Raw genomic sequence first — 115,343 nt, 5'->3', positions numbered from 1 at the left:
TGCTGGTTATGGCGGATCTTCGCCTCGTTGCCCTGCTCGGTGGCCTGATAGAAGACCTTGCGGGAGATTGCCTTCGGCAGATAGTCCTGCTTCACATAATGGCCGGGGAAATGATGCGGGTACTGGTAGCCCTCATGGCCCAGCTGGGCCGCACCTTTATAGTGTGTATCCCGCAAATGCAGCGGCACCTCGGCCGACTTCAGATCCTCCAGACTGTTCATGACGTTGGCGATAGCGGTCACTACCCCGTCTGATTTTGGGCTCTCTACAGCGAACAGAATCGCCTGCGCAATATTCAGCTTCGCCTCCGGCCAGCCGTTGTTGCGGTAGGCATCCAGCGCGCTAACCGCCTGGACCATCGCCTGCGGGTTGGCCAGGCCAATATCCTCACTGCTGGCCGCGATCAATCGGCGGATGAAGGTCATCGGGTCCATTCCCAGCTTCTCCACCGCGTAGAGGAACCAGAACAGGGCGGCGTCGCTGGAGCCGCGGATGCTTTTGTGAAAAGCGGACAGCACATCGTACTGCGTCGACTCGTCCGCTTTGACAATCGGGCGGCGGATCGACTCCTCCGCCACCGCAAGCGTAATGTGCACGCTGCCGTCACGCTCCGGCGCCGTAGTCATCGCCGCCAGCTCAAGCGCATTCAAGGCGCGGCGGATATCGCCGTTCGCCATGGCGGCGATATGCAGCAGCGCGTCTTCGTCTGCCTTCAGGTCCATGAAGCCGAGGCCCCGCTGATCGTCAGCAAGTGCCCGCTTCATCGCGATCAGGCTATGCCCGCTGGTCAGGGACTCCAGCTGGAACAAGGTCGAGCGGCTCATCAAGGCCCCGTTCACATAATGGAACGGATTCTCTGTTGTCGCACCGATGAAGGTGATCGTCCCCTTCTCCACGGCCGGCAGCAGCGCATCCTGGCGGGAGCTGTTGAAGCGGTGTACCTCATCCAGGAACAGAATCGTCTTCGAGCCGTACAGCGCCTTATTGCTCTGTGCGCGTTCAATGACCTCCCGCACATCCTTCACCGAAGCCTCCACCGCATTCAGCCGCACGAATTCACCTTGGGTGTGATGCGATATGATATGGGCCAGAGTGGTTTTGCCGCAGCCCGGAGGCCCGTACAGCAGGATGGAAGAGACCTGGTCCGCTTCAATCGCTCTGCGCAGCAGCTTGCCCTTGCCTACAATATGCTCCTGTCCGATATATTCATCCAGATTGCCGGGCCGCATCCGGTCTGCCAGCAGCCGTCCGCTCCCGTTGTCTTCACCCTGCGAGAATAAATCCATCCTTACACTTCCTTGCTATCATCTAAGATTTCGATAGAATACATACACTTCTCCTATCATACCATACCTGCACATCACGCAAGTAGAAACGGCTTTGCCGTCCTTTTACAGGGCGGTACCGTTTCAGCGAGAAATAGAAGGATAAGTTATAGCGTGAAACATAAAAATTCTTATATTTGAACAAAGAGCATGACCCCGCCGCCAACGGCGGGAGCCATGCTCTTTGTTCTATAATTAGAACTCATATACGTTCCAGACTAGCGGTTCATCGCCAGCCGCGTTTGCCGCATTTTTGAAATGATCTTGCGGATGCTTTCTTCGGATAAGTGATATCTCTTCTGCAGCTCGTTCACCGAGCAGCCGCTGCTGTGACTACAGAAGATCTCTTCGTTGCGGGCAGCAATCTCTTGCCGGGAGCCGCTGTTCTCGCCCCATTTTACCCGTTCTTCCGCTTTCTTCGGGATGTATAACAGCTCACCCTGTATGTAACCTTGCAGCTCTTCGAGCAGCCCCGGGGGGAGCACATCCTTTCCATTGACGTAACTCACGTTCAATTTCCTCCTTCAACAGGTGTATTCTGTTCAGTCCGATCACAGTACTGTTCTGAATAATCATTCCACCTGCCTCCTTTCTTCTCCTCAAATTTGGTAAATCAACTAAATACATTATATTAAACCCTGCGGTTATCGTCCACATTCATTATGGATCAGCGATCTGTCAGTACTTGGTCAGTGTCATTCTATATATTGTAGTAACCGGAAGTATATATCCGCTCGTGTTCGCTCGTTATACATAAGGAGGCCTCGCGGCCTCCCCCTAAACAGGTCTCCGTCTTAGACGGAAACCACCTCGTATTCTGTAAACATAATTCAGCCTCCTTCCAGAAGTAATCTTGCCCGGCCGGACACTTATTATTAAGCCATAGGCCGCCCCCGGTTACAAGTTCAAGAATAGTTATAATCGTTCTCCACCTGAAGGCTAGCACGCGCACTCCTTTGGAAAGAGGGAGAATTCCAGAAATATTAGAGTACATTTTTTGACGAAAAACTAATTATTTAGTCGATCCCTGTCGAAATATATATTAAAATATCTAGTTACTTCGAGATATGGAAATAAATTTTAACGTCCATCCATTCAGAAATTCAGGAGGAACTTCCATGCCAACACCCAAAAAACCCCTAAAGCGCCTATTCCGTATCACGAAGCTCAGAACTGAACTGATGCTGCTTATCATTACAGCCATTGTACTGCCCTCGCTGGCTCTGGTGGCCATATCGACACAAACCTCAGAGTCGGCTCTGCGCTCCAAAATGGAAGACACCACACGCTCCAGCATCCACCTCCTGGATAAAACACTGTCTCAACTGATTCTGCTGGAGAGCGCCGGGGTGAATGAGCTGGCGTACCAGATGAGCAGTGCTGCACTTACGAATAATCCTGCACAGCTGCGCAAGCTGATCGACAACTTCAAGCTGGAGCATCCTGAGGTAGATATTGTAGCGGTAGGCAACGAGGACGGGAAATACATGTTCGCGCCGGATTCCAAGCCGGACAATTATGATCCCCGCATACGCGACTGGTACATAGATGCACTTAAGACCCCGGAGACAACATCGGTGATCGATCCCATTTTCTCCAAAGTAACGAACAGCTACATTCTGCCGGTCTCCAAGGCTTTTCCGGACGGCAAGGGGGCTGTTACGATCAGCATCAGCATGAAGGAGCTTATGGAGCTGGCGAAGAATGTCAGTCTGGGCGATAGCGGATATGTCTTCATCCTGGACGGCAATAACAAGGTGATCTACCACCCTGCCATGGAGGTTGCTTCGGAAGCCACTGGCGCAATGACAGCAGGAACCCAGCAAGGCCCGGCGGGTAAAATCTCCTACAAGGACGCTACAGCCGATACGCAAATGGACGGATACTACATTACCAATGAGCTGACCGGCTTCACCTTGGCCGGAGTGCTTCCAGAGAGTGAATATACGAAGGCGGTCTACCCGATTCTGTACAAATCGGCTATCGTTCTCGTGGTTGCGCTGCTGCTTGCTGCAGTAATTACCTTCCTGATTATCCGCCGGATAACCGGGCCGGTAGAACGCCTGAACCGTTCGGCCAAGCGGGTAAGCGAAGGGTATCTGGATGAATTCGTCCAGACCAGCCGCAGGGACGAGATCGGTCAGCTTGCCGGCAATTATAATGAAATGGTCTCTTCACTGCGCACCATGGTGCAGGAGGTTGCCGAGACCTCCGGCCAGCTCGCCGCTGCCAGTGAACAGCTCACAGCCAGCACGGCCGAGAACAGCAAGGCAGTCGAGTATGTTACGGAGCTGGTGGAGGAATCCACCCGGGGCGTGGAGACCCAGGCTTATGCTTCCGCCGAAGTCGCTACAACGATGGAGGAGATGTCCACCGGCATCCAGAAAATCGCTTCCGCTTCAGAGGCAATTGTGAGCGCCGCTATCCTTACGGAAACGGATGTCGCAACCGGCAGCTCCAGAATGCAGGAGGTGGGGGAGCAGATGAAAACGATCCGCGAATCAGTGCAGCAGTCCGGCACCCTGATCGCTGAGCTTAACGGCTTAAGCGCCAGAGTGGCTGAGACCAGCACGGCGATCTCCGCCATTGCCAAGCAGACCAATCTCCTGTCGCTGAATGCCGGCATCGAGGCGGCCCGTGCCGGAGAACACGGCCGGGGCTTCGCCGTAGTGGCGGGTGAAGTGCGCAAGCTCTCGGAGGCTACGAATAGCAGTGCCGGGCAGATTCAGGAGACCATCTCCGAGATGGTGGGCCTGATCGCCAGCGCGTATGATGTGATGAAGCACAAGGTGGCAGAGGATGTGGAGCAGGGCATGGCGCTTACCCTGGAGGCAAGCGAAGCCTTCCAGCAGATCGAACAGTCCACCCGGCAGGTCGGCGAGCAGATCCATGAGGTCTCGGCCATTACGGAGCAAATGTCGGCCAGCAGCTCCCAAGTAGCCGCCTCCGTCCAGGAGATGGCCACCATCGCCCGGGCGGCGCTCGACTCCTTCCAGAGCGTAACCGCAGCTACCGAGGAGCAGCTTGCTTCGATGGAGGAGATCACCTCCTCCGCTGCGGCACTCTCCGGCATGGCTGCGGATATGCAGGGACAGGTGGAGCGCTTCCAGTTCGATGCGAAGAATAAGGCTTAAGGATTCCGGTTACCTATAGTAAAAGCCATCCAGCCTCCACCATCACATTCGCATGCCGCCTGCTTCTGGCGGCATGCGGTGTAATGAGGTGCACCAATGCTCCTCATTTCCTCATTTGGCCCGCATCCAATGAATTCAGGTGCACTATTGCTCCTCATTTCCTCATTTGGCCCGCGTCCAGTGAATTCAGGTGCACTATTGCTCCTCATTTCCTCATTTGGCCCGTGTCCAGTGAATTCAGGCGCACTATTGCTCCTCATTTCCTCATTTGGCCCGTATCCAGTGGATTCAGGCGCACTTTTCCCTTTAATCTCATCAGCTAGCCTGATCTCAGTAGAATCGGAGGGATTTTTCCCTTTAATCTCACCAGCTAGCCTGATCTAACCTGCAGTCAACTTCCGGTGTACAAAAGAAACCTCTCCTTTGAAATGGCGGATTCCATTTCTTGAAAGAGAGGTTTCTTGCGTTTTTTTAAAATTGCACTATGCCTTACTTCCCTTCTAGCTCCGGCCAGCCGGAGACGCTCTCCTCTGCGTTCAGTTGAACGTAAGGCGGCAATTCGCCGCCCCGCAGCAGCCATAGCTCATGCAGGGCACGTGTGCAGCCCACATACATCAGCTTCGCATCCCAGGCCGCCGCTCCATAATGGACGCTGTCGGCGTCTGCCAGAATGACGGCATCGAACTCCAGTCCCTTGGACAAGTAGACGGGCAGAATCGACAAGCCGCCGCGATATTCCGTGATGCTGCCGTCAATCAGATGAAGCTCCTCGAACTGCCCGTCCAGCTCAGCGTACAGCACAGAGGCTTCACGCAGGCTGCGGGTCAATACCGCCACTGTGCGGTATTCACGCCCGGAGAGCTGCGCCAGCGCGCTCTTGACCGCGCTGAGCCGCTGGTCCGCCGATGCAGCCGCAGCCGCTCCCGGCAGCACATCCTCCTCATAGGAGATCAGCCGCACCGGATTCCCGCTGCGGAAGACCGGAACGGCCAGCAGCTCGCTTCCGACGCCCGTGGACAGAATGCCGTTAGCGAACTCAATAATCTCCATCGTTGAGCGGTAGCTTCGGGTAAGTGCATGGTATGCAGTGTGTTCTTCGGCGAACAGCGTCTGCATCTCTCTCCACGCATGCACCCCCTTGTAGGCGTGAATGCCCTGCGACAGGTCACCCAGAATGGTGAAGGAATGCCCCTTCACATACAGATCCAGAACGGCAATCTGGAACGGGGAGAAATCCTGCGCTTCATCGATCACGATATGGTCAAAGCGCTCAGTACCTTCGTTACCGTTCAGAAGATAATGGATATAGAGCAGCGGAGGAAGATCCTCTTCACGCAGAATTCCCTTCTTCAGCTCCTTGACGGTCTCCTTCAGCACGGATGGCGGAATCTCCTCCGGTGCTGCCGCCGGCCAGTCTTCCGGCGCTTTCGCCGCCCGGAAGATCTGCTTGTAGACGGCGAGCGGCTCGTACTTCGGCCACTTGGCGCTGTAGGCCTTCTCGCGGGCCGCGCCCTTCTTCTTGCGCTCCTTCAGCGCAGCCGCTGAAGGGCTCTTCTTCAGCTCCATCTCGATCCAGCGGTGAAGCCTTGCCATCACCCGCTCCTTGCGCTTCGCCGGAGGATACGGTGCGTATTCCTCATTGTGCCAGCGCAGAATCACCTGGCGGCTCAGCACCGCCCCGTCCCAAGGGCTGAAATCGCCCTCCGGCACAGCGCTGGTCTCCAGCAGCTTGACGCTGGATTCAATGACGCTCATCAGCACCGTTGAGCCTTTGAAGCGCCCGGGGGTCTCCTCCGTGATGACCGGCATCGCTCCCGCCGTCTCGAACCAGCGGCTCATGACCTCCGAAGCATCCTGCTCCGGCAAATCCACACCCAGCACCTCTGCCGCCCAGTCCGGGAACGTGCTCTGGGCAATATTGCCGACGCCCAGCTCCGGCAGCACATCCGAAATATAGTCCAGGAACATGCGGTTCGGGGCGAAAATAATCATTTTCTCCGCCGAGACCTGCTCCTTGTATTGATACAATAAGAACGCCAGCCGGTGCAGCGCAACGGTGGTCTTGCCACTTCCCGCCACCCCCTGGATGATCAGCGCCGTGTTCTTGGCCGCCCGGATAATCTTGTCCTGCTCCTCCTGGATCGTGGACACGATGTCCCGCAGCCGGTTATCCTTGTTCTCCCCCAGCCGGTAGACCAGGAATTCATCCGATACCGCCGGTGCGTCGCTGTCACGGTTATACGTATCCGCCACCCGCTCCAGGATTTGCTTCCGGATCACCACGTTGCGCTTGAGATAGACCAGCCCTTCGATCAGCCCCTCCGGCGCTTCATACGAGGCGGCTTCCGTTCCTCCGGTAAAAGAATAAAACAGGCTTGCCACCGGGGCCCGCCAGTCAATAACAAGCGGACGGTCGCTTACCTGCTCGCGGTCTACGCCGATTTTGCCGATATACAGTGCCTTGCGGTCTTGCTCGTCATTGCCCTGAAAATCAAGCCGTCCGAAATAAGGCTCCTGCCTAAGCTTGGCAAGATCTTTGCGCTTCTGTTCCCTGGAGTCCTCCAGCACCTGCTCGGTATAATCGTGTCCTGTGTACACCGGTGTTGAGCGCAGGCGCTCAAGGGTGGAGTCAATCTCTGTCAGCACGTGGTTCAGCCTGTCTTCTTCCTCTTGATAGGCACTTTGAAAGTTGTCTTCCAATTTCAGTTACCTCCTAAAAGTTGTGTGAGCAGTCCATCTTATCACAACAGGACAGGGAATGCCATGTATTTCTAGATGGTGTCTAAGCTGCGGATAAGCGGAAGGGGGAAGCGCTGCTTCCCCCTTCCGCCTTTACTGTTAGCCCATCAGCGCATGCAGCACGAAGTTCGCGATGAACAGCCCGGCAATACCGTACAAGGCAGGAGGAACCTCCTTGCCTTTGCCGGTAGCCAGCTTCACCAGCGGATAGGTAATGAAGCCGAACGCCATGCCGTCCACGATGCTGTAGGTGAAGGGAATCATCACCATGACTAGGAACGCCGGGAACAGCTCCGTCATGTCGCCGAGATCCATCTCGCGCACACTCTGCACCATCAGCCCGCCGATCACGATCAGAATCGGCGCAATCGCACTGTCCGGCACATAAGCCAGCAGCGGGATGAACAGGAAGGTCGCGCCGAATAGCAGGCCGGTGACGAGTGAAGTTAAGCCGGAGCGGCCCCCTGCCGCAATCCCGGCGGTGGATTCGGCAGCGGCGACTACCGGGCTGCTGCCGAACAGACCTGCCGCGATGTTGGCGAGCGAGAGCGCCCGCAGACTGCTTTTGAAGCGCTCGGGGCGTCCTGCCATCAGTGTCTGGGAAGAGATCAGGCCGATATTCTCAAACACCACAATCAGCAGCAGCAGGAAGACGGCAATCCAGAAGACGAGGCTGACGAATCCGCTCCAGTCCATACTGGCGAACACGCTGCCGTAACCGCTGAACACATGTCCCGGCTCGGTATTCTTCGGCGCATGAGCGGCCCCCAGCAGATAGGCAAGCCCTGTGCCGACGAGCATACTGATCAGCAGACCGCCGCGTGTGCCGCGGATGAACAGCACCAGCGCCAGCAGCAGCGTCACCACCGAGGTAATGACCGCAGGATCACTGAAATGCCCGATGGCGACGAAGGTGGTGGCGTGGGCAATGACAATCCCGCTTTTTTGCAGGCCGATGAACGTCAGGAACAGCCCGATGCCAACTGTGATCGCATGCTGCAGATTATGGGGAATCGCGTCGCTAAGAATGCGGTAGAGCGAGGTGAAGGCCACAATGGCAAACAGCACCCCGGTCACCACTACCACGGCCAGCGCCTCACGCCAGTCCAGCTTCATGGAATGCACCAGCGTATAGGTGAAAAAAGCATTGATCCCCATACCCGGGACCACGATAATCGGCGTTTTGCCGCCAAACGCCATGAGCAGGCAGCCTGTGACCGCTGTCAGCAGCGTGGCAACCATCCCGGCCCGCAGCGGCATGCCTGCATCGGCCAGGATCGCCGCGTTAACCATGACAATATATACCGAAGCGAAATACGACAGGATGCCGGCCGCCCATTCCTGCTTCCAGTTGTCGCCCGGCTCCATTCCCACGCTATTCCGCCAAATATTCGATTTCATGTAACAACCTCCACTTAAGTTCTTCTCATAGGATGTCAAGTATATCCCCACAAAGTGAGGGTTTGCTTCAAATATAAGCATTTTTATGCTTCACGCTATAAATGATCCTTCTATTTCTCGCTGAAACGGAACCGTCCTTCAAAAGGACGGCAAAGACGTTTCCACTTGGATGTTTACTCAGGTACTTTGCGGGGGCCCCAAAACATACCGTAATAAAAGGGCATATAGCCGGAAGCCGGCTACACACCCTTTTACCTGATAAAATTCATTCAAATGTAATGCCGCCCGTTTCGAGCAAATCCCGTACCGTTACACTGACCATAATCAGGCCGACTACAGGGGGGACAAAAGAAGTACTGGCCGGAGGCTGCTTCGCCTTGCGCCGGTCCGGCGCATTCGCAGGCACAATCTGCTCCGTCACATCTTCGCGCGGCTTCACAGGCTTCTCGGTGGAGAAGACCACCTTCACGCCCTTCTTGATGCCTTCCTTACGCAGTCTGGTGCGGATCACCCGGGCAATCGGGTCCATGGTAGTCTTGGAGATGTCGGCGACCTGGAAGCGGGTGGGGTCCATCTTGTTGGCCGCTCCCATGCTGGAGATCAGCGGGATCTTCCGGGCCAGACATTCCTTAATCAGGTGAATCTTATAGATAATCGTATCCGAAGCGTCAATCACATAGTCCAGCTTGTATTTGAACAGCTCCTCATACGTCTCTTCGGTGTAGAACATATTCAGCGCAATCGCTTCGCAGTCCGGATTAATCAGCTTGATGCGGTCCACCATCAGATCGGTTTTGTTCTGGCCGATGGTCGTGGTCAGCGCATGGAGCTGGCGGTTGATGTTGGTAATATCCACCGAATCCTTGTCAATCAGGATAATGCGGCCGATTCCGGTCCGGGCCAGCGCTTCCGCCGCCATAGCGCCTACTCCGCCGATCCCCAGCACAGCTACTGTGCTGTTCTTCATGATCGCCAGGCCTTCCGGCCCGATCGCCAGCTCCGTACGCGAGAACTGATTCAGCATGATGTCAGCCTCCTATGATTTATTTCTTTTCTTTCTCCGGTTTCGGTGCCAGCCTGATGTGCAGCTGCTCCAGTTGTCCGGCATCCACGGGGGATGGGGCATCCATCAGCAGGTCCGTTGCACTTGCCGTCTTAGGGAAGGCAATGGTCTCACGCAGGTTCGTGCGGCCGGCCAGCAGCATAATCAGACGGTCGAAGCCAAACGCGATACCGCCATGCGGAGGCGTGCCGTATTCAAAGGCATCCATCAGATAGCCGAATTTCTCATAGGCCAGCTCCTGCGAGAAGCCGAGTGCATTGAACATTTTCTCCTGAACATCACGCTTGTAAATACGCTGGGAACCGCCGCCCACCTCGTAGCCGTTCAGCACCAGGTCATACGCCTGTGCACGGATGGCGCCAGGATCGGTATCGAAGAGATGCAGGTCTTCGTCCATCGGACGTGTGAACGGGTGATGCTCAGCCACATAACGCTTCTGGTCCTCATCGTAGCCAAGAAGCGGGAATTCCGTTACCCAGGCGAATTTGAACACACTGTCGTCGATCAGACCAAGCTGGCGGCCGATCTTCAGACGCAAGGCGCCAAGCACATCGGCTACCACCTTCTTGGTATCAGCGGAGAAGAGCAGCAGGTCGCCATCCTCGGCACCTGTGCGCTCCTTCACGGCAGCGATTTCTTCCTCGGAGAAGAACTTCACAATCGGTCCCTTGAACTCGCCGTCTTTGACCTGAATCCAGGCCAGACCCTTGGCGCCGTAGCGTGCAGCGTATGGTCCAAGATCGTCAATCTCCTTACGTGTCCAGGTGCCGCAGCCCTTGGCGTTCAGACATTTCACTTCTCCGCCCTTCTCGATCACGGAAGCGAATACCTTCACGCCGCTCTCAGCAACGATATCATTCATCTCTACCAGCTCCAGGCCAAACCGCAGGTCCGGCTTGTCCGAGCCGTATTTGCCGATCGCTTCGGCATAGGTCAGCCGCTGGAACGGTGCGGATACCTCAACCCCAATCGTCTCCTTCAGCAGACGCTGCATCAGCTTCTCCATCATCGACAGCAGCTCATCCTGCGGCATGAACGAGGTCTCAATATCGAACTGCGTGAATTCCGGCTGGCGGTCAGCGCGCAGGTCCTCATCACGGAAGCAGCGGGCCATCTGGTAATAACGCTCGATGCCGCCGACCATCAGCAGCTGCTTGTAGATCTGCGGTGACTGCGGAAGCGCGAAGAATTCCCCTTCATGCACACGGCTTGGCACGAGATAGTCACGTGCGCCTTCCGGCGAGCTTTTGGTCAGGATCGGTGTTTCTACATCAATGAAGCCTTCACTGTCCAGGAAATCGCGGAAGATCTTAGCCGACTTGGAACGAAGCAGCAGCGTCTTGTGCATCTCCGGACGGCGCAGATCCAGGTAACGGTATTTCATGCGCAGGGATTCGTCTACTTCCACTCCGTCTTCGATGAAGAATGGAGGCGTCTTGGCCGCATTCAGCACTTCGATGTCTGTAATCTGCACTTCAATCTCACCGGTCGGCAGGTTGCGGTTAATAGTCTCTTCATCACGCTTAACTACCTTACCTGTCACGGACAGCACGTATTCACTGCGGACCTTATCGGCAATCTGCAGCGCTTCTCCGGAATAGTCAGGATTGAATACAATCTGTACAATCCCTGTCCGGTCGCGCAGATCAATGAACAGCACGCCTCCAAGGTCACGGCGGGTCTGCACCCAACCGTTCAATGTTACTGTCTCACCGATGCTCGCTGTCGTTAATTGTCCACAGTTATGGCTTCTGGTCATCTTTTATCCTACCCCTTCATGATTAAAATTACATATACTAGCTTATTCGCCTAATTCTGAATCAGCGCCTCTGCCAGTTCGTCCAGCTTCACAGTCCGCTGCTCGCCGGTCTCCATCGACTTCAGTGCGATGACGCCGCTATTCAGCTCGTCTTCACCGAGAATCGCCGTATACCGGGCTGACATACGGTCCGCCGACTTCATCTGCGCCTTCATCTTGCGTCCCAGGTAATCGCGCTCCGCCGAGAAACCAAGGCTGCGCAGACGGAACAGCTGCTTCGTGATTTCGAGATCTGCCGCCTCTCCCAGTGCAACGAAGTACACATCCAGCGGCTTCGCCGCGTCCAGCTCGACTCCCTGATTCTCCAGAATCAGCAGAATCCGCTCCAGGCCAATCCCGAACCCGATGCCGGGCTGATCCGGCCCGCCGATCTCCTCGACCAGACCATTGTACCGGCCGCCGCCGCCCACCGTGTCGATAGAGCCAATGCCTGCCGCTTTATACTCAAACGCTGTATGCGTGTAATAATCAAGGCCGCGCACCAGGCGGGGGTTGATGCTGTACTCCACACCCATCACATCCAGATGCCCCTTCACCTTCGCAAAATGCTCTGTACACTCTTCATCCAGACTGTCCAGAATAGAAGGCGCACCGCCGAATTTGTCCTGATCAACCTTGCAGTCCAGCACACGCAGCGGGTTGCGTTCCATCCGCCGCTGGCAGTCGCTGCACAGGCTCTCTCTCATCGGTCTCAGGAAATCCAGCAGCTTCTCGCGGTAAGCCGCACGGCTCGGCGCATTGCCGACCGAGTTCAGCTCTACCCGCACATCCTTCAGCCCCAGATCAATGTAGAACTGGTATCCAAGCGAGATGACTTCAGCATCAATCGCCGGGTCCACCGCGCCGAACGCTTCGATGCCGAACTGATGGAACTGGCGGTATCTGCCGGCCTGCGGACGTTCATAACGGAACATCGGTCCGATATAATACAGCTTGCTGACATCCGGCTCTCCGTACAGCTTGTTCTGGACATACGCGCGTACCACGCCTGCTGTCCCTTCGGGACGCAGCGCCAGATCACGGTCGCCCTTATCCTTGAAGGTATACATCTCACCTTCTACAATATCCGTTGTTTCGCCGACTCCGCGCTCGAACAGCCCGGTGTGCTCGAACAGCGGGGTACGAATCTCCCGGTAATTGAAGCGGCGGCACAGCTCTCTTGCCTTGGCCTCCACCACCTGCCATTTCTCTACTGCACCCGGCAGCACATCCTGTGTACCTGTCGGTTTCTCGAATCTTTCTTTAGCCACAGTCTATCCCTCCTGAAAATAACCCCTTAAAACAGCAAAAAACCCCTCATCCCTGTTCAATTACAAACAGGGACGAGGGATTATCATAACCAATAATTCACCCGTGGTACCACCCACATTCCGGGCTTAGCAACTTGCTCTGCGTAAGCTCCGCTCTAAGCGGTTAACGCCCGCCTACGCGCAACCGGCTACTGACTATAGGCAATCCATCTGCCTGCGTTCGCCGTGCGTTCTCGGGGAGGTCATTCGTCCGTTCATCAACAGAATCCTTACAGCCTTGCGGATCAACATGTGTCCTCCTTACCTGGACGACAGCCATGATCTGCGGGATTCCTCTCTGGGGTTGTGGGTTACGGATTACTTGGTCCCGTCATCAAAACAATATAAACTTACCGTATACTGTTAGATTCTACTGAACCACTGCGCTAAAGTCAAGGATTGAATAAAATAAGCTATATGCAACAGCGTTCCTTCCGCCAAATGGACTGAGATTCCGTTATTGAGGCAGAAACTCATAATTCTTAGCCTAACCGGACTCAGATTCCGCTATGCACCTACATATACCTCATTATTCGCTCAAATCAACCTAATAACGGAATTTCAGTCCGCGTCCGCTTCAAAATAACGTTTTTTGGACAAATAGGCGCTTCTCAGTCCGCTTCACTCTGCTGGGACTCACTCATGCGCCAACCCTAAAAACAAAAAAGTGACCTGCAGCCGATTGCTGCAGGTCCATCATCATATATTATAAAAAAGGGGGTCATGCTTCTATTATAAACACGCTATATTAAGGAATCATGAATGGAGTGTTACAGTTGCATTACAGAAAAGAAAGCGTTTCACCAAGCCGTCCAAACCCCCGCTGTCATGCTAATCCATAGGTTACACTATCCCCCTGTTCCTGTCTACATATATCCTACCGTTTTTTCTTTTTGCTGCAGAACAAAATTATTCTAACGGATGGATGAATAAGATTACCTTCGCGCGAACACAATGTATGCTGTTTTTCACATACATTCAGGTCGTGTGCCTGCTTGCGAGCACCGCTTTGGGGCAGTAATGTTGCACTTTTGGCAGGATTTCTCATGGATGTATTCAAGGAATACTCATCTCCAAATCTAAAAAACAGCTCCAGCCTCTCCATAACGGAGGGCTGGAGCTGAAATGTATACCGGCGGGAACCGCCATCCCTTTTAATCAAAAATCTCCACATAGGCCTGCTTGCCGCGCAGAACCTCTACAACCTCGTTGTAATGATTCTCGGCTACCTTGAGATCCATCACATAATGCAAGTGCTCCAGGTCACTGCTTGTCAGCTCTTCCCCTCTATGCACTTCGCCCTCCGTGCGTACTTCATCGGCGCGTACTTCATCCGTACGTTTCAGATCATCCTCTGCCGCAACTGCCGGAACAATGGCCGCCCCGGACCCCATACCTGTTGCACCTCCGGCAGCGTAAACGCCTCCGGCACCTGTTGAAGCGGTATTGGTGGAGCCCAGCGGGATCAGAATGTTGCGCCGGTTATTTACTCCATTATTCAAAGGGTCCGTTAACGCCGATACCTCAATCCCCTCTACACCGTAAGGAATCAAAGAAGTTTTAGCACCTTCCGCTGCATCTTCTGTACTGAAATAGGCTTGGATTCTTCTAGTCATTGTAAATCCCTCCCATAAAGTTGTATTATGCCAAACGGGTTATGCAGGTATTTCTTGTATTACAACACCTTAAGCAGCTCACGCACAAAAGCGGGCTCATCCTTGGGTGTGCGTGAAGTAATGTAATTGCCGTCTACGACGACCTCTTCATCCTTGAACTCCGCACCGGCATTGATCAGATCATCCTTCAGCGGTGGATAGGAGGTAAGCGTGCGTCCTTGCAGCAGTTCAGCGCTGATCAGAATCTGCGGCCCGTGGCAGATAGCGGCAATCGTCTTGCCTGCACGGTCAGCATCCTTCACGAATTGCAGAATATCCGGGTCAAGACGGAGATTCTCCGGCGAAGATCCGCCTGGAATGACTATCGCATCATACTCTGCGGCTGTGACCTCGCTGACCGCTTTATCGGCGGCATAGGATACGCTTCCTTTTTTGCCGAGCAGGGTCTCATTCTTCTTCAGACCGATGATTTCTGCCTGATGTCCTGCCTGTAGAACTTCTTCGTAAGGAACCTTCATTTCAGAATCTTCAAAGTCATTGGCGAGCAGAAAAGCTACTTTACTCATGAGATCCATATCTCCTCTCTACGCTGCTTTCGTTCATGTCAATCTATTACCCTCATTCCCCCGCTTTATAACGAGCCCTGGCAGGTTCGATGCAAATTCTTATTTCACAACTACAATCTCTATGCGTCGAAAAAAGCAGTCCGCTGCCCTTCCCTCTTCTAAGTCCGGGGCAGAAGACCGCGGCGCATTCCACGCATTCCCTGCATCTCCTGCATCTCCCGCAGCCCGCCGGCTTCCTTCGCTTCCGCTGAAGCTTCAGCCGCAGACCCCGCCTTATGACCTTGTATCGTGTTCCACATCCATGCTTTCGGTGCTTGTCTCATCGCTTCGGACTCCCCGCAACTTGTGAATAGTCATTCATCCCTAGTCTATCCACCTGCGAGGATGGCTATCCGGCAGGGATTAAATAGAACACATTGACCTTCGCTTAGCATCAGCACAGTGTGTCCGCTTTTCCGCTTACATCCCGCCCGATCGCCTCCGCTCCAGCACACTGTATGCGCCTTCCCGCTTAGATTATGCCCGATTACCTCCACAGCAAAAAAGACCCCAGCTTGTGGAGTCCCGTGATGTATCTTATCAAGTGGAAACGGCTTTGCCGTCCTTTTAAAGGACGGTACCGTTTCGGCGAGAAATAGAAGGATAAATTATCGTGTGAAACATATAAATTCTTATATTTACAGTTAAAGCGGCGTCTGCCCGGCTCTAATCCTAACCCTTACTGTCCAGCAGCAGCGTAACCGGTCCCCAGTTGGTCAGGGCGACATCCATCATCGCTCCGAACACGCCGGTCTCAACCTGTAGCCCTCCGGCACGCAGCACCTGGTTGAAGTAGTCGTAGAGCCGCTCTGCCTCAGCCGGAGCCGCTGCCGCCATGAAGTTGGGGCGTCTGCCCTTGCGGCAGTCCCCGTACAGTGTGAATTGGGAGACGGACAGAATGGCCCCGCCGGCCTCTGTCACACTATGGTTCATTTTACCGGCATCATCCTCGAAAATCCGCAGTCCGGCAACCTTGTCAGCCAAATACTTGGCATCCTTCTCTGTATCCTCATGGGTTACGCCGACCAGCAGCAGCAGGCCCTCTCCAATGGCTCCGGTCACTGCACCGTCTACCGTCACACTGGAGTTCTTGCAGCGCTGCACAACGACTCTCATCTCATCCTTCAGCTCCTTGCCTTAGCACCTATTGCATAATACGGTTAACGGTATACACATCCTTGACCCGCTTCACTTTGTCGACCACAGACTGCAGGTGGTCGGTATTGCGGATCAGAATCGTCATATGGATCATCGCCATCTTGTTCTTGTCGGAGCGCCCGGTGACCGCTGAAATATTGGTCTTGCTCTCCGATACCGCCTGCAGCACTTCATTCAGCAGCCCGTTGCGGTCGTGGCCGGTAATCTCAATATCGACGCTGTAATTAGCCTCCATACTGCCTTCCCACTCCACTTCAATCACGCGGGCTGCTTCCTCCCCGTCCATCTCGTTCGGAAGGTTCGGACAATCCTCACGGTGCACCGATACGCCCCGTCCACGGGTCACATATCCGATGATATCGTCGCCCGGCACAGGATTACAACATCGTGCGAAGCGTACCAGCAGATTGTCGATCCCCTTGACACGGACCCCGTTGGTCGGCTGGTTGCGCTTCTCTCCGCTGGATTTGATCGCCTTCATCTCGGAGGTAAGCTCCAGATGGCCTGCGGCCTCCTCCTGGTCCTTACGCAGCTTCTCAGTCAGCTTGGAGGCGATCTGCGCTGCGGTAATCCCGCCGAAGCCGACCGCCGACAGCATATCCTCCACATCATTGAAGGCGAACTTCTTCGCAGCCTCGGACAATTTGTCCTCCGTCAGCCAGTCAGAGACCTCCACGTTCAGGCGCTTCAGCTCGCGTTCGATGGCCTCCCGGCCCTTCTCCACGTTCTCCTCGCGCTTCTCCTTCTTGAACCACTGCTTGATCTTGCTCCGCGCATGTGAGGACTGGGCAATCTTCAGCCAATCGCGGCTCGGACCGTAAGAATTCTTCGAGGTCAGAATCTCCACGATATCCCCGGTCTTCAGCTTATGGTCAAGCGGAACAATACGCCCGTTCACCTTGGAGCCGATTGTCCGGTTCCCGACCTCGGTATGAATGCGGAACGCGAAATCCAGCGGCACCGAACCGGCAGGCAGCTCCACTACCTCACCCTTAGGCGTGAATACGAAGACCAGATCAGAGAAAAAGTCCATCTTCAGCGATTCTACAAATTCTTCGGCATCCTTGGCTTCGTGCTGAAGCTCCAGAATCTCGCGGAAGAACGGCATCCGGTTCTCGGGATTAACGTTGTTGCTGCTGCCTTCCTTATACGCCCAATGGGCGGCGATCCCGAATTCGGCCGTGCGGTGCATCTCCCAGGTGCGGATCTGAACCTCCGTCGGCTCTCCTCCCGGACCTACTACGGTTGTATGCAAAGACTGATACATATTCGCCTTGGGCATAGCAATATAGTCCTTGAAACGGCCAGGCATCGGCTTCCAAAGCGTATGAATAATGCCCAAAGTGGCATAACAATCCTTAATATTGTCGACGATAATGCGGATAGCCAGCAGATCATAGATCTCGTTGAACTGCTTGTTCTTCGTGTTCATCTTGTTATAGACACTGTAGATATGCTTCGGACGTCCCGAAAGATCGCCTTCGATGCCCATTTCATCGAGCTTGGCGCGGATGCGGCCGATGACACTGTCAATGAACTGCTCGCGTTCTGCCCGCTTCTTGTGTACAAGATTCGCAATCCGGTAGTACTGCTGCGGGTTCAGGTAACGGAGTGCAATATCCTCCATCTCCCACTTGATCGCCGAGATCCCCAGCCGGTCCGCAATGGGACAAAAGATCTCCAGCGTCTCATAAGAAATCCGGCGCTGACTCTCTTCGGACTGGTATTTGAGCGTACGCATATTATGCAGACGGTCCGCCAGCTTAATCACGATCACCCGGATATCCTGGGCCATGGCGATGAACATCTTGCGGTAGTTCTCATTCTGCTGCTCTTCCTTGGAGCGGAAGCGGATGCGTTCCAGCTTGGTCAGGCCGTCCACCAGCATGGCGCAGGTATCGCCAAATTTCGTGCGGATCTGCTCCAGGGACACCGTCGTATCTTCCACAACATCATGCAGCAGCGCAGCAATAATGGATATGACATCCATTTGCATATTGACGACAATATCTGCGACCGCCAGCGGATGCAGAATGTATGGCTCCCCCGACTTCCGTACCTGCCCGTGATGAGCCTGATCGGCGAATTCATAAGCTTCACGGATGCGGAGAAGATCTTTTTCTTTTATATAGGCGCCAGCCTTTTCGGTTAGTTGCTCTATGCCCATTCTCGTCGTATCCGTTTCCCTTCTATAATAAAATGAACCTGCAAGCATGCAGAATTTGCAGGTTCCATACGTTCCCGGCTGCATTGCGCTCAGGTTAAAGTTGTCTATAATTATGACGCTTACGAGGGATTCCGTCAACACTTGCCATAGCGTGGTATTCCTGTAAGGGAAAGGGGCAAGAAAAGACAATTTTGTGGCACGGATAAAAATGTTGTTGTAAAAAACCGCTGTTCTATTTAATCTAGTAAAGGCGGTTTTTTAAAAGATAAGAATTGTCAAATCAAATTAGATCAGAAAGAGAAGTGAACTCCATTGCAACGCGAAATTCAAGTTAACGAAAGACTCCCTTGGGGCCCGGGCTTCCTCCTGAGTCTTCAGCATCTGTTCGCCATGTTCGGCAGCACCGTGCTTGTTCCCAACCTGTTCGGGGTAGATCCCGGCATGATCCTGCTGATGAACGGTATCGGCACCTTGCTCTACATTCTGATCTGCCGCGGCAAAATCCCTGCCTATTTGGGTTCAAGCTTCGCCTTCATCTCTCCGGTACTGCTTGTGCTGAAAGAGCATGCCGGCGATCATGAGCGCGGATATTCGCTTGCACTGGGCGCTTTTATCGTGACTGGTGTTATATTCATTCTTGTGGCTTTAATTGTACGTTATGCCGGTACCGGCTGGATTGATATTGTATTCCCTCCGGCAGTTATGGGAGCGATTGTGGCCACGATTGGACTGGAGCTTGTACCTGTAGCCGCACGGATGGCCGGACTGATTGCTCCTGAGGGTGTGGCCACCGCCGACTGGACGCCTGACGGCAAAGCCATTACCCTGTCGCTCGTCACGCTGGGTGTTACCGTGCTCGGCTCCGTGCTGTTCCGCGGCTTCCCCAAAATCATTCATATCCTCATCGGTATTGTTACCGGTTATGTACTCGCTTATATCTTGGGTGAAGTGAATACTGGTGCCATCTCTCAAGCAAGCTTCCTCTCGCATCCCACAATCATTACCCCATCCTTCAACTGGCAGGTCATTCTGACTATTATTCCTGTATCGCTTGTGGTCATTGTGGAGCATATCGGCCATTTGCTGGTCACCAGCAATATCGTAGGCAAGGATCTGACCAAGGACCCGGGACTGGACCGCTCACTGATGGGTAACGGGATTTCAACAGTACTCTCCGGGTTCCTGGGGTCTACGCCTAATACAACCTATGGTGAGAATATCGGCGTTATGGCTCTGACCAAGGTGTACTCGGTATATGTTATCGCGGGGGCTGCCGTGATTGCCATCGTGCTGTCGTTCTCCGGAACGTTCTCCTCGGTTATTGCCAACATTCCGCTGCCGGTTATGGGCGGTGTATCCCTGCTGCTGTTCGGTGTCATTGCGGCGTCGGGCCTGCGTATCTTCGTTGAACAGAAAGTCGATTTCTCCAAAGCCACCAACATGATTCTGGCTACGCTCGTTCTGGTTGTCGGCATCAGCGGCATTTCGCTGAAGCTTGGCGGTGTAGAGCTGAAAGGCATGGCACTGGCGACTATCGTCGGTATGGTCCTTGCCCTGCTCTTCAAGCTGATCGAGGTTCTGGGCCTGTCCAATGAACAGGAAGCTGACAAATCGGCACATTAAATAACTCACATCGGTTGTTATACACCCAGCGCATCAACAAAAAGCGGACTGCTGTCTTCATTCGACAGCAGTCCGCTTTATATTTCCCGAGAAAAGTTGCCGGGCACGACGATTAATCCTCGTAAGTCAACAAGGTAACCACTTCAATATCCGACAGCTTGTCCCGTCCGGCCAGAGCCGTCAGCTCGATCAGGAATGCAGCGCCGACCACCTGACCTCCAAGCTGCTCCACCAGGTTGACAGAAGTAGCAATCGTCCCTCCGGTAGCCAGCAGATCATCAGCAATCAGCACCTTCTGGCCTGGCTTGATCGCATCGGTATGCATAGCGAGGGTATCCTTGCCGTACTCCAGATCATAGCCCACTTCGATTGTCTCATAAGGAAGCTTGCCGCTTTTGCGGATCGGCACGAAGCCTACACCCAGCGCGTAAGCCAGCGGTGCGCCCACTACAAAGCCGCGCGCCTCCGGTCCGGCAATGACATCGATCTCCAGGTGGGCCACGAGAGCTTTAAGCTCATCGATGGCTGCACGGTACGCAGCGCCGTCCTTCAGCAGTGTAGTAATATCTTTGAAGCTGATTCCAGCCTGGGGGAAATCCGGAATTACGCGAATATTGTTTTTGAAATCCAACATCATCATCTCCTAAAAGTAAGCGGGGATCATCCCCGCTGAAGTTACTCGAACCAAATGACCGTGACAGCATGTCTAGCTGTTATGAGGCCCCTAAACGCCGTGACAGCATGAATTCCTGCAATTCACTGCGGCTGCCTTCCATGAAATACTGCTCCATCTCCGCCGTCTTGCCCAGTCTGACGAAATGCTCTGATGTGCTCAGACTCTTGGCGGCAGGCTGCGGGACAAAGGTGATTGTGCCGCCGCTGCGCTCAATGAAGTCAAGCTCAGCGAACACATCCAGCATTCTGCTCACCATACGCATACCAAGCGCCGACTGGCGGCTGAGCCGCAGCAGCACTTCATGCTCAGGAGTTGGAGATGCAGCGATTGCGGCAATCCATTGATATAACGATTTGAAATGATCACGGGTAGGAACCTGCAGCCGGTCACGCCCGTCACGGATGGAATGCAGCAAGGCAATGTTCTCCGCCCCCGGAAAAGCAGTAAACAGTGCTTCCAGCTGCTCCGGGGACTCCGGCATATCCAGCACACAGAGCAGTGACAGTCCCTCTTCGTCACGCGTGCCCTCCGGCTGATGTACAGCAGTGATCCCGGCTGCCTCATCGTATACCCAGAGGGACATGCCCTTCAGATCACGCAGCGGCGTTGTCCGGCTGTTCTGGAAGACCGCTGCACTCCGGCCCGGACTGCTTCCGCTGTAGGTGCGGAGCAGCTCCTGAAGATGCGCCGCCTGCTTGACGGCATCGGCCGCGCCGCGCAGATCGAACAGCTGCGCCTTCGGTACCGCAAGATCCTGCAGCATCAGCTGAGGCTTGCGCGAGCCGTTCCATTCATTAACGGACAGCTCTGCCAGAACATCCACGACTGTACCGTCCGGAAGCAGCTCAGCCAGCGGCCCCTTGCCGAACGCTACAGCTTCAATTGTCAGCTTGTCCTGCTGGAGCACAAGCTTAAGGTGCTTGCCCTCCTGGCCCATCTTCCGAGTCTCCTTCACAACTGCTCCGCGTAGAATGAATCTCGGCAGCGGATTGGCCATGCCGAACGGCGCAAGCCGCTCCAGCTCAAGCGCAGCCTGGAGGGTCAGATCCGCAATGGATACTTCACCATCCGCAGCTGTAACAGCTACGAAGTCCTCCGGTGTCAGAACAGACGAAGCATAGCTATTCAGCGCCGCATCGAAGGCTTCCAGCTTGTCCTGCGGCACACTCATCCCTGCAGCGGCCGGATGTCCTCCGAAGTGGTCCATCAGCCCGGCACATGAGGATAAGGCAGCATAGATATCGAGGCCCGGGATGGAGCGGGCAGAGCCCTTGCACATCCCGGTCTCCGGATGAATGTCCAGAATAATGACCGGACGGTAATACCGCTCCAGCAGCTTGGAGGCCACAATGCCGACTACACCGACATTCCAGCCCTGGTCCGCCAGCACAATAATATCCGGCAGTCCGCTCCGGCTGATTCTCTCCTCCAGCTTGACTGTGGCTTCGGTGACAATTCGCTCGACAACCAGTTGGCGCTCCTTATTCAGCAGATCCAGCTCTCCGGCAAATTGCTCAGCTTCTGCCGCATCTTCTGTGGTCAGCAGTGTAACCGCCCGGCCAGCATGATCTAGTCTTCCGCTGGCATTAATACGCGGCGCCATCCCGAAGGCGATATTGACCGCACTGACGGTGTTCATCGCAATACCGCCTACCGCAAGCAGCGCACGAATGCCCGGGAACGACGAATTCCGCATGCTGCTGAGACCTCTGCGCACCAGACTGCGGTTCTCGCCCAGCAGCGGCATCAGGTCAGCTACGGTACCGATAGCGGCAATCTCACACCATTCCTCTGGCACTTCGCTGCCAAGGAGCGCCTCAGCCAGCTTGTAAGCCACACCCACTCCGGCCAGACCCTTGAAGGGATACGGGCAGTCCGGCAGCTTCGGGTTAATCAGGGCATACGCCTCGGGCAGCAGCTCCGGCGGCTCATGATGATCCGTGACAATAACATCAATGCCCAGCTCCGAGGCATAGGCAATCTGATGATAGGCACTGATACCAGTATCAACCGTAATGACGAGAGATACACCCTGCTGGACCGCCCAGTCCAGCGCATGATTATGCAGTCCATAGCCTTCATTGGAGCGATGGGGAATATAAATGTCAAAAGAGGCCCCAAGATGACGCAGAAGGTAGATCATCAGCGCAGTGCTGGAAACCCCGTCTGCATCATAATCACCATACACCAGAATATGCTCTTCCTCTTGCAGTGCCTTCTGTATCCGCGGCACCGCTTTAGCCATTCCTTTGAGCAGGAATGGATCATGTCTATCTTCCGCTCCTGAATCCATGAATACCCGTGCCTTGTCGGCGGTATCCAACCCTCTTTGCACCAGCAGTGAAGAAAGGAGCGGAGAAATAGAAAGGCTCCGGGCCAGTTCCGAAATACGCTCGGAATCGGCTGCCGGAGATTGCCAGCTTGTTTTTGAATGAAGCAATACAGTTCACCTTTCTCTCACCTTGCAGACTACTGAAGCAGCGTGGGAATATCGTTGTCCGCGAGCTCGTGATTGCTTTTATAAGGATAACCCGGATCATACGGCACAACATCCATATGAACCTCGCCTACATGAACGAACCGGTGCTGCAGCAGCTTGCGGGCACATTCTGAAATATCCTGGGCCTCCATCACGCTGATCCGCGGATTCACACTAATCTTCACATGCAGATTCACATAACTGCCTTCCTCCAGCGCCCGGAGCTGCTCCACCCGGATGACTCCATGCACCCGCTGAACCGTCTCAATGAAGCTGGCTGCTTCCTCGGAAGGAAGCTCCTGAATCTTTTTGCTGTACACTGAGGAAGTAATTAATGAATAGCCTTTGCGCAGAATCAGACAGCCGGTCAGCAGGGCTGCGATGGGGTCCATATACAGCAGAGGATGCCAATCCAGGTATCCTCCAGTCATGGCCAGGGCAATCCCGATAAATACAGTTATAGAGGTATACAGGCTGAACCTGTGGCTATCAGCATAAGCCGCGTGACTGCCGTCGCCCTTTTTTTTGAAATAACGGTACTGGTATTGAAACACCGCCTCTTTGAACACAATGCACAGCAGGACAGCGGCAAGCGCTGACTGCCCCGGTGCAGACAGATGTCCCCGGGTCAAATCACGTATCGCCGAGAAGGCAACCTGCAGCCCGCCCATAATAATCAGCACAGAGAACAGAATAGCCGCCATCGGCTCCTTGCTTCCTTGCGCAGCCCGGCCGCGTTCCGCTGAGCCTTCTGCCTTGTGACTCTGCTTCAGGTTCCACGGAATCACCCCCGCCAGTCTGGCAGCGGCATCTGCTCCGGAATAGATTGCATCCCCCAACAATGCCTTGCTGCCTGACAGATAACCGATACTTCCCTTCGCTAGAGCGAGTAGAACATCACTAAGGATTCCGGTCCAGGCAACGGTTTGTTTCCGGGGTAATGGTTTGTCATTCATAACGAGGCCCTCCTTACCACTAGCAGGTAAACTCATGATGATGAAATCAAGCAAGACGCCCTGACCCGGAGATTCCGAAAAGCCGCGTCGCTACAGACGCGGCTTACAGAACAACCGGGTGCTAGGCTTTGGCCGGGGTCTTCGCCGCAGGCTTCTGGTTCTTTTTCAGGAGCAGCCAGAGCGGACTTGCGATGAAGATCGATGAATAGGCTCCGAAGAGCAGACCGATAACCATAGCAAGCGAGAACATACGGATCGACTCTCCGCCCATAATCAGCAGGAAGAATGCGGCAATAAATACAGTGAAGGCTGTATAAAGAGAACGCATGAGTGTCTGCATTACACTTTTGTTAACCAGGTGCTTCAGATCCTCATACGACTTCTGCTTGCCGAAGCGCAGATTCTCGCGGATCCGGTCAAAGATAACGATGGTATCGTTAATCGAGTAACCGATAATGGTCAGCACCGCTACAATGAAGGTGATGTCTACCTCCAGACGGAAGATCGAGAAGACCGCCACTACCATGAATGCGTCATGAAGCAGCGCCACAATGGAAGCCAGCGCAAAACGCCATTCAAAACGGATACTTACATAGATGATAATCCCGATACTGGATAGCAGCACGGAATAGATCGCATTGCGGGCCAGTTCCTTGGCCATCTCAGTATCTACGGTATTGATTTCAAAAGACGCCTTGTCATCAATCTTGTTGATTGACTGCTTGAGGGTCTCACTTTGTGCATCACTCAGCTCTTGATCATAGCGGATGTTGACCCGCTTGTCGCCGATGGTAACGGTTGGTTCATGCTCGATGCCCGCACCCTTTAGAGCCGGCTGCAGCTCAGCCAGCGTGACACTCTTGGAGAGCGCTACGTCCACATTGGACCCGGCCTTGAAGTCAACGCTGTAGTTCAGGCCGAAGGTTGCCAGAAAGACGAGCCCCGCCACAGTAAGGGCAATCGAGAAGATATAGAAGAATTTACTTAAATGTACGAAATCAAGCTCTTTCTTAAAGCGCACTGATGTCACTCTCCTTTACCCCAAATTGCTTCGGCTTCTTGAGTGCGCCGGCTTTAACCAGCACTGTCAGCAGCCAGTGGGCAAAATAAAGGTTTGTTACGATACTTAGTACAATTTCCACGATCAGAATCAGTGCGAAGCCTTTAACCGCACCCGTACCGAAGGCGAACATGACAGCCGCTACGATAATAGTGGTTACATTCGCATCCATAACTGTACGGAAGGAGGTCTTGTTCCCTGCTTTGACGGAAGACATAATGCCCTTCCCGCTGCGCATTTCTTCCCTGATCCGTTCATTGGTAATGATATTGGCATCAACGGCCATCCCTATACCGAGGATGAACGCGGCGATCCCGGGAAGGGTCAGTGTAAAGTCTGCCAGGACAAATACCAGAATCAGCAGCCAGGTGTGCAGGATCAGCGCGAAGCTGGCCAGTACGCCCGGAAGACGGTACATAAGCAGCATGAAGATCAAAATAATCACAGAACCGACAATCCCGGCTCTGACGGTCTCATCCAAGGATTGCTTACCCAGTGTAGCCCCTACGCTCTGGGAATATTTCTCTGTCAGCTTCAGCGGCAAAGCACCGAGGTTGATGGTATCGGCAATCTCACGGGCTTCATCCAGTGTATATCCTCCGGAAATCGAAGCCTTACCATCGGTCAGGACAGCTCGTACCGTGGGAGGCGAAGATAACAGATTCTCATCCAGATAGATGGCGAGTTCCTTACCCAGCAGGCGCTCGGTAATCTCTGCGAATTTCTTCTTGTCTTTGATGGAGATGCTGATTTCGGGCCGGTTCAGTTGATCGCGTTGAACCTCTGCCGCACCTTCAACAAAGTCACTGCCTACAAGCTCAATCTTGCTGTATACCCCGGGAGCATCCCCTTCATTGGCACTGCGGAAGGTCAGAACTGCGGGTTCTTTCATTTTTTTGCGGACCTCTGCTTCGTCCGTCACACCTGCGATCTTCAGACGGATGCGGTCCGTACCTTCGGTGGTCACCTCAGGCTCGCTGGTTCCGAGTGCATTCGCCCGCTTCTCGAGGCTCTCTGCAGTCTTCTGCAGTGAAGCGCGGGTCAGAGTTCCTCCCGTATCCATTGGCTCGGCGTGGTACAGAATTTCGAATCCGCCCTTGAGGTCAAGACCCAGACGGACTCTGTCCAGCAGCCCGGGAGTAGTAAATACCATGACGCCGGTTAGAACGACCACGGTAATGATAAAGCTCATCATTCTCTTCATGCTCTAGCTAGTTCCCCTTTCATTACATCAATATTCCTATTATAGCTACGTGCGAAATGACCGTCAATTCAGAAGGAATGACGGTGTCTTGATTCACACAAAGAAACGGCAGGTTCTGCTGCAAAGCGAAGATACCTCCGTTTGATAGGACAAGTCTGAACACTCTTTACTTACTTTACTGCTTCCCGTACCCGTTTGCAAAAGAAAATCGTTCCTTTTGACAAATCCCCCCGTTAATTCAATCCCCGGTAGGCCGCCAAGGTCAGATAAGTCATATAACTGCCTGACTTGAGTGAATAAATGTCATTGACCAGCCTGTGCAGGGGAGGTCTTCCCTCCTTGGCATAATTGCGGCTGATGCAATCCCAAATATCCTTACCGGTCACATATTCATAGCCGAGGAGCCGGAATTCCTCCGCTTTGCTGATGCACATGGCTTCGATATCTTCACTAAGCTCGTCATATCTCCATTGTTCCGATTCCACGTGCAGGCACCTCCAAAGATTCCTCAATTACGTATGCTCAGTGGTACGTATTCGACCCTGCGCTCACACTTTCCTGCTTAAGACCAAAAAACTTGTCTACAGAATGCTTGTCATGCAGCGCACCTGTACCCGCATATCCTTATACAAGCCTGGCTTGGTTATGGCGGTAATTCACCTGCAGTTTCATCTCATATGTAGGAAGAAGGAGTGCCCTGTGAGGAAACAGACCTTTATACAAGGAACGATCATCCTGCTGCTCGCCGGTATCATTAACCGGATGCTTGGCTTCATTCCCCGGATTGCCCTGCCCCGGATCATCGGCGCTGAGGGAGTGGGTCTGTATCAGCTCGGATACCCGTTTTTCATTGTGCTCATTACGGTAATTACGGGGGGAATCCCGCTGGCGATTGCCAAGCTGGTTGCCGAAGCCGAAGGGGAGAACCGCCCGGAGCAGTCGCGCAAAATCCTGCAAACCGGCCTCGCTCTCAGCCTGTCGTTGGGCATTGTGTTCACCTTCGTCGCCCTGTTCAGTGCCTCTTGGGTATCCAGCGTTCTTCTGACGGACCAGCGTGTCTATTATACCTTCGTCAGCATGACCCCCATGATCGCCATCGTCGCCGTTTCATCCATCTACCGCGGATACTTTCAAGGCAGGCAGAACATGATTCCCTCAGCCTTCTCCTCCGTGCTGGAATCGGTCATCCGGATCTTCTTCATGCTGTGGTTCTCCTGGATGCTGCTGCCGAAGGGCATCGCCTTTGCAGCTGCGGGTGCGATGCTTGGCGTGACTGTGGGGGAGATCGCCGGAATGCTGGCCCTGCTGGGGCAATATTATTTTAACGACAAAAAAGACAGGTCTGAACTCCCGCCTAACGTGGAACCTATGGTTCAGGATACGCAGGGCAGTGCCGGACGCGAACCCGCGCAGACGACTACACCTGTCTTTAAGCGTCTCATCGGCATTTCAATACCGGTAACTGCCGGACGGCTGATCGGCTCATTCTCTTACCTTCTGGAATCGATTATTACCGTGCGCAGCCTCGCGCTTGCCGGAATCGCAGCCGCCGCCGCAACCGCACAATATGGTTCCTTGCAGGGAATGGTGATTCCGCTGCTGCTGCTGCCGGGTGTGCTTAGCTCCTCGCTGGCCGTCTCCCTTGTCCCTTCCTTATCCGAGGCCGCAGCCCGCAACGATTTGCCCACGATTCACAAAAGAATGCACCAGGCCCTGCGGCTCGCCATGGTGACCGGTGCCCCGTTTGCTGCTGTTATGTATATTCTTGCCGTACCGCTCTGTACGCTAATGTACGGCAATGCAGCGGATACGGCCCCTATGCTTAGGATGATGGCCCCGTTCGCTGTGTTTCTCTATGTCCAGGCCCCGCTGCAGGCTGCCCTTCAGGCCATGGACCGGCCGGGTAAGGCACTGATCAATACGCTGATAGGAGCCGTTGTCAAAATCCTGCTGATTCTCCTGCTGGCCTCCCGGCCTGAGTACGGCATTCTGGGCGCCATCATCGCCATTATGGTCAACAGCTTACTTGTCACGCTTCTGCACGGCTACAGTGTAGTCAAGCTGACCGCCATGTCCTTGCGCTGGTCGGACCCGCTCAAAATCATGGCCGCTACGGTCATCATGGCCGCCGGGATGTCGTATGTGTATACGTCCGTTCCGATCTCCCCGTCGCAGTGGATACAATTCTTAGCCGCTGCCTTCTGCGGCATGGCCATCTATCTGAGCATCTGCCTGTTATCCGGGCTGATCTCCAGGCGTGACCTGGAGCGTGTGCCCTTTTTCAGACGCTGGCGCAGTTAGGTTTGCTTCCCCTTATCCGGGCTGATCGGGGCAATATAGAGCTCTCCCTTATGATCCACGGAGCACAGGAAAACATCCCGGAAATCAGAGACACCCTTCTGCCGGATCTGGGTTCTAAGCCAGAACCGGTTCTTGCCGATCATCTCAAGATTGCCGTCCTGCACCTTCCCGTCCATAATCAGCGGAATCGGCAGTCCTTCATAACGGATCTTATGCTTCGGCAGCTTCACGGAAGCAGAGTCACCGCCGGATGATTCAGCATTACCGGAGTCCTTCTGGCTATCGCTGTTCTTCTCCTTCCGCTCTGCGCCGGAGCTGCTGTTGCCCGACTGATTGGATGAAGTGACATTCTGGTTCTTCTCGATCACCGTTAACTGCCCGCTTGTCTCCAGGATAGCGAACTCCACATCTGCCGGACTGACAATATTCTGCCCGCGGAGCTGCAGCAGCAGATCATCAATATTATACCGCTGCCGGCGCATTTCGCCCCGGTGAATCTTCCCGTCCGAGATCAGAATGCTGGGTCTGCCATCCACCATTAAGCGCAGCTTCCGGCTCTTCAGGCTGAGCTGTGCGACGATAACCTGAATCAGCACCAGAGTCGCCATAGGAACGACACCATCATAGATGGGGCGCTCGATATCCTCAATTACAAAGACACCAATCTCGGCAATCATGATGGAAATGGTCAGGTCAAATACAGACAGCTTACCGATTTCACGTTTGCCCATGATGCGCATGCTCAGGAAAATGAAGATATACATCAGCACGGTCAGAAAGATATGGATCGTAATATGCTGGAACATATTCTCTTCGCTCCCCTTCCGCTACTCCCCCATACTGGCGGATTAATGTACCCCTATTCTGACCTGACCGTAAAGGGAACATTCGGAAAGCTGCTGCTTAATTACTGGTAAAAGTCATACCGCCTATTCTTGTACTATTGGGGCAAGCCTTCCCATACAATAATTAGTATCCGGTTAACAAACTTTTAGGGGGTTTTACCATGTCTGTAATCAGGCGTCTATTCTCATGGAAAATATCTAGTCCGGTATTATCGGGTTTAATCCGCTCGTTCCTGTGGATGATGCTGGGTGCGTTCATCCTCTCCCTCCTGCTCTGGGGCAGTGGACTGCAGGAACAGGATCTCACCATGTACACCTACATTGTGCACGGCGTCGCTGCCGCATTCGGAGGCTTGACCGCAGGCAGTAGGGCCCTCCGCAAAGGCTGGTACCAGGGCGCACTCACCGGCTTGCTATACGGACTGGCTGTGCTGCTGATCGGATTTCTGGCTCTTGACAGTTCGCCGGGGGGAATAGACTTCCTGTGGGTTCTGGCGGCTGCAGGCATTAGCGCACTTGGAGGAATGTTTGGAGTTAATTTACAGAAATCCTAATTAATATAATTTTCGAAAATTGAAACCTTCCCTTGAAAATATGGTACACTACCTATGTCTGACTTCATATGAGCGATTATCAAGGAGGCTTCGAATGCTTTGCTGTACCAATCCATGAATCTTGTAGTAGTATATACCGTTGCCATTGTTGTGATCTTAATCTGGATCGGCGCACGGCGCAATCCGCTGATGGCCTTAGTTGAAATCGGGAGAGAGCTGCTGAGATCCTATAAATTCACACTCATTATTATAGGAATGTTCAGCATTCTTGCCCTGAATAAATATGAGCTGCAGATCGAAGAAAAGATGCGGCTGACCGCAGATTACACAGGTTTTATCTTCGGCCTGGAGGGGCATTTCGTCCGGATGGTTCAAGAGCTGTTCTACGCTCCCTGGCTGACACCGGTGATTGTCTTCTTCTATATCTTCATGCTGCAAGCCGTGCTGGCAGCCTCACTGGGGATCTATCTGCTGGACAAAAACCGTGTGATCCTCTATGCGACCTGCTACACCATTATTTTAACCTATGCTATCGCTATTCCGTTCTATCTGTACTTTCCGGTCAATGAGGTATGGTCCTATGCGCCTGCCGGGGTCCGGTTCATCATGCTGGATGTTTTCCCGAGGTTTGAACAGGAATACCGGCCGCTATCCGGCCTCAATAACTGCTTCCCGAGCCTACATACCGCTATCTCCGTATCCATGGCTCTGCTCGCTTACCGCTCAGGCAACCGCCGCTGGATGGTGATCAGTACAATCTCAGCCGTTATTATCGTTTTTGGAATCTTCTATCTCGGCATTCACTGGCTGACCGACATGATTGGCGGCACCCTGCTGGCTGTACTGTCCACGGCTATCGCCGTACCGCTTGCCAAGCTTACCCTGCGCAGCGGGGAACAGGGCTTGAGAGTGCGGGGCCGGGTCACCAATACACGTTAAGGCCCTCAATTCCGCATATGGCGTATAAAAAAAATCGGCGTTCTCTCCTAAGAGAAACGCCGATTTTTATGTAATTAAGCAGAGAGACTATTACATCTTGTCTTCTACTTCCACAACTGCGTGACTGATCGAGCCCCGGTCAAACGTCAATCGGGTCACATCATTAACCCGCAGAATAACGATGTCATCCGAAATCTCCATGATCGTTCCGTGCAGACCGCCGATGGTAACGACCTTATCGCCCTTCTTGAGCGCTTTGAGCATTCCGTTACGTGCCTTGGTCTTCTTCTGCTGCGGACGAATCAGCAGGAAGTAGAACACGACAAACATCAGTACAAAAGGACCTACAAGACCCAGAATACTGCCTCCGCCGCCGCCTGAACCTGCTGCCATATAAAACTGTGACATATCATTTCCCCCCTTTCAAGAATAAACATGAACACTCCGTACTCTCTAGAAGCCTTTTAGATTATCATATAATCCGTATTGTGCAAAAAACTCATCGCGAAAATCAAGCAGCCGATCTTCCATGATGGCTTCACGCACTTTACGCATCAATTCCAGCAGGAAGTGTAAGTTATGGTACGTTGTCAGCCGCAAGCCGAAGGTTTCGTCGGCCTTAATCAGATGACGCAGATAAGCACGGGAATAGTTCCGGCAGGTGTAACAGGTACACTCCGGGTCCAGCGGCCCGAAATCACGGGCATACTGGGCGTTACGCACGACGAGTCTCCCCTGACTGGTCATTGTTGTTCCATTACGGGCAATACGGGTAGGCAGAACACAGTCGAACATGTCTATTCCGCGGATTGACCCTTCCAGCAGCGCATCGGGTGAACCTACGCCCATCAAATAGCGCGGTTTCCCTTGCGGCAGCAGCGGAACCGTGTAATCCAGCACTTCATACATAAGCTGCTTGGACTCTCCGACGCTGAGTCCCCCAATAGCATACCCCGGGAAATCCATGGAAGTCAAATCAGCCGCGCTCTGGCGGCGGAGATCCTCATGCATGCCTCCCTGTACGATAGCGAACAGTCCCTGGTCATTCGGACGGGCATGGCTTCGGAGGCAGCGTTCGGCCCAGCGGGTGGTACGTTCGAGCGATTTCTTCACATACTCATATTCAGCCGGATAAGGCGGGCATTCATCGAAGGCCATCATAATATCGGAGCCGAGCGCATTCTGGACCTCCATAGCGACTTCGGGAGAAAGAAACTTCTTGTCCCCGTTCAGATGGGAGCGGAAATGAACCCCTTCTTCGGTGATCTTACGCATGTCGCTCAGGGAGAATACCTGGAAGCCGCCGCTGTCGGTCAAGATCGGGCGGTCCCAGTTCATGAACTTATGCAGGCCGCCCGCTTCGCCGATGATCTCATGACCCGGACGAAGGAACAGATGGTACGTATTACTCAGAATAATCTGTGCTTCCATCTGCTTAAGCTCTTCAGGACTCATCGTCTTGACAGTAGCCTGGGTGCCCACCGGCATGAAGGTCGGTGTCTCAATAATTCCGTGCGGGGTGTGGACTCTTCCGAGCCGTGCCCCGGATTGCTTACAGGTCTTAATGTGTTCGTAAGTGATTGCTGCCATTGGTTTAACCCTTCCTCTTGCTTAATAAATGAACATTGCATCGCCAAAGCTGAAGAACCGGTACTGCTGCTTAATCGCTTCTTCGTATGCGGCGAGAATCAGCTCCCGGCCAGCCAAAGCGCTTACCAGCATGACCAAGGTTGACTTGGGCAGATGGAAATTGGTGATCAGTGCATTGACGACAGTGAATTCATAACCCGGATAGATAAAAATATCCGTCCAGCCGCTGCATGCCTCAACCGGCCCGCCCTGGCATTGTCTGCCTACGGTCTCCAGGGTCCGGCAGGAGGTGGTGCCTACAGCTATGATTCTTCCGCCTCTTGCTCTGGCTTCATTGAGAGCATCCGCTGCTGCCTGCGACAGCTCGAAATACTCGGCATGCATGACATGCTCTTCCACGGTCTCGGCAGACATCGGACGGAAGGTCCCCAGACCGACATGTAGTGTGACATAGACGATATTCACACCGATAGCTGCAATCTGCTCCAGCAGCTCAGTGGTGAAATGCAGTCCGGCTGTCGGCGCTGCCGCCGAGCCTTCATGCCGGGCATACACAGTCTGATAACGCTCACGGTCATCCAGGGTTTCCTTGATATAAGGAGGAAGCGGCATGGAGCCGAGCCTGTCCAGAATCTCCTGGAAAATCCCCTGATAGATGAAGCGGAGTGTCCGCCCGCCCATATCTGCTTCATCTTCAATCACGGCACGAAGCTCTTCACTGAAGACAATGACCGCTCCGGTCTTCAGCTTCTTGCCGGGCTTCACCAGCGCCTCCCAGCGGTCCCCTTCGAGATTCTTAAGCAGCAGGACCTCCGCCTTGGCTCCGGTATCTTCCTTGACTCCGAACAGTCTGGCGGGAATAACCCGTGTATCATTAAGTACAAGCGTATCGCCCGGGCGGAACTGCCCCAGTATATCCGTGAAATGACCGTGGTCCAGTTGCCCGCTCTCCTTGTCTACCAGCAGCAGTCTGGATGAACTGCGGTCGGCAAGCGGAGTCTGGGCAATCAGCTCCTCCGGCAGATTGAAATCATAAAGTTCAACATTCATAATAGGATCTTCATTCCTTAATTCTTAATTATAGTAACGTTATTAAAATAGTGTTGCAATATTTGCTTATAATCATACCCTTTGTCGGCCATTCCCTTCACGCCCCATTGAGACATGCCGAGTCCGTGCCCGTAACCCCAGCCGATGAAATAGAAGCCCGGACTGCCGGTCACGACTCTTGCGGTCTGATCCGCACCCATCACAACCGTACCGCTGCCGCTGGACGTCACTTGGCCCGAGGCAGACAGTACTCCTGCCGGGCTGGTGCTGCCGATAGCAGCTGTAGAGCCGTCAGCGCCTAATACAGTATAACTTCCGGCAGGTACAATATCAAACAAGGTGCTAGGCAATCCGCCGAAGGAGGAACGGAACAGATCCGGGTACTTCACCTGCAGGATCTGGCCGTTCGCCTTGACCTCCACCGCTCTTCCTGAAGGCCCGCGCCGGGTAACCTCCAGAGTGGTTATAGAAGAGGGCAAAGTGCCGCTGGTCTTGCCGGCCAGGCTCTTCAGCAGCTCGGCTGAAGAATACGGACCCTTGATCCAGCTGTAGCTGCCGGATTCATAGACCTGATTCAGCACTACGGCGTTCTGTCCGGGATTCAGCTTGCCTGCCGGAGCAGCACTGCTGTCAACGACAGGCAGCGGCCGGATATTTACATCCTTGGCAGTGGCTGTGGCAATAGGGAGCCCTGCGGCTGTCTTGCTGCCTGTTAATTTGATGTTATCTTCCCGGGCATAGCCGGAGACGCCGTTGTCCAGCAGTACATAGTACCACTTCTTAGCCGAGCCCACCGCAGCCACATCCTCTGCGCTGGCCACACTGGTATAGTTGCCGCCGCTGTTCCATACCTCCGACGGATCAGCCGTAACGCCGCCGCTGTTCGAGGAGAATACCGCCTCCACAACCTTGCCGCCGCTCTGCAGCACTTCACCTGCGGTTGCATCAACCGCCTTGATGATTGTGGGTGCTTCTGCACTGATTCCGTTATAGACCTGGCTGAGCGTTGTATCCACCACATTGGCAACATCGAAGCGGTTCCCCTGGGACAGCGCGTAACTGCGTGCCGCTACAGCCTGGGCCTTCAGCGCCTCTTCCGGCCAGCCGGAGGATACCTCTCCCCCCACTACCGCATATAGATATTGCTCCAGCGGAACCACGTTAATGACAGACAATGAACCATTCAGATTCCCTAGCTCCATATCGCCACGGTAGATCCGCTTGGACCTTTCTGTAAGCATAATTCCCTTATCATTGCCGGACAAGATGAACTTCGCATCACTTCCGGATAACAGATAATGAAAGGCCTGGACTTCGCTGTTGAAATCGAGCCCTGCGTCCATGCGGATCATTACGCCGGGTGCACCCGGCGCCACAGGCGTCAGAGCAAGCTGAGGAAGCAACGCAGCTGCCGAAGCAGAGACCTCCGCAAGCTCGCTGTCACTTGACGCCTCTCCTACCCATACCTCGGTACGCGCACTGCCGCCCTCACCGGATATGAATACCGGCCAGGCATCTAAGCCGGCAGTGGTCAGGCTGCTGACTACCGCCTGGGCTTCCTCAAGTGTAGCGTAGGAGCCCGCAGACAGATGCTTGGTTCCGGCCACCGCAGGGATCTGCCCCTCAGGAATCGCCAGACCGGCCTTGAGGACTGCGTTCAGCCCGTTATTGGCTGCACTCTCACTGGCATAGCCTCCGGTATATAGCTGATATACCTTGGCGCCGCCTCTGGCAGCCATGAAGATCTGCGGCTTATTGGAAGAAGACTGGAGCTTCTTCGCCGCATCCGCAGCGCTCTGCCAGCTTGGCGTCTCCAGCACCTTCACCCGGAACCCGTCGAGACTGACACGGACCTTGTTCTGGGCCGGAACCGACAATAACGGGCTGCCGCCGGCTGCCGGAAGCAGGCTGAAGCTCTGCTCGGACTGCAGGGTTACCAGCGGTACAGTAGATTTATATTTGCTGCCAATATCGGCATACAGTGCAACCCGGATCGACCCGCCGGAATCGGCACGGGCGTGATCAGCCGAAATGAGCAGACTGCCTGCCGCAAGCAATGCAGCCAGCGCCCCCCGGCCCAGCAGCCCGATTCCTGTTGTTGTCCACTTCGCAAGTTTCATTGTAGGCCTCCTAAAAAGTATTAGTGATACATCTGCTTCGGTGTGTAGCCCAAACAATACGTAAGATCTTGTACTATGGGCAGGATTCTCAGTAATCAGTTAGGCTGCGGAGGAAGCGGAAGGCCAAGATGATGATAGGCCGCAGGCGTAACAATGCGCCCTCGCGGCGTACGCTGCAGGAAACCGATCTGCAGCAGATAAGGCTCGTATACATCCTCAATGGTCTGGCTCTCTTCACCTATCGTAGCAGCGATGGTATCCAGCCCGACAGGACCGCCCCGGAAGGAGCTGATCATGGATTGCAGCATCTTATGGTCAATGCTGTCCAGTCCCCGGGGGTCCACCTGGAGCATCTTCAGCGATTCGGCAGCAATCTCCGGGGTGATAATCCCGTCACCCCGGACCTGAGCGTAATCGCGTACCCGCTTCAGAAGACGGTTGGCAATCCGCGGTGTCCCCCGGGCCCGCAGGGCAATCTCTTCCGCTGCATCGCCCAGAATCTCAATACCCAGCAGTTCAGCATTGCGCGCCACGATGAAGCTTAGTTCATCGATAGTGTAATACTCCAGCCGGCTGACCACTCCGAAGCGGTCACGCAGCGGAGCAGACAGCAGTCCCGCACGTGTCGTCGCCCCAATGAGCGTGAAGGGCGGAAGGTCCAGCCGGACCGACCGTGCGCTTGGCCCCTTACCTATCATGATATCCAGCGCGAAATCCTCCATCGCCGGATACATGACCTCCTCCACCGTCCGGTGCAGACGGTGAATCTCGTCAATGAACAGCACATCACCTTCCTGAAGGTTCGTCAGCAGCGCTGCCAGATCGCCGGGCCGTTCAATCGCCGGACCGGAGGTGGTCCGCAGATTGACACCCAGCTCGTTGGCAATAATATTGGCCAGCGTCGTTTTGCCGAGACCCGGAGGCCCGTACAGCAGCACATGATCCAGTGCTTCACTGCGCATCTTCGCCGCTTCTATATATATTTTCAGGTTCTCTTTCACCTGGTTCTGGCCGATATATTCACCCAGATAACGGGGGCGCAGACTTAATTCCACCGCCTGCTCGTCCATCATCAGATTAGCCGATATAATCCGGTCATCCATTCTTCCTCACTCCGTTCTTCAGGGACCTATTTGGCGGTATACAGCAGCCCCAGCGCCTTCTTCATCAGCACATCCACCGGTCCGGCATCCGTGCCTTCCTGCTTCATCTTCAGATACACCCTGTCCAGCTCGGCATCGGTGTAACCGAGCGCCTTCAGCGCATCCCTGGCTTCTTCCCACGGCAGCGCCTCCGCCTTGCTCTGCGCTTCAGCCGCTACTGCGAACAATCCCGTCTGCAGGGCTGCCCCGCCGAAGCCGTCCAGCTTGTCCTTCAGATCCAGAATCATCCGCTGCGCCGTCTTCTTGCCGATCCCCGGCAGCTTCGTCAGGAAGGTGATATTCTCCTGATAGATGGCCGCGATCAGCTGGTCCGGCGTTCCGCCGGTCAGAATGCCCAGCGCAACGCGCGGGCCGATGCCCGATACCTCAATCAGCTTGCGGAACAGCCGCTGCTCCTCGCGTGAAGGGAATCCGAACAGCAGTGTAGCATCCTCGCGGGTCTGGTAATGAATGAACACAGTCACCGGACCCTCTGTCTTGGCAAAAGCATACGGGTTCGGGCAGAATACCCGGTACCCCACGCCCTGTACATCCAGCACAACATATTCCGGCTCCAAATGGGCAACCGGCCCTCTAAGAAAATCTATCATTTTCGCAATACCTCATTTAATTTGGAATTAAGACTCACAGAATGGGCATGGCATACCGCCACCGCCAGCGCATCCGCCACATCATCGGGCTTCGGCACAGCCGTCAGCTTCAGCAGCAGCTTAACCATCTCCTGCACCTGCTTCTTCTCCGCCTTGCCGTAACCGACTACAGCCTGCTTCACCATCATCGGGGTGTATTCCGCCACCGGAAGCCCGCGCTGCACGGCTGCCAGAATCAGCACCCCGCGTGCCTGCGCCACCGGCAGAGCCGTGGTCACATTGCGGCTGAAGAACAGCTTCTCTACCGCTACCGCATCCGGCTTATATTTATCAATCAGCTGCACCATGCCTTCATAGACATGCAGCAGACGTTCTTCTTCCGGGGTATGTGCCTCTGTCTGGATGCAGCCGTATTGGACCGGTGTTAATTTGTTGCCGACCTTATCGACAAAGCCAAAGCCGACAATCGCCAGCCCCGGATCAATCCCCAAAATGCGCAAGATCCTTCTCTCTCCTCTATGCCCGGGCGGATACTCCGGCCCTAAAGCGAACATATGTATTCCTTCCACCCATTATAGCAAAAAAAATTCCCCGGGAGACAAAAAGTTTGTCCCCGGGGAAATGAAACATGCATAACACAACAAAGACCCGCAGGCACCTGCGTGCCACGAGTCTTCATGATACTAACTCTATAGTCTCTCCCTCACTCCGCATGCATCACCTGTTCAGAGGAATCACGCGCATAGTCGCTGAAGGTGGAGAGCACGCTGTTATACTCCTCCAGATCCTGCACCCGGATGCCCTGATGAAGCTGCTCCCAGATGCCCTTGGGCAGAGAGGATTTGATGGAGCCCATGTCCATCTGGAAAAAGGTCTTCATCACCCGCTCCGCCTCGGGCGGGCCTTGGAACAAGGTCAGGTTGCCCTGCTCGTCCACTCCGAAGTAGGCTTCCTTCTTGGTCAGCGGCGACAGATCATTGACCCGCTGCTCCAGCCATAGATCCCCTTCCCGGCTGAGCCAGCCGCTCCAGCCCGCATGCCGGACTATAAGCTCCTTAAGCTGGGCCGGGGTCTGCTTGCCGGGCAGGGTCTGCACCTCTTCACCGGCTACATAGAGCGTCTTGAGATGCACCGTTCTGCTAACGGCTTCCTTGCCCACAGCCTTCAGCAGCTCTTGACTATTCATCACGGCAGCATCCACTTCGGTATCATCGTCTGTATGGTTATATACGGCGGCTACAGCCGGTAAGCTGCTTCCGGGTTCCAGATTCCGCCCTGCGCTTCCGCTCAGGAATGACGAAGATTTAAGCAGCGTACTGATCTCTTCCGGAACCTGCATGCCGCGCCAGGCGAGCAACGTCAGCACGAGGCATGCCGCACCAACCCAGGGAGCTTTTTTCCAGCGTCTCCACCGCCGCCACAATTGTTTTTTCAGGCGAAAAGCATTCACGTTAATCCCTTCATTCTGCTTTTTTCCTATTGTGACCTGTGAAGGGATCATTTATGCGTAAATGCTTGAAATTCATCCCAGCCTGAATCTAATCCGTGAGCTACGGATTCTCAATTGCTCCAAGGAACAGCACGACCCCGGTCTGCGTATCCCTGATCATGAACAGGAACGGCCGGTTGACGTTCATTTCAAAGGGCGCATCTACAGGGGGCGCTGATCCGGCGCGCATATCAATGACAGTGGAAGCCGCCGCCTCCGTTCCCCGCTCGTTCACATCGATATATGTTTTGTGGATGACCTGCTCGAAGTAGATCGGGCTGTCCAAATCTGCCAGCAGGGAGAAATCCCCCCGGCTCGGATCAAAAGCAAGCTTCACACCCAGTGTCTGCAGGACCTTGGAGAGTTCTGTGCCATAGCTGGCCGTGAACCTTGGCAGCCAGAGCGTCCCCCGGGAACTGGAGAAACCCTTATCCAGTAGCAGAGTCCCCTGCTCCAGATGACCCACAAGCTCCGCGAGAGAAGATGGCTCACCCGGAAGGATCACGACCATCTCCAGCTCTCCCTCTCCGTAGGGAAGCTTAACCGCCTGCCAACCGTCATGAGCTGCATACTCGAACATACCGCTCCGCTTCATCATCATCACCTGCACTGCCGGTCCGTCCGGAGGATAAAAGTCCGCCTGCTTCGTAGCCTGTTCCTCGAACACATCCGTCCAGGCACCTTGAAAATACAGCGCATTGACAAGGACGGCAACAGCCTGCGGTCCTGGCGGCTCCGTGAGTATCTCCTGAATCTTGTCCCCCGAATGGTCTGCCACCCATCCGTTAATCTCCTTCACAGACTTCTCTGCCGACAGGTCGGCAGTCTTAATCTGCGCGTCATAGAAATCCTCACCGGTCTTGAGATAGTCCCTGCGCAGCGTCAGACCCTTCATACCCCAGACCGAATTCGCGATCTTCAGCTCCCCGCCCGTTCCTCCATGACTTATGAGCTTCATTAATAACTGATGGCCGGTATTCAGCTTCTGCCGTTCATCCGGCGCATAGCCCAGCAGCTTCCCCAGCTCCTCTGCCGTCTCTCCGGCACTGCCGTTATAGGCCAGGGCCAGAGCGGCAGCAACACTGTACGGGGATATCGTCAGGTTCCCGCTCCCTTGCTTCCATAACTGGCTGAACAGCTTCACACCCAGCTGGTTGCTGCTGTCCGTCAGACGCGAACCGAGCTCTGCTGCGGCAGCCTGTCTCTCCGCATAATTCATGCCCGAACCTCCTTCACTGCAGCCGCCCAAGAGCAGCACGGTTAGTATAAGTGCGGATAATCTTCTGCCCATGCCAATCTCCTCCCTGTATCTCCGTAACCTCTCTACCCACTGACGCTGCGGATTGGGAAAAGTTGCAAATTCTTAGCGGCAGGCATCCAAAATTGCTATTCATTATATTGAAGGCTTATCTTTCTATGCCATCATTTGCTATACTCTATATTAACGAAAAAAGTTAAAAACTAAAACAAAGGGGATATCCTTGATGATTATTCAGCCAAAAACACGCGGCTTTATCTGCACAACAGCTCACCCGGAGGGATGTGCCGGACAAATACAGGAACAGATCGATTATGTACGGTCCCAAAAGAAGCTTACCGGCCCGGTGAACGTGCTGGTCATCGGCGCTTCCACAGGCTATGGACTGGCTTCACGGATTGCCGCTGCCTTTGGCGCAGGCGCGAACACTATCGGCGTCTTCTTCGATAAGGCCGCTGAAGGCACCCGCACCGCTTCCGCAGGCTGGTACAATTCTGCTGCCTTTGAACGTGAAGCGGCCAAGCAGGGGCTGAAATCCTTCAGCATCGTCGGCGATGCCTTCTCGAATGAAATTAAGACCAAGACGATTGAGCTGATCAAGGCCGAATTCGGCACCGTTGATCTGGTCGTGTACAGCGTGGCCTCCCCGCGCCGCACCCATCCGGTAACCGGAGAAGTGTTCTCCTCGGTGATTAAGCCGGTAGGCCAAGCCTATTCGAACAAGACGATGAACTTCCACACCGGAGAGGTCTCCACCGTTACCATTGAACCGGCTACAGAGGATGAAGTCCGCCAGACCATCGCCGTAATGGGCGGGGAAGACTGGGGCATGTGGATCAGCCAGCTGCAGGAGGCTGGTGTGCTTGCAGACGGAGCAACTACCGTGGCGTACTCTTATATCGGACCCAAGATTACGCATCCTATCTACAAGGATGGAACCATCGGCCAGGCGAAGAATCATTTGGAGCAGACCGCCATTGCCTTGAACGAGCAGCTCTCCGCCACAGGAGGCCGGGCCTTCGTATCCGTGAATAAGGCACTGGTTACCCAGTCCAGCTCGGCTATTCCGGTAGTGCCGCTGTATATCTCCGCCCTGTACAGAGTTATGAAGGAGAAGGAGCTGCACGAGAACTGCATCCAGCAGATGTACCGTCTGTTCGCAGACCATCTGTATAACGGCGGTGAAGTCGCTGCGGACGGCAGCCACCTGATCCGTATTGACGACTGGGAGATGCGCGAGGATGTGCAGATCGAGGTCATGAGACGCTGGAATGAGCTGGAGACGGATAATGTGCCTGAGCTGGCGGATCTGGCAGGCTATCAGGACGACTTCTTCCATCTGTTCGGCTTCCGTACCGAAGGCGTAGACTATGACGCTGAGACAGACCCTGCCGTAGAGATTCCTAATATGGTATAAAAGCTTGACGTTTGCTGTACGCAGTGCATGGAAGCCGCCCCCTCCCGGGAGCGGCTTTCTTTGCGTTCTATCCAGCCTGTGGAGCGGCCTGCGCCATGAATGGTCACAGCCACGCCGGCCTATTCGTCCCGGAGCCGCTTCCGGTACAGCACCACAGACACAAGGGTCAGCACGGCTGTCCACGCCGCAATGATTAGAAGAGGCGGCCACACCTCCCCCGCCGGATAACCGGCTGGGCTCAGGTTCAGCAAGTGCACCAGCTGGCTGCTTGGCATGTAATCCAGCACTCCGAACACCGGATAATTCTTCGCCAGTACGGCACCCCAAGGTGCGCCCATGAAGATGAAGGCTACCGGAATGATCGATAAGGACGCATCCAGTAAGGTTTTGGAATAGAGACCACAGATCGTCCCGGCTGCCGTGTAGAGAACAATGGAAAGAACGATCGCGGCTACGAATACCCCTATATTTGCAGGCTCATAGCCAAACAATAGTGTAGAGATCGTGAGAACCACCGTCGACATGACAAAGACCAGACTGCTTTTGCCCATCAGCACATCCATTGTTGTAGCCGGAGTCATCATGAGTGTCCGCAGCGTGTTACGCTCCTTCTCTTCCGCAATCAGGCAAGCCTGGGCGAAGCAGGTCAGCAGGACAAACGAGCTGTTGAACAGAAATCCGGCGGCTCCCGGCAAGGATGCACCTGCGCTTTTGAACAGCAGCGCAAACAGAATCGGAAACAGCAGCATAATGGACAGCGCATAATTGCGCGAGAATTCCTTATAATCCTTCACAAAGATCGCGCTGGCCCGCTTATAGGAGATGTTCATAGCAGCTCACTTCCCGTCATTTTGATAAAAATATCACCCAGGCTAGGTTCCTTCGTCTCTACCCGTTCAATGAGTCCCCGCTTCATCCAATCCGCGATCCGGTCCGCCGTGTCCCCATCCACCGGAAGCTCATAAGCCTCTCCGCTGGTAAGCTCCACCCGGATCAGGTTCTCGCGGTGCTGCCGCTTCAGCTCCCTTGGTGATCCGATGGTCTGGATGCGTCCCTGATAGAGAATCGCCACACGGTTACAGAGCAGCTCCGCCTCCGCCATATCATGCGTCGTGATGAAGATGGTCGTGCCCTTCTCATTCAGATAACGTAAGCCTTTATAGATATGCGCTGAATTCACCGGGTCCAGTGCCGAGGTCGGCTCATCCAGGAACAACAGCTCCGGCTCATGGATAATGGCGCAGGCCAGCATCACCCGCTGACGCATCCCTTTGGACAGCGTATTTGTTTTCTTCTTGCGCTCACTGCTTAAATTAACGAACTGCAGCACCTGATCCACCGCAGAACGGGGAAGATCGTACAGCTTCCGGTACAGCTCCAGATTCTCCTCTATGGACAACCGCTCGTACAGGCCGCTGTTATCAGTCAGAATGCCAAAACGAATCTTCTGGGCCGACTGCTGCATCGCCTCCGCCGGCTGATCGAATACTTTGGCCACTCCGCCTGTCGGCTTCAGCTGTGCAGTCAGAATCTTAATCAAGGTGGTTTTGCCTGCACCGCTCGGACCGAGGAACCCGAAAATCTCCCCTTTTGGAATACTGAAGGACACCTCTGTCAGCGCATCTCTCGCCCCGAAGGTCTTGCGGATCTGTTCTACCTGAATAACCGCCATCTCACCACATCCTTATGTTGTTGATGGCTTAACGTTATCCAGAATTCAGCCTTTCTGCCACCAAAACCGGGTGAATGGTACCCATTCCGGCCTGAACGGTACCTTTTACAGCTTAAGCAGCGCCTTAAGTTCCTGCAATTTGGAGCGGGATAACGGAACCACGGCCTCCTTGCCGGTGTTCAGCCGCAGACTGTAGCTGTTCTTCGTCCAGGTAATGATCTCGCGTACCTTTTGCAGATTGACGATGTAGGAGCGGTGGCACCGGAAGAAACCGAAATTCAGCAGCCGCGCTTCAAGCTGGGTCAGGGTCAGGGCACAGTCATAATGCTCACCGCCGACATGTACCAGGATAGAGCCTTCTACACTTTCAATAAAATCAATCTCGGGCGGATCAAATAAAATCACCTTATCCTCCCGTTTGGTCGAGACCTTCTGCAAGGTGATGTTCGCCTCATCCTGCTTCACTGCCTCCTGCTTGTCCTCTTCCGAATCGCGGATATCCAGCTGATGAAGCCCGGACCCGCTCAGCCGGTAGATGACATCACAGGAGATCAGCGCATCCTCCAGATTCGAGGTCAGAATGAGTATCCTTTTCTGCTGCGACAGGTCATCCAGTATCCGCTTCAGCTGGCGGCGGTCCTGCTCCTCCAGATAGAAATACGGCTCCTCCAATACGAGCGTGGACTGATGGGCGAAAAAGGCCCGCAGCAGGGTCACATACACCCTTTTCGAAGAGCTGAGCTGCATCAATCTGACCTTACGTTCCTCCTTAAGCGCAAAATAATCCGTTAACACAGCCGCCCGCTCCTCGCGTCCCGACATTCGGATCAGAAACGAGATTAGCTCCTCCACCGTCAACCGCATATATTCGTTCTGCCCGGCCCACGACAAATAATTGCCGGATTCCCTGGACAATTGCTCCATTAATAACTGCTTGCGCCTCAAATCTGTGATAATACCAACCGAAGGGTTCGCAGACAGGTCAAGCTCGAGCTTCGGCATAATTAATTCTCCGTCTTCATATATAGGTTGAAATTGCATATCTTCCTCCCGCTCCAGGCTCTCTAGGATATATAATGCAATTATAGAGTTATGCCATGTATTTGTCAGGTACGGCCACTATCAATGCACAGAGGAAGGCGGATTTCTGCGATGGGACTGCATGCTCAAGGTTTTATCATCTCTTTACTCGTACTACTGCCGAATCTAATATTCATGTTCTTCCCGCCCCGGAGTGCTCCCGGCTCCCTGGACTCCGTCCCGCTGGTCTTCACGCTCCTGGAGCGGGCAGGCCAGATCACCTGCTTCATGATGCCCATACTTTTCGGCCGAATGATTGCTGCTCAGCCCCTGGGAGTATCTGCTGTACTGATGGCACTATGTATGCTGGTTTACTACGGCTGCTGGGTGCGCTATTACCGGAGCGGGAGAGCTTTTGCGGTGCTGTTCAAGCCCTGGCTGGGCATCCCCGTTCCAATGGCCGTCTTCCCGGCCCTCTACTTCCTGCTGCTTGGCGTATGGCTCCAGTCCTGGTTATTCGTTGTTCCGGCCTGTCTGTTCGCCGCCGGTCATTTAGCCATCAGCTGGAGCGTCTACGGGCAGGTCCGTTCATAGCAGATCCGCAATATAACTATAGTTTTGTGCAACAAACCTACAGCTTGATCGGCTTATACTATGGTTAAGCACACTATAGCGATATGATGGAGGTTATGGCGGGTATGATGAACTGGGAGCAGGCAATTGAGCAGACGCTTACGACTACGCGGCTTAATGTGAAGCGATTTGGGAAGAGTTTTCCGATTGTAAGTATGGAGGACGGCAAATATCATCTGACCGACCACACCAACTGGACGGAGGGCTTCTGGCCCGGCATTCTGTGGCTAAGCTACGAATACAGCCGGGACCCGGAGATTCATGCCGCCGCCATCCAGGCGACAGATTCCTTCAGAGGGCGCATGCTGAACGGGCAGGCGCTGGATCACCACGATATCGGCTTCCTGTACTCGCTCTCGGCCAAGGCCCGCTGGATTGCAGACAAGGATGAAGCCTCGCGTCTGCTCGCCTTGCAGGCAGCGGACCAGCTGATGAAGCGCTGGCGTCCCGGTCCGCAGCTCTTCCAGGCTTGGGGACCCGAGGGCGATGCAGACAACGGCGGACGGATCATCATCGACTGCCTGATGAATCTTCCGCTCCTCTGCTGGGCCAGCGAACAGACCGGCGACCCGGTCTATGCCAGGGCTGCCCGTATCCACGCCGAGACAAGCCGCCGCTTCCTGGTGAGGGGCGACGACTCTTCTTACCATACCTTTTACTTCGACCAGCAGACGGGGGATGCCCTTCGCGGAGGTACGGCACAGGGGTATCAGGACGGCTCCACCTGGACGCGGGGGCAGGCCTGGGGCGTCTATGGCTTCGCTCTCGCCTACCGCAGCTTCCAGGATCCGCATTATCTTGAAACCTCCAAAAGAATGGCCCGCTACTTCGTGGAGCATCTCCCCGCCGACCATGTGGCCTATTGGGATTTCGATGCCCCGCAGGAGGATGGCACCCCGCGCGACAGCTCCGCTTCCGCTATCACCGTATGCGGACTCTTGGAGCTGCTGGAGCATCTGCCGGAGAATGATCCGGAACGGGACTATTTCAGGGACGCCGTGAACAAATCCATGGACTCGCTGATCAATCACTACTTCACCGCAGGCCACCCATTAGAAGAGGGATTTCTGCGGCACGGCTCCTATTCCGTCAGAGGCAACGCCTCCCCGGATGACTTCATGATCTGGGGCGATTACTTTTTCCTGGAGGCGTTGCTGCGTCTTGCGCGGGGAATTCCGGGGTATTGGTATGAGCGGGGGGACAGAGTGAAGTGATATATTATCCAGATTTTAAGGGACGAATGTAGAACAAAATCACCCTGCGGGTGAACGATGCTAATCCCTCTCTCACCGGCCGCTTTTAAGGGGCAGTAATGTTGCACTTTGGCAGGATTCCTCTTCAAATTGAACCGTTCGTAAGCTCTGCGAATATCGCCAATTAAACGGAAATCAAATGGAAATCCAGAAAAATATTGTCTAGCGGACTTTTGTAGCGTATAGTATATTCCCATGTTGGAAGGGAGAGATTACTATGCTGAACAGGATTGAATCATTTCAAGGCTCCAGGCATTTCCGGCTGCAATCTATTGCGGATAGCGTAGTTGCAGCAATTGCGGCTCCAGGCACAGGCTCACTCGCAAACGCGGCCATTATTGACCTGGGGGGACTCACTCTGGTAGTGGACACATTCGCGACGCTGGAGGCGGCTCAGGATTTGAAGGCTGCTGCTGAGCATCTCACAGGGAACCCTGTATCCTATGTAATCAACACACACTGGCATAGCGATCATACCACTGGCAATCAGGTGTTTGTGCCTGACGCCCGGCTGATTTCCACATCCGGGACCCATGAGATCATGAATACATTCGCCAGAGACCGGGTAGCCCAGTACCAGAACAACAGGGAGAAGATGCTAGAGGCGATCGGAGAAGCTGAATTGCAATGCGAGCAGGAGACAGATACTAAGCTGCAGCAGGAAATGGCCTGGGAGAATGCAACGGACCGTGAATTCGTGAATATGCTGCCGCAGCTGGTGCATACGGTGCCGACGATAACTTTTGACCGGCAAATGACCATTCACGGCAGCAACCGCAGCGCCCAGCTCATTACATATGGCGGAGGGCATACGCAGAGCGATGCTATTGTGTACCTTCCTGAAGATAAAGTGATCATCATCGGGGATCTGGTGCTCTCGAACCACCATCCGGTGCTGGCTAATGCCAACCCTCAGGAGTGGCTGCATATTTTGGAGCAGATTGAATCGCTGGACGTGGAGACAATTATACCGGGGCATGGTGAAGTTTGCTCCTTGCAACAGCTTCATGCGGTGAAGGGGTACATAAGCAGAATGATCGCCATCGTGACCGAGGCCGTCCAGAAACAGCAGAGTATTGAAGAGATCGAAATACCTGAAGAATACCAGACTTGGTACTTCACAACCTATTTCAAGACAAATTTAAATAAGCTCTATGACCTGATTACTGCATCAGGGGAGTAACGGAGAGCATTCGATGTACATCGTATAACCAGACGAGGCAAGAAAAGAAGAGCATTTCCCTTCTTTTCTTGCTTTTCTCTATGCAGGCTGTGCCTTCCTAAGTACAAAACATAGCGTGTCTGCTCCCCCCGTATACGGACTCCCGCAACTATCATCGTAAACACTGTCCAGTTGGAATCCCCAAAGTATGACTTCATCCACAAGGATTCTCTATGTGTGTCTTCAGGCACAGTATGATTAAAATAAAAGTTGCTGCTGCGGGGCAGTGAGCCCGATCGCATACCGCTTCCACCCTGTATGACTTCCAACCATCCTCCCCCGCTAACTTCCCTTACACCCTCACCCATGTTATATATGTACTTAACTGAACAAGATAAGGAGCCCCATAAATATGTCCAGAATCATGATTGTGGAAGATGATCCGAAGATTGCAGACCTGCTGCTGTCAGCGATTGAGAAGTATGGTTATGAGGGGGTTAGGGTCAAGGACTTCCGGCTGGTGCTGCTGGAATTCGAACAGGTACAGCCGGATCTGGTGCTGCTGGATGTGAATCTGCCCAGCTATGACGGTTATTACTGGTGCCGCCAGATCCGCAAAGTCTCCACTTGCCCTGTGCTGTTCATTTCGGCGCGGGACGGGGAGATGGACCAGATTATGGCGCTGGAGAACGGCGGGGATGATTATATTACGAAGCCCTTCCACTCCGGGATTGTACTCGCCAAAATCCATAGCCACCTCCGCCGGGCTTACGGGGAGTATGCGGCTAAGCGCGAGGAGCTGATGCTGGAGAAGGAAGGGCTGATTCTGTATCCTGAAAGGCTTGAACTGCAATATGGGCAGGCGGTCGTGCCCCTTACCCGCAAGGAATCGGATCTCATCGAGAGCCTTATGGAGCGTTACCCGAGGGTCGCCAGCCGGGAAGCTCTGCTGGAGAAGCTGTGGGACCCGCAGGCTTTTGTGGATGAGAACACGCTGAACGTAAACATCGCACGGGTCCGCAAGAAATTCCAGGAGCTGGGGATGGAGGATGCCGTGCTTACCGTCAGAGGTTCGGGGTACCGGCTGAACAACAGCTGGTCAGAGGCCCGGCCATGAAGCTGTTTCTCCGTGAGCATGCGTTGTTATTAGCTGTACAGATCGTGCAATTTGGGGCTATGCTGTCCATTTACTGGCTTGACGGCTACCGCGATCTGCCGACCGCGCTCTATGCGGTCTTTATTGGCTTCTTCTTTCTCGGCTGCTACTTGATCTATCAATACATCAGCAGGCGCCGCTATTATCATCGCCTCAGCAGGCCTCTGGAGACACTGGATGAATCCTTTCAGAAGCTGGAGAACCACCCTGTATCCACAGCTCTGGAGCAGCTGCTGCACACCCAATACCGCTACTATCAGCAGCAGCTGACGGCGGTGAAGCTTCAGCAGGAGCAGCATCTGACTTTTATCGACCAATGGGTTCATCAGATGAAGACGCCTTTGTCGGTCATCGAGCTGACCGTGCAGAATATGGACGAGCCCGAGTTTGCCAGCATCCGTGAGGAGCTGGAGCGCATGCGCAGCGGACTTCATACCGTGCTGTATATGGCCAGGCTGCGGGCTTTTGAGAAGGATTTCCATATCAAGCCTGTCAGCCTGCCGAAGCTGGTGAACGAGGTTGTCCATGATCACAGACGCCTATTTATCCGCAGCCATATCTTTCCCGAGGTCCAAGCCTCCACTCCAGACATTACCGCCCAGACCGATGAGAAATGGCTGTTCTTCATGCTGTCGCAAATTATGAACAATGCCATCAAATATTCAGCGGCGGATAACACAGAGAACGGCCGGAAAATCACGGTATCCTGCTATCTCAGAGGAATGGATGCCGTCATTGAGGTTAAGGACCGGGGGATCGGTATACAGGCGTCTGATCTCAAAAGGGTATTTGACCCTTTCTTCACCGGTGACAACGGGCGCGGACTGCGGGAGTCTACAGGAATGGGGCTGTATTTGACGAAGGAGTCCGCAGACCGTCTCGGACACCGGCTTGAGCTGGAATCGGCGGCTGGTGAGGGAACGGTGGTGCGGATTATTTTGGCGGCGAATCCTTTGCTTACAGGCGTGTAATAAAAGTGAAATCTAAATCGATAGATGAGATGCTGCCGTCTCCGGTATATTGGTTACAGAACAAGTGTGTTGCACACATGGAGGGGGAGTACAGCCATATGCTGGAGGTAAACAAGGTCAGTAAAATCTATGAAGGAAATGTGGCCTACCGGGCATTGACCGATATTGATTTAACCATTGCCGCCGGAGAATTCGTAGGGATTATGGGGCCTTCGGGAAGCGGCAAAACCACGCTGCTGAATCTGATTGCCACCGTTGACGCTCCGACTACCGGAAGCATCAGGATTGGCGGCAAGGACATCGGCACACTGGACAAAAATGAACTGGCGGTATTCCGCCGCCGCGAGCTGGGCTTTGTCTTTCAGGATTTCAACCTGCTGAACACCCTGACTGTAGAAGAGAATATTGTGCTTCCGCTGACACTGGACGGAACCCGGGTCAGTGAAATGAAGCAAAAGGCCCGGGAGATTGCCGGAAAGCTGGGCATCAGCGCCATTATGAAAAAACGCACCTATGAGATCTCCGGCGGACAGGCCCAGCGGACAGCAATCGCCAGAGCCATGATTCATTCTCCGAAGCTGCTGCTGGCGGATGAACCTACCGGCAATCTCGATTCCAAAGCCGCCAGAGATGTGATGGATCTGCTGGAAACGCTCAACCGGGAGCAGTCCACGACGATGATGCTTGTTACCCATGATGCTGTAGCCGCCAGCTATTGCCACCGTGTCGTCTTCATTAAGGATGGCAGGTTCTATACGGAGATTCACTGCGGGGATAACCGCCAGAGCTTTTTCCAGAAAATTATCGATACACTTTCGCTGTTAGGGGGATATAGCCATGACGTTCCGCCAGTTCGCATTCCGTAATGTCTCCCGGAACAAACGGCTGTACACCGCTTATTTTCTCAGCAGCATGTTTACCGTGATGGTCTTCTTCACCTTCTCCATCTTCGCCTACCATCCGGTACTGAGCGGGGAACATATTCAATCCAGTGCGGCTCTTGCGCTTTCGGTCTCCAAATGGGTGATCTATGTGTTCTCCTTCTTCTTCGTGCTCTACTCCATGAGTGCATTCCTGCAATCGCGGAAACGGGAGTTCGGGCTGATGATGATGCATGGCATGACCGTCCGGCAGCTCCGGCGGATGATCTTTCTGGAGAATATGATCGTCGGGTCAGGCGCCACGGTCAGCGGCATCGGACTAGGCCTTATCTTTGCCAAAGGAATTCTGCTTGCCGGGGAGAATGTGCTTGCGCTTAATGAGCCGCTGCAATTCTATTTCCCGTTCAAGGCGATGGTGCTGACACTGATCTCCTTCCTGCTGCTGTTCGTCCTGATCTCCCTGTTCATCTCTACGGTGCTGCGCAGCGGCAAGCTGATCACGCTCATCCATTCAAACCGTCAGCCCAAGCCGGAGCCGAAGGCCTCGCTTCTGCTGTCTTTGCTGGTGGTAACGCTGCTGGGAATCAGCTACTTCCTGTCCCTGCGGGCGAGTGGTCTGAGTGTGGTGGTGCTGCTCGCGCCGGTGGTCATTATGGTGTCGATCGGTACCTATCTGCTGTTCACCCAGCTCAGTGTGTACCTGATCCGTAAGCTGAAGACGCGTGAGCAGCTATTCTGGCGCAGAACCAATATGCTGCTGCTCTCTGATCTTTCCTACCGGATGAAGGACAACGCGCGTTCCTTTTTCCTGGTCGCCATCATCTCTACCGTATCCTTCAGCGCGATAGGAGCTTTATACGGATTCCAGTCGATGATCAACGGAGCGCTTACGCAGAAGAACCCTTATCTGTTCACCTATCAGTCCCTGGACGGGGACAGCAAGGCACAGTCCCATATACAGCTAATTGACCAAAGCCTGGGCAAAGCCGGGATTGCTGCCGAAAAAATGAGTCTGAAGCTTAACTATTATAAGTCTGCGGATAGCGGCCGGACACTGATTCTGGTGAAGCAATCCGAATACAACAGCGTAGCCGAGCTGCTGGGGCTAAATCCCATCCGGCTTACCGCAGGGAAAGCAGCCGTTGTAGATTTCGGCCTGTCCCGCGAGGGGGAAGAAATGCTCAACCAGCCGGTCGAGCTGCAGCCAGGACTCGTCATCGAGGCGGATCAGGCTGTCGTATCTTGGGCCGTACGGGGAGTCAGCGGTTATTACGTCGTCCCCGATGAGTGGACCCGCAAGCTTGGACAGCCGCTCAAAGTGAGCCGTTATTATGCATGGCACGGTGCGATTGGACAGCCGGGAGCAGAGAAGGCAGGCGCAAAGCTGACGAATGAGCTTCCCTACGATGAGCAGTATATTTTCTATGCGCTCGAGTATTTGACCTCCAAGACCAATGACAGCTTTGGCCCCGTTATGTTCATCGGTTTTTTTGTCGGAATCGTATTTTTCGTCTCTGCCGGCAGCTTTCTCTATTTCCGGCTGTACAGCGATCTGGATGAGGACAAGCAGAAGTTCAAGGCCATCTCCAAGCTGGGGCTGAGTGACAAAGAGCTTCGCCGGATATTGAACCGCCAGATCAGCCTGCTCTTCTTCGCGCCGATCGTTGTCGCGCTTATCCATGGAGCCGTTGCCCTTACGGCGTTGTCACATATGTTCCAGTACTCCATATTCAGGGAATCCCTGCTTGTGCTGGGCCTGTTCTTCTTCATTCAGGTGATCTACTTCTTCATAGTCCGCCTGTTCTACACGAGGCAGATCCGGTCGGCCTTGGCCGGATAAAAGCCCGCAAAATACAAATAAGCGCCCTTCCGCAGGAAGGGCGCTCTTTCCGTTAAGACTTAAGGCAGAACCGAGAAGACAATATCGTCGAACAGCAGATAGGCGAAGCCGCTGGTGTAGAAGCCGACCTTACCGGACGGGCGGTGGCCCGGATCGGTGCCGGAGAGCCTTGGTGCACCGTCTACAAATACGGCGATATCTCCGTCCTTCACCGTCATCTTAACGTCATACTCTGTATCCGGCAGGAGGTCATGCTCCGGCAGCACACTCTCGGTAAGCTTCTGCCACGCTGTATCATACAGAATCCAGCCGGAAGATCCGTCTGCCCGGGTCCGGTAGCCGATCCGGGTCGAGCCGGTGCTGTCCTGGCGGTCGAAGATGTACAGGATGCCGTTATCCGGCATCACGGACGGCGTCTTCAGCTTGAACTCCAGCTGATAATCCGTGAAGCTGCGGTCGAGCAGACCGGACGCGCCGTTCAGCAGCTTATAGCGGCGGTTGCCGTCCGGATCAGCGGCGATGCTGCGGTTAGGGTCCACCGGCCAGCCGTTGCCCCCGTGCTCGAAGTCTGTCTCATGCATAATAGTGGAGACGGTGACGGTAATATCCGCCTTAATGAGCGGATTCACCGTAGACACAGCCGAGATCAGGGTCTGCCCTTCGTATACGGCATGCACCACCCCCGCACTGTCCACCGTAGCGACCGCCGGGTTAGCCGACTGCCAGATGACGCCAGTATCCGGCGTATTCGCAGGATCGAAGGTTACCTGCAACTGCCGCTCTTCCCCTGCGGCCAGCCGCACCGCGCTCTCTGCCGGAATAATCCCGGCCAGGGTATCCGTCAGGGCCTTGAACTGAATGTCATCGAAATGCATCTGGCTGACATTGCTGACATAGAAGCCGACTTTGCCCTCTGCATTGTGTCCCGGATCATTGCCCTTCAGCCGGAACGCCCCATCCAGGTAGACGCTGATGTCGCCGCCTTTCACCAGCATTTTGACACTGTATTCCGTATTCGGCTGCAGGTCGTGACCGGGAAGCTTGACTTCCTTCAGCACCGTCCAGGCCGAATTGTACAGCAGCCAGGCGGAGCTTCCATCCGCCCGGGTCTTGTAACCGATGCGGCTGGAGCCGCTGCCGGCCTGACGGTCAAAGATATAGAGGGTCGCATTATCCCCCATCACCTCCGGCGTCTTCAGCTTGAAGCTCAGCTCGTAGTCGGAGAAGGACTTGGCACTGAGCGACGAGGCACCGTTCAGAATCTTGTACCAGCGGTTCGTGCCAATCTTCTCAATGCTGCGGTTGGCATCCTGCAGCCAGCCGTTCGCGCCGGATTCGAAATCCGTGAAATCCATCACGCCGTCGCCCGCCTCGACGTGAACGGTTACCGTGGCCGTCAGCAGCGGATTCTCCGCCGAGGCTACAGTAATAACCGTGCTGCCGACCGACTGGCCGGTAACGACACCTCCGCTATCTACAGCCGCAACCCCAGGATCGGCCGAAGCGAAGGTCAGCGCGGAATTATTCGCGTTCCACGGAAGCACCGCCGTGCGCAGCTTCACCGTTTTCCAGCGGTCCACGGTAACTTCGCTGTCATAGACGGCAACTCCCTGCACGGGATAGCTGTCCGGGCCGGTTGTCGTGCCCGCCTTGCCGTCAACGCCGATATCGTTAAACGGAATGTCAGGGAAGCCGGGAATGGCATCGAAGACATCCGCATCCGTCCGCAGCGACAGATCGCCTCCTGCCAGATTGGTGAAGCCCGGATCACCCGCAGTAACCCAGTTATTAGCATACTGGACCAGCCCGAACTTATCATAAGCCCCATACACATTGGTCGTTACACTGCGCGGAACCGACGGGTTGTAGATGACATTGCCCTGGAAGGTATTCGTATCAGGATAATAACGGTTCTCCGTGAAGAAATCCGCCAGCTCGGGATATTTGGCCAGGTAAGGGGTTCCGGTAAAATTATTGTTCGCCGCGAACAAGGCCTGCCACTTGGGCATGTAATTCAGCGGCACCTGATCATCCGGCTCATCGCCCAGGAACATATCCGCATAGTCGTACGGAATTTTGCTGTCGATAAAAATATTGTTGCGGGTCAGAATATGCGAGCCGCCGTTGTTTTTAATGGCCGAATTGCCCATCTTGTAGAAAATATTCTCGTCAATGGTCAGCCCCATTGTGAAATTGTCGGGGTATACGCCTTCTACTCCGGCTTTGCTCTCGCCGATGTTATGGAAGTAATTGCGCCGGATGACCGTCCCCCGCTCATGGGGCTGCTCGCCCGCATTCATGTAGATCGCGCCGAGGTCGGAGAAGGTGGTGCAGACGTCATAGATCTCGTTATACTCCACGGTATGGTCATTGCCGAAGATCAGCACGCCGGGATGCGGCGCATCATGCAGCTCATTGTTCGACATGCGGTTGCCCACGCCGGACAGCAGCACCCCGGGATTGTAGGCTTTGTGATAGTAGGCAAAATCGTGAATATGCGAATTCTCCACCACATTGTTGCCCGGGGCAAGCGTCGTTTTGTTGCCGCCCGTCAGTGTAACGGCGGTGCCGCCGATATGATGAATATGGCTGCTGATAATCGCATGGTCCGTACCCGGCGCCCCTTCAAAATTGTTGTAGTAGAACCGGCTCTGGGTATTGACCAATACGCCGCTGTTGGTGAAGTTGCGGATCTCGCTGTTCAGGATACGCATTTGCTTGCCGCCCATGAATACGGCTGCCGAATCACGGCCGTTCTCCAGGATAAGCTCGGAGAAGTCGATATACGAAGCATTCAGGGCGTTAATCATCGGACTCTTCAGCATCGTAACTTCAATATCCGGATTAGCCGCTGCGAATTCAGCGTTCGGCAGGAAATAGAGCTTGCCGGCCTGGCGGTCGATATAATATTCGCCGGGCATATCGATTTCCTCCAGCAGATTCTGCGCGAAGTGGAAGTCAGGATACCAGTTCTTGAAGATCCCGCTCATCTCCCCGTAGCGGAGGGTGATGCTCTTGGCGGCGGTGTCGATGGAAGCAATCTTGTTATAAGACCATTCCCAGCTGTAGCCGAAGATCCCGTCCAGCCAGATATCGTCTGCCTGTGTCCAGTACTGGGGCCGGTCATACGTGTATGTGAAGGTACCGCCGCGTGTATGCACTTCCCCGTTCGGGTCCTTCCGGGTCGGACCCGGATCAAGGATCTCATCCATCTGAACGGTGCTCTCATTGGGCCAGCGGGCCAGGGTCATGCCCTGCCCGGCCACATACAGCTCCATCGGCGGCACCTCGCTGAGATCATTGGCCAGGTAATAGCCATGACGGCTGAGCTGGCCGTAATCGGTGATGCCAAGCGCCCCAAGATCGGCTGCCAGCACTTTCGTTCTCGCCTCCGGGCTGATGATCCGGCTGAGAATGGCCGGATCTGTGACCGGAACGAATGCCGATTTGGCCAGCTGGCGGGAGCCTGACAGCGTAACCGACTCCCCCGGATAGGCCGTGTACGTGATGGGCTTATCCGCCTCGCCGGAATCCTGCTGGCGCAGCTCGAAGCTGCTGGTCCGCTCATACCTTCCTTCCCGCAGATACACGGTAACGCCGCCCTCCGGCAGCCCCTCTTCCGCCTTCAGCGTACGGATCGCATCCCGTGCCTTCTCCAGCGTCTGGAACGGGGCATTCAGCGTCCCGGCATTGGAATCGCTTCCATTATTGGCCACATAAAAAGCGGTCGCGGACAACACCTCCTCCGCATGTACAGGGGACGCAAACGGAGTAGAGGGATTGAGCGTGAACAGCAGACTGGCCGCAAGTGCCGCAAGCAAACGTTTTTTCACCAAGGCTCCTCTTCCTTTCAACGTGGGATGTAGGGGCTTGCGCCATAGCGTTGCCTTGGCGAAGCCCCTCATGAGCAGCAGGTTCCTCCGGTTCTCCTCCAGCCGTGCAGAATTACTCTCTAGGGTGCTTACCTCTTACTTCTTACTTCTTCAGACCTTTATCCTTCAGGAATTGTTCGAATTGTTTGGTGACCTCAGCCACATATTTCTCTTCGCCGGCTTCCTTCAGCTTGCCGTAGAGCGCAGGCCAGGTTTCTTCAAAATCAAGCGTACCGGTCACAAGTCCGCGTTTGTATTCTCCCCACACGGCGTTCAGGTTGGCAATCTCTGTATTCACCGGCTCGGAATTGAACTTGAAGGCACCTACAGGGTTGACCTCGGAGCTCGAGTTGATCTTCTTCGTCTCCTCCCAGACATTCTCCGGCTGTCCTTCCTTCAGATACGAGTTGAACACGCTGCCGAACACCCAGTCCATATTGGGCAGATAACGGGAATCCGCTTTGGCCTTGATGTACTCTCCGTCTGCCTTATCGTAATGCTCACCGGCAATCCCGTTACAGAGCAGATTGTACAGCTCCTTGTCGGTATTCACCAGATTCAGCAGCATCATGGCACGCTCCGGGTTAGGGGCAGTACGGCTTATCGATTGGTTCGTGGTCGCCGAATACCCGTTGGAGAACCAGTCACTGAGCGGGACAGTGATGACGTCATTGCCGCCGTTTTTGGCCTTCACCTCAGCTTCCACGCCCGGCTTCAGCGTCACGTTGAAATCAACGGCAATCCGGCCTTTCGCCAAGTAATCATTCGCTTTTTCAGTAGCGGCATCCTTGTAAATATAGCCTTCCTTATACCATTTGCTGGCCAGCCGGAAATTGTCCAGCTCTTCTTCCGGGTAACGCTGCAGGGTATAGGTAGGGTCATCTGTCTTGATATAGAAATGGTCATCCAGACCTGGAACTACCCAGTACTTGTCGTCATGCGACTGCGGATTAATGAAGGAGGTGCCGAAGATGCCAAACGGAATGATATCCGGCTCACTCTGCTTAATCTGGGCCAGGAACGGCTCGATATCTGCGATTTTTTTAATGGAAGCGGTATCAAGTTTGTACTTGTCAGCGAAGCGCTTCTGGATGATGAAGCCGTACCGCGAGCCGTTAATCTGCTGATTCGGAATGCCGTAGATCTCCCCGTCCACCGAGAGGCCATCCCACATCACCTGCGGCACATCCTTCTTCAGCTCCGGCGCATACTCCTCAAGCAGCTTATCCATCGGCTGAATCGCTCCCTTGCGCACCAGCTCCTCCGGCTTCAGCATGTAACCGGTCCAGAGAATATCGAACTTCTCGCCCGCCGCAAGCACGGTGTTCATCTTCTGCACGTAATCCCCGATGGCAACAGGCATCAGCTTGACGGTGGCGTTGATCTTCGCCTTCGTAAGCTTATTTACTTCCTCCTGCACTTTATCCTGATCGGCCTGAAGCTGGGACAGCGGATAGTACCAGGTTAGTTCTACCGGCTTCAGTTCGCCATCCTTACCGGATTCCGGAGCCGTACTTTGCGTTGCTTCCGCTCCGCTTCCTTCCGTGCCTTTAGCGGCATTGCCATTGCCGCCGTTATTGTTGCCCCCGCAGCCTGACAGCACGGATGCAGCCAGCATTACAGATGCCAATACGCCAACCAGCCCTTTTTTCATGTGAGTGACCTCCTGTACTTTGTACATGTAATTGTATGTTAACCCTTTAGGGAGCCAACCGTAAGCCCTTTGACGAAAAACCGCTGAAAAAACGGGAAGATGACCAGCATGGGTCCGCCGGCCAGTACGGCAATCGCCATCCGCGCCGAGCTGTTCGGAAAACTCGACAGGTCAATGCCAAGCTGCCCGGTGAATTCCGAATTCGTCGTCAGAAACTCAATACTGTTCAGCGTCCGCACCAGCAGGAGCTGCAGCGGCACCTTGTTCGGATCATCGATGTACAGCATCGCATTGAACCATTCGTTCCAGTAGGTGAAGGAGATCAGCAGACCCAGCGTAGCCAGGGCAGGCGTCGACAGCGGCAGAATAATCCGGAAGAAAATGCGGAACTCCCGCGCCCCGTCGATTTTGGCCGACTCAATGATTTCCAGCGGAATCTTGGACATGAAGCCCTTCATGACCATAATATTGAACGGTGACAGCAGAATCGGCAGAATCAGCGCCAGCAGGCTATCCTTCAGATGCAGGTATTGCGTAATGAGAATGTAGGAGGGAACGAGTCCCCCGCTGAACAGCATGGTGAAAAATACATAGAACGTCGTCGCCCGGTTATACCGGTAATCCTGCCTTGAAATCACGTAGGCGGTCATCGCGGTCAGCAGCAGTCCGGCCAGCGCGCCGATGATGGTTATCGTGAACGTCACGCCGTAAGCCCGGAGCAGAATATCAGGAGCGTCCAGCAGATAGCGGTAGGCATCCAGACTGAAGGACTCCGGGATGAACTGGTACCCGTTCTCAGTCAATGACTTCTCATCCGTCAGCGAGACCACGATGACCAGCAGGAATGGCAGGATCACCACCAGCGACAGCACCGTAAACAGCAGATTAATGAACAGCTTCGAGAATTCAAATTTTTTGCCCACGCTTAGGGCACCTCCTTACCACAGGGAATTATCGGGATCGACCTTGCGCACAATTCCGTTGGCCGTCAGCACCAGCACCAGACCTACAACCGACTGGTAAAAGCCTGTAGCCGCAGACATGCTCACATTGCCGACCTCACGCAGCGCACGGTACACATAAGTATCAATGATATCCGTAGAGCCATAGAGAAAACCGGAGTTATTCGGGATGAAATAATGCAGGCCGAAATCCCCGCGGAACATATTGCCGATCGACAGAATCAGCATAATAATGATGATTGGGGCCATCAACGGAATCGTGATTTTGAAGGCCATCTGCCGTTTGGTCGCCCCGTCGATCCGCGCCGCCTCGTAATATTCACTGTTAATGCCAATAATACCGGCAAAATAAATCAGCGTGTTGAACCCCACCACTTTCCACAATTGAACCAGAATCAGAATGACCGGCCAGGGTCCGGGGTTCTGATACCAGCTCACCGGATTCAGCCCGAAGGATTCCAGCGTGCGGTTGATGAAGCCGTCCGAGTGGTTCAAGAAAGCGTATGCCACATACCCCACCAGCACCCATGACAGGAAATGCGGCAGAAACAGGGCCGTCTGATAGAACTTGCTCCACTTAGCCTTGATCTCATTCATCAGAATAGCCAGCAGCAGCGCCGCCGAGGTGCCTATCAGAATATAGGCGGTGTTATACAGGACCGTATTCCGGGTAATCCGCCACGCCGTGTCCGTAGTGAACAAATAACGGAAGTTGTCCAGCCCGACCCATTTGCTGCCGAAGATGCCGAGATCATACCGGTAATTCTTGAAGGCGATAATCAGGCCAATCATCGGAATATACGCGAAAATCAATTTGTACAGCAGTCCCGGCAGCGAGAGCAGGAACAGCTCCCGGTTGCTTTTGAAATGGGCCAGCTCCCTGCGGAGCCAGGATTGTCTGCGCGTGGCCGGCAGCGCTCCTGAACTTGCCTGCTGTTCCGCCAGCGGAACCTTATTCAACATAACCAAAGCCCCTTCCTTTCCTTGCTTAGCTGCAGCTGTGTGCCTGTGTCCCAGGCTTTGCACGACTAACATAGCGCAGAACCAGGCCGCTGCGTTACTGTACAATTGCAAGAATGCTGTAAAGCCGGGCTGTATTGTTGCCAGATTCCTGTCTAGGGGGAGGCAGACTCCTGCACGCACAGCAAAAAGCCCGCCAGATGAACAGTACTCATGTAGCGGACCCTGCCTTACGTATGGGGAAAGTGGAATCATCTGCTGCGGTCAATGGCTGATTTCAGGCGGTACTCCTTCGGCGTGGTGCCATAGCAGCGCTTGAACAGGCGGTAAAAATAACTCTCGTTCCCGAACCCGACCTTCTCCATAATCTCTGTTACGGTGAAGTCCTCTTGCTCCAGGTACTTCTTGGCACTGGCCAGCCGGGCAGCGTTAATCTGATCGACCACCGTCTTGCCTTCCTGCGCCTTGAACACCTGGCCCAGATAGACGGAGCTCATCTTGAGCATATCAGCGATCCGCTGCACATTCAGATCAGGATCGGCGTAATGCTTATCAATAATCTCCTTCACTGTGTCCGCCAGCAGCCGGTTCTTGTCCTCTCGCCCGCTCCGGCGCTGCTCCGCGACTTCCCGCACCACCTCCAGCAGGACCGTCTCCATCTCATCCAGCGTCTCCTTCTCCAGGATCCGGCGGTTGATCGCCTGCAGGTTAAGCGAGACCGGATTGACATTCCGGCTATTCATCTCGGCAAGCGTCTGGCTCAGGGTCACGGCCAGATGAAGCACCGCTGAATACATATTCTCGTAGCTGAAGCCGCCAAGCAGTGCTCTCCACTTGCGGATTGTCTGCTCGGTCTCTGCCAGATCCCCGCCCTTCAGTCCCTCCGTCAGCTGCCGCTCCAGCTCCTGCGGAATGCGCAGCGCTTCATTCTCTTCATTCGCCCGTAGCATCTCAGGCTCAAGCACAGCTCCTTTGCCGTAGATCATCCGGTAATTGGCATGGCGCTGCGCCAGATTATAATGCTCCGTGATGCTGCGGTAATCCGTGAAGACCTCGCTTAGCGTGACTGTAAAAGTAATATGATAATAGTTACCGATCGTCTGCTGAAGCTCCCTGAACCGTTCCTCCAGCTTCGCCAGTTCCCCGTCGTCACTCCCGGCAATAAAGACCAGATGGCCGCTCTTCATATCTGCAGCTTCACAAGAGCCCTGGAGGCGCAATAATTCCTGTCCGATGTTGGAGATGGCGAAGTACAGCAGCGATTCCATCGGCAGTCCCGGCTCTGCCGCCAGCCCCTGCAGGTTGTCGATCTGTACCAGCGCCAGCCGGAGCGGGGACGGATAAGCAATATCGATGCCGTGCTGCTCTCTGAGCTGCAGGAAGGACTGCTCATCCAGGCTGTGGCTTGAAGCGATCAGGCTGCGGAGCTGATAGAGCTTGGCAATATTGGACTGCGAGGCCCGCTCCAGCTCCAGCCCCTTCAGCTTGCTGATCATCTCCGTAAGGTTGGCTGCAATCAGCGACAGCTCATCCTTGGCCTGCGGCGCGCCCCGCACATCCCCGGGAACCAGCGTCAGCAGCTGGCCGACCGGCTTATACAGCCGCACCGCGAAGAACACGGACAACAGCACAGCCAGCAGAACAACAGACAGCGTGACCGCGATCTCCGTCCATTTCATCTGCCGTACGCTGCCCAGCACCACATCGTAATCCTGCATGCTGATAATCTGCCAGTTGTTCAGGGCTTTACTCAGATAAGTCACCTTATACTTCCTGCCGTCATGTGTATAGTTGAAGGAATCCAGCGGCCTCCCTGAAGCGCTGATCTGCGGCAGCAGCTCTCCCTTCAGGTTAAGCCCTTCAGGAACCTGTCCGCCGGTTGCAATCAGCACCTCACCATCGGTATCGGTCACGAATAACACATCATTCTGCCGCTCCGCCACTTGGTTAAGCGCTTTCATATTATCAAGCATCCATCCCGGCTTTACCGTGAGGATCAGCACATTGTCATTGATTGAACCCAGGGTATCCCCGTCATAGAGGAAGAAGGCAAAGACATCAATGCCCCCACCCTTGCCGTCCAGGTCGAGCGGAATGAGCTGGAGCTTCGGCAGATCTGCCCGGGAATCCATATAGTTCTGCAAGGAGCTGTACAGAAGACTATTGTTAATCTCATGATTCAGCGACGAGAAGAACCGGTGCTGGGCCCCATTATAAAAAACAGCCGCATGCAGATACGGGGAGGCTGCGACCGTATGATTCAGCCGCTCAATCTTGAGGATGCTCTGCCTGTAATCCGCGCCGGACTTCAGCGCCAGCAGCTCCTCGTCATTGTACAGGGAGACCGCCAGATCTTTTACAATCCCGTTCATGTTCTCAATGTTGTAATTGATCTGGGTCAGCAGCTTGCGGTCCGCTTCGTTCTGGAGGCTGAGCACCTTGCTGCGGGCACCCGAGTTCACAGACAGCGAAGCCGCAGCCAGTATAGCGACAACAAGCATGAAGCTGAGTAAGATCCGCTGTAAATATTTGCGCGAGCGGATGGTCTGAAGTACATTCATAGGTGATCTCTCCCGGCTCTTAGGGTGACCTTACTATAATCCCGTGCTATTTTGCTTGTCAATCAGGGTTTGGGGTAGAGGGCTGCTCCAGGAGTCCGTCCGGTTCTGCGCCGAATAACTCCCGCAGCAGTACCCCCGCCATGATCCTGTGGCCGGACAAATCCGGGTGAATACCGTCGCCGTAACGGTACGAGGCATCAAGTGACCGCTCATGGCAGATATGCTCCAGCAGCGGTGTGCGCATATCAATAACGCCGTCTGCGGCACAGCCGCCGGATAACAGCCAGTCCGCATAACGCTTCAATACACGGTCATAATCCCTGTAAGGTGCCAGATAGCTGAAATCCTCCGCCTCTGCAGGCTGCAGCGGACCCTCCATCGAGACGGCGTCGAACGGCGGCGGTGTCAGCAGCACGAACGCGGCTCCCGCTTCACGGATAAGTGCGCTCAGCTTCAGCATCCCCGCCTGATAGGCAGCGAAGCGCTTATCCGAAAAGGGATGATAGATTCCGTCATTCATACCATAACAGGCCACGACCACATCGGGACCGGCCGCCGCAAGCTCGCCTGCCAGCCGGTCATGGACACAAGGCCGGGGAAAGGGATGCGCGGCTTCGCTAAGTCCTGAGACGGTCTCGCTGGGAACCCCGCACGGAAGCAGTTCCACCGCCAGTCCCGGACGGTGCCTGCTTAAGCCTTCCCGGGCCAGTCCGATATACCGGCCGTCTGCCGTAATGCTGTCCCCGAGGAACAGTATCCGGAGATTTCCGTTATTTGATTTATCCTTATTATTCAGTAAATGAAGCATACTTTTCCCTCCTGACCGCTTGCGCAGACCTCACCGGCTGGCCGGAGCCAGGCCTGACAGACCCGCAATCTAATGGTAGCGCCGCCCGCGCCTTTACGCCTTGACGATCCCGACCTTCTTTAGCATAATATGGCCATGACTACCAAAATACTAGCGCGGGATATCGGCCTTGAGCCGGGTTTTACCTTTAGAATCCAGAAATGCCCGCTGACCCATGATTACTACGTCCACAGCCATGACTTCTCTGAGCTTGTCGTTATTCTGTCAGGACACGCTATACACATCATTGAAGGGAGAGAGGTGCCGGTTAAGGCCGGACAGGTTTTTCTAATTCACAGCAACGTTTCCCATGGCTACAAGAATGTGGACGGAATTGAATACGTGAACGTGATGTTCCAGCCGGAGCAGCTGCTTCAGCAGTCCGAGCTGAGGCTCCTGCCCGGCTTCCAAGCCTTATTCTATATTGAGCCGTTCTACCGGAAGGAGATGTATTTCAAGGGGATGCTCTCGCTGGAAACCGGGCAGCTCCGTGAAGCTACCCGGCTGCTGGATCAGATTCTCGAGGAGCATGACCGGCAGCCCGAGGGCTACCGGCTGATGATCCGTACCTATTTCACCGCTCTGGTAGGCATGCTCTCCCGCTATTATCAGAACAGCAGCAGTCATGAGGATAACAAAGCGCTGCGGATCGGGGAGACCGTCACCTATATCGAAGAGCACTTCCTGCAGCCGATCACGCTGCAATCCATGGCAGACCGGGCCTATATGTCCACCCGCCAGTTCCTGCGGGTATTCACCCGCAACTACCAGACCACCCCTATGGATTATGTCATCCGTAAGCGGCTGGATTATTCCTGCACCCTGCTGCGCAGCCCGGGCCTGAGCATCTCGCAGGTGGCGATGGACAGCGGCTTCCATGACCAGAATTATTACTCCCGCCAGTTCCGCAAGGTATTTAACTGCAGTCCCAGCCAATACCGCGAGCGGATGCTGGACTCCTGAGCACTGTCCGGGCGGGTGCTCAGCCCTCCCCCGGACCGGGCGCGGCAGCAGCCTCATCCCGCTGGCGCAGCCGCTGCCGGTAGGCTCCGGGGGTTACTCCGAACCTGGCACTGAACAGCCGGGTCATATAATTGGGGTCCTGAATGCCTACCCGTTCGGCAATTTCCGAGATGCCAAGCACCGTACCGCCCAGCAGCTTCTTCGCTTCCTCCAGACGCAGATGCAGCACATACTGCAGCGGCGTGGTGCCGATATGCTGCTTCATGCATCTGGTAATGTAATCCGCCTGGAAATGCAGCTCCTCCGCAAGCCGGGCCAGATGAAACGGCTCCCGCCAATGTTCCGCCAGATAGGCCGCGGCAGCCCGGGCCAGCCGGACCGCCGGCTCCGGCGGCTGAGCCGTATGCTCACATTCCGCCTGAAGCGCTGCCAGCAGACCAGCCAGCAGCAGATGAAGCCTCATGGCATTCTCTGCGCTGAGCCGGTTATGAAGCTCGTTCATCTCCTGCAGGATCGGCTCCAGCCCCTCCAGATCAACGGCTGCGAACTTCGGCAGATACAGGCGCTGCTGCACCGAAGGCTCCTCATCCTCTACCGTTCCCTTTGCCAGCAATGAAGACCAGGGGATATCCCCGCGCCGGATATACGCCGGTTCAGGTGCATGAATGAAATGCACCCAGTAGATCTCCGTATCCTCCTCACAGGCACGGTATCCGTCATGCGGCAATCCGGCCTCCAGCACCAGCACCATCCCCGTCCCCACCGCATATTCCTTGCCTGCTTCCATCATATAGAGCGTACCCCGCTTGACCAGCAGCAGATCATATACACCGAAGGTGCGGGCGAAATGCCGGTCCCCCGGTGACCAGACGGCATGTCCCACTGTGACAAACTGCGGCAGCGGCGGAATGGGAAACTCCAGGCACAGCATAATACCCCCTCCTGTCTTAAGTCGGTTTTGTGCTATTCAAAGTCTATATTATCACTGGCTGCTCCGGCAATAAAGAGGTACAGTGACTGGGAATCTTCTTTTCATTCCATTCCATAAGGGGCTGTATATCCATGCGTTTTCGTCAGGTTCATCTTGATTTCCATACCTCAGAAGCCATTCCCGGCATTGGCCGGGACTTCTCCAGAGCCCAGTTCCAGTCCATGCTGCGTACAGGTCATGTTGACTCGGTCACCGTATTCTCCAAATGCCATCACGGCTGGGCCTATCACCCGAGTGAAGCCAATGAGATGCACCCCGAGCTCACCTTCGACTTGCTGGGTGAAATGATTGAGGCTGCCCATGAGATCGGAGTCCGTACACCGGTGTATTTATCGGCCGGCCTGGACGAGAAGCTGGCTCGCCGCCACCCGGAGTGGCTGATCCGCGACGCCGAGGACCGGACCCGGTGGGTGAAGGATTTCATGACACCGGGTTACCACGAGTTCTGTATGAACACGCCTTATCTGGACATCCTGCTGGCCCAGATTCATGAGGCGGCTTCCCGCTACGATGCTGACGGCATCTTCCTGGACATCGTTGGTTGCCGTAAATGCCGCTGCCAATATTGCGTCACCGCTCTGCGGGCCGCGGGCCAGGACCCCCGGGATGAAGCTGCCGTCATCGCCCTCGGTGAGCAGACTTACCTGAATTATGCCCGCCGTGTGCGGGAGACTCTGGATGCCGTGAAGCCCGGACTTCCTGTCTATCACAACAACGGCCATCAGCAGCGGGGACGCCGCGATCTGGTACAGGTCAACAGCCATCTGGAGCTGGAGTCGCTGCCTACCGGAGGCTGGGGTTATGATCATTTCCCGCTGTCCGCACGCTACGCTCAGACACTAGGCATGGAATTCCTCGGCATGACCGGCAAATTCCATACCTCCTGGGGCGAATTCGGCGGCTATAAGCATCCGAACGCGTTGCGGTTCGAGACTGCGCTTAGCCTGGCCCACGGCGCCAGATGCTCTATCGGTGACCAGCTCCATCCCTCCGGCCTGATGGATGAGGCAACTTACGCCCTGATCGGCGCTGCCTACAGCGAGGTCGAGGCGAAGGAGGAATGGTGCAGCGGAGTTACGTCCGTTGCAGATATTGCCGTCCTGTCCCTGGAGGCAGCACGCGAAGCCTGCCCCGGCGGACAGGCACGCAGGGGGGAGCGGAATCTGGCTGACGCCGGAGCGGTGCGGATGCTAACCGAAGGGCATTACCTGTATGATATCGTAGATACATTCAGCGATTTCACCGCCTACAAAGTGCTGGTGCTGCCCGATGAGGTGCACGTATGGCCGGAGCTTGCCGACGCGATCAGGGCCTTTACCGCCGGAGGCGGCAAGGTGCTGGCCACCGGACGCTCCGGCTTGAATCCGGCAGGTGATGCGTTTGCGATGGACCTCGGAATCAGCTGGCTGGGAGCCAACCCTTACCGTCCCGCTTACTTTAAGCCGTATTTCACGCCCGGCGCGCTGCTGCCCGCCTCCTATGTAATGTACGGCGAAGGCCAGCTAATCGAATTGCTGGAAGGACAAGGAGAGGCGCTAGGACATCTGGAGAATCCTTATTTCAACCGCGATGTCTTCACCTTCTGCTCCCACCAGCATACACCGGGCGCCATGGAGAACAACGGTCCGGGGATGGTGGAGAGCAGCAGCGGCATCTATATTGCCTGGGATGTATTCAGCGAGTATGCGGATGCCGGCCCTCTCATCCTGAAGGAGATGGTGCTGCATGCACTGTCGCGGCTGCTCCCTCAGCCGTCACTGCGTACGAATCTGCCGGCCCGCGGCATAACGACCCTGCAGTATCAGCAGGCAGAACAGCGCTATGTGCACCATCTGCTCTACGCCGCTCCTACGCTCAAAGGCCGGATCGAAGTCATCGAGGATATTGTGCCGCTGCGGGGCATTTCTGTCAGCCTGCGCCTCCCCTCCTCTGATCCCGTGCACCGTGTCTATCTCGCCCCGTCAATGACAGAGCTGCCGTTCACGTTCAGCAGCGGGGGCGAGATTAACTATACGATTCCTTACCTGGAGAATCACCAGATGGCGGTAATCGAGCTGGTATAGCCGGAAGAACGGCGGTTACTCCGCCCTGCCATTCATGCCAGACAGGCTTACAAGTTGCCCGGACGCAGCTTTGTAGGCCTGTTTCGCCTTCCTGGTCCAGGCAGTCAAAATAACATAAGAAAACTAAAAAAAATGAAAGACTCTCCAATTTCCGTTCCAGACTCCTCTTCTGCCGGGACAATCGCTCAAAATATCGCAAAACATGATGCGGAAAAACAGTTCCGTTTCTATTTTATAATGAATGCGTAGCGCTACAAATTTAAGTAAGCGGTTTCATTTATCGGCACTTAAGCTTTCAGGAGGAAAATCGAACAGATAAGGAGATTATTATGAGGAAAAAAAGTTTGGTGATGTTACCCTTTGTGATTCTGATGTCCTTCATGCTCGCAGGCATCTCCAGTGCAGAGGTAACCTCTAATTTTGTCAATCCGCTTATGGGAGGTGCTGACCCCACCATCGCCAGGGCTGCAGACGGCTACTACTATTCAGCTTTTTCTGGCGATAACAATATCACCCTGAAGAGGCATGAGACCATTCTCGGCGTATCTGTGGCCAAGAGCAAGGTCGTCTGGAAAAAGCCGGATAATTTCGGATTCGTATGGGGTCCCTATATCTACAGGCTGGAGGGCAAATGGTATCTGTACTTCTCTTCCGGCCCCGAGGAGAGCTACGGTTACGGTCATCCCAGCTCTTATGTCCTGGAGAATGCTTCTCCCGATCCTTTTGAAGGCACGTGGGAGCTTAAGGGCGAATCCGCCAATGCAGACAGCGACGGGCAGGTTACGGTCAAGCAAGGGCTGCTGAACACGGAGAGCTTCGGTCTGGCCTGCGGAGTGGTATCCATCCAAGGGGAAACCTACTTCACCTATACCAAGTACTTCTACTACCCGGACCCGAATGACCCTGCAAAGACGAAATTCGACGAGAGTCCGACCATTGTCAAAATGAAGAACCCGTGGACCCTGGAAGGTCCGGAGGGTACAGTGGCCCGGCCGCAATATGACTGGGAGAAGCAGCACGACAATATCAATGAGGGCGCAGCCGTTGTGGAACGTAATGGCAAAACCTTCTTCGCCTATTCGGCCAGCAGCTTCATGAACGATAACTATTCTGTAGGGGTATCCGTGGCCGATGCCGGTTCCGATGTGATGCAGGCACAGTCCTGGGTGAAGCATCCCGAGCCGGTTATGAAAAGATCGGACGAGAACAGCTCCTACGGTCCGGGCTCCCCCCTGTTCCTGAAGTCCGAGGACGATACCGAGGATTGGATTATGTATCACGGCATACCGACCCACGGGCAAGGCGGCGGGAACCGGGGCATCAGAGCCCAGCGCTTCCACTGGGATGATCATGATTACATCAATCTTGGAATTCCTTCTAACCCCGGCACTGTCCTGAACAGACCCTCCGGCGAGGAGAGAAGCGAAATCTATGAGGCCGAGGACGCCAGCCTGTCAGGAGTGTCCCGGATCGTCGGCAAAAGCGGTTATGCTTCCGGCGGCCTGTATGAGAAATTCAGCAACAGCAGTGACAATAACTATGCAGAGTTTACAGTGAACACCAACGCACAAGGAACCTACTCACTGGATTTCAGATACAACAACAATACGCCAAGCGCGGTTAACATGAAATTAAAAGTCAACGGGGGGGCAGCCCGGGATCTCTCTTTTGCCTCCAACGCAGGCTTTGATGCCAACTTCGATATCCATTCCGTGCATAATATACAGCTCAATGCCGGAAGCAACACGATCCGGTTATCCGGCAAGAGCGGTCTGGCCCTGGATGCGATGATTATCAAAAGAAGCAGCCTGTACGAGGCCGAAGATGCCGTGCTGTCCGGCAATGCCAGGATTGACAGAGACCATGCGGGATATAGCGGAACCGGATTTGCCGGCGGCTTATGGATTGCAAATTCTGGGGTCACCTTCAAGGTCAATGCTGCCAGCGCAGGCAGCTATTCGGTTAATCTGGGCTACAGCTTAGGGTTTGACGATGACAGAACCCTGAGTATGTATGTGAACGGGCAAAAGATTAAACGGGTCGATTTCTTCAGCCTGGGCAACTGGGACCGCTGGGCCGACCGTTATGACAATGTTTTCCTCAGAGAAGGGGAAAATACGATTATGTACAAATATGACGCCGGCGACACCGGCAATGTCAATCTGGACTATATCACGGTCACCGAAGCAACCACTTGGCATTATGGCGCAGAGGATGCCAAGCTGACCGGTGCGGCTGACACTTCAGTCGTGTACGCCAAAGACGGCAACATGGGGACTGGTTATATAACCGGACTATCCGCTGCGAACTCCTCGGTAGAGTTTGCTGTAAATGTTGAGAATGCGGCGTCCTATGATGTGAAATTGCGATATGCAAAAGCTGATGCGGGCAAAACCCTGGCCCTGTACTTAAACGGCACCCGGATCAGGAGTATTACCCTCCCCGCCACCGGCGGGCTTGCAGTCTGGAAGGAGCAGCTTGAGACGCTGAGCCTGAAGCAGGGCAAGAACATCATTACCTACAAGAACGAAACGGACAATTCCGGCATGATCAATATCGACAGTATTCATCTGACCAAGCGCACCCCATGGAGGTATCAGGCAGAAGATGCGGCGAGAACCGGAAGCCTGCAGATTGCCAGAGATCATCTATGGTATGAGGGCAACGGATTTGTCGGCGGATTTGAGCAGACAGGAGATTCGCTGAAGTTCGAGGTCAACGTTCCTAATACAGCGGCCTATACCTCAACCCTGCGCTACTCCGGCGCACAAAGCTCCAACATCACCATGTCGATGTACGTTAACGGGCAGAGAATCAAGCAAATCTCCCTGACCCCGACTGCGAATTGGGAGATGTGGGCCAACAGCACCGAGTCCGTGAACCTGAAGTCCGGTAAGAATGTCATTCAATTCATCCGTGAACAGGGCGATACCGGAAGATTCAATATCGACAGCCTCACCATTGATAAGACAAGCGGCGGATTCATGAGCTCCATTGCCAAGAAGATCATTCCTGAAAAAATGGTCAAAATCCAGCCGAAGCACAGCGGAAAAGCGCTGGATGTAGACCGGGTATCCAGTGATCCGCTGGCGGTCATTAACCAATGGGCGAACGGCGACGGCAATAATCAGCTGTGGAGATTCCTGGATCTCGGCACGGGATATTACCAGATCCAATCGGTTCACAGCGGCCTGGTTATTGATCTTCTTCCCGGCTCAGCGATACAGCAGATCTGTCAGAATACGATGGCCAAGGGAACGATACCGGATAGCCAGCAGTGGAAGCTGGTGAAAGACGGGGACTATTACAAGATCGTGAACAAAAGCAATAATAAAGTCATTACTGTAGAAGGCGCATCGAACAATAACGGTGCAGCCGTGCGGGTAGCTGATGACCAGGGCAAAGATAATCAGCGTATGAAAATCGAAATCCGCAACCTCAGCAACAGTGAGATCAGCGCCTTAAGCGAGCTGGGCGGGCGTTATGAGGTAACCTTTAACGCGAGTGGCGGAAGTCCGGAGCAGACAGTTGTTCAGGCTGTATACGGAGAAGCGTTGACTCCTCCGGCAGTCACGAAGGAAGGCTATGAGCTGGAGGGCTGGTACAACGAGGCGGAGAAATGGGATTTTGCCGCCCGTACCGTGCCCGGCGCCTTAACGCTGACGGCGAAATGGGAGCTTAAAGCGCCGGAGGTGCAGATCGTCAGTGAAGGCGCGATGCGGGCAGGCTCAGACGGAGTGCTCCGCGCCGCAGGTCAAGGGACAGGAACGCTGTCCTACACCTGGTACGTGGACAAGGGAGATGGCTACGGCGAGCCGGTTGGTTCAGGTGACAGGCTGCTGCTTCCGGCGCTGTCGGAAGCGATGAGCGGGTACCGGTATAAGGCCGTTGTGACCGGCGAAGGCGGCTTAACCGGGGAGCAGGAATACATCCTGCAGGTGCTTCCGGCCGATGCCGAATGGACCCCTCCGGGATTCGGTATAGATCTTCCCTCCCGGCTGGAGACCGTCGCGGGCGAGCCGTTGACGCTGCTGGTTGAGCCAACAGGAGATGTAGCGTCCATAGCATGGGAGATGAAACGCCCTGACGGCGGGGATTGGCTGCCTGCAAGCGTTACCGGAGCGGTATATCGCTTCACCCCGGGAATGGAGGATGACGGAACACAGTACCGTGTTGTACTGACCGGAGCAGCAGAAGTGGATTCGGTACGCGTTACCGGAACAGAGCTTAGCCTTAAGGTGTATCCGGCGTATGAGCTTCCGTCCATCCAGTCGTTCACGGCTTCGGCTAATCCTGTAGCCGGGGGAGATTCCGTTACCTTTACCGTTGTAGCCAGCTCAGTCTACGGAGAGCTGAGCTACCGCTGGCTGAAGAATGACCTTGTGCTGGACGGCGCCACCGGCAGCAGTCTGACTATTGAGAAGGCCGGGGCTGCGGATGCAGGAGCATACAAGGCTGAAGTAAGTAATAGCCGTATCATCGGTAACCGTTCTTATACGGATACGGTCAGTACCGGGACCATTGATCTGACCGTCAGCCTTCCGGTGGTAACACCAACGGACCCTCCGGTGACGCCGGCAGGCCCGCCAGTATCAACGGCAACTCCTAAGCCGACACCGCAGCCAACTGCAACGCCGGGTCCGGCGGTTGCTGTCATTACAGCTGCTCAGCTAAGCGGTCCGGGGACAGACGGAGTGGTTACGGTGCAGGTGGGGCAAGCGGATGCAGTGGAGCTTCCGGTGAATGCCGGGGAGCTGCTGGGAACCCGTTCCCTGCGTGTGCAGGGAGACGGAATTGAGCTTGTACTGGCGCCGGAGCTGCTGAAGCAGCTGGCGGAAGCCGTGCCTGCGGACGGGCGCAGCGGTGCCAAGCTTCTGCTGACCGCAGAGCCAAAGACGCTGGCCGCAGCGGCGCTGAAGACCGAAGCAGGCGTCACGCTTAAGGGCAAGCTGATGAATTATGATCTTATCGCGTCCGGTGCGGATGGCAAGATCCACCGGCTGGACAAATATTCGGTTCCGGTAAGCCTCAGCTGGCCCGCCGCTGGACTTGATCCGAAGCTGCTTGGCCTGTACCGTGTGGAGAGTGACGGTACGCTCACCTACCTGGGCGGTGCTGCGGAAGGCAGCGGGTTGAAGGGGCTTCTTGACGGCAGCGGCACCTACGCGCTGCTGGAGTATTCCAAGCAATTCAGCGATGTTCCGGATTCACACTGGGCCTTTGACGCGCTGCGCGAGCTGTCGGCGAAGCATCTGATCCGGGGCATCTCCGAGCAGGCTTATCAGCCGGTCCGGAATATTACCCGGGCTGAATTCGCACAGCTCATGGCGAACACGCTGCAGTTAAGCAACAGCGGTAGCGGTAGCGGTAGCAGCAGCGACAGTGCCAGCGGTAGCGGTAGCAGCAGCGACAGTGCCAGCGGTAGCGGTAGCAGCAGCGACAGTGCCAGCGGTAGCGGTAGCAGCAGCGACAGTGCCAGCGACAGTGCCAGCGGTAGCGACAGTGCCAGCGGTAGCGACAACAGTAGCGGTAACGGCAACGGTAGCGATAGCGACAACAGCAGCCGCAGCTTCACCGATGTGCCGCCAGACGCCTGGTATCAGAAGGCGCTCTCCGGCATGGTCGAAGCCGGCCTGATTACCGGACGGACCGCAGAATCCTTCCAGCCGAATGCAGCGATCAGCCGGGAGGAGATGACCGTCATTCTGATGCGGGCGTATCAGCTCCGGCAGGGAACCACCCTTCCGGCTGCTGCGCTCAGCCCTTCCTTCAAGGATGCCAGCAGCATCTCCGGCTGGGCAACGGAACAAGTGGCGGCAGCAGCTTCGCTCCGCCTCGTGCAAGGGCGGGCTGACGGCACCTTCGCTCCGAAGGCTCCCGCCACCCGTGCCGAAGCTGCGCAGCTCCTTCTGAATTATCTGAAGAAATAAGTCTTTGGCGGCAAGCGGATATTAGCTGCTCTGCAAGGCATAAATAAGGCGCTCCTTCTGGAATAGCATCCGGGGGAGCGCCTCTTGCTGTCCTCAAGCTTTATTCTCCAGCTCCCCGCATGCAAGCCTCTGGCTTTTTCCCTTTAACTGAAATTAACTACATGCAAGGAGGTGCGCGCTTTAGCCGCTGAAGCTCTCCCGCCAAATCCATGTTCCATCGCGCCAGGGATCATATTTAACCAACTGATTGTATTTCCTGCAATAGAACTCTCATATTTTGCTGCGAAATGGGATTCTATTGTATTTCGTACAGTAAGATGTTGCATCTCAGGTGAAAAATGGCCTTTGCTCGAGATTCAACTGTACAGAATGCAATAGAGCCTCACATTTTTAGCCATTTTTACAGATTCTAATGTACAAAATGCAATTGCTATTGCTCTATCTACAACATTCCCCTCACAAACTCGGCCCCACCCCGAGATTGTTGTACAAATGTCAAGCGTGTTGATTTCCCAAAAAAAGGGACAAAAAGGCCGCCATTTCGGGTAATGGTAAGTACGACCAAACCAAACCGAAATGAGGCGACCTCATGAATAAATATACCCCATTCTTAGCCGTTTTCAAACAAGTACTAACACCGGAAGAAGTCCAAATGGTGACCGGACAGACCGAGGACTACGAGGATACAGCAACCAAAATGACCGTCGAGTTGCTGCTCGATTACTTTGTCCAAGCCTGTTACCACAAATGGGACGGCTTCCGGCAAAGTGCCCGCTTAGGCCCAAGCGTTGACTTGCCCGAGATTCATTACTCCACGTTTTCCGGCAAGGCCGGTGAAGTCCCTTACGACATCTTCAAACGTATCTTTCAAATGCTCGTCCAGAAATGTAACCGGCAAACCCGGCGGCACCTGAATCTGCCTAAAGATCTTCTGCTTATTGACTCTACGACGATTACGGCGGCAAACTCCCACATGTCTTGGGCTCCGTATAAAAAATTCAGAGGAGGCATTAAGCTGCATGTCGCTTTTTCGCATGGGCAGCGTTCTCCCGTGAAAGTGGTCGAATCGATTGCCCGGCGCAATGACGCTCCATTTGGAGAAGTCTTGGCCGATAAGGACTACCTTTTAGTCCAGGATCGAGCGTATGGAAAAATCGGTCGATTGGATCAATATGTGCAGCAAGGTCAGTCCTTTGTGATTCGTCTGAAAGACAATCTCCATTTGGTGATGCCGCGAAAGCTTCAGCGACCGGCGGAGGGAGACACCAAAATTGTACGCGATATCACCTGTTATATTGGTCAAGGGAAATGCCAGTCCGCCCAGCGCCACCGCGTCGTTGAATTTGAAAATGACCGGGGTGAAGTCGTACGGGTCGTGACCGATTTGAGAAAAGAGTCCGCTCATGTGATCGCTGAAATCTACAAGGCCCGCTGGCAAATTGAAGTCTTTTTCCGCTGGATTAAACAGCATCTGAATGTGCCCTGTCTATTCGGAACGACCGAAAATGCGGTATATAGCCAGTTATATGTGGCCTTTTGTGTCTATGTGCTTTTAAAGTGCCTATACGATACCGTTCAACCTAAAGTCCCAACCTTTGCTCAATTGACCTTTTGGGAATTTATGCAGTATTGGCGTATGTTTAATCTTCCGCTGGAGTGGCAGGTTCAGTTTAATCTGCTCAGGCGTAAAGGTCATCCTGGCATTTTGTCCCTCCCATAATATGGGGAATCAACACGCCTGTACAAATGTCATCATTTCTCTACCACCCAGCAGCAATACGGAGCAAATCCTGCATTTCGTGCAGGAATCCGGCTTACATGCCGGTAAATTGAGAGCCTAGGCTGCATAATGTGCAACATTTCCGCCTTGGCCTCTTGTGCCGGGCCTTCTTCTGTCTGCCAAGTAATCTGTCCGCCGGATAATCCCATTCCCTGCAACAAAAAACACCTTCAAGATTGTCTCCCTGTCTTACGGCAGGTTCCATTCTCTTGAAGGTGTTTGGATGGGTCTCACTTTGTCGGGACTGTTCTGGCACCGATTACTTTGCTGCACTCTGGATCATGCCCGCAAGGGCGGCAATTTCCTCAGGATCACGCGTTGCCCCCAGGATGATCCAGCCGCTGCACTGACTGCGCGGCCCGAGATAGACCGTTTCACCGTCTATCGATTTTTGCTGCATGGAATTGGGCCGCGTTTTGCATGGCTCCAGAGCATACATCCAGTCGGTGACCGCCCGTTTGGCGATCAGTGAACGCGGATAGCATTGCAGGGAACGGATCACATAGGCTGCGGTATCCTGCCCGGCGTTCACCAGCATCTCGGCGGTCAGCCCGCCGCTTCCGGCTGCGGCTGCGGGGTAGCCGCAGACCTGCGGCAGATCGGACAACCCTGCCACCAGCTGGGGAACGTATTGATAACAGCGGATCGGGTCCAGCCGGGTTCCGGCATCGTAGACAGCCAACGGATCCGCTTCCGGTGGGGCAGAGTCACGGAGCAGCATTTTCTCAGGCAGGACCGGCAGGATATAACTCCCCCCGCCCGCCATGAAGGACCCTGCCAGCTGGATATGGTATCCGTCATCAACGGGTTGGACGGAATCTGTTACATTTTGCACCGTATCCTCCCGGAACAGGTCAGCCGCTCCGTAAGGGGTAATGATGCGGACTGTTTTCTGATACACAGGCGACATTCCATACCCTCTCACCGGAATGTCACCCTCCAGGCAGATGTGCTGCTCATCCCAGCTCAGCCGCACCGATTCCGGCAGCGCCGGGGAATAGGACCCCGTCCCATGGACAGTTCTGACCTCATCCGGGGTGCCGAAGATTTCAGGGCCTATAGCAGCTACAGCCGCATAGAACCCTGAATCCCAGCCCGATTGCTCATTATCGGTCAGATCTACATGATCCGGATGAAGCAGATACCGCTCATCCCGCTCCCAGCTGATCTTCCCGGCATCCAGCCTGATTTCCCCGATATCCATCCCCCGCTCCGGTATCACAGTGAAGAGCAGCCGACCATTGCATATGGTCAACAGATGCATTTGCGAGCCGAAGCGGTCTCTAATCAGCGTCAGACTGACATAACCGCCTTCCGGCAGCGCTTGTGGAAGGTCCGGCTGCAGCCCGGCTAGCGTCAAACTACCAATTTGCTCAGTGTTCATCCAAATGCTCCTTCCGTCCGCCCATCAGCCATCCAACCATTCATTCCTTCACACCGATCAGCCAAGCATTCATTCCCTCTCCGCCCACCAGCAACCCAACCATTCATTCCTTCACACCGATCAGCCAAGCACTCATTCCCTCTCCGCCCACCAGCAACCCAACCATTCATTCCTTCACGCCCACCAGTCACCCAGCCGTTCATCCCCGTCGGCCGATTTTTCATTCGGACGCTTCCCCTCCGGCATGTCCCGCTATGCCGATATGGTTAAGCAGATATACAGGTTCCAGCTGTTCGAAGCTGGTCACAATAAGGTGAGCGCGGGCAAGCAGCCCGCTGTCTCCGATGCCAACCACGCGCATACCTGCCCGGACCGCACCCTCTACACCGGCTGCTGCATCCTCGAATACGCAGCAGCAGGCCGGGTCTGCGCCAAGCAGCCGGGCGGCCTGCAGGAACACCTCCGGGTCCGGCTTCGCCCGGGTGACGCTGTTCCCGTCCACCACCGCATCGAACAGCGGCCGGATGTTCACCTTCTCCAGAATCAGCGGAGCGTTCTTACTGGCCGAGGCAATCGCCGTCCCAATCCCTTGTGAACGCAGTTGCCCAACGAAATCCGCAACCCCCGGCAGTACATCGGCAGGCGTAAGCGTCTGTAGATACTCCTTGTACCACTCATTTTTACGGGAGGCCAGATCCTCCTTCTGCTCTTCTGTCAGATCCGTAATCCCCCCGGCCCGCAGCAGAAGCTCCAGCGATTCCATGCGGCTGACACCCTTCAGCTGTTCATTCTCTCTTTCACTGAAAGCGAACCCCAGCTCTTCGGCAAGACGCCTCCAGGCCTGATAATGGAACTTTGCGGTATCGACAATGACACCGTCTAGATCAAAGATAGCTGCCTCCAACTGTTGCACCTGCAACTGGGTTCCCTCCATTCAGCTTCTGTACTTCATATGCAACCGGGTGAATGGTGATCTGGTAGCGCTCTCCCCGCCAGGCCACGGTGAAGCTCAGCTCCTCCCAGCCTTCGGGCAGCCGGGGCTCCAGCTCAATACTCTCACTCCACATCGCACTCTTCAGCCCGGCGAACCCGTATACGATCAGCTGCCACAAGCCGCCGCAATTGGCGATGTGAATCCCCTCGGCAGCACCCTTTTTCTCCGGTGAGAGATCAATATCCATTACCCGCTGCAGAAAAGCGCCCGCAGCCCCACTCTGCCCGAGCCAGGAGGCCACAATGCCGTGAACCGCCGCCGACAACGAGGAATCATGAGTTGTAATCGGCTCATAATAAGCGTAGGACGCCTGCATCTGCTCCAGGGTGAATTCCTGCGGGAACAGCATCATTAATTCCAGCACATCTGCCTGCTTAAGCGCCTTGGAGCGGTAATTACGCTCCTGGGAGATGAAATGGCCGAAGGGACGCGACCGGTCGGTCCAGATGCCCGCAAAATCCACCTCAGCGTAAGAGGCAAAATCGTCCGATTGCGGAACAATTTCGCTCCGGCTGTCATAGGGCAGCCTCAGCTTCTCCGCCGTATGCCGGAAGAGCTCCCGCTCACCGGGACGGATATCCAGCCGCTCCGCCGCAGCCGCATAGCTGTCCGGGCTCCCCTCTTCCAGGCTGTCGAGACAGGCAACGGTCTGCTCCAGACTGAACTTAACCATCCGGTTGGTGAAGGCATTGTTGCGGGTAAAAGGCAAATATTCATCCGGTCCCATCACGCCGAGCAGCTCGGCTGTCCCCTCCTGGTTCCAATCCACCCGGCCGCACCAATAACGGGCCGTCTCCACCAGAATGTCAATCCCGTAATGCTTCACGAATTCATCATCTCCGGTCGCCCTAACGTAATGGTATAGCGCATAGACGATGTCCGCTGTTATATGAATTTCATGATCGGCATATTGCCAGTTGGCACATTGCTCTTCCCCGCCCAAGGAGGACTCCCAGGCATACCGTGCTCCCCGGTATCCGTATTTCCGTGCGTTGCTTCTGGCTCCGTCCAGCGTATTATAACGGAACAGAAGCAGATTGCGGGCCGCCTGCGGATGGGTGTGCAGGAAGAAGGGCAGCAGATTAATCTCTGTGTCCCAGAAATATCTGCCGAAATAAGCTTCTCCGGCATACCCCTTGGCACAGATGGCCACCCGGTCATCCTTCTCCGCATTCGCACGGATGAGATGATAGAGTGAGGCGCGGACGCTTAGTTGTGCTGCATCGTCTCCCTTAATAGCGATATCGGCTGCCTGCCACTTGCTCCTCCAGCTGCCGGCATGCCGGTTATACAGTTGCTCCCAGCCTAATTCGCGTGCGTAGTGGAGCTGTTCATGCGCCCTGTCGCACACCGTTCCTTCTTCCCTGTCACGGTCCGTCGTCACTGCAGTCAGCTTGCTGACCGTCAGCCGGTCCCCGGCCCGCAGAGCTAATTCCCCGCGCTGCGCAGCCATCACCTCTGTGACGCCGGCCTGCCAGTCCACCGCTTCAGAGACCTCAAGAGCCGACAGCATAATGATCCGGTTGCCCTCCTCGGTAAGTGTCTCAAGTGACAGCATACCTTCGGATTCCGCCAAGGGAATGACCTGAGCAAAATGATTCATCCCGTTGGTCCGCACATCTCCCCGCAGAGTCGCCGCCAGCTCCAGCGGGCCTTCGCCAGACAGAACCTCCAGCTCCACCCGCTGGATGCACAGATGCGTGTCCGCCATACTAAGGTAGCGGCTATAAGTACACTTAAGCTGCATGCCTTCTGCTGTCTCCCACAGAAATGAACGGTGTAGCATCCCATCCCGCAGGTCCAGCCAGCGGCTGTAGCTGCTAATCCGGCAGCGGTCCATATCCAGAGACTCGCCCCCTGACCGGAATTCAAGCCCCAGGACATAAGGGAGATTGACAATCTCCTCCTTCAGCAGCGGATGCTGCGAAACAATGCCCGGGATGAAGGTGCCCTGCTTGGATTTGGGGTGCCGTGGCTTCTCCAGCGTAACGTTATCAGGAAAGCGCAGATATTCCTCATTCTGCGGCGCATCGCTGCACCCTTCCTCAAAGCTTCCGCGCATATGCATATAGCCGTTCCCTTGGGTAAAAAGCCCTTCATAATGCTTATGCAGCCGGGCTTCATACCCATCTTCCTTCAGGCACCACAGGTTATCCTCATTCATCTGCAACCCTCCATTCTCCGGTAACTTTCACTGTCATTCCCGTCCGCCTGCTCATCCCTTCACCGCTCCCGCAGCAAGGCCGGATACAACCTGCTCCTGCAGCAGTATATACACCACAATACTCGGGATGATCACGACCATCGTGGCCGCGAACATGACGCCGTAATCACTGGCGAACTGGCTTTTGAAATAATAGAGCGCAAGCGGCAGGGTACGGCTCTGATTCCCCGTCGTCAGAATAATAGCGAACTGAAACTCATTCCAGCAGAGCAGGAACTGCATCACACCGGCCGTGCCGAAGCCCGGCTTCGAGATCGGCAGAATAATCCGGAAGAAGGTCTGGATGAAGCTGGCGCCATCCAGATAAGCCGATTCTTCCATTTCCTTCGGGATTGTCAGGAAGTAACTCGATAGAATGTAGAGCGAGACCGGCAAGCCGAAGCCGGTATATACGATAATCAGTCCAATCAGCTTGTCGTACAGTCCAAGCGTATTCAATGTCAAGTACAGCGGCTGCAGCATCGCCGCTCCCGGAATCAGGAGCGACAGCGAGAAGGCTCCCATCAATAGCTTCTTGCCGCGGAATTTGAAGCGCGCCAGGACATAGGCTGCCATACCGAGCAGCAGCAGATTGAGCAGGGTTCCGAAGATCCCCACGATTACACTGTTGATGTAGAAGCGGGAGATCGGCGCTATTTGGAAGGCCTTCGTGTAATTGGAGAAGCGGAAGCTGCTTGGCCAGCCGAGCGAATTGCTCAGAATCTCGGCATTGGTCTTGAACGAAGCGAGCAGCACCCACAGGAACGGACCCAGCGACAACAGGACAATCAGGATTACAAATCCATACTTAAGAACACCCAAACCTTTTTTCAACATTCTCACCCCATCCGCTCCATTCAGTTTTGGGAGCTGCCTATTCTGAACAGATTTCGGCACAGCAGGACAAAAATCAAGCCAAAGCCGATTAGGAAGACGCCCACGGAATTGGAATAACCGAAGTTATTGTCCATGAGTGCGGTCTTGTAGATATAGATAGGCAGGTTCATCGTCTCATTGCCGGGTCCGCCGCCTGTAGTCATCAGAATAATATCCATCTTCTGCAGCATGCTGGTTCCGGACAGAATCACGCAGGTGCCGATAATATTGCGCAGCATGGGAATCACAATGTACAGATTAATCTTCAGCGTGCTGGCCCCGTCGATCCGCGCCGATTCATACAGACTGTCTGGAATGGCTGCGATCTCAGCCAGAATCAGGATCGTAACCACCGCCGCATAGGGCAGCCAGGTCATCGTGACAGAGAAGAAGGCCGTGGCATAATCCATGAACCAGTTCTGGGAGTAATCCGCATTCCCGAATAAGCGGGCAATACTGTTCACCGCACCAAAGTCAGGATTGAGCATACACAGAAACAGCATCCCTACGGCTGCACCCGAGATAATATTCGGAAACATGTAGACCGTGCGCGCGAACTTCCAGTAGAATTCCTTCATACTGAGAATGATCGCGAACAGGGTGCCGATGGCCACGTGAACCGTAGACTGCAGCAGGACCCAGACACCTGTATTCAGTGCGCTTTGGCGAAAATCGGCATCATCCGTAAACAGCTGGATATAGTTAGTGAGACCGTTAAATACCGGGCTGCGTCCGGCCGACCATTCCGTAAAGGAGGTGCCGAACAGAATCACAAGTGAGACAGCATAGACAAGAATAAACAATATTACAGTCGGTAACAGGAAAAGCGTGATATACCCTCTATTTTTCCTAACCATCCATATGGTCCTCCCCAATCCTCAGCTTACATAACTGCTTTATTTATTCTTGGCGGCAATATCCGTCAGTTCCCGGGCAATCTCTTCGGCAGTTGCCTTGCCGGCTACCAGCTTCGGATACAGGTTCTTCCAGGCATCTGTTACGTTCGGGAAGACGATGGAGTCGAGTGTCCGGTAATGAAGCTGCGTCTTTTGGGCGACGGTGATCGACTCGACCATGATCGGATATTTCTCTTTCAGAGCATCTGAGGGCTGAACTTCACTCGACACCGGCATTACATTGCCGTATTCAAGCGCGATGGTCTGCCCTTCAAGCCCTGTTTTGAACTTGATGAATTTCTCGGCGGCATCGCGGGTTTCCGGCGTTTTGGCTCCGATCATATAGCCGACCTCATAGGTGGAGATCAGACTGTTGTTCGGGTAGGCGGCAACGCCCACTTTTTGATCGAAGCCTTCAGCGGATTTGGTCGGGTCGCTGAAATCACCGATCATCCACGGACCATTGGCAATCATCGCTGCCTTGCCCTGGCTGAACGCGTTCGCTGCATTGGCATATCCCGCTCCCAGCGCATCCTTCGTCGTATACTTATCCAGCAGCTCCTTCATCATATTAAGCGCCTGAATCATTTCCGGCGTATTGAAGTTGGCAGGGTGCAGAGTGTTCATGAACGCTTTGCCGTTATCCCCGTTCGTACCGATCATCGCCGCAAGAATCAGGTTACTCGTCCAGGCATTCTCCCCGGTCATCAGGGCAAGCGGTACATAGCCTGCGGCCTTCAGCTTCTCGTTGTTGCTCATGAATTCATCCCAGGTCTCCGCCGGTTTGATTCCTGCCTTCCCGAACATTTCTTTATTGTAAAAGTAGCCGATGTTCTGCTTCTGATCGCTGATCGACCAGACCTTGCCGTCCCGCGTATTGGAAGCGAGGGCGTCTTCTCCGATAGCGGCCTTCCATTCCGCATCTTTATCCAGATATTCATTGAAAGGGGTTGCAAGATTGCCTTTGATCAGAACATCATTAATCCCGTCCTTGCCCATGACGACATCCGGAACATCCCCGGAAGCGGCCAGAATCTTGATCTTGTCAACATAGGCGGCATCGCTTGGAATCTCTTCAACCACAACCTCCACTTCATTGCCGTATTTGGCATTGAACTGCTTGATCTGTTCTTCCTCCATCTTGGCTGACGCATGTGTGCCTACCCGGAAGGTCAGATAGGAGATTTTGACCGGCGCTTTAGCCGCAGGCGTAGCATTCCCCGCGCCCGCTGATGCCTCAGCCCCGCCTTTATCCGCTGAATTCCCCGATCCGCAGGCTGAAATGGACAGGGCCAGAATCAGAGTACTCGCCAGAGTAATGCCTGTTTTATACCGTGGTCTTTTCAAATGAAATCCCCCTTAAATAATGTTGGCCTCATACACAGGGCGTAAATTGTGCGCCCGTTGCAGTTTGTTACAGCTCTCATTGTAGAACAAAGAAAACGGCGAATGAATTCGTTTTTCCGTATACTCTTTTATAATATCTTGAGCAAATCAGTTAAGGCGGCGGGGTAGCTGAAAGGGCTTTCAGATTTCTTTAACTCTTCTTCGTTATCTTTACCACATTGGCCAAAAGGGCCCGTTTTCCCCCTGCCCGGCTATTCGCCATCCGCCAAAAATTATATAATACCTTTAAATCTATGAATCATCACCAAGGAGCAGTCTGCATGTCCAACAAGCCTATCCTGCGATGGCTCAGCCTTCGCCCGGTTTCCGAATTATTCTCCCGTATTCCCGTCAGGAATAAAATTGTAATTATCATCGTTCTGCTGATTCTTCTGCCGATGACCTTCGCCGGCTGCTATTTCTATTGGAACATCTCCCAGATTCTAACCAGGAACGCCAATGCCAATCTGTCTCTTCTGATCCGCCAGACCAACGATAATATTGAGAAATCCTTTCAGATTATCGATAACACCTCCCTGCATTTTCTCTCTAACAAAATGTTAAGAAACTGGTTAATCGACGATATGTCGCTGAGCGATGATTTCTACAAGAAATTCATCAACAAAACCGAAATAGAAGAGGACCTGAAGTATAGTCTCATGTTCAACAATGCCTGGAATATCAGCCTGTTATCTACGGCTTTTGTATTTTTTGATAGCGACAACTATGTATCCGTTCTGAAGACACCGCCCAATATTGAACAGACCAATAAGAACAATCTCGCTGTCTATCAATCGGTGAATGGCAGAATGGTCAGAGGCAAGGAGATTCTGAAGCCAAGCCCCGGTGACCCCACCATTTATTTCACACGCGTCATGTCCAATATCAATCTTCCCGAGCAGCGTCTGGTGCTGATCTTCGGCACGAATGAGGCAGATTTGGCAGAGGAGTATTCCGGCCTGCTCGATTTCACCGGTGCGCTGGCCTATATCATTGATAACAAGGGAATCATTTACTCCAGTGCCGGGAAGCAGGAGCTCGGCTCAGTGGTTCCTTCCGACATTCTAGCCCTCAAGAACAACACCGAGGTAAAGGAGGTGAAGCTGGGCCAGGAGACCTATTTGGCAGCTTCCCGCAGCATCGGCACCACTGGGCTTACCTTCATTGCCGGTATCCCGAGGAAGCAGGTGCTCTCCAGGCTGTCCGGGAGTATGCACAACTACATATGGATCATCACCCTGATTGCCTTCGTCTCCCTGGCGGCAGGCATTGTGATTTCTCTGCGTTTTACCCGGGTCGTCCGTGATCTCCTGCGGAGTATCCGCAAAGTGAAGAAGGGGGATTACAACTCCAAGATGCCTGCATACAAGGATGCGGAGCTGAATCAGCTAAGCAACACCTTCAACCATATGACAGACGAGATCAGCTATCTCATTAAGGAAGTGTACGAGAAGCACCTGCTGATCAAGGAGTCGGAAATCAAATTTTTGCAAGCCCAGATGAATCCCCATTTCCTGTTCAATACGCTCATTACCATCGGCTACAAAGCCAAATTATCCAGAGATGAGACCGTTTACAGAATGGTATCCTCCCTTACGGAGCTGCTGCAGGCAAGTATTTATTCGAACAGCCTGGCCAAGATTCCGATTCGTCAGGAGCTGGATTTCATCAAATTTTATCTCTATCTGCAGAAGGAGCGGTTTGAAGATAAGCTGGAGTATACGATTCAGATCGAGGATGATGCCTTGCTGGATCTGCTGCTGCCCAAGCTGAGCGCCCAGCCGCTGGTAGAGAACGCGGTGGTGCACGGTGTGGAGAAAAAGCTGGGCAAGGGTAGGATCCATATTCATATCTACCGCCGGAACGGCTCGGTCTTTTTTGAAATCAAGGATAATGGCAACGGATTTGACCAGATTCCGCAGGATTGGAATAATTTCGAGAACCTCACCATACGCAAACAGGGCCACAATAACATTGGCCTGATTAATACACATAAGCGGGTCAAGCTGATTTACGGCGAGCCTTATGGAATTGAGGTCGAGAGCGAACCGGGGGCAGGCTCCAAGGTTACCCTTCACATACCGACAGATTTGGGGGAATGATTACATGTATAATGTCATGATTGTCGATGATGAGCCTGTTATCAAAAAAGGGCTGCAATGCTTTATTGACTGGAGCTTGCTGCACTGCGAGGTTAGCTGTGAGGCTTCCAACGGGCTGGAAGCCGTAGAACTGCTGGGCTATTATGATATCGATATTATTGTTACCGATGTCCGTATGCCGGGGATGGATGGCCTTGCCCTATCAGACTATGTGCACCGGAACTTCCCGCAGATCAAGGTTATCATTCTGACAGCCTTCGCAGATTTCTCCTATGCCCAGACGGCTATTCAATATGAGGTGGTCGATTTTGTCATCAAGACCAATCCCACGGAGCAGATTCCCCGGGCCATTGAAAAAGCAACGCGGCTGCTGGAAAAGGAACAAGAGCAGAAGCAGAAGCTAAGACAGCTGGAGAGCAAGATTCATGACAATCTGTCTGAAATCAGCGAGAAATTTCTGAAGGAGGCCGTCGAAGGCCTGATCAGCGATGAAGCCGGTTTATTCAGCCGCTCCAGAGAGCTGGGACTGCAGCTGGAGAACTATTTCGGGGTCTATATGGAGGTTAAGGATATGCCCGGCCCCCATGCCTCTGCTGGAGCGCAGACCAATGATCATCACCGGTTCCTGGCCTCCATCCGCCAGTTCCTTACACTGGCGTTCGCGGAACGTCCCTTTTATATTCTGAATATGGAGAAAAACACCCTTCTGGCGATTGTCTCCATGGGCAGCGATCCGGCAGCCTTCTCCACCCAGACCCTGCTCACGATCAGCAACGAAATTCTGGCCATGGCCGAGCACTTCCGGCAATACCATGTCAATATCGGCATCAGCCTGCTGCACCGGGATGTGCTGACCCTGCCCGGAGCTTACCAGGAGGCCCGCGAGGCGCTGCAGGGCAGCTTTTATAACGATAATTATGTTGCCGTGTATATGCCTCATGCGAGCCAGACCCTCACTCCCGGTGCTCCTCCCCATCATGCTGCCGAGCAGATTGCCGAATATCTGCAGCAAGGACAGAGCGATCAGGCTCTCCAGCAGCTGGATCAGCTGCTCAAGAGCTACCGGAACCACCAAGAGCCGATGGAGAATGTAAAAGTAGCTTGCCTGCTTATCGCGTCCTACTGCTTCCGTCTGCTGAGTGCGAGTCAGCCCTTCGAACCGCAGATGGATGAGAACCAGTCGGCGGTGTACAAGCACATTCAAGAGAGCAAGAGCATCCAGGTGCTCGCAGATATCCTCATGCGCCTCATTCAGAGCTGCTCGAAGGCCATTGCGCAGAATGACAACCAGCCCAATTACATCGTCATCGAATGCCAGAAATATATACGGGAGCATTACAACCAGAACCTGAATCTGCAGATTATTGCCGACCATATCCATATCAACAGCAGCTACCTCAGCCGCCTGTACAAAAAAGTAACCGGCGAGTCCATCATCGACGTCATCAATAAATACCGGATTGAAATGGCCAAGAAGCTGCTGCGCAACCCTGCCAGCAAAGTCTTTGAAGTCGCCGAAGCCGTCGGCATTGAGACCCCGGCCTATTTCACCCATGTCTTCTCCAAGTACACCGGGATGAGCCCCAAGGAATACAAGCTGAATTATTCACAGCTGAATTAACGTCAAAAGCCGCTGAGTTTAAAAAATTTTTTTTGTATAAAATTATGATTAATACAAATAGAGCCTGAAAGCAGGGCTAAATCAGTTATTATAGTTTCAGTGCAATAAAAAGAACAAAATGCCTGCGGCATCCCGAATGTGATCGGTTTTTCGACCATATCCGGCCCACACGCCTCCTCCCGCACCGAATGTAGTCGGTTTTTCGACCATATCCGGCCCACACGCCTCTGCCGCACCGAATGTAGTCGGTTTTTCGACCATATCCGGCCCACTCGCCTCTCCCGCACCGAATGTGATCGGTTTTTCGACCATATCCGGCCCACTCGCCTCTGCCGCACCGAATGTGGCCGGTTTTTTGACCATATCCGGCTGTTCGGTGAAATCAGCGAAGTCATTCCTATTATTGATCCAGAATATAGTCATACTGCCGATGCTCCAAGACACTTACCCCCAACTTTATGGACAACTTATCCACATCGGACGTAAATCAATCAACAAAAAAAGGGTTATGACATTGTCCAAAATACAATGTCATAACCCTTTTGTTAGTACCGGCGAGAGGACTCGAACCTCCACGGTTTCCCACTCGATTTTGAGTCGAGCGCGTCTGCCATTCCGCCACGCCGGCTTAATATCTTATATATCCGCTATGGATAATTAAATTTTAGATGAAAACCATTCAGTAAAATAATAATGGCGCGCCCTGAGAGATTCGAACTCCCGACCTTTTGATTCGTAGTCAAACGCTCTATCCAGCTGAGCTAAGGGCGCAAATTATGGAGCGGACGACGGGAATCGAACCCGCGACCCTCGCCTTGGCAAGGCGATGCTCTACCGCTGAGCCACGTCCGCACACGGTATGTATTCAATTGCTTCAATAAAAATGGCGGAACCGACGGGATTCGAACCCGCGATCTCCTGCGTGACAGGCAGGCATGTTAGGCCAACTACACCACGGTTCCAAAATAATATTGCGGGGGCAGGATTTGAACCTGCGGCCTTCGGGTTATGAGCCCGACGAGCTACCGGGCTGCTCCACCCCGCGTCATTAATAAAATATTCTCTTCTTGCTAGTTAAGTCTCCATGGTGGAGGCTGAGGGGTTCGAACCCCCGACCCTCTGCTTGTAAGGCAGATGCTCTCCCAGCTGAGCTAAGCCTCCATCGAAGAAGCAACTTAATGATCATAACACATTTTCATGAGATATACAACCATTAATTTATCAAAGATGAAATTGGTGACTCGTATGGGATACTCTTCACTTCGTTACGAGATTGCGATGTAATCCTTACGAAGCTTATGCTTCAACGAACCCTGGGAATTCTCATCCCATCACTCAAAGAAGAAATTGGTGACTCGTATGGGATTCGAACCCATGTTACCTCCGTGAAAGGGAGGTGTCTTAACCCCTTGACCAACGAGCCAAATTAGCAAACAATCTTTCGACAACAAAAAATATTATATCATATAAAATAGATTAATACAATAGAAATATTATTATTCTATTCATTGTATGCACAATCAAAAAACAAAAAACCACCATTGATAATCAACAGTGGTCTTAAGTGCTTGGCAACGTCCTACTCTCCCAGGACCCTTCGGTCCAAGTACCATCGGCGCTGGAGGGCTTAACGGTCGTGTTCGGGATGGGTACGTGTGGAACCCCTCCGCTATCGCCACCAAACATGATTTTTCGAAGCTTCCGCTTCTCGAAATCGCTGCGAGAAAATATCCGTCCCCAGAAAGGACCTGCAGCTTAAGGTGTACCAGGCTTGATCGCCTGAAAACTGAATCCGAAACGAATCTGCGAATTATTTTTTGGATAAGCCCTCGACCGATTAGTATTGGTCAGCTCCATGCATTGCTGCACTTCCACCTCCAACCTATCTACCTCGTCGTCTTCAAGGGGTCTTACATACTGGGAAATCTCATCTTGAGGGGGCTTCACGCTTAGATGCTTTCAGCGCTTATCCCGTCCGTACGTAGCTACTCAGCCATGCTCCTGGCGGAACAACTGATGCACCAGCGGTACGTCCATCCCGGTCCTCTCGTACTAAGGACAGCTCCTCTCAAATTTCCTGCGCCCACGACAGATAGGGACCGAACTGTCTCACGACGTTCTGAACCCAGCTCGCGTACCGCTTTAATGGGCGAACAGCCCAACCCTTGGGACCTACTTCAGCCCCAGGATGCGATGAGCCGACATCGAGGTGCCAAACCTCCCCGTCGATGTGGACTCTTGGGGAGATAAGCCTGTTATCCCCAGGGTAGCTTTTATCCGTTGAGCGATGGCCCTTCCATGCGGTACCACCGGATCACTAAGTCCGACTTTCGTCCCTGCTCGACTTGTAGGTCTCGCAGTCAAGCTCCCTTATGCCTTTGCACTCTGCGAATGATTTCCAACCATTCTGAGGGAACCTTTGAACGCCTCCGTTACTCTTTAGGAGGCGACCGCCCCAGTCAAACTGCCCGCCTGACACGGTCCCCGTACCCGCTAAGGGCACTAGGTTAGAACCTAGATACGATCAGGGTGGTATCCCAACGGCGCCTCCGCAGAAGCTTGCGCTCCTGCCTCACCGGCTCCCACCTATCCTGTACAGATCGTACCCAAATTCAATATCAAGCTGCAGTAAAGCTCCATGGGGTCTTTCCGTCTTGTCGCGGGTAACCTGCATCTTCACAGGTATTAAAATTTCACCGGATCTCTCGTTGAGACAGCGCCCAAGTCGTTACGCCATTCGTGCGGGTCAGAATTTACCTGACAAGGAATTTCGCTACCTTAGGACCGTTATAGTTACGGCCGCCGTTTACTGGGGCTTCGGTTCACAGCTTCGGGTTTAACCCCTAACCGCTCCCCTTAACCTTCCAGCACCGGGCAGGCGTCAGCCCGTATACTTCGCCTTGCGGCTTCGCACAGACCTGTGTTTTTGCTAAACAGTCGCTTGGGCCTTTTCACTGCGGCCCCCTCGGGCTATTCACCCTACCGAGGCACCCCTTCTCCCGAAGTTACGGGGTCATTTTGCCGAGTTCCTTAACGAGAGTTCTTCCGCGCGCCTTAGAATTCTCTTCTCGCCTACCTGTGTCGGTTTGCGGTACGGGCACCTTCTCCTGACTAGAGGCTTTTCTTGGCAGTGTGAGATCATGACCTTCGCTACTATAATTTTCGCTCCCCATCACAGCCCAGCCTTACGATGTGCGGATTTGCCTACACACCAGCCTCACTGCTTAGACGGACATCCATCAGTCCGCGTCACTACCCTCCTGCGTCACCCCATCGCTCATAGCGGATTACGGTGGTACAGTAATTTCAAACTGTTGTCCTTCGACTACGCCTGTCGGCCTCGCCTTAGGTCCCGACTTACCCTGAGCGGACGAGCCTTCCTCAGGAAACCTTGGGCTTTCGGCGGATCAGATTCTCACTGATCTTTTCGTTACTCATACCGGCATTCTCACTTGTATACTCTCCAGCGCTCCTTACGGTACACCTTCAACGTATATACAACGCTCCCCTACCCCAGATACAAAGTATCTAGCCATAGCTTCGGTGGTGTGTTTAGCCCCGTTACATTTTCGGCGCAGAGTCACTCGACCAGTGAGCTATTACGCACTCTTTCAATGGTGGCTGCTTCTAAGCCAACATCCTGGTTGTCTGTGCAACTCCACATCCTTTCCCACTTAACACACACTTGGGGACCTTAGCTGATGGTCTGGGCTGTTTCCCTTTTGACAATGGATCTTAGCACTCACTGTCTGACTCCCGGCAAGAAGTAAATGGCATTCGGAGTTTGACTGAGCTTGGTAACCCTTGCGGGCCCCGCACCCAATCAGTGCTCTACCTCCACCACTCCATTCACCGAGGCTAGCCCTAAAGCTATTTCGGGGAGAACCAGCTATCTCCGAGTTCGATTGGAATTTCTCCGCTACCCCCACCTCATCCCCGCATTTTTCAACATGCGTGGGTTCGGGCCTCCAGTGCGTGTTACCGCACCTTCACCCTGGACAGGGGTAGATCACACGGTTTCGGGTCTACGTCCACATACTTAGTCGCCCTATTCAGACTCGCTTTCGCTGCGGCTCCGGCTTCTCACCTTAACCTTGCATGTTAAACGTAACTCGCCGGTTCATTCTACAAAAGGCACGCCATCACCCCTAAAACGGGCTCTGACTTTTTGTAAGCACACGGTTTCAGGTTCTATTTCACTCCCCTTCCGGGGTGCTTTTCACCTTTCCCTCACGGTACTGTTTCACTATCGGTCGCCAGGTAGTATTTAGCCTTAGCAGATGGTCCTGCTGGATTCATACGGGGTTTCACGTGCCCCGCACTACTCGGGATCCGTCTCGGAGGGAACACAGTTTGGGTTACAGGGCTTTTACCTCTATCGCGGGCCTTTCCAGACCTCTTCACCTACCCTATTCCTTTGTAACTCCATGTGAGACGTCCCACAACCCCAAGAGGCAAGCCCCTTGGTTTAGGCTGTTCCGCGTTCGCTCGCCGCTACTGACGGAATCACTATTGTTTTCTCTTCCTCAGGGTACTTAGATGTTTCAGTTCCCCTGGTCTGCCTCTGCGTATCCTATGTATTCAGATACGAGTAACTGCGAATTACCACAGCTGGGTTTCCCCATTCGGACACCCCCGGATCAAAGCTTGCTTACAGCTCCCCGAGGCAGTTTCGTTGTTCGCCACGTCCTTCGTCGGCTCCTGGCGCCTAGGCATCCTCCGTGTGCTCTTAGTAGCTTAACCAATGCGTTTTCCCTAAGGAAAATCACGGTAGCAACTAATAACTATTTCAACTTGCTTACACAAGTTTCAGCTAAAAGATGTTCTAAAACGCAAATTCGTTTCGGTATCCAGTTTTCAAGGATCAAGATGCTGTAAGTTCGGGTCGATCACGATTGTGTCGATAGAAGTTACAGCCAGTAAAGATGAGAGCTTAAACTCTCAAAACTGACCAACGAGTGAGTAACAGGCCTAAACCTGAGTTGTGGAAGCGAAGCTTCCGATTTGAATGTTTCCGTTGCAGGAAACGATTCTCCATAGAAAGGAGGTGATCCAGCCGCACCTTCCGATACGGCTACCTTGTTACGACTTCACCCCAATCATCTACCCCACCTTCGGCGGCTGGCTCCCTTGCGGGTTACCCCACCGACTTCGGGTGTTGTAAACTCTCGTGGTGTGACGGGCGGTGTGTACAAGACCCGGGAACGTATTCACCGCGGCATGCTGATCCGCGATTACTAGCAATTCCGACTTCATGCAGGCGAGTTGCAGCCTGCAATCCGAACTGAGACCGGCTTTGCTGGGATTGGCTCCACCTCGCGGCTTCGCTTCCCGTTGTACCGGCCATTGTAGTACGTGTGTAGCCCAGGTCATAAGGGGCATGATGATTTGACGTCATCCCCACCTTCCTCCGGTTTGTCACCGGCAGTCACTCTAGAGTGCCCAGCTTCACCTGCTGGCAACTAAAGTCAAGGGTTGCGCTCGTTGCGGGACTTAACCCAACATCTCACGACACGAGCTGACGACAACCATGCACCACCTGTCTCAACTTTCCCCGAAGGGCACCTGACGCATCTCTGCTTCGTTAGTTGGATGTCAAGACCTGGTAAGGTTCTTCGCGTTGCTTCGAATTAAACCACATACTCCACTGCTTGTGCGGGTCCCCGTCAATTCCTTTGAGTTTCAGTCTTGCGACCGTACTCCCCAGGCGGAGTGCTTACTGTGTTAACTTCGGCACCAAGGGTATCGAAACCCCTAACACCTAGCACTCATCGTTTACGGCGTGGACTACCAGGGTATCTAATCCTGTTTGCTCCCCACGCTTTCGCGCCTCAGCGTCAGTTACAGCCCAGAAAGTCGCCTTCGCCACTGGTGTTCCTCCACATATCTACGCATTTCACCGCTACACGTGGAATTCCACTTTCCTCTTCTGTACTCAAGTCACCCAGTTTCCAGTGCGACCTCAGGTTGAGCCCAAGGTTTAAACACCAGACTTAAATAACCGCCTGCGCGCGCTTTACGCCCAATAATTCCGGACAACGCTTGCCCCCTACGTATTACCGCGGCTGCTGGCACGTAGTTAGCCGGGGCTTTCTTCTCAGGTACCGTCACTCCGGTAGCAGTTACTCTACCGGACGTTCTTCCCTGGCAACAGAGCTTTACGATCCGAAAACCTTCATCACTCACGCGGCGTTGCTCCGTCAGGCTTGCGCCCATTGCGGAAGATTCCCTACTGCTGCCTCCCGTAGGAGTCTGGGCCGTGTCTCAGTCCCAGTGTGGCCGTTCACCCTCTCAGGTCGGCTACGCATCGTCGCCTTGGTGGGCCGTTACCCCACCAACTAGCTAATGCGCCGCAGGCCCATCCCCAAGCAGCAGATTGCTCCGCCTTTCATTCTCTCCTCAGGAGAAAAAAGAAATTATCCGGTATTAGCTACCGTTTCCGGTAGTTATCCCAGGCTTGAGGGCAGGTTGCCTACGTGTTACTCACCCGTCCGCCGCTAAGTCTGAAAGGAAGCAAGCTTCCTCTCAAACTCCGCTCGACTTGCATGTATTAGGCACGCCGCCAGCGTTCGTCCTGAGCCAGGATCAAACTCTCCAAATTGGTATTTAGAAAGAGCGATTGCTCATTTTGAAACATCTGACGAGAATGGTTACATTCTCTCATTTTGGATCTCACCGAAGTGATCTCCAGATACTCACTCGTTGTTCAGTTTTCAAAGATCAAGCTCGTTGTCAGCGCCGCTCACCGCGTCACCAGCAACTTTTATAATATAACATGTTCTTCTTATGAATGCAACACTTATTTTCGTTGAAGAAAAGTGTGTATTCATCAGAGCAACATGTCCAACCTTCTTGCAAGGCACCTGCCTTGCGACTGGATATATAATATAGCATGATATATACCTGCTAACAACCCTTAATTTCTACCATTTTTCGAGATAGTACTATAGACTTTCATAGATATCCTATACAAGCCTCTATACCTGCATAAGCATGCCCAAAAGCACATGCCGGCCCTCATATCTAGCAGGACCTGCATGTGCAACTCTCTCCTTAGGGACTATCCTCTTAATTCGGAATCCAAGGAGTGTGATTTTTCTTATCTGTACTTGAGCGTCCGCTTGAGTTCGAACGCGGCTTGGCGTGGGCCTTATCCTTGGCGGCAGAGGTCTGGCTGGAGGTTTTCGCTTTTGCCGCTGCCGGTTTGGATTTCCCTGGTTTTGTATCCTTTGCTGCTGTGGCCTCAGTGCGCCCTTTATCCGGCACTTCCTCCACTTCATCCACTACAGGCTCAGGAATCTGAATCTCGGGTACGCGGTTGTGGGCGAAATTCTCCATGCCCGGATAAGCCGGATATGGCGGAATATTCGATACCATAGGCTGTTCATACATCGGTGACACCGCGTTAGGCATGGCATTCATTCCTCCGGCATAAGGAGAGACCATCCCCATCTGCGGCATGCCGTACACCGGATACCCGTTATACATCGGCTGCTCATAAGGATAGGGCTGAATCGACATTGCGCCGCATCCGCAGGAAGGCCACGGAAGATTAACCTGCTCATTCTGGTACTGCGGAGCAAACGCAGCATTGTCACTGACAGGGCTGACTCCTGACATATTCACATTGTCATAATCCGGTGCTGCATTAGGATACCATGCTCCGGGGTATTGTCCAGGCGGACAAGGATTAACCGGCTGAGCATAGAACGGCGGGCATTCCGGCATAAACGCTGCAGGCTGAACATAACTTGGAGCGTTATTCATGGTATTCATATTATTCATATTCATATTGTCCATTGGCTCATATACGGGATACACGGGTGCATAATTCATAAAATACGGATTCTCGCTGAGACCGGGATAGCCATCGCTCTTTCCCCAGGGCGAGGTTTTACCTTCATCCCAGGCGGCAGACTGAACCTCTGACTTATGATGCACTTCTTTGGTCTTCTCTTCCTGCGCGGGAACGGAGATTTGCACATATAAGCTTTGTTTCTCATAGACGGCTTCCTGAACCGGCTTGACTTCCGGTGCTTTGTTAGGTGCAGGGTTAGGTGCAGGAACCGCCAACGGGATAGGGACTGCTTCTGCCGCAGGTGCAGGAACCGGCGCCGGTGCGGGAGCCGGCTTTTCGATGACACCAGTGTAGGTTTTACCGCCAATCGCCGTTTTATCGACCACTGCCGGAGCGGTGGACTGAGCCTGAATTGGGGTCGTATTAGCTTTTACCGGATCGATGGATTGGGCCTGGATTGGAGAAGTACTGACTTTCTTAGGGATATTCACGACTTCACCCGTCATCAGTGCATTAGGGTTCTTAAGCTGCGGGTTGGCATCAATCATATCCTTGAGTGTAACTCCCCAAGCCTTGGAGAGCTTCCATAAGGTATCGCCTTGCTTGACTGTATGCTTATAGTAGATATCGTTGTTGTCCGGAACAGGCAGAGCTACGGGCGCAGCCGGGATCTTAACCTTGTCTCCTACAGCAAGTACATCTGGATTGGTGATTTGCGGATTGGCCTCGATTATTTTTTGCAGCGGCACTCCATACTTCTGTGATAACGCAAACAGCGAATCACCTTGCTTAACAATGTGTATTTTCACGCAGCATTTACCTCCTAAAAGTATCTATTGATCGGCACTGCACCCCGGTTCAGGGATGATAGCCCTCCAGATTCGGTAGTTGCGGTACAGCCGCCTCCTTCGTTACTACATCTTATGCAGCCCATGGGCGAATGACATCCCTATATGCAAAAAAAATCCTTCCATGCTTGGCATGAAAGGATTTTTCTCTATTCGCTCACGCGAAATTACTGTACTATTCCCAAACCTTATAGCCGTCTTTATCAACCACATTGCGGAATTCTTCCAGCAATTGCAGGGTGATTGGCCCGGCCTGGCCGGAACCGATGACTCTGCCGTCGATCTCACGGGCAGCAATAACTTCAGCCGCTGTTCCTGTGAAGAAGACTTCATCGGCAATATAGACATCATGCATGGTGAACGGCTCTTCCTTCAGCGGCAATCCCAGCTTCTCACACAGCTCAATGATCGCCAGACGGGTGATTCCCTCCAGGGCACCCAGGTAACAAGGTGGTGTATAGACTACCCCTCTTTTGATAATGAAGATATTATCGCCGGAGCCTTCGGTTACATACCCTTGAGCGTTCATCATGATCGCTTCATCGGCTTCCGCCAGGTTGGATTGGATCTTCACCAGAATATTGTTGAGATAGTTCAGCGATTTGATCTTCGGATTCAGTGCATCCGGAAGATTGCGGCGCTGGGAGACCGATACGGCACGAAGACCGTTCAGATAAGCCTGCTCCGGGTAGATGGCAAGCTGCTCAACAATGATAATTACACTCGCTTTGGGGCAGCGGCGCGGATCAAGACCCAGGTTGCCGGGACCGCGTGATACGATCAGCCGGATGTACCCGTCCCGCATTTCGTTCAGGCGGATTGTCTCGGCCATGGCCTCCAGCATCTCATCATAGGCCAGCGGAATGTCCAGCATAATCGACTTCGCCGAATCATACAGCCTGTCCAGATGCTCCTTGCACTTGAAGATGTTGCCGTTATAAATACGGATACCTTCAAAGATTCCATCTCCATATAAAAAACCGTGATCGAATACGGACACCATTGCCTTGTCCTTTGTTACATGTTGTCCATCCAGATAGATCCATTGCTCCGCCATGAACTTACTGCACCTCCGCTTTCTCTTCCTCATAGGTGTATGTGGGATAGGACCCCAGAATCCGTACCTGACAGCCCAAGGCTTTGATCTCTTCAATCGCACCCGGGAGCAGTACCGATTCTATCGGTTCCAGCACATCAATATAGAAATAATAAGTACCCAGCTTCTTCTTCGTCGGCCGTGATTCAATACGGGACAAGTTCAGCTTACGCCAAGAAAAAGCAGCCAACACCTGATGCAGCGCACCAGGGAAATCCTCGGGCAGCGTAACAAGAATACTCGTCTTGTCTCCACTGCTCTTCTGCGGAAGCTCCAGCTTCTGCGGACCAACCAGCACGAACCGCGTGTAATTGTTATTATGGTCTGTAATCTGGCGTTCCACAACCTCCAGCCCGTGCGTAGCGGCTCCAAGCGCGGTACCGATGGCAGCCCAGCCTTTGCCGGGATTGCCCTTCACAATCTCCACCGCTTCAGAGGTGCTTCCCACAGACTCCAGCTCAGCCCAGGGCATAGCCTTACGGATGAACTGCGTGCATTGCGCCATAGCCACCGGATGGGACAGAATCTTGACAATCTTGGTATAATCCTTGTCCCCGTTCTCCTTCGTGAATTCCTGCGGACAGCTGATGAGATTCTGTATCGACGGGAAAATCCACTCCGCCTGCATCGGCAGGTTCACTTCATTAATGAGCCAGTCGATATGCAGGCTGACCGAGCCTTCTATCGTGTTCTCAATCGGAATGACGCTGTAATCGGTGACTCCGCCAGCCGTGGACAGAAAGACATCAGATATGAGCTTATGATGCTCCAGATGAACAGGGTTACCGCCAAATAAATGCAGCAGCGCTTCATGCGAGACGGAGCCCTGAGGCAATAACGCTATCGATTTCATGACTGTAATTCTCCTTTTATCATATCCAAAAATGATTCGTTTTGCATCCCGTTTCTTTCAAGCAGCTCTGCCGTAACACCCATATTGCATGGGGACAGCCATACGGTACGGGAAGAAATCCCGTTCTCCTGCATGGTCTCTGTCAAAAACAGCTCCAGCTCCTGCTTCCGCTGCTCGCTGCGGTCCACCATACATAACAGGGTCGGGCCTGCACCGCTAAGCGCAATCCCCAGCGCGCCGTGGCCCGGAGCTTCAGCCAGCAGCTTCTCCATCCCCGGCACCAGCGGTGCACGGTAGGGCTGATGCAGCCGGTCCTGCATCGCTGTGCCAATCAGGTCCAGCCGTCCTGCGGCTAACGCTGCAGTGAGCAGCGAGGTGTGGCTGATGTTATGAACCGCATCGCTCACTGTTACCTCCGCAGGCAGTGCCTCTCTGGCCTTGACGGTCTCCAGCTCGAATTCAGGAATGACCACCAGGAATTCCAGCTCCTGCGGTGGCTCAATGCGGATGTAATCGGCATGCTCGCCGTCCCATACGGCCGTAATAATTCCCCCGAAGAGCGAGGCCCCGACATTGTCGGGATGCTTCTCGATCGCTGTAGCCATATCGAACAGCTTCCCCGGACTAAGCGGTGAACCTATCATAGCATTCGCCGCAGCCAGGGCGCCAACAATGGCTGAAGCACTGCTGCCAAGCCCGCGGGTGAGCGGGATTTCCGAATACATGGAGATGGACAGCTCCGGAACCTGAACCCCGGCCTCTGCAAAAACCATTTGCGCAACCTTGTAGAGCAGATTGCTTTTGTCCCGGGGGAGACCGGCCATCTCATCTCCATACAGATGAAACACGGTTTCAGCGGCTTCCTCCATTTCAATCCAGGCATACAGCGACAGCGCCATGCCCAGCGTATCGAAGCCCGGACCGAGATTGGCGGTGCTGGCAGGGACCTTCACTCTAGACCTTCCGTAAATACTCATGGCGGGTAAATCTCCTTCATCATATTTGCGCGCAAGCTCTGTGTTCCATGGAACCTGCGATATTTAGCCTTCTACGCGGTAATGGCTTTTGATGCGGTGAATGACATTCAGTTGCTCCAGGTGGCGCAGCACTTTGTTCATGCTGGCTCTGCTGGCGTTATGTGTGACAATGATAATTTCGGCATCAGGATTATTAGGATTGGCCTGCTGCACAACGGAATCCAGACTGACATCATATTCGGCAAACACCTGGGTAATCTTCGCAAGTACACCCGCCTTGTCATCGACATGGAGCAGCAGGAAGTTTTTGTAATAGATATCCTCGTCGCTCTTCAGCTTCTTCTGCTTGTACGGCACAATCTGCTTAAGCCCGTTGACCCCCAGCTTCAGATTCTTGATAACCGCCACCAGATCCGCCACAATCGAGGTTGCCGTAGGCATCGCCCCTGCCCCCGCACCGTAGAACATCGTCTCACCCACAGCTTCACCATATACATATACCGCATTAAAGACGCCGTTCACGGAGGCTATCGGGTGGTTCGTACGGATCATCGTAGGCTGGACGCTAATGCTGAATGCTTCATCCTGACGTTCGGCAATTCCGAGCAGCTTCATCTCGTACCCCAGCCGTTTGGCAAAAGCCATATCCTCCTTGCTGACGCCGGAAATCCCGCTCACACTGACATCGCTCAGCTCCACATTGGTCCGAAAGCCCAGCGTGCCCAGAATCGCCATCTTGCGGGCCGCATCCAGTCCCTCCACATCGGAGGTCGGATCAGACTCGGCATATCCCAGCTCCTGCGCTTCCCGCAGTGCGTCGAGGTAAGATGCGCCTTCCTGGCTCATTTTGCTGAGGATATAGTTGGTTGTCCCGTTCACAATCCCCATAATCTTCATAATCTTATCCGAGGAAAAGCCTTCGATCAGCGTGCGGATAATCGGAATGCCACCCGCCACACTCGCCTCATAGAACACATCGCACTGCTTCTCCTGCGCCTTAGCCAGAATCTCCGAGCCGTGCAGGGCCATCAGGTCCTTATTGGCTGTTACAATATGCTTGCCGCGCTCCAGTGCCTCCAGGATGTACTCCTTCGTCCCTGCGATCCCGCCCATGACCTCAACAATGACATCAATCTCCGGGTCGCGGATAACAGCCCATGGATCATCGGTAATCTTGGACGGGTCCACATCGATATCACGCGGCTTCTCCGTATTCTTCACGGCAATCCGTTCAATCAGGATCGGCGAGCCCACCTGGCTGCTCAAATCCTCCTGATTTCCTTCTACAATACGGACAACGCCCGTACCCACAGTACCCAGACCCAGCAGACCTACTCTAACCGGCTTCATTCGTATTCTCACCCCTGACCAATAATTAACGCACGCTTCACACCGGGAATTGCCTTGAGACTGTCCAGCAAGTCGCCCAGCTCTTCATTCAGATGGGAGATCTCGACAGAGATCACCACATTGGCCCGCCCCTGCAGCGGGATACTCTGATGGATGGTCAGCACATTCGCCCCGTGTACAGCAACAGAACCGAGCACCTTGGACAGCATGCCTGACTCGTGCTCCAGATCAATCGAGATCGTCACAATGCGCTCGCGCTCCAGCTGATGAATTAAGTGTATCCCATCTTTGTATTTATAAAAAGCACTGCGGCTAAGCCCGACCTGTTCCACGCCCTCGTGTACGGTTTTGGCATCTCCTGCTTCCAGCAGCTGCTTGACCTGCATGGTCTTCAGCACCGCATCGGGCAATATGTCCTCCCGGACCAAATAATAGCGTTCTTTCACGAACGTCCTCACCTCAAAGACTTTTGTATGTACATAGTGGACATTATACGGGATTGAAGGCTTTTATTGCAATAACTTTCTGCAAACATGGGGAAAAGGCTGTCCCCCTATTAGCTAGGAGGAACAGCCTTCACCTGCAGGAATCCAAGAAAATACTTATAGCTGCTGTAACGCTTCAGCTGTAGGCAATGGTCGTCCCGCAGTAATCACAGCTGGTAGATTGGTTGGGAGCTACCGTATTCTGTGCCCCGCAGCCGGGACAACGTACAGATTTCGGAAGCTGCTGCGCTCTCGGCTGCTGATAGGACGGCTGCCTTGCAGGCTGCGAGAAGGGAGATGCACCTGCCTGCCCCGCCTGGGCCTGCGGCGCTGCATCCGCTCCTTCATGGAAGAGGAGCCCGGAGTCCAGCACTCCGTACTTCTGCAGATAGATAAGATCTCTGTTCACATCCCCTTCGCTCTGCCCGGTCCGGTCCGCCAGATTCCCGGTATAGCGGACTCTGCCTACGGTAATCAATTGCACATATTGATTCGCTAGCTGGGCGAACCGGAACCTGGCCTTGGCTGCGCTTCTGGCGAACGCAGCCGCAGGCAGGAGCAGCACCAAACATACGAAGATCAAACCTGATATCAGTGTGGTGGTATCCATCGCGTCATCACTGAAGATGGAAATTACGACGATACCCATTATTTGCAGGAATCCTCCCACAAATACATGGAACAACAGACTATAATTGACGGGCTTGCGGTAATTTTTATAATGGGTGCTCAGCATGCGTACCAGCGCAAACGCAAGTCCCAACGGCATAAACAAATATCCGGCACCGATAGTTACAATATCAAAAGTAGTCCGCTCATACTTAGGCAGACTATCAGAGGGCTGTCCTTCCCGGCCCGGCAACAGTCCCCCCGGCTCATTCCCTATCCCCATTGCTGTCTATTCCTCCTATTTAAGCGCCGCCAGCTCCAGGTTACGCCGCTGGAGCGTGCTGGCAATACTCTCCGTTAACTCCTCTGTCTCCGTGTCCCAGCGGGCCGGCAGCTCCTTCAAGACAAGCAGCAGCGCCACATGGTCATGCAGCAGAGAGATCTGCTGCCTAATGATGTCTTCCGTGGCATACAATCCCGGTCTCGACACCGGGTCACTGTAGCGGAATTTCTCCTCCAGAGAATCAATCAGTTCTACCAGCCTGCTTGCCTCAGAATGCTTCCAGGTGCCGGCAATTCCTCTGATCTCCTGCAGCTCCTGCATGTGGGTACGCAGGCTCCGCGAAGCGTCCGCAGCCCTGCGCTCCCCGGAGGCGGCATTCCACCCATATCCCCCTGTAGCCACAAGGACGATGGAAGCTACAATCAGGATCAGCAGCTGCTCTCCTGCGTACCAGAGCGGACTCAGCTCCAGAATCCAGTCGAGCAGAATAGCCGAAGCAAATACCGCAGCCAGATAGAAGGCTATAATTACAGCTCCGCTGATGAATACCGGTGAAGTCCGGCCCGCTTCAGGAGCACGGCGCAGCCATAGCGTACAATATACGTAAACCACAGTCTCTGCTATACCAACAGCGAGCAGAGTCACTACGAAGCGTAGCAGCGATTCCGAGAATCCAAGCGTGAAGAAGGTACCCGCAGTAACTGCCAGAACAGCAACATAAATGCCAGTAACTAGACCCGTATATGACCTCTGCCTCTGCATTCCGTTCACCCGTTAGCCGCTCTGGTGCCGCACTCTGGACAGAATTTCTGTCCGGGCTTCAGCTCATGTCCGCAGCCTGCACACTTCAGGATCAGGCCCTCTCCACAATGCGGACAGAATTTGGCACCAGGGATGACCGCCTTGCCGCAGCTAGGGCATACCTCATTCTCTGCCGCCGGCGGGGGTTGCAGACTGCGGCCGCAGCCGGTGCAGAAGCGTGCGTCTTCCGGATTAAGCGTTCCACAACCCGGGCAGGATTTAGAAGCATTATGAGGTGCTTGCTGACTGCCTGTGCTGCCGTCAAGGGACATGTTCCTGGTCATCCGGGTGGCTATCTCAGCCGCAGGTCCGGCCAGCCCGAAGCCCATGCCGAGCCCCAGCCCCGCATTCATCATGCCCGCCCCTATATTGCCAGGATTGCCTGCTGCCTCCTCCATGGCATCGAAGCTTCGTTCCTGCTGGTAGGTGAAGCCGATAATGTCCATCTCCGCTTTTTTGGCCAAGGCTTCCTTGAGGCGTTGGGTTGCCGGATCATCATCAGGAATATTGATCGAATCAATATAGAAATTATTAAGTTCAATACCGCTGTCCAGGAACGAGGAGGATAAGCGCCCCTGAATATGCTTGGAGATTTCAACCACGTAGGCGTTGATCTCCAGGATGCTGATTTTTTTGTGCACCAGATAAGAAGAAATAAGTTCATTGATATTAGACATCAGCAGGCCGCGGAAATAACTGATCATCGTATCCTGATCGAAGACCGGCAGCGTCCCTACCAGCTTCAGCAGGAATTTGCGGGGATCTTCGATCCGCACGCCAAACTGCCCGAAGGCCCGCACCGCTACCATGATCTTGTACTTAGGGTCCTGCAGCTGCAGCGGTGCACTGGTCCCCCACTTCACATTCATGGAGTTCATCTTGTTCACAAACCATATCTCTGCGGTGAACGGAGACTTGCCGCCGAACGGCAGATTCACTACATTCGACAGAATCGGAATATTCGCTGTGCTTAAGGTGTGGCGTCCGGCTGTGAACGAATCCAGCGCCTGCCCGCCCTTGAACAGAATCGCTTCCTGGGCTTCATTCACAATCAGCTGTGTCCAGGTGCCCAGCTCCTGGTTCGGATACTTCCAGGCGAAGACACCAGGAGGTCCGTCATATTTGACTACTTCAATAATGGCCATCTGTCCATTCCCTCTTTCCTGACAGGTATGTATGATATACGCAGATTACACCCTTTGGATTCAACTTCGTGCGTCTCTTGCTATAATGATTGTAGTAAATTAATCCGGATATATAAAGAAAACTTTATTAGCAGAAATGGTTTTGCCACCTGTTAAGCAATGAAAATAGGCCGCATCTCCCTCTCGGAAGATACAGCCGGTAACCTTGCTTCTCTATTAATAGTAGCTGCTGTTCTCGACAAATTCGAATTCAAAATCAGCAATGCGCACGATCGTACCTTCGACAGCGCCGCGTCTGCGCAGCTCTGCATCCACACCCATGTGACGCAAAGTACGGGCCAGTCTAAGAATGGCATCATGTGTGCTTAGCTGCATTCTCTTAATCATCCGCTCAATCCGCGGACTATTGACTACAAAGGCCTCGTTGTCACGGGTAATTGTGAATGAATTATCCTCTTCCGCTTCCAGCTTATACACCTTACGCTCTTTGCCGGCCACTTCTTCCACCACCGGAGCCACAGGAATGCTGTCAAGAACATCCGTAGCACGGTAGAGCAGCTCCTGAACGCCCTGACGGGTCAGTGAAGAGATCGGCATAATCTCAAGGTCCGGGCGAAGCTCCGCGACACGCTCACGGAAGGCAGCCAGGTTCTCCTCGGAATCAGGCATATCCATCTTGTTCGCCGCCACAATCTGCGGACGGTCAATCAGCGCCGCATTGTACTGCTTCAGCTCATCGTTAATCAGTACCCAGTCTTCAAAAGGATCGCGGCCTTCCGAGCCGGACATATCCACGACATGAATGATGATACGCGTCCGTTCAACGTGGCGCAGGAACTCATGTCCAAGCCCCACCCCTTCACTCGCGCCTTCAATCAGTCCAGGCAGATCCGCCATCACGAAGCTGCGGCCGTCTCCGACATCAACTACACCCAGGTTGGGGGTAATAGTGGTAAAGTGGTACGCTCCGATCTTCGGCTGGGCAGCGGACACGACCGACAGCAGCGTAGATTTGCCCACGCTAGGGAAGCCTACAAGGCCTACGTCCGCCATGACCTTCAGCTCCATTACGATGTAACGCTCCTGACCCTCTTCCCCATTCTCCGCCAGCTCCGGCGCCGTATTATTCGCCGTCGCAAACCGGGTATTTCCCCGGCCGCCCCGGCCGCCACGGGCCACTACAACCTGTTGTCCATGACGGGTCATATCGGCAAGGATCTCCTGGGTATCATCATCAATCAGCACCGTACCCGGAGGAATACGCACGATCATATGATCGGCGTTGGCCCCGTGCTGGCTCTTGTTGCGCCCCTTAATTCCCTTATCCGCCTTGAAGTGCCGCTGATAACGGAAATCCATCAGGGTCCGTAAGCCTTCATCCACGCGGAAGATCACATCTCCCCCGCGGCCGCCATCGCCGCCGGCAGGACCGCCATCCGGCACATACTTCTCCCGGCGAAACGCTACGAGACCATCTCCGCCGTCTCCGCCTTTTACATAAACCTTAGCCTTATCTACGAACATAAATGTTCACCTTCCTTACATCTCCAGCGGTAACCGCAGTTCCACATTACCCTTGGCAGGCTGAACCTGCTCCGCCTTCATGATTTTTCCTTGTACTATATTATAAATTTGCCCCTGAAGCAGTTCGGGATTGTCTTGCTCTCCCTCACCTTTGAAAGAGATCAGAATGTCTCTTCCCTCCTGTGAAAAGCTGAGCTCAAGCTTCCGTGTGTCTCCATGCTGTGTTATTCCACTGTACTGGTACGCTCTAACCGTCTGCATAATGACCGAAGTCAGCTCAGCCCCTGCCTCAGGACTCAGCTTGTCCTCCAGCTGGAGCCCTTCCTCTACCTGTATGTCCAGCTCCAGACTGCTTCTGTACGTACGGAAGGATTGCAGATAGAACACCAGGGAAGGTACTCCCAATTTGGCAATACGGCTGTCCAGCGCAATACGCTCCTTTATTCTTTCCACACATTGTACGGATTTATCAGGCTTGCCCAGCTGGATATATCCGTAAAGCACCTGCAGATCATTCATCCAGTCATGACGATGATGATTCAGTGTCCGGTTTGCCGCCTGCTGCAGAGTATTCTCCTGTATACGCAGTTCCTCTTCATATTGACGCCGGTTGTAAACAAAGCTGAATGCAAGCACTGCCGCTACCCAGACTCCGAGCAGCAGGCATGTGAAAAGGGAAGTTTGCCAATACACGAGACCTAAAGGAAACACTGCGGATAACATGACTGCCCAGACCTTACTTTTCCAGGATTTCATTCTTTCTCCCCGTCCCTTGGTTCGCAAAATTGATTCCAATGTAAGCACTGCTTATCTTGCTTCATATTCACCATTTCCCAGTATAACACAGGCTTTCTCCGCAATCACCAGAATCCCCCACAAAGTGAGGCTTAAGCTTCGATGCTTACTCAGGCACTTTGCGGGGACTCCGGAACAATTTCAAAAAAAGCCCCCGGCACTGATGCCGGAGGCTTCTCATCTTCATAGGTTCCGTAAGCTTACGCTTCCAGTGCCGCTGCTACCGGAGCGACATCCACCGGATACACGCTCACTTTTTTGCGGTCGCGTCCCCAACGTTCGAACTTCACTACGCCGTCCACAAGTGCGAACAGTGTGTCATCTTTACCGATGCCCACGTTCGTGCCCGGGTGGATTTTGGTTCCGCGTTGACGAACCAAGATGTTGCCGCCGGTTACTGCTTGACCGTCAGCCCGTTTCACGCCAAGACGCTTAGAATGGGAATCACGTCCGTTCTTTGTGGAACCAACACCTTTTTTCGATGCGAATAATTGAAGATCCAATTTCAACATGTTGTCAACCTCCTTCTTCAAATGATGACTTCCTGTATCTGAATATATTTCCTGTAGGATTTAGCAATATCCTTGAGCATCAGCACCATGGATTCCAGCAAGAGCTGCACCTTGGCGGAGACTTCGGGATCATTCACGGGAACCAGGGTTCCGCTTAAGAATCCATGATTCATCGAAGTATCCAGAACAACTCCGGTCAGGCTCTCAATCGCATTCACAGTTCCAACGGTAACCGTCGAAACACCTGCGCAGACGATATCCTTGCCATTCCTTGCGTATTCCGCATGCCCCTTGACGGCAAAACCGACAATGACACCTTGAGCAGAAGCCCGTGTAATCCGCACGTTAATCATTAACGCACCTTCTTACGCTTGAATCTTCTCGATAGTTACTTTGGTGTACGGTTGACGATGGCCTTGTTTCTTGTGGTAGTTCTTCTTAGGTTTGTATTTGTAAACTACAACCTTATGACCCTTACCATGCTTCTCGACTTTGGCTGTTACAGACGCGCCGCTTACCAGCGGAGTTCCTGCAGTCAAACCACCTTCGTTAGAAACAGCCAAGACACGGTCAAACGTTACGCTTGCGCCGTCTTCAGCTTCCAGCTTCTCAATGAACAAAACATCGCCCTCTTGGACTTTGTATTGTTTACCGCCAGTTTCGATAATTGCATACATTGTACTTGCACCTCCTCATGTCTCAGACTCGCCTAGTCAAGGTGGCAATCCCCGGAGGAATTACGCTTCATCTACCCGATCGGAGCGGTTACAGCATGTGCAGGAATAGAACAACCAAACACATACTTGAAGATAATATCATACATATGGGCCCTAGTCAATATCCCCTTACAAAACATATACATCCTGACCATCTCTTCCCTACTCCAGCCATGTCCCAACCTTGCCTGTCCCGCCGCAGCACTGGCAGATCACCGGGGCAAATCCGGCGGAATCATGTCTGGCCTTCTTACGGGTCATCTCCAGCAGACCGAGATGGGTCCAGCCGAGAATATGCGTCTTGGTCCGGTCCCTGCTGATAATGCTCTCCAGCTTGTCCGTCACCTGCCTGCGGTGCTCTTCCCGCTCCATATCAATGAAATCAACAATAATAATACCGCCCGTATCCCGGAGCCGGACAAGCCGCCCGATCTCCTCCGCAGCCAGCAGGTTGGTCCGCGTTACCGTATCCTCAAGGTTCGTTCCGCCAGTGTACTGCGCTGTGTTGACGTCAATCACCGTCAAGGCCTCTGTCTCATCCCAGATGAGCGTAGCCCCGCCTTCAAGGATGATCTTACGGCTGAAGCTCTTATGAAGCTGTTCCGTCACCCCGTAAGCAGAGAAAATGGGCTCCTGCCCCCTGTAGAATCCCACAGGCTTGTACCCTTCAGGAGCCATATCCGACAGGAAGGCTTCCGCCTCCTTAACCGCCTTGGCTGAATCGATCAGCAGCTCATCACGCTGCGGATTGAAGGCATCCCGGATGAACCGCTGGACGATACTCAGATCGCAGTGCAGCAGAGCGGGTGCCTCCACTACCTTGGAACGCCGGGTGATCATTTCCCACTGCGCCCGCAGAAAAGCCAGATCTCCCTCCACGGCATCCACCGGCTCGTCCTCGGAGACGGTGCGCATAATGAGTCCTTCCTCACCCTGGCGCAGCCGCTCGCCGATGCCTTTGAGCCGGCTTCGCTCCGATTCCCGGCTTATTTTCTTGGAGACCCCGACGTATTCGGCAAAGGGCATGTACACCATCCAGCGTCCGGGCAGCGTATAATGCGTAGTTACCCGCGCGCCTTTGCCGCCCCGCGGTTCTTTTCTCACCTGGACGACAATCTCCTGGCCGGGCTGCAGCAGTGTCTCAATCGAAGGCTTGACGTCCGGCTGCTTGTCCAGATGGGGATGCAATACATCATCTACGTATAGGAACGCATTCTTCTTCTGTCCGATATCTACAAAAGCCGCCTGCATACCAGGCAGCACATTCATTACCCGGCCTTTATAATAGCTCCCGACCAGACCTTGCTGCTGATCACGTTCAGCCGCATATTCCACCAGCCTCCCGTTCTCCAGAAGTGCCATGCGGGTAATATGCTGTGTACAGTGAACGATCATTTGTTTCATGGCTTCACCTCTGGTTTGAATCATTTCTAGCTTGTTACTTTCCGAAATACGAAGCAATCAGACGCTGCTCCGGCACAACGGCTACGATATCTCTGTCGTTATTCATCACATAGATATAATGATAATGGTTACGTTTAAATAGACGCAATATCTCATCCAAAGGTTTCGCGAGCGAGGCAACTATTGGGCGGGCAATACTCTCCGCCAGCAGATACCGCTCATAAATCCGCTCACGGTTCATCAAAAAACCAACAAACCGGTACGGCAAATTACGCTGGTCCGTCCAATTAGAATAGAGCAGAAACGCTCCGATCATCAGCAGGTTAAGGCGGAGGCCGTCCCCGTGCCCAAGCGGAAGCAGGGCGAACCCTATCACAAGCAGGCTGGCCGCAATACTGACTCTGCCGGTCCACAGCAGCGTGTAATAATACGGAAGCAGCAGACTCAGGGCTGCCTGAAGGATTTTGCCACCGTCCAGCGGAAGCACCGGCAGCAGATTGAACAGAGCGATCATGGCGTTGGCTCCGATAAAATAATCCAGATAGGCGATATTTCCATACTCCACCTGCTTAAGCGCCAGCGCCATCAGAATCATAATTCCGTTCTGCAGCGGACCGGCCAGGGCAATCCCGATCTCACGGACAGCCGTAAGCCGCCCATGATCCTCTATAACCGCAACGCCGCCGAATGGCAGCAGCTGCACCGATCTGACGTTAATTCCGGCCAGCAGCGCCGCACATACATGTCCAAGCTCATGAATGAATACGATCAGGAACAAGGTAAGCAGCTCCAGGAACTGTCCGGTAAGCACGGATACCATGAGAATCAGCACGAAGAGCGGATGCAGTGACAATTCAATGCCGCAGACCCTAATCAAACGATACCACTTCGGCCGGATCAATATAAGTCTTGTCTTTCATAACTGCAAAAAACAGCAGCGGGACCCGGGCATCCTCCGTCCCCTGAATCCAGCCTATTTCGTCTCCGCTCTGTACCCAGTCATCCACCGCGAGCCGTGTCCCGCTCAAATGACCGTATTCTGCCGTGATCTCCCCGGTATGGCGGACCGTAATACGGATGCCTCCCCGGGCTTCCTTTGAAACGGCCAGCACACGGCCCGTATCTACACTTTTCACCGTGACACTGGCACTTGAATCGTCTGCCGGTATAATTTCAATGCCATTAAGCGAAGTGGCAAAAGGACGCACAATACTTCCTGCAAGCGGAGCGCTAAGTTCATGGGCGGCTGTCACCTTCTCCGCCGGTACCTGTTCATCTCCGAAAATCGGAATGAAGGACGGGGCTCCATTGAAATGTTCCTCGTACCACACCTGTGCTGCTGCAAAATCCATATCATTGCTGAGGATGTCTGTAATAAAGTACTGTGCCTTCACGGCCCATGGCTCCTGCACGGCAAAAATGCCCCATACAGCGCCGAAGACAAGCAGACTGGCTACCGTCCGCCGCAGCAGACCAGCACGAAAGCCCTGCCCCGGTCCCCTCCCGTCTTCATCTTCCCAGTGGTTACGCTGCTGCTTCCACATCGTCTCGGGGTCAGGCTCAGGGGAAGAGGCAAATTCATTCCTGTCCCCAGCCCCCCATTCTCTGAAGGAGGGAGGACTGTCAGACAGCCGGAACCGCTCTGGTGCTGGTGCTGCTCCGGCTGCCGGCTTCTCCTCCAGCAGATTCTGTATACGTTTCTTGCGGCGGTTCTTGGACTCTCTCGGGTATTCCATAATGATCCCTCCGGCGGGCTTGTTTTACTTCCATTTTATGAGTGGCGGAAGCCGCTTTAGAACAAGCCCTGTCCAAGTTACTGCACAACAAAAATAAGCCCGCCGGTGATTTCTCAGCAGCGGGCTCTTAACTGAAGATTGCCATGTATAAGTGCGTGGCCGGGATTCAGCCCATTCCAAAAAATTTCTTGAGCTTCTTGAAGGCGCCCGTCTTCTGGTCAAGCTGCATCAGCGGCACCGCATCGCCAAGAATACGCCGGGCAATATTACGGTAGGCGATCGCTGCTAAGGAGTCCGGGTTCATCACGGTAGGCTCCCCGTTGTTCGCCGCCCGGATGACCTGTTCATCATCGGGTACAATCCCGATCAGATCAATATTAAGCACCTGCAGAATATCCTCGATATCAAGCATATCCCCGGACTTGATCAAGCCCTGGCGAATCCGGTTGACCACCAGCTTCGGAGATTCTACCGATGACTGCTCCAGGAGACCGATAATCCGGTCCGCATCCCGCACCGCAGCATGCTCCGGAGTGGTGACCACAATGGCTTTGTCAGCACCGGCAATCGCATTGCGGAAGCCGTGCTCAATGCCGGCCGGACAATCGATCAGAACATACTCGTACTCCTTCTTAAGCTCCAGAATGATATCCTTGACCTGCTCCGGTGTAACGGCAGTCTTGTCCTTGGTCTGGGCAGCGGGCAGCATGTACAGCTCATCGAAGCGCTTGTCCTTGACCAGCGCCTGATTCAGACGGCAGCGGCCTTCCGCCACATCGACAAGATCATAGATGATCCGGTTCTCCAGCCCCATGACAACATCCAGATTCCGCAGTCCAATGTCGGTATCCACCAGACATACTTTTTTGCCCTGCAAGGCGAGTGCGGTACCAATGTTGGCTGTTGTGGTTGTCTTGCCAACTCCGCCTTTGCCCGAGGTTACGACAATCGCTTCTCCCATGGAGGCTACACCCCTTTAAACACATTTAAATCCTGACGTAACTTCACTATATTATGAATTTTGTCGATTTGCATAGCACCGCCTGATAAGTAGGCAAATTCCATGCTGCTCTCCCGGGTTCCCCATTCATCCGGAGGCCTGCTGATAATCTCAGCAATCCGGAGCTGGGTAGGCGCGAGCAGGGAAGCGGCAATAATGGCCTCCTGGTTACCGTTGATTCCGGCGTGTGCCATCCCTTTGAGTGCTCCAAGAATATAGATATCCCCTGAACAGGTAATGGTTCCTCCCGGATTCACATCCCCGAGGAACAGCAGATTGCCCTCATGATGCAGCACCTGGCCCGAGCGGAGCATTCCGCTCATCATGAACAAGGCTTCCGTATCCTTCTCTTCAGGATCTTCAATAGCTTCAACCGAACGGATTAACAGATTCCCCTGACTCTTGAGGATCTCCAGTACCGCCTCTTTATCTTCTTCAGTAACAGCACGGTTGCCCAGCTTAATATCCACATGCACAATCGGTCCGGTCAGAATATTTTGATGGCTGTGCTCCAGCTTGTAGCGAAGCTCGCTTAAGAGATCTTCAAAGGGACACTTGTCGTCTAGCAGGAATACCAGGCCATCCTTGATGCCCTTAATCCTTACGTGCTTGGATTTAACTGTCATATGCCTGTCCCCCTATCCTCATTCATTCGTGCCGGGCCGGGCAAACTCCTTCTTTGGGTGATAAGAAAATGCTGCTGCAGCTTACGCAGCCTCCTCATCGATAGTCTCTTTCTTCAGCAGCTCCAGCTGGCGCCGGAGCGGAATGTAGAGAAGCAGGCCTGCAGCAAAATGAATGAGCATGGTAGGCAGCATATGATGCAAGAGTGCCCAATTATACGGCTCCTGGCTTAGATTAAACACATTATAGATGGCAAAAAGAATACTGTCCTCCAGCAGGCTGCCCAGCAGCACCACTGTCATCATGAGCGGCAGCGGAGCACGGGGAATCTGGAATATCAGCCCGATCAGGTACGCAGATAAACCCATAGCGAAGGAATGAGCACCCAGTATGCGGCCATAGAAGACCACATCATGCAGCATGCCGAACGACAAACCCAGAATAAGTGCCGAATGCCGGTGATGGTACACCGTTACGAACAGAATGACGATGAAGACGAGATTAGGAATAATCCGCATCTGCCAGCCGTCAGGAATCAGCCAGGGAAGCACTGTACCTTCCACAATAAACAAAAAGAATAACAAAAGTACCAGGACAGGTCTGCGCATCCTCACTATTCTACACGCTCCTCCGTATAGACAACGAAGAGTTCCTTCCAGTCCTGGAATCCTGCCGCCGGCTTGATAATCGCTGTAGAGGTTAATCCGAACTGTCCGATCTTCACTTCTTCCACCGTGCCGATAGGCATACCGCGTGGATATCGTCCGCCAATGCCCGAAGAGATAATGACATCATCCTTGGCAATGGGGTCACCTACGGGAATTTTGTTCATCAGCAGCATTCCGGTCTGCTGGTCATAGCTCTCAATCATTCCAAAGGTTTTGCCTTCCTTGTTAACAGCGGTTGCTGCTATAGGAGGCTGTGAATTGGGGTCGTTGATATCCATCATCGTCATCAGCTTCACGGTAGAGGTGAAGTTACTCACATTGCTTATAACTCCTACAAGCCCCTCTATAGAAGTTACGGACATATTCAGCCTGATGCCATCTTTTGCCCCGAGATCAATAACAAGTGTATTATTGCCCGGTTCTGTCGTTACACTGACCACATTGGAGATAAGATATTCATATTTATATATGTTCTTTTGAGCTTTAGTGAATTGAAGATCCTTTTCATATTGTTCATTCTTGGCTTTAATGAAATTAAATTGTGCCTTATCCCGGGCGTACTGTGCAGCCAGAATCTTAAGCTGCTTGTTCTCTTCGGCCAGCTCTTTCAGATTCCCGATATCTTGGAAGAAGCCCGCTACGTATCCAGCGGGCTTGTAGAACATTTTCTGCACGAATCCGGTCGTATCTCTGAGGAAGTTCTCCGGCCAGGACAGGGTCTTCCTCTGCCCCAGGCTGAAGCCCATCAGAACGATAAACGTAACCAGCGTAATCAGCAATATAAACAGTCGTTTATTGTTAAACAGCTTGAACAATCTCGAGCACCCTCTAATAACCGTATTTCTCCAACCTCAGGGGTTGACGTTCACAGTCCGCATGATCCTAGCGTTTGGAGCGGAGGCCCGAACTGCTGCGGCTTTTGAACAAGTGGATATTCTCCAGCGCCTTGCCTGTGCCGATTGCAACACAGTCCAGCGGATTCTCGGCTACAATCACCGGCATTCCGGTCTCACGCGCCAGCAGCTTGTCCAGGTTGCGCAGAAGTGCGCCGCCGCCTGTAAGCACAATGCCGCGGTCCATAATATCGGCAGCCAGCTCCGGCGGACATTTCTCCAGCGTTACCTTCACGGCTTCAACAATTGCATTCACAGTATCGGACAGAGCTTCGCAGATTTCATCAGAGGTAATGGTCAGCGTCTTCGGCAGACCGGTTACCAGATCGCGTCCGCGGATCTCCATCGTCTCAGCCTTCTCAAGCGGCAGGGCAGAGCCCACATCCATCTTGAGTTGCTCGGAGGTACGTTCACCGATCATAAGGTTATACTGGCGCTTGATGTATTGGATGATAGACTCATCTGCATCATCCCCTGCCACACGTACAGAACGGCTGGTAACAATACCTCCGAGTGAGATTACCGCCACCTCGGTAGTTCCGCCGCCGATATCTACAACCATACTTCCGGTTGGTTCCCATACAGGAAGATCTGCACCGATGGCAGCAGCAAAAGGCTCCTCGATAATGTAAGCTTCCCGCGCGCCGGCCTGCTTCGTAGCATCTTCAACGGCACGCTGTTCAACGGCTGTAATTCCGGAAGGCACACAGACCATGACATTCGGATGGCGCTGGAACATCGAGCGCTGCTTCTGGGCCTGGCGGATGAAATATTTGATCATAGTTGCTGTAGTATCGAAATCAGCGATGACCCCGTCCTTCATTGGACGGATGGCACGGATGTTGCCCGGTGTGCGTCCGATCATTTTTTTGGCGGATTCCCCTACTGCTTCTATCGTCTTAGTATCGGTATTAATAGCAACCACGGACGGCTCTCTGACAACGATCCCTTTACCGCGCACGTAGACGAGCGTATTCGCTGTCCCCAAGTCAATTCCTAAGTCTTTCGTAAAACCACCTAACATCTTGTATGCTCCTTTTCCATGTGAATCTAGACAATTGTATTACATGTAGCCTTTCTCTTTCAAACTTACGTAGCTGCTGTCTCCGATCACCAGATGATCCAGCACATCAATGCCGACAATCTCGCCTGCCTGCATCAGCCTGGAAGTCAGTGAGATGTCTTCAGGGCTTGGTGTAGGATCACCGCTCGGATGATTATGTGCGCATATAATTGCTGCGCTGCTGCATTTCATGGCTGCCCGGAACACCTCGCGGGGATGCACAATGGAGGCATTAAGGCTACCCATGGACAATGTTTCCTGCGCAATAACATGATTCTTCGTATTCAGGAACAGACAGATAAAATGCTCCTTCTGCAAATAACGCAGCTGCTCGGTCAGAATCTCCGCCGCGTCCTGGGGACTGCGGATAATGACCGGTCCGGTAAGCCGGGAATTCGCCATCCGTCTTCCCAGCTCTATGCCTGCTTTGAGTTGCACGGCCTTGGCAGGGCCGATGCCGTTAATTGTTGTCAATTCTTCAATGCTCAGATCCGCCAGTCCGCGGAGACCGCCTGCATGGCTCAAGAGCCGCTGGGCGATAAGAAGGGCTGATTCACGGTGCGCACCTGTGCGCAGCAGGATAGCCAGAAGCTCCGCTTGACTTAATGATTCCGCCCCATAATGCATCATGCGCTCTCGTGGTCGTTCTTCATGGGGGAGGTCACGCAGCATAAATGATTGCGACTCCATCCCTAACCTTCTTTCTTCGGCTACCCTTACCGGTTCAGCACCGAAATGCCGAACCCGGACAACATACCGCTCAGCAGTGACAGCGGCAGACCGACCACGTTAAAATAGCAGCCTTCAATTTCTTCCACCAGGGTGGCGCCCAGTCCTTGTATCGCGTAAGAGCCGGCTTTGTCGGCAGGCTCCCCGGTCGCTATGTAAGCGGAGATTTCCTCTTCGCTCATGGCTCTCATAGTTACAGAGGTTACCCTATGATCTACCAGGGTACGTCCCTCTGCAGTACCGATGCAGGCCACCCCGGTGTATACCTGATGCGTCCGGCCTTGCAGCATGCCCAGCATTCTGGCGCTGTCCTGCTCGTCCGCCGGCTTGCCGAGCACCATGTCGTCAAGCACAACGATCGTATCGCTGCCGATAATAACGGCATCCCGGTCTCCTGCAACAGGAATCACAGCTTCTGCCTTACGCAGAGCCAGATTCCGTACAATAGCTTCAGGACTCCATTCAGACGGCGTACTCTCATCAGCATCGCTGGACAGCACCTCAAAGGGCAGGCCAAGCGAGGCTAACAGCTCACGCCGCCGCGGCGAACCCGAGGCCAGAATAATATGCCGCGAATTGTCATGCTCCACTGTAATTAACGTCCCTTCCTGATGCTGCCAGCTAAGGCTACAGCCTGCGGTACAGCCATACGGCTGTAATCATCCCGGCAAGACTGAGCAGGCACAGTTTCAAATGGATTGTGATGTCATAGGTTATGATGTCTAAATCGGCTTGCGGCGACCACTTGAGAACAGTCGAAGCTGTAAGAAAAGACAGAGCTTGTACAGGTTCCAGCAGCTTGGCAATCCAGGCTCCGGCCAGCCAGCCCAGAATAAGAAATAACAGCAGTGTTCCTACATTTTTCTTCTTCATTCAAGTCTTCCCTCGCCATTTTTTGACACCCTAATTATTATACGGTGAAACGGAGTGCAATACAAACTCAAAATCCATCCAGGGAATGTTTACCACGTAAGCAGCCTGCGGATCTTATCACACCGCAGGATTACGTCTGGAAATACAGCAATCCCCCGCCGGGCAAATGCCTGGTACGGAGGATCATTTATTTAGCCTATAGTCAGCGGTGCATTACGCCTCAGCTGTCAGCTCATGGCGGACAACAGGCTTTTCTGGCCGGTCAGGAAGCTCATCATGGCCTCCTGCACCTCCCAGA

General features: G+C 53.9%; 90 protein-coding genes, 7 tRNA genes, 3 rRNA genes and 1 other annotated feature (2 of these 101 only partly in view). Of the genes, 19 read left to right on the top strand and 81 right to left on the bottom strand.

Annotated features, from left to right (window positions below; all coding sequences use genetic code 11):
* Both MKY96_RS04010 and MKY96_RS04005 read right to left on the bottom strand, forming a co-directional pair.
* Positions 1-1,286, bottom strand: partial view of a replication-associated recombination protein A gene (locus MKY96_RS04010; protein WP_340938758.1) — the 5' portion only. It extends 19 nt beyond the left edge of the window; 1,286 of the gene's 1,305 nt are visible here — the first part of the coding sequence; the start codon lies at positions 1,284-1,286; its stop codon lies beyond the left edge, outside the window.
* A gap of 257 nt (positions 1,287-1,543) precedes the next feature.
* On the bottom strand, positions 1,544-1,834 hold the full coding sequence (locus tag MKY96_RS04005; protein ID WP_340938757.1) for a CD3324 family protein: 291 nt from the start codon (positions 1,832-1,834) through the stop codon (positions 1,544-1,546).
* Positions 1,835-2,443: 609 nt separating this feature from the next.
* Here MKY96_RS04005 and MKY96_RS04000 point away from each other — a divergent pair.
* Positions 2,444-4,459, top strand: a complete 2,016-nt coding sequence (locus tag MKY96_RS04000; RefSeq protein WP_340938756.1) for a methyl-accepting chemotaxis protein — start codon at positions 2,444-2,446, stop codon at positions 4,457-4,459.
* A gap of 489 nt (positions 4,460-4,948) precedes the next feature.
* On the opposite strand, the gene MKY96_RS03995 is transcribed toward MKY96_RS04000, so the two are convergent.
* The 10 genes from MKY96_RS03995 to MKY96_RS03950 all read right to left on the bottom strand — a co-directional run bounded on the left by MKY96_RS03995 (position 4,949) and on the right by MKY96_RS03950 (position 18,316).
* Positions 4,949-7,159: a HelD family protein gene (locus MKY96_RS03995; protein ID WP_340938755.1), complete on the bottom strand. Its 2,211-nt coding sequence runs from the start codon at positions 7,157-7,159 to the stop codon at positions 4,949-4,951.
* 138 nt (positions 7,160-7,297) lie between these two features.
* A complete protein-coding gene (locus MKY96_RS03990; protein WP_340938754.1) occupies positions 7,298-8,599 on the bottom strand; it encodes an NCS2 family permease in 1,302 nt (433 codons plus the stop codon).
* A 265-nt stretch (positions 8,600-8,864) separates the two neighbouring features.
* Positions 8,865-9,623, bottom strand: a complete 759-nt coding sequence (locus MKY96_RS03985; protein WP_036732338.1) for a tRNA threonylcarbamoyladenosine dehydratase — start codon at positions 9,621-9,623, stop codon at positions 8,865-8,867.
* A gap of 19 nt (positions 9,624-9,642) precedes the next feature.
* On the bottom strand, positions 9,643-11,421 hold the full coding sequence (gene aspS, locus MKY96_RS03980; RefSeq protein WP_340938752.1) for an aspartate--tRNA ligase: 1,779 nt from the start codon (positions 11,419-11,421) through the stop codon (positions 9,643-9,645).
* A gap of 50 nt (positions 11,422-11,471) precedes the next feature.
* Positions 11,472-12,731, bottom strand: a complete 1,260-nt coding sequence (hisS, locus tag MKY96_RS03975) for a histidine--tRNA ligase (protein WP_340938751.1) — start codon at positions 12,729-12,731, stop codon at positions 11,472-11,474.
* Positions 12,732-13,924: 1,193 nt separating this feature from the next.
* Positions 13,925-14,386, bottom strand: a complete 462-nt coding sequence (locus MKY96_RS03970; protein WP_340938750.1) for a hypothetical protein — start codon at positions 14,384-14,386, stop codon at positions 13,925-13,927.
* Positions 14,387-14,445: 59 nt separating this feature from the next.
* Entirely contained in the window at positions 14,446-14,952 is a 507-nt protein-coding gene (locus MKY96_RS03965) for a type 1 glutamine amidotransferase domain-containing protein (RefSeq protein WP_340938749.1), read from the bottom strand.
* Positions 14,953-15,110: 158 nt separating this feature from the next.
* Positions 15,111-15,275, bottom strand: a complete 165-nt coding sequence (locus tag MKY96_RS03960) for a hypothetical protein (RefSeq protein ID WP_155991691.1) — start codon at positions 15,273-15,275, stop codon at positions 15,111-15,113.
* A 388-nt stretch (positions 15,276-15,663) separates the two neighbouring features.
* On the bottom strand, positions 15,664-16,107 hold the full coding sequence (gene dtd / locus MKY96_RS03955; RefSeq protein ID WP_340938748.1) for a D-aminoacyl-tRNA deacylase: 444 nt from the start codon (positions 16,105-16,107) through the stop codon (positions 15,664-15,666).
* Between the two features lie 28 nt (positions 16,108-16,135).
* Positions 16,136-18,316 (bottom strand): RelA/SpoT family protein, encoded by a 2,181-nt coding sequence (locus MKY96_RS03950; RefSeq protein ID WP_340938746.1) that lies wholly within the window; start codon positions 18,314-18,316, stop codon positions 16,136-16,138.
* Positions 18,317-18,628: 312 nt separating this feature from the next.
* Here MKY96_RS03950 and uraA point away from each other — a divergent pair, with 312 nt between their 5' ends.
* Entirely contained in the window at positions 18,629-19,939 is a 1,311-nt protein-coding gene (uraA, locus tag MKY96_RS03945; RefSeq protein ID WP_209872306.1) for a uracil permease, read from the top strand.
* Positions 19,940-20,051: 112 nt separating this feature from the next.
* Here uraA and MKY96_RS03940 read toward each other — a convergent pair whose 3' ends face one another.
* The 6 genes from MKY96_RS03940 to MKY96_RS03915 form a co-directional block, all read right to left on the bottom strand.
* A complete protein-coding gene (locus MKY96_RS03940; RefSeq protein ID WP_340938745.1) occupies positions 20,052-20,570 on the bottom strand; it encodes an adenine phosphoribosyltransferase in 519 nt (172 codons plus the stop codon).
* 82 nt (positions 20,571-20,652) lie between these two features.
* A complete protein-coding gene (gene recJ / locus MKY96_RS03935) occupies positions 20,653-23,055 on the bottom strand; it encodes a single-stranded-DNA-specific exonuclease RecJ (RefSeq protein WP_340938744.1) in 2,403 nt (800 codons plus the stop codon).
* A 29-nt stretch (positions 23,056-23,084) separates the two neighbouring features.
* Positions 23,085-24,050: a cation diffusion facilitator family transporter gene (locus MKY96_RS03930; protein ID WP_340938743.1), complete on the bottom strand. Its 966-nt coding sequence runs from the start codon at positions 24,048-24,050 to the stop codon at positions 23,085-23,087.
* Positions 24,051-24,171: 121 nt separating this feature from the next.
* Complete coding sequence (secF, locus tag MKY96_RS03925; RefSeq protein WP_340938741.1) at positions 24,172-25,071, bottom strand: protein translocase subunit SecF; 900 nt, start codon at positions 25,069-25,071, stop codon at positions 24,172-24,174.
* A complete protein-coding gene (secD, locus tag MKY96_RS03920) occupies positions 25,061-26,314 on the bottom strand; it encodes a protein translocase subunit SecD (RefSeq protein ID WP_340938739.1) in 1,254 nt (417 codons plus the stop codon). Before secD ends, secF begins: the two co-directional genes overlap by 11 nt.
* A gap of 233 nt (positions 26,315-26,547) precedes the next feature.
* Positions 26,548-26,799, bottom strand: coding sequence for a post-transcriptional regulator (locus MKY96_RS03915; protein ID WP_036690543.1), 252 nt, complete (start codon positions 26,797-26,799; stop codon positions 26,548-26,550).
* Between the two features lie 214 nt (positions 26,800-27,013).
* Between MKY96_RS03915 and spoVB the strand changes: the two genes are divergently transcribed.
* Positions 27,014-28,615: a stage V sporulation protein B gene (spoVB, locus tag MKY96_RS03910; protein WP_340938738.1), complete on the top strand. Its 1,602-nt coding sequence runs from the start codon at positions 27,014-27,016 to the stop codon at positions 28,613-28,615.
* On the opposite strand, the gene MKY96_RS03905 is transcribed toward spoVB, so the two are convergent.
* Positions 28,612-29,421, bottom strand: coding sequence for a DUF421 domain-containing protein (locus tag MKY96_RS03905; protein ID WP_340938737.1), 810 nt, complete (start codon positions 29,419-29,421; stop codon positions 28,612-28,614). The genes spoVB and MKY96_RS03905 overlap by 4 nt on opposite strands.
* Before the next feature lie 200 nt (positions 29,422-29,621).
* On the opposite strand from MKY96_RS03905, the gene MKY96_RS03900 reads away from it, so the two are divergent.
* Both MKY96_RS03900 and MKY96_RS03895 read left to right on the top strand, forming a co-directional pair.
* Entirely contained in the window at positions 29,622-30,014 is a 393-nt protein-coding gene (locus MKY96_RS03900; RefSeq protein WP_340938736.1) for a TIGR04086 family membrane protein, read from the top strand.
* Between the two features lie 114 nt (positions 30,015-30,128).
* Positions 30,129-30,953, top strand: coding sequence for a phosphatase PAP2 family protein (locus MKY96_RS03895; RefSeq protein WP_340938735.1), 825 nt, complete (start codon positions 30,129-30,131; stop codon positions 30,951-30,953).
* 90 nt (positions 30,954-31,043) lie between these two features.
* On the opposite strand, the gene yajC is transcribed toward MKY96_RS03895, so the two are convergent.
* The 9 genes from yajC to MKY96_RS03850 all read right to left on the bottom strand — a co-directional run bounded on the left by yajC (position 31,044) and on the right by MKY96_RS03850 (position 40,246).
* The gene (gene yajC, locus MKY96_RS03890; RefSeq protein WP_340938733.1) at positions 31,044-31,361 is read right to left on the bottom strand and encodes a preprotein translocase subunit YajC; all 318 of its coding nucleotides are present in this window, start codon (positions 31,359-31,361) and stop codon (positions 31,044-31,046) included.
* Between the two features lie 45 nt (positions 31,362-31,406).
* Positions 31,407-32,543 carry a tRNA guanosine(34) transglycosylase Tgt gene (gene tgt, locus MKY96_RS03885; protein WP_340938732.1) on the bottom strand — a complete coding sequence of 379 codons (1,137 nt, stop codon included), beginning with the start codon at positions 32,541-32,543 and terminating at the stop codon, positions 31,407-31,409.
* Positions 32,544-32,564: 21 nt separating this feature from the next.
* Positions 32,565-33,593: a tRNA preQ1(34) S-adenosylmethionine ribosyltransferase-isomerase QueA gene (queA, locus tag MKY96_RS03880; protein ID WP_340938731.1), complete on the bottom strand. Its 1,029-nt coding sequence runs from the start codon at positions 33,591-33,593 to the stop codon at positions 32,565-32,567.
* Between the two features lie 17 nt (positions 33,594-33,610).
* Positions 33,611-35,713 carry a SpoIID/LytB domain-containing protein gene (locus MKY96_RS03875; protein ID WP_340938729.1) on the bottom strand — a complete coding sequence of 701 codons (2,103 nt, stop codon included), beginning with the start codon at positions 35,711-35,713 and terminating at the stop codon, positions 33,611-33,613.
* A 95-nt stretch (positions 35,714-35,808) separates the two neighbouring features.
* On the bottom strand, positions 35,809-36,816 hold the full coding sequence (ruvB, locus tag MKY96_RS03870) for a Holliday junction branch migration DNA helicase RuvB (protein WP_036690556.1): 1,008 nt from the start codon (positions 36,814-36,816) through the stop codon (positions 35,809-35,811).
* Positions 36,817-36,842: 26 nt separating this feature from the next.
* Positions 36,843-37,466 (bottom strand): Holliday junction branch migration protein RuvA, encoded by a 624-nt coding sequence (gene ruvA, locus MKY96_RS03865; protein WP_340938728.1) that lies wholly within the window; start codon positions 37,464-37,466, stop codon positions 36,843-36,845.
* Positions 37,463-37,966 (bottom strand): crossover junction endodeoxyribonuclease RuvC, encoded by a 504-nt coding sequence (gene ruvC, locus MKY96_RS03860; protein WP_036690559.1) that lies wholly within the window; start codon positions 37,964-37,966, stop codon positions 37,463-37,465. The genes ruvA and ruvC overlap by 4 nt, the downstream gene beginning before the upstream one ends.
* A 203-nt stretch (positions 37,967-38,169) precedes the next feature.
* Positions 38,170-38,916: a BofC C-terminal domain-containing protein gene (locus tag MKY96_RS03855; RefSeq protein WP_340938727.1), complete on the bottom strand. Its 747-nt coding sequence runs from the start codon at positions 38,914-38,916 to the stop codon at positions 38,170-38,172.
* 100 nt (positions 38,917-39,016) lie between these two features.
* Positions 39,017-40,246 carry a serpin family protein gene (locus MKY96_RS03850; RefSeq protein WP_340938726.1) on the bottom strand — a complete coding sequence of 410 codons (1,230 nt, stop codon included), beginning with the start codon at positions 40,244-40,246 and terminating at the stop codon, positions 39,017-39,019.
* Positions 40,247-40,439: 193 nt separating this feature from the next.
* Between MKY96_RS03850 and fabV the strand changes: the two genes are divergently transcribed.
* Entirely contained in the window at positions 40,440-41,630 is a 1,191-nt protein-coding gene (fabV, locus tag MKY96_RS03845) for an enoyl-ACP reductase FabV (protein WP_340938725.1), read from the top strand.
* Positions 41,631-41,749: 119 nt separating this feature from the next.
* On the opposite strand, the gene MKY96_RS03840 is transcribed toward fabV, so the two are convergent.
* The 3 genes from MKY96_RS03840 to MKY96_RS03830 form a co-directional block, all read right to left on the bottom strand.
* The gene (locus MKY96_RS03840) at positions 41,750-42,460 is read right to left on the bottom strand and encodes an ABC transporter permease (RefSeq protein WP_340938723.1); all 711 of its coding nucleotides are present in this window, start codon (positions 42,458-42,460) and stop codon (positions 41,750-41,752) included.
* Positions 42,457-43,302, bottom strand: a complete 846-nt coding sequence (locus tag MKY96_RS03835) for an ABC transporter ATP-binding protein (protein WP_340938722.1) — start codon at positions 43,300-43,302, stop codon at positions 42,457-42,459. The genes MKY96_RS03840 and MKY96_RS03835 overlap by 4 nt, the downstream gene beginning before the upstream one ends.
* A 105-nt stretch (positions 43,303-43,407) precedes the next feature.
* Complete coding sequence (locus MKY96_RS03830) at positions 43,408-44,343, bottom strand: LytTR family transcriptional regulator DNA-binding domain-containing protein (RefSeq protein ID WP_340938720.1); 936 nt, start codon at positions 44,341-44,343, stop codon at positions 43,408-43,410.
* A 111-nt stretch (positions 44,344-44,454) separates the two neighbouring features.
* On the opposite strand from MKY96_RS03830, the gene MKY96_RS03825 reads away from it, so the two are divergent.
* The 7 genes from MKY96_RS03825 to MKY96_RS03795 all read left to right on the top strand — a co-directional run bounded on the left by MKY96_RS03825 (position 44,455) and on the right by MKY96_RS03795 (position 52,218).
* The gene (locus MKY96_RS03825) at positions 44,455-44,916 is read left to right on the top strand and encodes a hypothetical protein (protein ID WP_340938718.1); all 462 of its coding nucleotides are present in this window, start codon (positions 44,455-44,457) and stop codon (positions 44,914-44,916) included.
* A 107-nt stretch (positions 44,917-45,023) separates the two neighbouring features.
* Positions 45,024-46,169: a glycoside hydrolase family 88 protein gene (locus MKY96_RS03820; RefSeq protein ID WP_445671465.1), complete on the top strand. Its 1,146-nt coding sequence runs from the start codon at positions 45,024-45,026 to the stop codon at positions 46,167-46,169.
* Positions 46,170-46,425: 256 nt separating this feature from the next.
* Positions 46,426-47,391: an MBL fold metallo-hydrolase gene (locus tag MKY96_RS03815; protein ID WP_340938715.1), complete on the top strand. Its 966-nt coding sequence runs from the start codon at positions 46,426-46,428 to the stop codon at positions 47,389-47,391.
* A 391-nt stretch (positions 47,392-47,782) separates the two neighbouring features.
* Entirely contained in the window at positions 47,783-48,487 is a 705-nt protein-coding gene (locus tag MKY96_RS03810; protein ID WP_340938713.1) for a response regulator transcription factor, read from the top strand.
* On the top strand, positions 48,484-49,497 hold the full coding sequence (locus tag MKY96_RS03805; RefSeq protein WP_340938712.1) for a sensor histidine kinase: 1,014 nt from the start codon (positions 48,484-48,486) through the stop codon (positions 49,495-49,497). The genes MKY96_RS03810 and MKY96_RS03805 overlap by 4 nt, the downstream gene beginning before the upstream one ends.
* A gap of 98 nt (positions 49,498-49,595) precedes the next feature.
* Positions 49,596-50,363: an ABC transporter ATP-binding protein gene (locus MKY96_RS03800; protein WP_340938710.1), complete on the top strand. Its 768-nt coding sequence runs from the start codon at positions 49,596-49,598 to the stop codon at positions 50,361-50,363.
* On the top strand, positions 50,335-52,218 hold the full coding sequence (locus tag MKY96_RS03795) for an ABC transporter permease (RefSeq protein ID WP_340938709.1): 1,884 nt from the start codon (positions 50,335-50,337) through the stop codon (positions 52,216-52,218). Before MKY96_RS03800 ends, MKY96_RS03795 begins: the two co-directional genes overlap by 29 nt.
* Before the next feature lie 59 nt (positions 52,219-52,277).
* On the opposite strand, the gene MKY96_RS03790 is transcribed toward MKY96_RS03795, so the two are convergent.
* From MKY96_RS03790 to MKY96_RS03765, 6 genes are all read right to left on the bottom strand, one after another.
* Positions 52,278-56,051 carry an Ig-like domain-containing protein gene (locus MKY96_RS03790; RefSeq protein WP_340938708.1) on the bottom strand — a complete coding sequence of 1,258 codons (3,774 nt, stop codon included), beginning with the start codon at positions 56,049-56,051 and terminating at the stop codon, positions 52,278-52,280.
* A 142-nt stretch (positions 56,052-56,193) separates the two neighbouring features.
* Entirely contained in the window at positions 56,194-57,744 is a 1,551-nt protein-coding gene (locus MKY96_RS03785) for an ABC transporter substrate-binding protein (protein ID WP_340938707.1), read from the bottom strand.
* Between the two features lie 38 nt (positions 57,745-57,782).
* Positions 57,783-58,667, bottom strand: a complete 885-nt coding sequence (locus tag MKY96_RS03780) for a carbohydrate ABC transporter permease (RefSeq protein WP_340938706.1) — start codon at positions 58,665-58,667, stop codon at positions 57,783-57,785.
* A gap of 15 nt (positions 58,668-58,682) precedes the next feature.
* Positions 58,683-59,669: an ABC transporter permease gene (locus MKY96_RS03775; protein WP_340752126.1), complete on the bottom strand. Its 987-nt coding sequence runs from the start codon at positions 59,667-59,669 to the stop codon at positions 58,683-58,685.
* 248 nt (positions 59,670-59,917) lie between these two features.
* Positions 59,918-62,227, bottom strand: a complete 2,310-nt coding sequence (locus MKY96_RS03770) for a helix-turn-helix domain-containing protein (protein WP_340938705.1) — start codon at positions 62,225-62,227, stop codon at positions 59,918-59,920.
* A gap of 58 nt (positions 62,228-62,285) precedes the next feature.
* Positions 62,286-63,035, bottom strand: a complete 750-nt coding sequence (locus tag MKY96_RS03765; RefSeq protein ID WP_340938703.1) for a GDSL-type esterase/lipase family protein — start codon at positions 63,033-63,035, stop codon at positions 62,286-62,288.
* Between the two features lie 135 nt (positions 63,036-63,170).
* Here MKY96_RS03765 and MKY96_RS03760 point away from each other — a divergent pair, with 135 nt between their 5' ends.
* Complete coding sequence (locus MKY96_RS03760) at positions 63,171-64,037, top strand: AraC family transcriptional regulator (protein ID WP_340938702.1); 867 nt, start codon at positions 63,171-63,173, stop codon at positions 64,035-64,037.
* A gap of 19 nt (positions 64,038-64,056) precedes the next feature.
* Here MKY96_RS03760 and MKY96_RS03755 read toward each other — a convergent pair whose 3' ends face one another.
* Positions 64,057-64,968 (bottom strand): AraC family transcriptional regulator, encoded by a 912-nt coding sequence (locus tag MKY96_RS03755; RefSeq protein WP_340938701.1) that lies wholly within the window; start codon positions 64,966-64,968, stop codon positions 64,057-64,059.
* 131 nt (positions 64,969-65,099) lie between these two features.
* Between MKY96_RS03755 and MKY96_RS03750 the strand changes: the two genes are divergently transcribed.
* The 3 genes from MKY96_RS03750 to MKY96_RS03740 all read left to right on the top strand — a co-directional run bounded on the left by MKY96_RS03750 (position 65,100) and on the right by MKY96_RS03740 (position 74,741).
* Positions 65,100-67,091 carry an alpha-amylase family protein gene (locus tag MKY96_RS03750; protein WP_340938699.1) on the top strand — a complete coding sequence of 664 codons (1,992 nt, stop codon included), beginning with the start codon at positions 65,100-65,102 and terminating at the stop codon, positions 67,089-67,091.
* 329 nt (positions 67,092-67,420) lie between these two features.
* The gene (locus MKY96_RS03745; protein WP_340938698.1) at positions 67,421-73,021 is read left to right on the top strand and encodes a CBM35 domain-containing protein; all 5,601 of its coding nucleotides are present in this window, start codon (positions 67,421-67,423) and stop codon (positions 73,019-73,021) included.
* A 589-nt stretch (positions 73,022-73,610) separates the two neighbouring features.
* Positions 73,611-74,741 carry an IS4 family transposase gene (locus tag MKY96_RS03740; protein WP_340938697.1) on the top strand — a complete coding sequence of 377 codons (1,131 nt, stop codon included), beginning with the start codon at positions 73,611-73,613 and terminating at the stop codon, positions 74,739-74,741.
* Between the two features lie 319 nt (positions 74,742-75,060).
* Here MKY96_RS03740 and MKY96_RS03735 read toward each other — a convergent pair whose 3' ends face one another.
* From MKY96_RS03735 to MKY96_RS03710, 6 genes are all read right to left on the bottom strand, one after another.
* Positions 75,061-76,185: a DUF4432 family protein gene (locus MKY96_RS03735; RefSeq protein ID WP_340938696.1), complete on the bottom strand. Its 1,125-nt coding sequence runs from the start codon at positions 76,183-76,185 to the stop codon at positions 75,061-75,063.
* 220 nt (positions 76,186-76,405) lie between these two features.
* On the bottom strand, positions 76,406-77,098 hold the full coding sequence (pgmB, locus tag MKY96_RS03730; RefSeq protein WP_340944432.1) for a beta-phosphoglucomutase: 693 nt from the start codon (positions 77,096-77,098) through the stop codon (positions 76,406-76,408).
* A complete protein-coding gene (locus tag MKY96_RS03725) occupies positions 77,070-79,343 on the bottom strand; it encodes a glycoside hydrolase family 65 protein (RefSeq protein ID WP_340938695.1) in 2,274 nt (757 codons plus the stop codon). The genes pgmB and MKY96_RS03725 overlap by 29 nt, the downstream gene beginning before the upstream one ends.
* Before the next feature lie 51 nt (positions 79,344-79,394).
* The gene (locus MKY96_RS03720; RefSeq protein WP_340938694.1) at positions 79,395-80,204 is read right to left on the bottom strand and encodes a carbohydrate ABC transporter permease; all 810 of its coding nucleotides are present in this window, start codon (positions 80,202-80,204) and stop codon (positions 79,395-79,397) included.
* Positions 80,205-80,239: 35 nt separating this feature from the next.
* Positions 80,240-81,115, bottom strand: coding sequence for a carbohydrate ABC transporter permease (locus MKY96_RS03715; protein ID WP_340938693.1), 876 nt, complete (start codon positions 81,113-81,115; stop codon positions 80,240-80,242).
* A 39-nt stretch (positions 81,116-81,154) separates the two neighbouring features.
* Positions 81,155-82,501: an ABC transporter substrate-binding protein gene (locus MKY96_RS03710; protein ID WP_340938692.1), complete on the bottom strand. Its 1,347-nt coding sequence runs from the start codon at positions 82,499-82,501 to the stop codon at positions 81,155-81,157.
* Positions 82,502-82,821: 320 nt separating this feature from the next.
* Between MKY96_RS03710 and MKY96_RS03705 the strand changes: the two genes are divergently transcribed.
* Together MKY96_RS03705 and MKY96_RS03700 are read left to right on the top strand one after the other, a co-directional pair.
* A complete protein-coding gene (locus tag MKY96_RS03705; protein ID WP_340938691.1) occupies positions 82,822-84,642 on the top strand; it encodes a sensor histidine kinase in 1,821 nt (606 codons plus the stop codon).
* A gap of 4 nt (positions 84,643-84,646) precedes the next feature.
* Positions 84,647-86,263: a response regulator gene (locus MKY96_RS03700; RefSeq protein WP_340938690.1), complete on the top strand. Its 1,617-nt coding sequence runs from the start codon at positions 84,647-84,649 to the stop codon at positions 86,261-86,263.
* A 96-nt stretch (positions 86,264-86,359) separates the two neighbouring features.
* On the opposite strand, the gene MKY96_RS03695 is transcribed toward MKY96_RS03700, so the two are convergent.
* The 37 genes from MKY96_RS03695 to MKY96_RS03515 form a co-directional block, all read right to left on the bottom strand.
* Positions 86,360-86,686 (bottom strand): hypothetical protein, encoded by a 327-nt coding sequence (locus tag MKY96_RS03695; protein ID WP_340938688.1) that lies wholly within the window; start codon positions 86,684-86,686, stop codon positions 86,360-86,362.
* A gap of 126 nt (positions 86,687-86,812) precedes the next feature.
* A tRNA-Leu gene (locus MKY96_RS03690) sits at positions 86,813-86,891 on the bottom strand.
* Between the two features lie 66 nt (positions 86,892-86,957).
* Positions 86,958-87,034 (bottom strand) — tRNA-Arg (locus MKY96_RS03685).
* A 6-nt stretch (positions 87,035-87,040) separates the two neighbouring features.
* Positions 87,041-87,115: transfer RNA gene (locus tag MKY96_RS03680), tRNA-Gly, on the bottom strand.
* 32 nt (positions 87,116-87,147) lie between these two features.
* Positions 87,148-87,225 (bottom strand) — tRNA-Asp (locus MKY96_RS03675).
* 9 nt (positions 87,226-87,234) lie between these two features.
* Positions 87,235-87,308: transfer RNA gene (locus MKY96_RS03670), tRNA-Met, on the bottom strand.
* 40 nt (positions 87,309-87,348) lie between these two features.
* A tRNA-Val gene (locus tag MKY96_RS03665) sits at positions 87,349-87,424 on the bottom strand.
* Positions 87,425-87,611: 187 nt separating this feature from the next.
* Positions 87,612-87,686: transfer RNA gene (locus MKY96_RS03660), tRNA-Glu, on the bottom strand.
* Positions 87,687-87,829: 143 nt separating this feature from the next.
* Positions 87,830-87,946, bottom strand: a 5S ribosomal RNA gene (rrf, locus tag MKY96_RS03655).
* 134 nt (positions 87,947-88,080) lie between these two features.
* Positions 88,081-91,006, bottom strand: a 23S ribosomal RNA gene (locus tag MKY96_RS03650).
* A 297-nt stretch (positions 91,007-91,303) separates the two neighbouring features.
* Positions 91,304-92,864: ribosomal RNA gene (locus MKY96_RS03645) — 16S ribosomal RNA — on the bottom strand.
* The 16S, 23S and 5S rRNA genes sit together here with 7 tRNA genes alongside, the layout of an rRNA operon.
* 467 nt (positions 92,865-93,331) lie before the next feature.
* Positions 93,332-94,870 carry a LysM peptidoglycan-binding domain-containing protein gene (locus MKY96_RS03640; protein WP_340938686.1) on the bottom strand — a complete coding sequence of 513 codons (1,539 nt, stop codon included), beginning with the start codon at positions 94,868-94,870 and terminating at the stop codon, positions 93,332-93,334.
* 214 nt (positions 94,871-95,084) lie between these two features.
* Positions 95,085-95,966 (bottom strand): branched-chain-amino-acid transaminase, encoded by an 882-nt coding sequence (gene ilvE / locus MKY96_RS03635; RefSeq protein ID WP_340938685.1) that lies wholly within the window; start codon positions 95,964-95,966, stop codon positions 95,085-95,087.
* A 4-nt stretch (positions 95,967-95,970) separates the two neighbouring features.
* Entirely contained in the window at positions 95,971-96,858 is an 888-nt protein-coding gene (gene pheA, locus MKY96_RS03630; protein WP_340938684.1) for a prephenate dehydratase, read from the bottom strand.
* Positions 96,855-97,835 (bottom strand): homoserine kinase, encoded by a 981-nt coding sequence (thrB, locus tag MKY96_RS03625; RefSeq protein WP_340938683.1) that lies wholly within the window; start codon positions 97,833-97,835, stop codon positions 96,855-96,857. Before thrB ends, pheA begins: the two co-directional genes overlap by 4 nt.
* A 63-nt stretch (positions 97,836-97,898) precedes the next feature.
* Positions 97,899-99,185, bottom strand: a complete 1,287-nt coding sequence (locus tag MKY96_RS03620; RefSeq protein WP_340938681.1) for a homoserine dehydrogenase — start codon at positions 99,183-99,185, stop codon at positions 97,899-97,901.
* A gap of 8 nt (positions 99,186-99,193) precedes the next feature.
* On the bottom strand, positions 99,194-99,631 hold the full coding sequence (locus MKY96_RS03615) for an ACT domain-containing protein (protein WP_036698990.1): 438 nt from the start codon (positions 99,629-99,631) through the stop codon (positions 99,194-99,196).
* Positions 99,632-99,806: 175 nt separating this feature from the next.
* Positions 99,807-100,562, bottom strand: a complete 756-nt coding sequence (locus MKY96_RS03610) for a hypothetical protein (RefSeq protein WP_340938680.1) — start codon at positions 100,560-100,562, stop codon at positions 99,807-99,809.
* Positions 100,563-100,577: 15 nt separating this feature from the next.
* Entirely contained in the window at positions 100,578-101,324 is a 747-nt protein-coding gene (locus MKY96_RS03605) for a hypothetical protein (protein WP_340938677.1), read from the bottom strand.
* A gap of 5 nt (positions 101,325-101,329) precedes the next feature.
* A complete protein-coding gene (locus tag MKY96_RS03600; protein ID WP_340938676.1) occupies positions 101,330-102,508 on the bottom strand; it encodes an SPFH domain-containing protein in 1,179 nt (392 codons plus the stop codon).
* Between the two features lie 216 nt (positions 102,509-102,724).
* Complete coding sequence (gene obgE / locus MKY96_RS03595; RefSeq protein ID WP_340938675.1) at positions 102,725-104,032, bottom strand: GTPase ObgE; 1,308 nt, start codon at positions 104,030-104,032, stop codon at positions 102,725-102,727.
* 15 nt (positions 104,033-104,047) lie between these two features.
* On the bottom strand, positions 104,048-104,788 hold the full coding sequence (locus tag MKY96_RS03590; RefSeq protein ID WP_340938674.1) for a Spo0B domain-containing protein: 741 nt from the start codon (positions 104,786-104,788) through the stop codon (positions 104,048-104,050).
* Positions 104,789-105,027: 239 nt separating this feature from the next.
* Positions 105,028-105,339, bottom strand: coding sequence for a 50S ribosomal protein L27 (gene rpmA / locus MKY96_RS03585; RefSeq protein ID WP_020429282.1), 312 nt, complete (start codon positions 105,337-105,339; stop codon positions 105,028-105,030).
* A gap of 17 nt (positions 105,340-105,356) precedes the next feature.
* Positions 105,357-105,692, bottom strand: a complete 336-nt coding sequence (locus MKY96_RS03580) for a ribosomal-processing cysteine protease Prp (protein WP_340938673.1) — start codon at positions 105,690-105,692, stop codon at positions 105,357-105,359.
* A gap of 12 nt (positions 105,693-105,704) precedes the next feature.
* The gene (gene rplU, locus MKY96_RS03575) at positions 105,705-106,016 is read right to left on the bottom strand and encodes a 50S ribosomal protein L21 (protein ID WP_036698983.1); all 312 of its coding nucleotides are present in this window, start codon (positions 106,014-106,016) and stop codon (positions 105,705-105,707) included.
* A 14-nt stretch (positions 106,017-106,030) separates the two neighbouring features.
* Positions 106,031-106,116, bottom strand: a sequence feature (ribosomal protein L21 leader region).
* A 101-nt stretch (positions 106,117-106,217) separates the two neighbouring features.
* The gene (locus tag MKY96_RS03570) at positions 106,218-107,459 is read right to left on the bottom strand and encodes an Rne/Rng family ribonuclease (protein ID WP_340938672.1); all 1,242 of its coding nucleotides are present in this window, start codon (positions 107,457-107,459) and stop codon (positions 106,218-106,220) included.
* 34 nt (positions 107,460-107,493) lie between these two features.
* A complete protein-coding gene (locus MKY96_RS03565; protein ID WP_340938670.1) occupies positions 107,494-108,336 on the bottom strand; it encodes a M50 family metallopeptidase in 843 nt (280 codons plus the stop codon).
* Positions 108,329-109,195: a M23 family metallopeptidase gene (locus MKY96_RS03560; protein ID WP_340938669.1), complete on the bottom strand. Its 867-nt coding sequence runs from the start codon at positions 109,193-109,195 to the stop codon at positions 108,329-108,331. The genes MKY96_RS03565 and MKY96_RS03560 overlap by 8 nt, the downstream gene beginning before the upstream one ends.
* Positions 109,196-109,361: 166 nt before the next feature.
* Entirely contained in the window at positions 109,362-110,156 is a 795-nt protein-coding gene (gene minD, locus MKY96_RS03555; protein WP_076079452.1) for a septum site-determining protein MinD, read from the bottom strand.
* A gap of 5 nt (positions 110,157-110,161) precedes the next feature.
* Positions 110,162-110,821, bottom strand: coding sequence for a septum site-determining protein MinC (gene minC, locus MKY96_RS03550; RefSeq protein WP_036698972.1), 660 nt, complete (start codon positions 110,819-110,821; stop codon positions 110,162-110,164).
* An 81-nt stretch (positions 110,822-110,902) separates the two neighbouring features.
* Entirely contained in the window at positions 110,903-111,433 is a 531-nt protein-coding gene (gene mreD / locus MKY96_RS03545; protein WP_340938668.1) for a rod shape-determining protein MreD, read from the bottom strand.
* The gene (mreC, locus tag MKY96_RS03540) at positions 111,433-112,302 is read right to left on the bottom strand and encodes a rod shape-determining protein MreC (RefSeq protein ID WP_340938667.1); all 870 of its coding nucleotides are present in this window, start codon (positions 112,300-112,302) and stop codon (positions 111,433-111,435) included. The genes mreD and mreC overlap by 1 nt, the downstream gene beginning before the upstream one ends.
* Positions 112,303-112,369: 67 nt before the next feature.
* Entirely contained in the window at positions 112,370-113,404 is a 1,035-nt protein-coding gene (locus tag MKY96_RS03535) for a rod shape-determining protein (protein WP_036725912.1), read from the bottom strand.
* Between the two features lie 39 nt (positions 113,405-113,443).
* Positions 113,444-114,133 carry a RadC family protein gene (gene radC / locus MKY96_RS03530; RefSeq protein ID WP_340938666.1) on the bottom strand — a complete coding sequence of 230 codons (690 nt, stop codon included), beginning with the start codon at positions 114,131-114,133 and terminating at the stop codon, positions 113,444-113,446.
* Between the two features lie 26 nt (positions 114,134-114,159).
* Positions 114,160-114,762, bottom strand: coding sequence for a Maf family protein (locus MKY96_RS03525; protein WP_340938665.1), 603 nt, complete (start codon positions 114,760-114,762; stop codon positions 114,160-114,162).
* Between the two features lie 37 nt (positions 114,763-114,799).
* The gene (locus tag MKY96_RS03520; protein ID WP_076079449.1) at positions 114,800-115,045 is read right to left on the bottom strand and encodes a DUF4321 domain-containing protein; all 246 of its coding nucleotides are present in this window, start codon (positions 115,043-115,045) and stop codon (positions 114,800-114,802) included.
* 227 nt (positions 115,046-115,272) lie between these two features.
* Positions 115,273-115,343 carry the 3' end of an SPOR domain-containing protein gene (locus tag MKY96_RS03515; protein WP_340938664.1) on the bottom strand. The gene runs 1,285 nt beyond the window's last position, so the window shows 71 of its 1,356 coding nt (coding positions 1,286-1,356); its start codon lies off the right edge, out of view — the gene reads right to left on this strand; its stop codon occupies positions 115,273-115,275.

This window comes from Paenibacillus sp. FSL R7-0302, from assembly GCF_038006885.1.
In the GTDB taxonomy this organism is placed as follows: Bacteria; Bacillota; Bacilli; order Paenibacillales; family Paenibacillaceae; genus Paenibacillus_AQ.
This window is presented reverse-complemented; position numbering and strand designations above follow the sequence as displayed.

Coding starts and splice junctions, on each gene's coding strand:
- MKY96_RS03930 (WP_340938743.1), bottom strand. CDS start 24,050: ATGAATGACAAACCATTACCCCGGAAACAAACCGTTGCCTGGACCGGA.
- MKY96_RS03800 (WP_340938710.1), top strand. CDS start 49,596: ATGCTGGAGGTAAACAAGGTCAGTAAAATCTATGAAGGAAATGTGGCC.
- queA (WP_340938731.1), bottom strand. CDS start 33,593: ATGAATGTTGAACTTTATGATTTCAATCTGCCGGAGGAGCTGATTGCC.
- MKY96_RS03535 (WP_036725912.1), bottom strand. CDS start 113,404: ATGTTAGGTGGTTTTACGAAAGACTTAGGAATTGACTTGGGGACAGCG.
- MKY96_RS03775 (WP_340752126.1), bottom strand. CDS start 59,669: ATGTTGAATAAGGTTCCGCTGGCGGAACAGCAGGCAAGTTCAGGAGCG.
- MKY96_RS03895 (WP_340938735.1), top strand. CDS start 30,129: ATGAATCTTGTAGTAGTATATACCGTTGCCATTGTTGTGATCTTAATC.
- MKY96_RS04000 (WP_340938756.1), top strand. CDS start 2,444: ATGCCAACACCCAAAAAACCCCTAAAGCGCCTATTCCGTATCACGAAG.
- MKY96_RS03805 (WP_340938712.1), top strand. CDS start 48,484: ATGAAGCTGTTTCTCCGTGAGCATGCGTTGTTATTAGCTGTACAGATC.
- MKY96_RS03950 (WP_340938746.1), bottom strand. CDS start 18,316: ATGGGCATAGAGCAACTAACCGAAAAGGCTGGCGCCTATATAAAAGAA.
- MKY96_RS03735 (WP_340938696.1), bottom strand. CDS start 76,185: ATGAACACTGAGCAAATTGGTAGTTTGACGCTAGCCGGGCTGCAGCCG.
- MKY96_RS03700 (WP_340938690.1), top strand. CDS start 84,647: ATGTATAATGTCATGATTGTCGATGATGAGCCTGTTATCAAAAAAGGG.
- radC (WP_340938666.1), bottom strand. CDS start 114,133: ATGGAGTCGCAATCATTTATGCTGCGTGACCTCCCCCATGAAGAACGA.
- MKY96_RS03605 (WP_340938677.1), bottom strand. CDS start 101,324: ATGCAGAGGCAGAGGTCATATACGGGTCTAGTTACTGGCATTTATGTT.
- MKY96_RS03590 (WP_340938674.1), bottom strand. CDS start 104,788: ATGAAATCCTGGAAAAGTAAGGTCTGGGCAGTCATGTTATCCGCAGTG.
- MKY96_RS03715 (WP_340938693.1), bottom strand. CDS start 81,115: ATGGTTAGGAAAAATAGAGGGTATATCACGCTTTTCCTGTTACCGACT.
- MKY96_RS03905 (WP_340938737.1), bottom strand. CDS start 29,421: ATGTTCCAGCATATTACGATCCATATCTTTCTGACCGTGCTGATGTAT.
- minD (WP_076079452.1), bottom strand. CDS start 110,156: ATGGGAGAAGCGATTGTCGTAACCTCGGGCAAAGGCGGAGTTGGCAAG.
- ilvE (WP_340938685.1), bottom strand. CDS start 95,966: ATGGCGGAGCAATGGATCTATCTGGATGGACAACATGTAACAAAGGAC.
- MKY96_RS03900 (WP_340938736.1), top strand. CDS start 29,622: ATGTCTGTAATCAGGCGTCTATTCTCATGGAAAATATCTAGTCCGGTA.
- yajC (WP_340938733.1), bottom strand. CDS start 31,361: ATGTCACAGTTTTATATGGCAGCAGGTTCAGGCGGCGGCGGAGGCAGT.
- MKY96_RS03960 (WP_155991691.1), bottom strand. CDS start 15,275: ATGAGACAAGCACCGAAAGCATGGATGTGGAACACGATACAAGGTCAT.
- fabV (WP_340938725.1), top strand. CDS start 40,440: ATGATTATTCAGCCAAAAACACGCGGCTTTATCTGCACAACAGCTCAC.
- MKY96_RS03600 (WP_340938676.1), bottom strand. CDS start 102,508: ATGGCCATTATTGAAGTAGTCAAATATGACGGACCTCCTGGTGTCTTC.
- obgE (WP_340938675.1), bottom strand. CDS start 104,032: ATGTTCGTAGATAAGGCTAAGGTTTATGTAAAAGGCGGAGACGGCGGA.
- MKY96_RS03725 (WP_340938695.1), bottom strand. CDS start 79,343: ATGAATGAGGATAACCTGTGGTGCCTGAAGGAAGATGGGTATGAAGCC.
- MKY96_RS03815 (WP_340938715.1), top strand. CDS start 46,426: ATGCTGAACAGGATTGAATCATTTCAAGGCTCCAGGCATTTCCGGCTG.
- MKY96_RS03850 (WP_340938726.1), bottom strand. CDS start 40,246: ATGGGCAGAAGATTATCCGCACTTATACTAACCGTGCTGCTCTTGGGC.
- MKY96_RS03795 (WP_340938709.1), top strand. CDS start 50,335: ATGACGTTCCGCCAGTTCGCATTCCGTAATGTCTCCCGGAACAAACGG.
- MKY96_RS03965 (WP_340938749.1), bottom strand. CDS start 14,952: ATGAGTAAAGTAGCTTTTCTGCTCGCCAATGACTTTGAAGATTCTGAA.
- MKY96_RS03755 (WP_340938701.1), bottom strand. CDS start 64,968: ATGCTGTGCCTGGAGTTTCCCATTCCGCCGCTGCCGCAGTTTGTCACA.
- secD (WP_340938739.1), bottom strand. CDS start 26,314: ATGAAGAGAATGATGAGCTTTATCATTACCGTGGTCGTTCTAACCGGC.
- MKY96_RS03520 (WP_076079449.1), bottom strand. CDS start 115,045: ATGAAGAAGAAAAATGTAGGAACACTGCTGTTATTTCTTATTCTGGGC.
- MKY96_RS03695 (WP_340938688.1), bottom strand. CDS start 86,686: ATGACTATATTCTGGATCAATAATAGGAATGACTTCGCTGATTTCACC.
- MKY96_RS03620 (WP_340938681.1), bottom strand. CDS start 99,185: ATGAAGCCGGTTAGAGTAGGTCTGCTGGGTCTGGGTACTGTGGGTACG.
- thrB (WP_340938683.1), bottom strand. CDS start 97,835: ATGAGTATTTACGGAAGGTCTAGAGTGAAGGTCCCTGCCAGCACCGCC.
- MKY96_RS03745 (WP_340938698.1), top strand. CDS start 67,421: ATGAGGAAAAAAAGTTTGGTGATGTTACCCTTTGTGATTCTGATGTCC.
- MKY96_RS03570 (WP_340938672.1), bottom strand. CDS start 107,459: ATGAAACAAATGATCGTTCACTGTACACAGCATATTACCCGCATGGCA.
- MKY96_RS03970 (WP_340938750.1), bottom strand. CDS start 14,386: ATGACTAGAAGAATCCAAGCCTATTTCAGTACAGAAGATGCAGCGGAA.
- MKY96_RS03785 (WP_340938707.1), bottom strand. CDS start 57,744: ATGAAAAAAGGGCTGGTTGGCGTATTGGCATCTGTAATGCTGGCTGCA.
- rpmA (WP_020429282.1), bottom strand. CDS start 105,339: ATGTTGAAATTGGATCTTCAATTATTCGCATCGAAAAAAGGTGTTGGT.
- MKY96_RS03810 (WP_340938713.1), top strand. CDS start 47,783: ATGTCCAGAATCATGATTGTGGAAGATGATCCGAAGATTGCAGACCTG.
- MKY96_RS03835 (WP_340938722.1), bottom strand. CDS start 43,302: ATGGCGGTTATTCAGGTAGAACAGATCCGCAAGACCTTCGGGGCGAGA.
- tgt (WP_340938732.1), bottom strand. CDS start 32,543: ATGGCAGCAATCACTTACGAACACATTAAGACCTGTAAGCAATCCGGG.
- MKY96_RS03610 (WP_340938680.1), bottom strand. CDS start 100,562: ATGGGGATAGGGAATGAGCCGGGGGGACTGTTGCCGGGCCGGGAAGGA.
- MKY96_RS03750 (WP_340938699.1), top strand. CDS start 65,100: ATGCGTTTTCGTCAGGTTCATCTTGATTTCCATACCTCAGAAGCCATT.
- rplU (WP_036698983.1), bottom strand. CDS start 106,016: ATGTATGCAATTATCGAAACTGGCGGTAAACAATACAAAGTCCAAGAG.
- MKY96_RS03985 (WP_036732338.1), bottom strand. CDS start 9,623: ATGCTGAATCAGTTCTCGCGTACGGAGCTGGCGATCGGGCCGGAAGGC.
- MKY96_RS03705 (WP_340938691.1), top strand. CDS start 82,822: ATGTCCAACAAGCCTATCCTGCGATGGCTCAGCCTTCGCCCGGTTTCC.
- MKY96_RS03740 (WP_340938697.1), top strand. CDS start 73,611: ATGAATAAATATACCCCATTCTTAGCCGTTTTCAAACAAGTACTAACA.
- MKY96_RS03990 (WP_340938754.1), bottom strand. CDS start 8,599: ATGAAATCGAATATTTGGCGGAATAGCGTGGGAATGGAGCCGGGCGAC.
- ruvB (WP_036690556.1), bottom strand. CDS start 36,816: ATGGATGACCGGATTATATCGGCTAATCTGATGATGGACGAGCAGGCG.
- minC (WP_036698972.1), bottom strand. CDS start 110,821: ATGACAGTTAAATCCAAGCACGTAAGGATTAAGGGCATCAAGGATGGC.
- MKY96_RS03830 (WP_340938720.1), bottom strand. CDS start 44,343: ATGCAATTTCAACCTATATATGAAGACGGAGAATTAATTATGCCGAAG.
- MKY96_RS03840 (WP_340938723.1), bottom strand. CDS start 42,460: ATGAACATCTCCTATAAGCGGGCCAGCGCGATCTTTGTGAAGGATTAT.
- pheA (WP_340938684.1), bottom strand. CDS start 96,858: ATGAAATCGATAGCGTTATTGCCTCAGGGCTCCGTCTCGCATGAAGCG.
- MKY96_RS03765 (WP_340938703.1), bottom strand. CDS start 63,035: ATGCTTCATTTACTGAATAATAAGGATAAATCAAATAACGGAAATCTC.
- MKY96_RS03770 (WP_340938705.1), bottom strand. CDS start 62,227: ATGAATGTACTTCAGACCATCCGCTCGCGCAAATATTTACAGCGGATC.
- MKY96_RS03875 (WP_340938729.1), bottom strand. CDS start 35,713: ATGAAACTTGCGAAGTGGACAACAACAGGAATCGGGCTGCTGGGCCGG.
- MKY96_RS03760 (WP_340938702.1), top strand. CDS start 63,171: ATGACTACCAAAATACTAGCGCGGGATATCGGCCTTGAGCCGGGTTTT.
- aspS (WP_340938752.1), bottom strand. CDS start 11,421: ATGACCAGAAGCCATAACTGTGGACAATTAACGACAGCGAGCATCGGT.
- MKY96_RS03560 (WP_340938669.1), bottom strand. CDS start 109,195: ATGGAATACCCGAGAGAGTCCAAGAACCGCCGCAAGAAACGTATACAG.
- MKY96_RS03580 (WP_340938673.1), bottom strand. CDS start 105,692: ATGATTAACGTGCGGATTACACGGGCTTCTGCTCAAGGTGTCATTGTC.
- dtd (WP_340938748.1), bottom strand. CDS start 16,107: ATGAGAGTCGTTGTGCAGCGCTGCAAGAACTCCAGTGTGACGGTAGAC.
- ruvA (WP_340938728.1), bottom strand. CDS start 37,466: ATGATAGATTTTCTTAGAGGGCCGGTTGCCCATTTGGAGCCGGAATAT.
- MKY96_RS03825 (WP_340938718.1), top strand. CDS start 44,455: ATGGGACTGCATGCTCAAGGTTTTATCATCTCTTTACTCGTACTACTG.
- MKY96_RS03820 (WP_445671465.1), top strand. CDS start 45,024: ATGAACTGGGAGCAGGCAATTGAGCAGACGCTTACGACTACGCGGCTT.